The sequence below is a fragment of the Paenarthrobacter sp. 2TAF44 genome, assembly GCF_052114885.1.
Lineage (GTDB): Bacteria > Actinomycetota > Actinomycetes > Actinomycetales > Micrococcaceae > Arthrobacter.
The window spans coordinates 110959-223346 of sequence record NZ_JBFRFP010000003.1; the positions used below are offsets into that span (position 1 = coordinate 110959).

General features: G+C 61.7%; 111 protein-coding genes and 1 pseudogene (2 of these 112 only partly in view). 55 read left to right on the forward strand and 57 right to left on the reverse strand.

Annotated features, from left to right (window positions below; genetic code table 11):
* On the forward strand, window positions 1-2087 hold the 3' portion of the coding sequence (locus AB4Z15_RS04700; protein WP_442016296.1) for a DUF7507 domain-containing protein. Its footprint begins 640 nt before the window's first position; the window shows 2087 of its 2727 coding nt (coding positions 641-2727); its start codon lies beyond the left edge, outside the window; it ends in the stop codon at window positions 2085-2087.
* Here AB4Z15_RS04700 and AB4Z15_RS04705 read toward each other — a convergent pair.
* Window positions 2084-2440, reverse strand: coding sequence for a hypothetical protein (locus AB4Z15_RS04705; RefSeq protein ID WP_442016297.1), 357 nt, complete (start codon window positions 2438-2440; stop codon window positions 2084-2086). The two genes, AB4Z15_RS04700 and AB4Z15_RS04705, sit on opposite strands and share 4 nt — an antisense overlap.
* Before the next feature lie 230 nt (window positions 2441-2670).
* Here AB4Z15_RS04705 and AB4Z15_RS04710 point away from each other — a divergent pair, with 230 nt between their 5' ends.
* Genes AB4Z15_RS04710 through AB4Z15_RS04725 form a run of 4 tightly spaced genes read left to right on the forward strand, consistent with a single transcriptional unit; the run spans window position 2671 to window position 7998 of the window.
* Window positions 2671-4233, forward strand: a complete 1563-nt coding sequence (locus tag AB4Z15_RS04710; protein WP_442016298.1) for a pyridoxal phosphate-dependent decarboxylase family protein — start codon at window positions 2671-2673, stop codon at window positions 4231-4233.
* Window positions 4230-5573, forward strand: a complete 1344-nt coding sequence (locus AB4Z15_RS04715) for a lysine N(6)-hydroxylase/L-ornithine N(5)-oxygenase family protein (RefSeq protein ID WP_442016299.1) — start codon at window positions 4230-4232, stop codon at window positions 5571-5573. The genes AB4Z15_RS04710 and AB4Z15_RS04715 overlap by 4 nt, the downstream gene beginning before the upstream one ends.
* Window positions 5570-6160, forward strand: coding sequence for a GNAT family N-acetyltransferase (locus AB4Z15_RS04720; RefSeq protein WP_442016300.1), 591 nt, complete (start codon window positions 5570-5572; stop codon window positions 6158-6160). The genes AB4Z15_RS04715 and AB4Z15_RS04720 overlap by 4 nt, the downstream gene beginning before the upstream one ends.
* Window positions 6157-7998 carry an IucA/IucC family protein gene (locus tag AB4Z15_RS04725; protein WP_442016301.1) on the forward strand — a complete coding sequence of 614 codons (1842 nt, stop codon included), beginning with the start codon at window positions 6157-6159 and terminating at the stop codon, window positions 7996-7998. Before AB4Z15_RS04720 ends, AB4Z15_RS04725 begins: the two co-directional genes overlap by 4 nt.
* A 183-nt stretch (window positions 7999-8181) precedes the next feature.
* Here AB4Z15_RS04725 and AB4Z15_RS04730 read toward each other — a convergent pair whose 3' ends face one another.
* On the reverse strand, window positions 8182-8934 hold the full coding sequence (locus tag AB4Z15_RS04730) for a hypothetical protein (RefSeq protein WP_442016302.1): 753 nt from the start codon (window positions 8932-8934) through the stop codon (window positions 8182-8184).
* A 252-nt stretch (window positions 8935-9186) separates the two neighbouring features.
* Here AB4Z15_RS04730 and AB4Z15_RS04735 point away from each other — a divergent pair, with 252 nt between their 5' ends.
* The 4 genes from AB4Z15_RS04735 to AB4Z15_RS04750 all read left to right on the forward strand — a co-directional run bounded on the left by AB4Z15_RS04735 (window position 9187) and on the right by AB4Z15_RS04750 (window position 15404).
* Complete coding sequence (locus AB4Z15_RS04735) at window positions 9187-11808, forward strand: DUF7507 domain-containing protein (RefSeq protein WP_442016303.1); 2622 nt, start codon at window positions 9187-9189, stop codon at window positions 11806-11808.
* 113 nt (window positions 11809-11921) lie between these two features.
* On the forward strand, window positions 11922-13403 hold the full coding sequence (locus tag AB4Z15_RS04740; protein WP_442016304.1) for a SpaH/EbpB family LPXTG-anchored major pilin: 1482 nt from the start codon (window positions 11922-11924) through the stop codon (window positions 13401-13403).
* 215 nt (window positions 13404-13618) lie between these two features.
* A complete protein-coding gene (locus AB4Z15_RS04745; protein WP_442016305.1) occupies window positions 13619-14557 on the forward strand; it encodes a class C sortase in 939 nt (312 codons plus the stop codon).
* 67 nt (window positions 14558-14624) lie between these two features.
* Window positions 14625-15404: an SDR family NAD(P)-dependent oxidoreductase gene (locus AB4Z15_RS04750; protein WP_442016306.1), complete on the forward strand. Its 780-nt coding sequence runs from the start codon at window positions 14625-14627 to the stop codon at window positions 15402-15404.
* On the opposite strand, the gene AB4Z15_RS04755 is transcribed toward AB4Z15_RS04750, so the two are convergent.
* A complete protein-coding gene (locus tag AB4Z15_RS04755) occupies window positions 15367-16464 on the reverse strand; it encodes an FUSC family protein (RefSeq protein WP_442016307.1) in 1098 nt (365 codons plus the stop codon). The two genes, AB4Z15_RS04750 and AB4Z15_RS04755, sit on opposite strands and share 38 nt — an antisense overlap.
* Before the next feature lie 191 nt (window positions 16465-16655).
* Here AB4Z15_RS04755 and AB4Z15_RS04760 point away from each other — a divergent pair, with 191 nt between their 5' ends.
* The 3 genes from AB4Z15_RS04760 to AB4Z15_RS04770 are packed head-to-tail and all read left to right on the forward strand — an operon-like array spanning window position 16656 to window position 18668.
* Window positions 16656-17642 carry an aldo/keto reductase gene (locus AB4Z15_RS04760; RefSeq protein ID WP_442016308.1) on the forward strand — a complete coding sequence of 329 codons (987 nt, stop codon included), beginning with the start codon at window positions 16656-16658 and terminating at the stop codon, window positions 17640-17642.
* 46 nt (window positions 17643-17688) lie between these two features.
* Complete coding sequence (locus tag AB4Z15_RS04765) at window positions 17689-18156, forward strand: SRPBCC family protein (RefSeq protein WP_442016309.1); 468 nt, start codon at window positions 17689-17691, stop codon at window positions 18154-18156.
* Entirely contained in the window at window positions 18153-18668 is a 516-nt protein-coding gene (locus tag AB4Z15_RS04770; RefSeq protein WP_442016310.1) for a GNAT family N-acetyltransferase, read from the forward strand. Before AB4Z15_RS04765 ends, AB4Z15_RS04770 begins: the two co-directional genes overlap by 4 nt.
* A gap of 3 nt (window positions 18669-18671) precedes the next feature.
* On the opposite strand, the gene AB4Z15_RS04775 is transcribed toward AB4Z15_RS04770, so the two are convergent.
* Entirely contained in the window at window positions 18672-19073 is a 402-nt protein-coding gene (locus tag AB4Z15_RS04775; RefSeq protein WP_431117549.1) for a VOC family protein, read from the reverse strand.
* A 33-nt stretch (window positions 19074-19106) separates the two neighbouring features.
* Entirely contained in the window at window positions 19107-20039 is a 933-nt protein-coding gene (locus tag AB4Z15_RS04780; RefSeq protein ID WP_442016311.1) for a DMT family transporter, read from the reverse strand.
* Here AB4Z15_RS04780 and AB4Z15_RS04785 point away from each other — a divergent pair.
* Window positions 20038-21453, forward strand: a complete 1416-nt coding sequence (locus AB4Z15_RS04785; protein WP_442016312.1) for an aminotransferase-like domain-containing protein — start codon at window positions 20038-20040, stop codon at window positions 21451-21453. The genes AB4Z15_RS04780 and AB4Z15_RS04785 overlap by 2 nt on opposite strands.
* A 154-nt stretch (window positions 21454-21607) precedes the next feature.
* Here AB4Z15_RS04785 and AB4Z15_RS04790 read toward each other — a convergent pair whose 3' ends face one another.
* Both AB4Z15_RS04790 and AB4Z15_RS04795 read right to left on the reverse strand, forming a co-directional pair.
* The gene (locus tag AB4Z15_RS04790; RefSeq protein WP_442016313.1) at window positions 21608-23233 is read right to left on the reverse strand and encodes an MFS transporter; all 1626 of its coding nucleotides are present in this window, start codon (window positions 23231-23233) and stop codon (window positions 21608-21610) included.
* Between the two features lie 230 nt (window positions 23234-23463).
* Entirely contained in the window at window positions 23464-24315 is an 852-nt protein-coding gene (locus tag AB4Z15_RS04795; RefSeq protein WP_442016314.1) for a putative protein N(5)-glutamine methyltransferase, read from the reverse strand.
* A 257-nt stretch (window positions 24316-24572) separates the two neighbouring features.
* Between AB4Z15_RS04795 and AB4Z15_RS04800 the strand changes: the two genes are divergently transcribed.
* Together AB4Z15_RS04800 and AB4Z15_RS04805 are read left to right on the forward strand one after the other, a co-directional pair.
* Window positions 24573-24800 carry a hypothetical protein gene (locus tag AB4Z15_RS04800; RefSeq protein WP_442016315.1) on the forward strand — a complete coding sequence of 76 codons (228 nt, stop codon included), beginning with the start codon at window positions 24573-24575 and terminating at the stop codon, window positions 24798-24800.
* An 87-nt stretch (window positions 24801-24887) separates the two neighbouring features.
* Window positions 24888-25148, forward strand: a complete 261-nt coding sequence (locus AB4Z15_RS04805; protein WP_442002905.1) for a hypothetical protein — start codon at window positions 24888-24890, stop codon at window positions 25146-25148.
* Between the two features lie 89 nt (window positions 25149-25237).
* Here AB4Z15_RS04805 and AB4Z15_RS04810 read toward each other — a convergent pair whose 3' ends face one another.
* A complete protein-coding gene (locus AB4Z15_RS04810) occupies window positions 25238-27787 on the reverse strand; it encodes an ATP-dependent DNA ligase (protein ID WP_442016316.1) in 2550 nt (849 codons plus the stop codon).
* 38 nt (window positions 27788-27825) lie between these two features.
* Here AB4Z15_RS04810 and ku point away from each other — a divergent pair, with 38 nt between their 5' ends.
* A complete protein-coding gene (gene ku, locus AB4Z15_RS04815) occupies window positions 27826-28692 on the forward strand; it encodes a non-homologous end joining protein Ku (RefSeq protein ID WP_442016317.1) in 867 nt (288 codons plus the stop codon).
* 46 nt (window positions 28693-28738) lie between these two features.
* On the opposite strand, the gene AB4Z15_RS04820 is transcribed toward ku, so the two are convergent.
* The 4 genes from AB4Z15_RS04820 to AB4Z15_RS04835 all read right to left on the reverse strand — a co-directional run bounded on the left by AB4Z15_RS04820 (window position 28739) and on the right by AB4Z15_RS04835 (window position 33068).
* Window positions 28739-29575, reverse strand: coding sequence for a carbohydrate ABC transporter permease (locus AB4Z15_RS04820; RefSeq protein ID WP_442016318.1), 837 nt, complete (start codon window positions 29573-29575; stop codon window positions 28739-28741).
* Entirely contained in the window at window positions 29572-30531 is a 960-nt protein-coding gene (locus AB4Z15_RS04825; RefSeq protein ID WP_442016319.1) for a carbohydrate ABC transporter permease, read from the reverse strand. The genes AB4Z15_RS04820 and AB4Z15_RS04825 overlap by 4 nt, the downstream gene beginning before the upstream one ends.
* A gap of 6 nt (window positions 30532-30537) precedes the next feature.
* Complete coding sequence (locus tag AB4Z15_RS04830; RefSeq protein WP_442016320.1) at window positions 30538-31833, reverse strand: ABC transporter substrate-binding protein; 1296 nt, start codon at window positions 31831-31833, stop codon at window positions 30538-30540.
* Window positions 31834-31913: 80 nt separating this feature from the next.
* On the reverse strand, window positions 31914-33068 hold the full coding sequence (locus AB4Z15_RS04835; protein WP_442016321.1) for an aminotransferase class V-fold PLP-dependent enzyme: 1155 nt from the start codon (window positions 33066-33068) through the stop codon (window positions 31914-31916).
* 308 nt (window positions 33069-33376) lie between these two features.
* On the opposite strand from AB4Z15_RS04835, the gene AB4Z15_RS04840 reads away from it, so the two are divergent.
* On the forward strand, window positions 33377-34069 hold the full coding sequence (locus AB4Z15_RS04840) for a FadR/GntR family transcriptional regulator (RefSeq protein ID WP_442016322.1): 693 nt from the start codon (window positions 33377-33379) through the stop codon (window positions 34067-34069).
* An 11-nt stretch (window positions 34070-34080) separates the two neighbouring features.
* Here AB4Z15_RS04840 and AB4Z15_RS04845 read toward each other — a convergent pair whose 3' ends face one another.
* The 3 genes from AB4Z15_RS04845 to AB4Z15_RS04855 are packed head-to-tail and all read right to left on the reverse strand — an operon-like array spanning window position 34081 to window position 35606.
* A complete protein-coding gene (locus AB4Z15_RS04845; RefSeq protein WP_442016323.1) occupies window positions 34081-34347 on the reverse strand; it encodes a DUF7218 family protein in 267 nt (88 codons plus the stop codon).
* A 24-nt stretch (window positions 34348-34371) separates the two neighbouring features.
* On the reverse strand, window positions 34372-35034 hold the full coding sequence (locus AB4Z15_RS04850; protein ID WP_442016324.1) for a DUF6766 family protein: 663 nt from the start codon (window positions 35032-35034) through the stop codon (window positions 34372-34374).
* A gap of 53 nt (window positions 35035-35087) precedes the next feature.
* On the reverse strand, window positions 35088-35606 hold the full coding sequence (locus AB4Z15_RS04855; RefSeq protein ID WP_442016325.1) for a DUF6328 family protein: 519 nt from the start codon (window positions 35604-35606) through the stop codon (window positions 35088-35090).
* A gap of 114 nt (window positions 35607-35720) precedes the next feature.
* On the opposite strand from AB4Z15_RS04855, the gene AB4Z15_RS04860 reads away from it, so the two are divergent.
* Entirely contained in the window at window positions 35721-35876 is a 156-nt protein-coding gene (locus AB4Z15_RS04860) for a hypothetical protein (protein WP_442016326.1), read from the forward strand.
* Window positions 35877-36163: 287 nt separating this feature from the next.
* Here AB4Z15_RS04860 and AB4Z15_RS04865 read toward each other — a convergent pair whose 3' ends face one another.
* On the reverse strand, window positions 36164-36334 hold the full coding sequence (locus tag AB4Z15_RS04865; protein ID WP_223935420.1) for a hypothetical protein: 171 nt from the start codon (window positions 36332-36334) through the stop codon (window positions 36164-36166).
* Window positions 36335-36646: 312 nt separating this feature from the next.
* Here AB4Z15_RS04865 and AB4Z15_RS04870 point away from each other — a divergent pair, with 312 nt between their 5' ends.
* Together AB4Z15_RS04870 and AB4Z15_RS04875 are read left to right on the forward strand one after the other, a co-directional pair.
* Window positions 36647-37126: a Dps family protein gene (locus AB4Z15_RS04870; RefSeq protein ID WP_442002900.1), complete on the forward strand. Its 480-nt coding sequence runs from the start codon at window positions 36647-36649 to the stop codon at window positions 37124-37126.
* Window positions 37127-37159: 33 nt separating this feature from the next.
* Entirely contained in the window at window positions 37160-38116 is a 957-nt protein-coding gene (locus AB4Z15_RS04875; protein ID WP_442016327.1) for a DNA topoisomerase IB, read from the forward strand.
* Here AB4Z15_RS04875 and AB4Z15_RS04880 read toward each other — a convergent pair.
* Window positions 38113-38883: an FCD domain-containing protein gene (locus AB4Z15_RS04880; protein WP_442016328.1), complete on the reverse strand. Its 771-nt coding sequence runs from the start codon at window positions 38881-38883 to the stop codon at window positions 38113-38115. The two genes, AB4Z15_RS04875 and AB4Z15_RS04880, sit on opposite strands and share 4 nt — an antisense overlap.
* Before the next feature lie 181 nt (window positions 38884-39064).
* On the opposite strand from AB4Z15_RS04880, the gene AB4Z15_RS04885 reads away from it, so the two are divergent.
* The 8 genes from AB4Z15_RS04885 (at window position 39065) to AB4Z15_RS04920 (ending at window position 48390) form a co-directional block, all read left to right on the forward strand.
* Complete coding sequence (locus tag AB4Z15_RS04885; protein ID WP_442016329.1) at window positions 39065-40027, forward strand: polysaccharide deacetylase family protein; 963 nt, start codon at window positions 39065-39067, stop codon at window positions 40025-40027.
* Complete coding sequence (locus tag AB4Z15_RS04890) at window positions 40024-41478, forward strand: aldehyde dehydrogenase family protein (protein ID WP_442016330.1); 1455 nt, start codon at window positions 40024-40026, stop codon at window positions 41476-41478. Before AB4Z15_RS04885 ends, AB4Z15_RS04890 begins: the two co-directional genes overlap by 4 nt.
* A complete protein-coding gene (locus tag AB4Z15_RS04895; protein ID WP_442016331.1) occupies window positions 41478-42902 on the forward strand; it encodes a dihydroorotase in 1425 nt (474 codons plus the stop codon). Before AB4Z15_RS04890 ends, AB4Z15_RS04895 begins: the two co-directional genes overlap by 1 nt.
* Window positions 42899-43984: an NAD/NADP octopine/nopaline dehydrogenase family protein gene (locus AB4Z15_RS04900; protein WP_442016332.1), complete on the forward strand. Its 1086-nt coding sequence runs from the start codon at window positions 42899-42901 to the stop codon at window positions 43982-43984. The genes AB4Z15_RS04895 and AB4Z15_RS04900 overlap by 4 nt, the downstream gene beginning before the upstream one ends.
* Window positions 43981-44721, forward strand: a complete 741-nt coding sequence (locus AB4Z15_RS04905) for an SDR family NAD(P)-dependent oxidoreductase (RefSeq protein WP_442016333.1) — start codon at window positions 43981-43983, stop codon at window positions 44719-44721. The genes AB4Z15_RS04900 and AB4Z15_RS04905 overlap by 4 nt, the downstream gene beginning before the upstream one ends.
* 187 nt (window positions 44722-44908) lie before the next feature.
* Complete coding sequence (locus tag AB4Z15_RS04910) at window positions 44909-46351, forward strand: MFS transporter (protein ID WP_442016334.1); 1443 nt, start codon at window positions 44909-44911, stop codon at window positions 46349-46351.
* Complete coding sequence (locus AB4Z15_RS04915) at window positions 46344-47306, forward strand: ABC transporter substrate-binding protein (RefSeq protein WP_442016335.1); 963 nt, start codon at window positions 46344-46346, stop codon at window positions 47304-47306. Before AB4Z15_RS04910 ends, AB4Z15_RS04915 begins: the two co-directional genes overlap by 8 nt.
* Window positions 47287-48390: a membrane dipeptidase gene (locus tag AB4Z15_RS04920; RefSeq protein ID WP_442016336.1), complete on the forward strand. Its 1104-nt coding sequence runs from the start codon at window positions 47287-47289 to the stop codon at window positions 48388-48390. The genes AB4Z15_RS04915 and AB4Z15_RS04920 overlap by 20 nt, the downstream gene beginning before the upstream one ends.
* 102 nt (window positions 48391-48492) lie before the next feature.
* Here the strand turns inward: AB4Z15_RS04920 and AB4Z15_RS04925 are convergent, their stop codons facing one another.
* The 7 genes from AB4Z15_RS04925 to AB4Z15_RS04955 all read right to left on the reverse strand — a co-directional run bounded on the left by AB4Z15_RS04925 (window position 48493) and on the right by AB4Z15_RS04955 (window position 55484).
* The gene (locus AB4Z15_RS04925) at window positions 48493-48771 is read right to left on the reverse strand and encodes an HPr family phosphocarrier protein (protein ID WP_442016337.1); all 279 of its coding nucleotides are present in this window, start codon (window positions 48769-48771) and stop codon (window positions 48493-48495) included.
* Window positions 48772-48806: 35 nt separating this feature from the next.
* Window positions 48807-50519: a phosphoenolpyruvate--protein phosphotransferase gene (ptsP, locus tag AB4Z15_RS04930; protein WP_442016338.1), complete on the reverse strand. Its 1713-nt coding sequence runs from the start codon at window positions 50517-50519 to the stop codon at window positions 48807-48809.
* A gap of 57 nt (window positions 50520-50576) precedes the next feature.
* Window positions 50577-52616: a PTS fructose transporter subunit IIABC gene (locus tag AB4Z15_RS04935; RefSeq protein WP_442016339.1), complete on the reverse strand. Its 2040-nt coding sequence runs from the start codon at window positions 52614-52616 to the stop codon at window positions 50577-50579.
* A gap of 2 nt (window positions 52617-52618) precedes the next feature.
* The gene (locus AB4Z15_RS04940; protein WP_442016340.1) at window positions 52619-53605 is read right to left on the reverse strand and encodes a 1-phosphofructokinase family hexose kinase; all 987 of its coding nucleotides are present in this window, start codon (window positions 53603-53605) and stop codon (window positions 52619-52621) included.
* A complete protein-coding gene (locus tag AB4Z15_RS04945) occupies window positions 53602-54393 on the reverse strand; it encodes a DeoR/GlpR family DNA-binding transcription regulator (RefSeq protein WP_442016341.1) in 792 nt (263 codons plus the stop codon). The genes AB4Z15_RS04940 and AB4Z15_RS04945 overlap by 4 nt, the downstream gene beginning before the upstream one ends.
* Before the next feature lie 488 nt (window positions 54394-54881).
* Window positions 54882-55082 (reverse strand): hypothetical protein, encoded by a 201-nt coding sequence (locus AB4Z15_RS04950; RefSeq protein ID WP_442016342.1) that lies wholly within the window; start codon window positions 55080-55082, stop codon window positions 54882-54884.
* A gap of 69 nt (window positions 55083-55151) precedes the next feature.
* The gene (locus tag AB4Z15_RS04955; protein ID WP_442016343.1) at window positions 55152-55484 is read right to left on the reverse strand and encodes a hypothetical protein; all 333 of its coding nucleotides are present in this window, start codon (window positions 55482-55484) and stop codon (window positions 55152-55154) included.
* Between the two features lie 270 nt (window positions 55485-55754).
* On the opposite strand from AB4Z15_RS04955, the gene AB4Z15_RS04960 reads away from it, so the two are divergent.
* From AB4Z15_RS04960 to AB4Z15_RS04970, 3 genes are all read left to right on the forward strand, one after another.
* Complete coding sequence (locus tag AB4Z15_RS04960) at window positions 55755-56549, forward strand: GAF and ANTAR domain-containing protein (RefSeq protein WP_442016344.1); 795 nt, start codon at window positions 55755-55757, stop codon at window positions 56547-56549.
* A 281-nt stretch (window positions 56550-56830) separates the two neighbouring features.
* The gene (locus tag AB4Z15_RS04965; protein ID WP_216922500.1) at window positions 56831-57289 is read left to right on the forward strand and encodes a hypothetical protein; all 459 of its coding nucleotides are present in this window, start codon (window positions 56831-56833) and stop codon (window positions 57287-57289) included.
* Window positions 57290-57328: 39 nt separating this feature from the next.
* Window positions 57329-58474, forward strand: coding sequence for a glutamate--cysteine ligase 2 (locus AB4Z15_RS04970; protein ID WP_442016345.1), 1146 nt, complete (start codon window positions 57329-57331; stop codon window positions 58472-58474).
* A 92-nt stretch (window positions 58475-58566) separates the two neighbouring features.
* Here the strand turns inward: AB4Z15_RS04970 and AB4Z15_RS04975 are convergent, their stop codons facing one another.
* Both AB4Z15_RS04975 and AB4Z15_RS04980 read right to left on the reverse strand, forming a co-directional pair.
* Entirely contained in the window at window positions 58567-58968 is a 402-nt protein-coding gene (locus tag AB4Z15_RS04975) for a VOC family protein (protein ID WP_216922497.1), read from the reverse strand.
* A 10-nt stretch (window positions 58969-58978) separates the two neighbouring features.
* A complete protein-coding gene (locus tag AB4Z15_RS04980; RefSeq protein WP_442002890.1) occupies window positions 58979-59428 on the reverse strand; it encodes a helix-turn-helix transcriptional regulator in 450 nt (149 codons plus the stop codon).
* 25 nt (window positions 59429-59453) lie between these two features.
* Here AB4Z15_RS04980 and AB4Z15_RS04985 point away from each other — a divergent pair, with 25 nt between their 5' ends.
* The 4 genes from AB4Z15_RS04985 (at window position 59454) to AB4Z15_RS05000 (ending at window position 64513) form a co-directional block, all read left to right on the forward strand.
* Window positions 59454-60077, forward strand: coding sequence for an alpha/beta hydrolase (locus tag AB4Z15_RS04985; RefSeq protein WP_442016346.1), 624 nt, complete (start codon window positions 59454-59456; stop codon window positions 60075-60077).
* 301 nt (window positions 60078-60378) lie between these two features.
* The gene (locus tag AB4Z15_RS04990; RefSeq protein WP_442016347.1) at window positions 60379-61380 is read left to right on the forward strand and encodes a LacI family DNA-binding transcriptional regulator; all 1002 of its coding nucleotides are present in this window, start codon (window positions 60379-60381) and stop codon (window positions 61378-61380) included.
* Window positions 61381-61388: 8 nt separating this feature from the next.
* The gene (locus AB4Z15_RS04995) at window positions 61389-62120 is read left to right on the forward strand and encodes an HAD family hydrolase (protein WP_442016348.1); all 732 of its coding nucleotides are present in this window, start codon (window positions 61389-61391) and stop codon (window positions 62118-62120) included.
* A gap of 29 nt (window positions 62121-62149) precedes the next feature.
* Window positions 62150-64513, forward strand: a complete 2364-nt coding sequence (locus tag AB4Z15_RS05000) for a glycoside hydrolase family 65 protein (RefSeq protein WP_442016349.1) — start codon at window positions 62150-62152, stop codon at window positions 64511-64513.
* A 92-nt stretch (window positions 64514-64605) separates the two neighbouring features.
* Here AB4Z15_RS05000 and AB4Z15_RS05005 read toward each other — a convergent pair whose 3' ends face one another.
* Complete coding sequence (locus tag AB4Z15_RS05005) at window positions 64606-64806, reverse strand: YegP family protein (RefSeq protein WP_442016350.1); 201 nt, start codon at window positions 64804-64806, stop codon at window positions 64606-64608.
* Window positions 64806-65192, reverse strand: a complete 387-nt coding sequence (locus AB4Z15_RS05010) for a hypothetical protein (RefSeq protein WP_442016351.1) — start codon at window positions 65190-65192, stop codon at window positions 64806-64808. Before AB4Z15_RS05010 ends, AB4Z15_RS05005 begins: the two co-directional genes overlap by 1 nt.
* A 109-nt stretch (window positions 65193-65301) precedes the next feature.
* On the opposite strand from AB4Z15_RS05010, the pseudogene AB4Z15_RS05015 reads away from it, so the two are divergent.
* Both AB4Z15_RS05015 and AB4Z15_RS05020 read left to right on the forward strand, forming a co-directional pair.
* Window positions 65302-66056 (forward strand): annotated as a pseudogene (locus AB4Z15_RS05015) (class I SAM-dependent DNA methyltransferase).
* Window positions 66057-66087: 31 nt separating this feature from the next.
* Window positions 66088-66402 carry a hypothetical protein gene (locus AB4Z15_RS05020; RefSeq protein WP_442016352.1) on the forward strand — a complete coding sequence of 105 codons (315 nt, stop codon included), beginning with the start codon at window positions 66088-66090 and terminating at the stop codon, window positions 66400-66402.
* A 45-nt stretch (window positions 66403-66447) separates the two neighbouring features.
* On the opposite strand, the gene AB4Z15_RS05025 is transcribed toward AB4Z15_RS05020, so the two are convergent.
* Complete coding sequence (locus AB4Z15_RS05025; RefSeq protein ID WP_442016353.1) at window positions 66448-67989, reverse strand: HNH endonuclease; 1542 nt, start codon at window positions 67987-67989, stop codon at window positions 66448-66450.
* A 173-nt stretch (window positions 67990-68162) separates the two neighbouring features.
* On the opposite strand from AB4Z15_RS05025, the gene AB4Z15_RS05030 reads away from it, so the two are divergent.
* Complete coding sequence (locus AB4Z15_RS05030; RefSeq protein WP_442016354.1) at window positions 68163-68699, forward strand: MarR family winged helix-turn-helix transcriptional regulator; 537 nt, start codon at window positions 68163-68165, stop codon at window positions 68697-68699.
* A 70-nt stretch (window positions 68700-68769) separates the two neighbouring features.
* On the opposite strand, the gene idi is transcribed toward AB4Z15_RS05030, so the two are convergent.
* The 3 genes from idi to AB4Z15_RS05045 all read right to left on the reverse strand — a co-directional run bounded on the left by idi (window position 68770) and on the right by AB4Z15_RS05045 (window position 71686).
* On the reverse strand, window positions 68770-69318 hold the full coding sequence (idi, locus tag AB4Z15_RS05035) for an isopentenyl-diphosphate Delta-isomerase (protein WP_442016355.1): 549 nt from the start codon (window positions 69316-69318) through the stop codon (window positions 68770-68772).
* 169 nt (window positions 69319-69487) lie between these two features.
* Window positions 69488-70738 (reverse strand): Nramp family divalent metal transporter, encoded by a 1251-nt coding sequence (locus AB4Z15_RS05040; protein WP_442016356.1) that lies wholly within the window; start codon window positions 70736-70738, stop codon window positions 69488-69490.
* Window positions 70739-70870: 132 nt separating this feature from the next.
* Window positions 70871-71686, reverse strand: a complete 816-nt coding sequence (locus AB4Z15_RS05045) for a CPBP family intramembrane glutamic endopeptidase (RefSeq protein WP_442016357.1) — start codon at window positions 71684-71686, stop codon at window positions 70871-70873.
* Between the two features lie 170 nt (window positions 71687-71856).
* Here AB4Z15_RS05045 and AB4Z15_RS05050 point away from each other — a divergent pair, with 170 nt between their 5' ends.
* The gene (locus tag AB4Z15_RS05050; protein ID WP_442016358.1) at window positions 71857-72963 is read left to right on the forward strand and encodes an EAL domain-containing protein; all 1107 of its coding nucleotides are present in this window, start codon (window positions 71857-71859) and stop codon (window positions 72961-72963) included.
* Here AB4Z15_RS05050 and AB4Z15_RS05055 read toward each other — a convergent pair.
* The 3 genes from AB4Z15_RS05055 to AB4Z15_RS05065 all read right to left on the reverse strand — a co-directional run bounded on the left by AB4Z15_RS05055 (window position 72960) and on the right by AB4Z15_RS05065 (window position 75301).
* A complete protein-coding gene (locus AB4Z15_RS05055) occupies window positions 72960-73853 on the reverse strand; it encodes an SGNH/GDSL hydrolase family protein (protein ID WP_442016359.1) in 894 nt (297 codons plus the stop codon). The genes AB4Z15_RS05050 and AB4Z15_RS05055 overlap by 4 nt on opposite strands.
* 142 nt (window positions 73854-73995) lie before the next feature.
* Window positions 73996-74457, reverse strand: a complete 462-nt coding sequence (locus AB4Z15_RS05060) for a hypothetical protein (RefSeq protein WP_442016360.1) — start codon at window positions 74455-74457, stop codon at window positions 73996-73998.
* A gap of 136 nt (window positions 74458-74593) precedes the next feature.
* Entirely contained in the window at window positions 74594-75301 is a 708-nt protein-coding gene (locus tag AB4Z15_RS05065; protein ID WP_431120094.1) for a FadR/GntR family transcriptional regulator, read from the reverse strand.
* Window positions 75302-75416: 115 nt separating this feature from the next.
* Between AB4Z15_RS05065 and AB4Z15_RS05070 the strand changes: the two genes are divergently transcribed.
* On the forward strand, window positions 75417-76370 hold the full coding sequence (locus AB4Z15_RS05070) for a cation diffusion facilitator family transporter (protein ID WP_442016361.1): 954 nt from the start codon (window positions 75417-75419) through the stop codon (window positions 76368-76370).
* 36 nt (window positions 76371-76406) lie between these two features.
* Here AB4Z15_RS05070 and AB4Z15_RS05075 read toward each other — a convergent pair whose 3' ends face one another.
* From AB4Z15_RS05075 to AB4Z15_RS05090, 4 genes are all read right to left on the reverse strand, one after another.
* A complete protein-coding gene (locus AB4Z15_RS05075) occupies window positions 76407-76523 on the reverse strand; it encodes a hypothetical protein (RefSeq protein ID WP_442016443.1) in 117 nt (38 codons plus the stop codon).
* Between the two features lie 76 nt (window positions 76524-76599).
* Window positions 76600-77214 carry a hypothetical protein gene (locus AB4Z15_RS05080; RefSeq protein WP_442016362.1) on the reverse strand — a complete coding sequence of 205 codons (615 nt, stop codon included), beginning with the start codon at window positions 77212-77214 and terminating at the stop codon, window positions 76600-76602.
* Between the two features lie 209 nt (window positions 77215-77423).
* Entirely contained in the window at window positions 77424-78020 is a 597-nt protein-coding gene (locus AB4Z15_RS05085) for a matrixin family metalloprotease (RefSeq protein ID WP_442016363.1), read from the reverse strand.
* Window positions 78021-78431: 411 nt separating this feature from the next.
* Complete coding sequence (locus AB4Z15_RS05090; RefSeq protein WP_442016364.1) at window positions 78432-79265, reverse strand: helix-turn-helix transcriptional regulator; 834 nt, start codon at window positions 79263-79265, stop codon at window positions 78432-78434.
* Between the two features lie 86 nt (window positions 79266-79351).
* On the opposite strand from AB4Z15_RS05090, the gene ilvD reads away from it, so the two are divergent.
* Window positions 79352-81214, forward strand: coding sequence for a dihydroxy-acid dehydratase (gene ilvD, locus AB4Z15_RS05095; RefSeq protein ID WP_442016365.1), 1863 nt, complete (start codon window positions 79352-79354; stop codon window positions 81212-81214).
* 7 nt (window positions 81215-81221) lie between these two features.
* Here the strand turns inward: ilvD and AB4Z15_RS05100 are convergent, their stop codons facing one another.
* Together AB4Z15_RS05100 and AB4Z15_RS05105 are read right to left on the reverse strand one after the other, a co-directional pair.
* The gene (locus AB4Z15_RS05100; protein WP_442016366.1) at window positions 81222-81458 is read right to left on the reverse strand and encodes a hypothetical protein; all 237 of its coding nucleotides are present in this window, start codon (window positions 81456-81458) and stop codon (window positions 81222-81224) included.
* On the reverse strand, window positions 81455-83254 hold the full coding sequence (locus AB4Z15_RS05105) for a thiamine pyrophosphate-requiring protein (protein ID WP_442016367.1): 1800 nt from the start codon (window positions 83252-83254) through the stop codon (window positions 81455-81457). Before AB4Z15_RS05105 ends, AB4Z15_RS05100 begins: the two co-directional genes overlap by 4 nt.
* A gap of 117 nt (window positions 83255-83371) precedes the next feature.
* Here AB4Z15_RS05105 and AB4Z15_RS05110 point away from each other — a divergent pair, with 117 nt between their 5' ends.
* Window positions 83372-83611: a hypothetical protein gene (locus AB4Z15_RS05110; protein ID WP_442016368.1), complete on the forward strand. Its 240-nt coding sequence runs from the start codon at window positions 83372-83374 to the stop codon at window positions 83609-83611.
* A gap of 3 nt (window positions 83612-83614) precedes the next feature.
* Here AB4Z15_RS05110 and AB4Z15_RS05115 read toward each other — a convergent pair whose 3' ends face one another.
* On the reverse strand, window positions 83615-85771 hold the full coding sequence (locus AB4Z15_RS05115) for an amylo-alpha-1,6-glucosidase (RefSeq protein WP_442016369.1): 2157 nt from the start codon (window positions 85769-85771) through the stop codon (window positions 83615-83617).
* Between the two features lie 165 nt (window positions 85772-85936).
* Complete coding sequence (locus AB4Z15_RS05120; protein ID WP_442016370.1) at window positions 85937-86194, reverse strand: hypothetical protein; 258 nt, start codon at window positions 86192-86194, stop codon at window positions 85937-85939.
* A 165-nt stretch (window positions 86195-86359) separates the two neighbouring features.
* Between AB4Z15_RS05120 and AB4Z15_RS05125 the strand changes: the two genes are divergently transcribed.
* Complete coding sequence (locus tag AB4Z15_RS05125; RefSeq protein WP_442016371.1) at window positions 86360-86716, forward strand: cupin domain-containing protein; 357 nt, start codon at window positions 86360-86362, stop codon at window positions 86714-86716.
* A gap of 76 nt (window positions 86717-86792) precedes the next feature.
* Here AB4Z15_RS05125 and AB4Z15_RS05130 read toward each other — a convergent pair whose 3' ends face one another.
* From AB4Z15_RS05130 to AB4Z15_RS05160, 7 genes are all read right to left on the reverse strand, one after another.
* Window positions 86793-87485 carry a GntR family transcriptional regulator gene (locus tag AB4Z15_RS05130; protein ID WP_442016372.1) on the reverse strand — a complete coding sequence of 231 codons (693 nt, stop codon included), beginning with the start codon at window positions 87483-87485 and terminating at the stop codon, window positions 86793-86795.
* Window positions 87486-87525: 40 nt separating this feature from the next.
* Window positions 87526-88980, reverse strand: a complete 1455-nt coding sequence (locus AB4Z15_RS05135) for an NAD-dependent succinate-semialdehyde dehydrogenase (protein ID WP_442016373.1) — start codon at window positions 88978-88980, stop codon at window positions 87526-87528.
* A 26-nt stretch (window positions 88981-89006) separates the two neighbouring features.
* Window positions 89007-90260, reverse strand: coding sequence for an aspartate aminotransferase family protein (locus AB4Z15_RS05140; protein WP_442016374.1), 1254 nt, complete (start codon window positions 90258-90260; stop codon window positions 89007-89009).
* Window positions 90261-90339: 79 nt separating this feature from the next.
* Complete coding sequence (locus tag AB4Z15_RS05145; protein ID WP_442016375.1) at window positions 90340-91470, reverse strand: FAD-dependent oxidoreductase; 1131 nt, start codon at window positions 91468-91470, stop codon at window positions 90340-90342.
* 3 nt (window positions 91471-91473) lie between these two features.
* Window positions 91474-92241: an amino acid ABC transporter ATP-binding protein gene (locus tag AB4Z15_RS05150; RefSeq protein WP_442002864.1), complete on the reverse strand. Its 768-nt coding sequence runs from the start codon at window positions 92239-92241 to the stop codon at window positions 91474-91476.
* Complete coding sequence (locus AB4Z15_RS05155; RefSeq protein WP_442002863.1) at window positions 92238-93170, reverse strand: amino acid ABC transporter permease; 933 nt, start codon at window positions 93168-93170, stop codon at window positions 92238-92240. The genes AB4Z15_RS05150 and AB4Z15_RS05155 overlap by 4 nt, the downstream gene beginning before the upstream one ends.
* Window positions 93171-93183: 13 nt before the next feature.
* On the reverse strand, window positions 93184-94107 hold the full coding sequence (locus AB4Z15_RS05160; RefSeq protein ID WP_442002862.1) for an ABC transporter substrate-binding protein: 924 nt from the start codon (window positions 94105-94107) through the stop codon (window positions 93184-93186).
* A gap of 258 nt (window positions 94108-94365) precedes the next feature.
* On the opposite strand from AB4Z15_RS05160, the gene AB4Z15_RS05165 reads away from it, so the two are divergent.
* From AB4Z15_RS05165 to AB4Z15_RS05190, 6 genes are read left to right on the forward strand one after another with little or no spacing between them, the layout of a single operon-like run.
* The gene (locus tag AB4Z15_RS05165) at window positions 94366-95040 is read left to right on the forward strand and encodes a haloacid dehalogenase type II (RefSeq protein ID WP_442016376.1); all 675 of its coding nucleotides are present in this window, start codon (window positions 94366-94368) and stop codon (window positions 95038-95040) included.
* Window positions 95041-95067: 27 nt separating this feature from the next.
* Window positions 95068-96345, forward strand: coding sequence for an NAD(P)/FAD-dependent oxidoreductase (locus tag AB4Z15_RS05170; RefSeq protein ID WP_442016377.1), 1278 nt, complete (start codon window positions 95068-95070; stop codon window positions 96343-96345).
* 33 nt (window positions 96346-96378) lie between these two features.
* A complete protein-coding gene (locus AB4Z15_RS05175) occupies window positions 96379-97929 on the forward strand; it encodes an aldehyde dehydrogenase family protein (protein WP_442016378.1) in 1551 nt (516 codons plus the stop codon).
* Window positions 97926-99044, forward strand: coding sequence for a tartrate dehydrogenase (locus AB4Z15_RS05180; protein WP_442016379.1), 1119 nt, complete (start codon window positions 97926-97928; stop codon window positions 99042-99044). The genes AB4Z15_RS05175 and AB4Z15_RS05180 overlap by 4 nt, the downstream gene beginning before the upstream one ends.
* Window positions 99041-100024 carry a D-2-hydroxyacid dehydrogenase gene (locus AB4Z15_RS05185; RefSeq protein ID WP_442016380.1) on the forward strand — a complete coding sequence of 328 codons (984 nt, stop codon included), beginning with the start codon at window positions 99041-99043 and terminating at the stop codon, window positions 100022-100024. Before AB4Z15_RS05180 ends, AB4Z15_RS05185 begins: the two co-directional genes overlap by 4 nt.
* A gap of 39 nt (window positions 100025-100063) precedes the next feature.
* Window positions 100064-101104, forward strand: coding sequence for an NAD(P)-dependent alcohol dehydrogenase (locus tag AB4Z15_RS05190; protein WP_442016381.1), 1041 nt, complete (start codon window positions 100064-100066; stop codon window positions 101102-101104).
* A gap of 9 nt (window positions 101105-101113) precedes the next feature.
* Here AB4Z15_RS05190 and AB4Z15_RS05195 read toward each other — a convergent pair whose 3' ends face one another.
* Window positions 101114-101962 carry a LysR family transcriptional regulator gene (locus AB4Z15_RS05195; protein ID WP_442016382.1) on the reverse strand — a complete coding sequence of 283 codons (849 nt, stop codon included), beginning with the start codon at window positions 101960-101962 and terminating at the stop codon, window positions 101114-101116.
* Between the two features lie 86 nt (window positions 101963-102048).
* On the opposite strand from AB4Z15_RS05195, the gene AB4Z15_RS05200 reads away from it, so the two are divergent.
* Entirely contained in the window at window positions 102049-103020 is a 972-nt protein-coding gene (locus AB4Z15_RS05200; protein WP_442016383.1) for an EamA family transporter, read from the forward strand.
* On the opposite strand, the gene AB4Z15_RS05205 is transcribed toward AB4Z15_RS05200, so the two are convergent.
* Window positions 102935-103966 carry a LacI family DNA-binding transcriptional regulator gene (locus AB4Z15_RS05205; protein WP_442016384.1) on the reverse strand — a complete coding sequence of 344 codons (1032 nt, stop codon included), beginning with the start codon at window positions 103964-103966 and terminating at the stop codon, window positions 102935-102937. The two genes, AB4Z15_RS05200 and AB4Z15_RS05205, sit on opposite strands and share 86 nt — an antisense overlap.
* Before the next feature lie 117 nt (window positions 103967-104083).
* Between AB4Z15_RS05205 and AB4Z15_RS05210 the strand changes: the two genes are divergently transcribed.
* Both AB4Z15_RS05210 and AB4Z15_RS05215 read left to right on the forward strand, forming a co-directional pair.
* Window positions 104084-105304, forward strand: a complete 1221-nt coding sequence (locus AB4Z15_RS05210; protein WP_442016385.1) for a Gfo/Idh/MocA family protein — start codon at window positions 104084-104086, stop codon at window positions 105302-105304.
* Window positions 105304-106302 carry a Gfo/Idh/MocA family protein gene (locus tag AB4Z15_RS05215; protein ID WP_442016386.1) on the forward strand — a complete coding sequence of 333 codons (999 nt, stop codon included), beginning with the start codon at window positions 105304-105306 and terminating at the stop codon, window positions 106300-106302. Before AB4Z15_RS05210 ends, AB4Z15_RS05215 begins: the two co-directional genes overlap by 1 nt.
* Before the next feature lie 57 nt (window positions 106303-106359).
* On the opposite strand, the gene AB4Z15_RS05220 is transcribed toward AB4Z15_RS05215, so the two are convergent.
* The 3 genes from AB4Z15_RS05220 to AB4Z15_RS05230 all read right to left on the reverse strand — a co-directional run bounded on the left by AB4Z15_RS05220 (window position 106360) and on the right by AB4Z15_RS05230 (window position 108626).
* Window positions 106360-107154, reverse strand: coding sequence for a TIM barrel protein (locus AB4Z15_RS05220; protein ID WP_442016387.1), 795 nt, complete (start codon window positions 107152-107154; stop codon window positions 106360-106362).
* Window positions 107151-108308, reverse strand: a complete 1158-nt coding sequence (locus AB4Z15_RS05225) for a Gfo/Idh/MocA family oxidoreductase (protein ID WP_442016388.1) — start codon at window positions 108306-108308, stop codon at window positions 107151-107153. The genes AB4Z15_RS05220 and AB4Z15_RS05225 overlap by 4 nt, the downstream gene beginning before the upstream one ends.
* Before the next feature lie 102 nt (window positions 108309-108410).
* The gene (locus AB4Z15_RS05230) at window positions 108411-108626 is read right to left on the reverse strand and encodes a hypothetical protein (protein ID WP_442016389.1); all 216 of its coding nucleotides are present in this window, start codon (window positions 108624-108626) and stop codon (window positions 108411-108413) included.
* A 329-nt stretch (window positions 108627-108955) separates the two neighbouring features.
* On the opposite strand from AB4Z15_RS05230, the gene AB4Z15_RS05235 reads away from it, so the two are divergent.
* Window positions 108956-109648: a PASTA domain-containing protein gene (locus AB4Z15_RS05235; RefSeq protein WP_442016390.1), complete on the forward strand. Its 693-nt coding sequence runs from the start codon at window positions 108956-108958 to the stop codon at window positions 109646-109648.
* Between the two features lie 128 nt (window positions 109649-109776).
* Window positions 109777-109986 (forward strand): hypothetical protein, encoded by a 210-nt coding sequence (locus tag AB4Z15_RS05240; protein ID WP_442016391.1) that lies wholly within the window; start codon window positions 109777-109779, stop codon window positions 109984-109986.
* A 2-nt stretch (window positions 109987-109988) separates the two neighbouring features.
* On the opposite strand, the gene AB4Z15_RS05245 is transcribed toward AB4Z15_RS05240, so the two are convergent.
* Both AB4Z15_RS05245 and AB4Z15_RS05250 read right to left on the reverse strand, forming a co-directional pair.
* Complete coding sequence (locus tag AB4Z15_RS05245) at window positions 109989-110768, reverse strand: ABC transporter permease (protein WP_442016392.1); 780 nt, start codon at window positions 110766-110768, stop codon at window positions 109989-109991.
* Window positions 110761-111552, reverse strand: coding sequence for an ABC transporter ATP-binding protein (locus AB4Z15_RS05250; protein WP_442016393.1), 792 nt, complete (start codon window positions 111550-111552; stop codon window positions 110761-110763). Before AB4Z15_RS05250 ends, AB4Z15_RS05245 begins: the two co-directional genes overlap by 8 nt.
* A gap of 696 nt (window positions 111553-112248) precedes the next feature.
* On the opposite strand from AB4Z15_RS05250, the gene AB4Z15_RS05255 reads away from it, so the two are divergent.
* Window positions 112249-112388: the 5' end (the start) of a LacI family DNA-binding transcriptional regulator gene (locus tag AB4Z15_RS05255; RefSeq protein ID WP_442016394.1), read on the forward strand. Its footprint extends 847 nt past the window's final position; 140 of the gene's 987 nt are visible here — the first part of the coding sequence; it begins with the start codon at window positions 112249-112251; the stop codon falls past the right edge of the window.

Sequence of the window (112388 nt, forward strand, 5' to 3'; positions counted from 1 at the left end):
TGAATACGGCGTACATGAATTGCGGCCTGGCTGCGGGCGATCCGTCCTATCAATTCGCCACGGTTGATAGTGCTGGGGCGGTCACAGCCATCGGGAATCCACTTAACGGGTGCCAAACCTCGGACGATCCCAACGTGGAGTCCTTCCAGCAACAAGTGACCAGCGACGTCGGCGGAACTCCAGGAACCGTCACCAGGACCGTCAACATCAACTCGATGACGTCGAACACGGCGATCCAAGCCACCGGAAAGTCCCTGTCGCTTGAAATGTGGAACAACAATGGCACCACCAACGGGAACGATGGCGCCTTTGACGATGTGCGCCTGATGGACGTGACTCCGCAATTGAAGCAATCCTTCACGCCCGCGGTGGTGGGCCCCGGCGGGATTTCCACCCTGACCCTCACCGTCACCAATACCAGCGAGCTCAACGCGAAGCATGACTGGTCCATCAACCAGGTGCTCCCTTCCGGACTGACGATCGCCGGGCGCCCAAACATCGGGGGAACGTGCGTTCAGGTTCCCGGAACCGATCCATTCCTTCGTTTGGCAGATGCCGGCAGGGGAAGTCTCTCGATCTCCGGCGGCGATCTCCGTCGGGGTCAGGCCTCGTGCACCGTTGAGGTGGATGTGACAGTTGCGGCCGAGGGCACATATTCCAGCGCATCCACGGACATTGCAACAAACTTGAACGCACCCGCTCAGGCGTCCCTCGTGGTCCGGGCTCCCCGGATCACGCTGGGCAAAGCGCTGACCACCGCCCGCGCTGCCGTCTCGGACCAATTCACCATGGAGATCCGTGCGGGGTCTCCTACCGGTCCCGTGGTAAATGCCATCAATCACTCCACTACCTCAGGGTCTTTGGCAGACATCGCCGCTGGTAGTGGTGTCACAGGTCAGACTACGGCCAATGCAGGCACTACCTACTACCTCACGGAAGCGGGCGGCATCCCGTCCAATTACCTCCGGAGCATCACCTGTACGGACGCGGCTGGCCTGCAACCGAATTTGCCTGCGGGAGCAGCGGTTGACCGGCCGTTTGCACTTACACCCGTCGCTGGCGCAGACATCAACTGCATTCTGGCTGGCACCTCTGCGTCACTTCCAGGCCTCGGGTTTACTCACGGCGCTGATGCCTCCGCTATCCACTCGCCGGCGCAGGCGGGGGATGTGATTCGCTACAGCTTTGGGGCAACGAACAGTGGGAACGTGCCATTGAGGGATGTGGTCATCAACAACACCCTTGCCGGACTTCCGGAATTGGCATACTCGTGGCCCGGAATCCCAGGCCAGTTGCTACCGGGGCAAACACTGACCGCTGTTGCTGCCTACAGGATCACCCAAACAGACCTCGACGCCGGTAGGGTCGCCAACTCGGCTACGCTCGCCGGCGTTCCAGGCGCCGGCGGCCTCACGGCCTCGTTGCCGGTGGCCACGGATACGCTGTTGTCGCCGGATGCACGCCTTGAATTCTCCACTACTGCAGATGCCTCTGCGGTGGGAGATCCAGCTCAGGTGGGCCAGGTCATCACATATAACTTCACTGCGAAGAACGCCGGAAACGCCGCCCTCAAGGCCGTCTCCATTGAGGATCAGGTGCCTGGACGCGGGCAACTGGCCTACGCGTGGCCCGGAGCCGCCGGTGAACTGCTGCCTGGTGAAACTGTGACTGCTTCGGCAAGCTACAAACTCACGTGGTGGGACGTCAAAGCGGGCAACATCACTAACGCGGCAACAGCTACGGGGAAGGCCTCGGCAGGTGGGTGGGTAACCACGCATCCTGCCACAACGGCAATAGCATTCCCGCGGACAGGGCAGAAGGAGACTGCGGAGGCTTTCCAACGGCTGGCAGTTCAATCAGAACGAGAGGCCGCATCGCGCGCCGTTCCGAATGGGTCAGTCTCGAAACAGCCCGAGGAGCAGGGTCAGCCCGGCGAGTCCGTGACCGCTACCAATTCATCGGCCGGAGCATTGGCCTCCACGGGAGTCACTCTTACCTTGCTGCCGGTTGCTGTCCTCATCCTTTCCGGTCTGGTCCTGTTCGTAATGGGACGCCGCAAAGCTGTCCGGAGTCAGGAGCAGGTCTAGGTACTGGAGCGTTTCTTCTGCCACTGCCAGGCGTGCCAGAACAGGAGGGCGGCCGTGACCAGGATGGTCCCTGGAATCACGTAGGGCACGGACTGGAGGACCATAAAGTTTACCTGGGCTGAAGGACTTGGCGCCGTCGGACCGGTCATTGCCGCGACGGCGTCGAAAGCCCAGAAGCAAAACCACACCAACCCAGCGTCCAGCACCCAAAGGGCCACGACGAAGGGGTTCACGAGTACCCGCCTCCGCCCCCGTTCAGGGGCTTCCGGGTCGTGTGGACTCACTGCCCGCACCGCATTCCCGTGTTCATCGATCTCGCGGAATCCGATCCGCTCGTGTACGTCGTCAGCCACTGGTCCCCCAACCGTCGAGTTTCTGTGCCGTTGACTCTACAGCTCTTGGCTATAAGCCGGGGTATTTTCCACGGGGCCAGCTTCCAACAAAAGTCAACGACGCGTCCTCGTCCCCACATTCGGCGAAAATACTGGCATCAGGCGAAATAGATCACAAAAGTTTGACGAAAAGGTAAGCCTAAGTAAGGCTTACCTTGCTAACAAGCGCCCAATGATGGAAGGAAGCTGACGTGACGTCACCAAGTGTCGAAGAGCGGATCGCTCAGGAGCAGGACTTTGGCTCCAAGGTGGAACTGGCCCTCGCTGCCACAAACCAGCTGTTCAACGCACGAAATTCGCCCAGCTATGTGGCGCAGGTTCTTCAGGGAGTCAACGCTGTCTCCACAAAAGTCCAGCGCACAGCCCGGCCCTTCACCGGCGTCGCGCATGCAGAACTGAAGGCCCGCGTTGTTGCCGTCGATCTTGAACGTCCGCTGCCGGATATGGCTGCTGCCCTGGAGGAGCTTGACGACCTCTACCTCAAGGACGCGATCTACTTCCACGATGCCCGTTACGCGGCGCACCTGAACTGCCCGGTGGTCATTCCCGCGTTGGTTGGTGAAGCCGTACTTTCGGCCATGAATTCCTCCATGGACACGTGGGACCAGAGTGCCGGCGCCACCATGATCGAGCGGCGACTCATCGATTGGACTGCCGAGCGTATTGGATTTGACGCCGCCGCCGATGGCGTCTTTACCTCGGGCGGGACCCAGTCCAATTTCCAGGCGCTGCTGATCGCCCGCAACCACGCCGTGGCGAAGCTCCGTGCCACGAATGGCGACGCGCGCCTGCCGCACCTTCTGGACCGACTCCGGATTTTCACGTCTGCAGACAGCCACTTCAGCATCCAGAAGTCCGCTTCCATGCTCGGGCTCGGCTTCGATGCAGTGATCTCCGTGCCCACCTCCGACGATCACCGCATGGATCCCACCGCACTTGCGGCTGCTTTGGCGGAAGCGCACGACGCCGGGCTGGTGCCTATGGCGGTCGTGGCCACTGCCGGGACCACCGACTTCGGCTCGGTTGATCCTCTCTCCGAACTGGCGGCCTTGGTGCGGGCCTATGATTCCTGGCTGCACGTCGACGCAGCCTACGGCGGCGGCCTTATCGTCTCTGGCCGTTACCGCCACCTCCTGAACGGGATCCACCTGGCCGATTCCGTCACTATTGACTTCCATAAGACCTTCTTCCAGCCCGTTAGCTCCAGCGCAGTCCTGGTCCGCGCAGGCTCCATGCTGCGCCACGTCACCTACTACGCGGACTACCTGAACCCGGAGAGCGCCGCGAAGGCTGAAATTCCCAACCAGGTGGACAAGAGCATCCAAACTACCCGCCGCTTTGATGCCCTGAAGCTGTGGCTCACCTTACGCATCATGGGCGCCGATGCCATTGGTGCGCTGTTCGACGAAGCAATCGACCTCGCCCGCCGTGTGGGAACCCTGTTAGTGGATGATTCAGAGTTCGAACTCGCCGCCGCAGCGCAGTTGAGCACTTTGGTATTCCGCTACCGTCCGGCCGTTGACGGCGTGATCTTGGACGAGGATGCCTCAGACGTCATCAACCCTGCAATCCGGGCAGCAATCTTCGCTTCGGGCGAAGCCGTGGTTGCCGGCACCAAGGTGGCTGGCCGCCACTACCTCAAATTCACCCTCCTCAACGCCGAGGCCTCCCTGAGGGACATCCAGGAAATCATCGAACTTATCCGCCGGACGGGCGCCAGCCTGCTCGCGACCACCACGGAGGCTGCAGCGTGAGCACCCCGGACAACAGCAGGATTTACGACGTCGCTGGCATCGGCGTCGGGCCTTTCAATCTGGGCTTGGCCGCGCTGGCCGAGCCCGTGGAAAACCTCGACTGTGTCTTCCTGGACCGTCGCGAAACCTTCGACTGGCACCCGGGCATGATGCTGGAGCCCGCGCACCTGCAGGTCCCGTTCATGGCTGACCTTGTCACCCTGGCCGATCCGACGTCGCCGTACTCGTTTTTAAACTTCCTCAAGCAGACCGGGCGGTTGTACCGCTTCTACATCCGGGAAAACTTCTACCCGCTGCGCGCGGAATACAACCAGTACTGCCAGTGGGTGGCCGGCCAGCTTGAGTCGGTTCGTTTTAGCACAGATGTGCTGGATGTGGCGTACGACGACGGCGTGTACCGCCTTTCGGTGCAGGGTCCGGATGGCGCTGAGGTGCTTCGCGCCCGCCGGTTGGTCCTGGGAACCGGTACCTCGCCGTATGTCCCGGACTCCTGTGCAGGGATTATGGACGGCGGCGGAGTTGTCCTCCACAACGCCGAGTACCTGTCGAGGAAGAGTGAGCTGCAGTCCAAGCGCAGCATCACCATCGTCGGCAGCGGCCAGAGTGCCGCGGAGCTTTACTACGAACTCCTTCAGGAAATCGACGTGTACGGCTACCAGCTCAACTGGGTGACCCGCTCCGGCCGCTTCTTCCCATTGGAGTACACCAAGCTGACGCTGGAGATGACCTCGCCCGAGTACGTGGACTACTTCCACTCGCTGCCGGGGGAGCAGCGCGATTCCCTGATCAAGAGCCAGAAGAACCTGTACAAGGGCATCAACTCGGACCTGATCGACGATATCTACGATCTCCTGTACACCAAGAGCCTCTCCGGCATGGTGGACACTCAGCTGCACACCCACTCGTCGCTAACAGCCGCTGAATGGAACGCCACCACCCGCACTCACAATCTGCAGTTGCACCATGAGGAACACGGCCGCGATTACAGCCTGGAGTCCGAAGCCGTGGTTCTCGCCACCGGCTACACGTACAAGGAACCCGCCTTCCTGGCCGGCATCCAGGACCGGATCCGCCGCGACGCCAAGGGCCGCTTCGACGTCGAGCGCAACTATGGAACCGGCGTCGAACCTGGGGAAATCTTCGTCCAGAACGCTGAGCTTCACACCCACGGTTTCGTCACGCCGGACCTTGGCATGGCCGCTTACCGCAACTCCTGCATCCTGCGGGAAATTACCGGCCGCGAGGTCTATCCGATCGAGCGGAGCATCGCGTTCCAGCAGTTCGGTGCGCCAGCCTCCCTTATCGCGGCGACTAAGGACACCCTGGGGGCCGCTGTATGAGCTTCACATTCCGCCCAGTCGACCCCGTAGGGGATGCGCCGGTCCTCCACAGCTGGGTGAGTCAGGAATATGCCCGTTTCTGGGGCATGGTCTCGGCCACCGAGCAGGACGTTGTGGAGGAGTACTCGCGGATCGCCGAATCGGGTCACCATCAGGCGTTCCTGGGGCTCGACGACGGCGTGCCCGCTTTCCTCATGGAGCGGTACCGTCCCGAGTCATCGCCGTTGGCAGACGTTTACGAGGTCCAGGGCGGCGACGTGGGAATGCACCTCCTGGTGTCTCCGCCCAGTGGCGACCCGCAGCCCGGCTACACCACAGCCGTCATGCAGTCGGTGATGACGGAACTATTCGCTGATCCCGCAGCCCAGCGCGTCGTCGTCGAGCCCGACGCCCGTAACCACAAGATCCATGTGCTGAACCAGAAGGTGGGCTTCCGGCCGCACGGCGTGGTGACCCTTCCCGCCGTCGATCCTGCCGAAGACCACAAGCAGGGGCTCCTGAGCTTCTGCACGCGCGAGGATTTCCTCGCAACCCTGACCCCGATTCTGGCCGCGATTGCCGCGGCGACCAGAGGAGATTTCCTGTGACCACCACTGCTGAAACTTCCCTCCACGAGGCAGCCGAACCTGTATCCCACCTGACCCCGGAGCGCTGGGCCGTGGCCAACAGGCACTTGATCCGAAAAGCCATTGCCGAGTTCTCTCACGAACGCATCCTGGTTCCGGAGCTGATCCGTGAGGAGGGCGCCGGCGTCGGGCTGTACAGGATTGTCAGCGACAACGCCAGCGTTGAGTACCGCTTCCGTGGGCGGCTCTTGGCGCTTGAACACTGGTCCGTCTTCCCGGAATCCATTGCCCGAATCCGCGATGGTGCGGAGCTGCCGCTGGACGCGCTGGACTTCATCACGGAGTTCCACGAGGCACTGTACATTCGGCAAGAGATGCTGCCCATGTACCTCGAGGAAATCAGCAGCACGCTGGCCAGCCACGCCTACAAGCAGGGCAAGCCCTTTAGCTCTGCCGAGCTGGCGGCGGGCATCACCCGCGGCATGGACCGGGCGGCCGATTTCCAAGCGATCGAGCACAGCATGACCGAGGGGCATCCGTGCTTCGTTGCCAACAACGGCCGGTTGGGTTTCGGCATCTCCGATTACCATGCGTTCGCGCCCGAAACCGGTGCTGTGGTGAAGCTTCAGTGGATCGCGGTCCATCGCAGCAAAGCCGTTTTTACGTCGAGCGCAGGGTTGGATTACCGGGCCCACTTCGAGGCTGAGCTCGGACCCGCAACTCTGGCATGGTTCAACGCGGAACTTGCCGCTTCAGGCCTTGATCCTGAGGACTACCTGCTCATGCCGGTGCACCCCTGGCAATGGGACAACAAGCTCACTGTGACGTTCGCGGCAGAAATCGCCCAGCGCCACATCGTAAACCTGGGCAGCGGCGAGGACTCCTATCAGGCACAACAGTCCATCCGTACGTTCTTCAACACCACGTCACCGGAGAAGGCGTACGTCAAAACGGCCATGTCCGTGCTGAACATGGGCTTCATGCGTGGTCTTTCCCCGCAGTACATGAAGGCAACACCGGCCATCAACGATTGGCTGCAGGAACTGATCGGCAATGACCAGGAGCTCCAGAACCGGGGCTTGGCCATGATCCGTGAAACGGCGGCCATCGGGTACCACAACCACTATTACGAGGCTGGATCGGCTAAGGGCTCGCCATACCGGAAGATGCTCTCGGCTCTGTGGAGGGAAAGTCCCCTTCCGATGCTCAAGGACGGCCAGCAGTTGGCCACCATGGCGTCCTTGTTGCATGTGGATTCCTCCGGCGCATCAGTGGTCTCAAGCCTGATTCAGCGCTCCGGGTTGGCTCCAACAGATTGGCTGGGCCGCTACTTCGAGGCCTACCTCGTTCCGTTGATCCACTGCCTCTACGAGTATGAGCTCGCGTTCATGCCTCACGGCGAGAATGTCATTCTGATCCTCGAGGACGGGGTGCCGGTACGGGCGATCATGAAGGACATTGCCGAGGAAATCGTGGTCATGGGGGACCGGCTGGACTTGCCGGAGGAAGTCTCCCGCATCAAGGCTGAGATCCCTGCCGAGGAAATGGTCCTCGCGATCTTCACTGACGTGTTCGACTGCATCTTCCGTTTCCTCGGGGCCATCCTTGTGGAGGACGGGACGCTGCGCGAAGACGAGTTCTGGGAGACGGCAGCTGCCGTGGTTCGCGAATATCAGGAACGGCATCCGGAACTAGCGGACCAATTCGCCATGCATGATCTGTTCGCTGCGGACTTCGAGTTGTCCTGCCTTAACCGGCTGCAGTTGCGGAACAACCAGCAGATGCTCGATATCTCGGATCCGTCCGTTGGATTGCAGATGGCCGGCCGACTGGCCAACCCCTTGGCAAAGTTCGCTTAAGCGGAAAATTGGCGGAGGCGCCGCCGGGAAAAATTGCTTCATCCGGTGGCGCCTCCTCATGACTGGCTGCCTGATCCGACCCCAGGCAGCTGCCACGCCTATGTAGTGCTGGTTGCCGTTAAATCGTGTTGCGAAAAAGGGCACGGCTTGGCGGCATTTTCCTATTCCGTGGCGTTTCTTTTATCAGGCTGACCGCCTGTAGCGGAGGCCAGCGATTGCCCGGTCGCACTCCGCTCGCGACGTGGGGAAATCCAGGAATTCCACGAGCGTTCGCCGCCCAACGCCCATGTGTAGCCCGTCGATGAGCTGCAGACAGCGGAACAATGCCTCGTAGCTCTCCCGCTTGCGGGTCATCATGGTGTGAATACTTCCGCGATGATAGGCCGCAGTGGCTTCCACTGCCGTAAGTTCCCTTCGGCATATCTGTCCCATTTCGGCCAACATTTCCCAGCTCAGCAGCTTGCCGCCTTCAGACCATCCCAGATGAAGGGTCGCTATCGTGTGTCTTTTCCGCCGGGCGCTTGGGCGGAGAGACATTTCATGGATCAGCCGTTCAAAGTGCGCCATGGTTGCAAGCCCCGTATAGACGTCCGTGCAGGAGAAGGGCTCGAGGCGTTCATTTTCCGTTGCCCATCCCTCGACGAGATCCCGCATGGAACCGTCATCGGCAGGCACGCCTGCCGCTTCAAAAAAGGCACTGAAATCCTGCATGGTTTCGCGGACTCCAACGCCGTGATAGGCGCGGGACGCTCCGAGGTTCTTGGCAGACATGTGCAGCTCACCACCCTCCGCTTGGGCCTTCAGCATGTCCTCGACTTCAGGAACCAGCCAGTCACCCGGGAATAGCCATCCGGCCTGCTCACTACGTTGTCGCCAGCGCCCACGGAGCTGTAAGGACCTGCTTTCGATTTTTAGATGAGCGCGTTGATCTTTCATGTCCAATGAGTGCCTTTGATCGCTAAGTCATGACGCAATTTCGTCCAAATACTGGACATCGCTCTCGCTTGGCATGGTTCCATCCGCAGGTCAGAAAAAGTTTTCGCTTTTTGCGGCATGAACTTTTCCTAGACCGCACTCATTGACTGGAGACCAACCCTGCCGGACGCAAATGGATGGTCTCTCTTGATGTAACTGTCTTGCTCGTCGGTTGAGGGGTCGACCGGGTCACTGTTCTTTGGAAGGAACCCCTTGAAGTATCCGGTTGGGAAGATTACGGCGTTCGTTGCCGCGTTGATGATGGTCCTGGGAGGGCTTTCATTCGGGACGCTGGGCTTCGGGACACCGGCTCAGGCTTACGAGATCGCAACCGCCCCGGCGAACCTCAATGGCCCCGGTACCATCGCCACACTTTCGATGCCTGGATCTAATCTGACCACCACCTATGGCATGTCGGGAAATACCTGGATGGTGGGCCGGTCAACGATGGGCAGCCGTGGATATGTGCCATCTGATTTCTCACAGAACATCGTAACCGGGGCCTCTGCCGTCGAATTTGCCACTCACGCAGTCAACAATTGCGCAGCAACCGGCACTTGCAGCGGTTTGGGGACTGTCACCATCGCTTTCAACCAACCGGTGAGGAATCCCGTACTTAACATCGCTGGCCTCGGCGGAGAGGTTCACTTGGATGAGACTGACAACGGGAGTGTTGACCGACAATCCCAGTTGAGCGCCGTCCTAAACCTCACAACCCCTGGCCTGACGATGACCAAGCTGTCGGGTGGCAACCTTTCGGTGGTAAACAACGCCATCACAACTAGCAACAACAATGCCGGAACGGCGTGTAATACGAGTGTGCAGACCGGCACACCCGACCCTGTCGACGCACAGGCTACGGCAGGATGTGGATCGGTCCGCATCAACGGCATCGTGAACACGTTGACTTTCAACATCAGCAGCGTCTTCGTTCCAGTCAACAGCGCGATGCCTGGTTACACCGACAACGACATCACACACATCGGAGACCACAACCAGGACAACTTCGTCATTGCGATGAGCGCTCTGCAGGATTTCGGTGATGCTCCGGCCAGTTATGACCAAGGCAGTGCTGCCCGGGCTGTTCTGTCGGACGTGACGCTTGGGCCGAATGTCACTGAGGACAACGCGACGGTTGCCAACGGCACTGCCTCGCCGAATGCGGGTCCGACGGCGGCCCAGGACCTGATGGACGACGGCGTGGTGCTGGCTCCGATGGTGCAGGGTGCTACCAGCTACTCGACAACGGTGGCGATCAGTGGGGCCAGTAAAGCAGGCATGACCTGTGGGTGGATTGATTTCAACAAGGACGGGATTTTCAATAACACTGCCGAGCGGGCCTGCGCTTCCTTCTTGGCAGGCGCCACGACCGCCACACTGACCTGGGCGTCGATCACTTCCGTGACTGCGGGGACGACGTATGCGCGCTTCCGGATCGGCTACACCACCGCCCAGGTCCAGCTCCCGATCGGACCCTCCGATGCCGGCGAAGTGGAGGACTACATCTTCACGATCGCTCCTGCCGCTGCTCCGGCGATCACGCTGGTGAAGACCGTGAACAAGACCACCCTGGTGGCCGGTGAAACCGCCACGTACACGTTCGTGGCGAAAAACACGGGCAACGTGATACTTACCGGAGTCGTGATCACCGAGACCCAGTTCTCCGGAACGGGCACGATCTCACCCTTGTCCTATGCCTGGCCGGGCCTTCCGGGCATCCTGTTGCCCGGGCAGTCCGTGACGGCGACCGCAACGTATGTGGTCACGGCGCCCGATGTCACCACGGGGTTGCTGACCAACACGGCGAAAGTCACCGGAAACCCGCCCCTGGGGTTGCCCGTCACGGCAATCGATGACGCGCAGGTCACCGCACCGGCGGCGTGGAAGATCAAAAAGACGGCGACGGTCAACGGGGGAGTTCCCGCGAACGGGTCCGTCAACCCGGGCCAGACCATCGTGTACACGGTCACGGCCACCAGTATCAGCGGCACCATCACCGGGGTCGTGCTGAAGGACAACCTGGGGGAGGTCCTGGATGATGCGACGTTCGTGTCAGGGTCCGCGTCCCTGGTAATCGGCACCGGAACACCGGTGGCGGTGGCCAACCCGGTGCCGCCCTCCACCCTGCTGGCTACCGCGGCGTTCACACTGCCGGCCGGGCAGACAGCCACCTTGAAGTACAGCGTCCTGGTCAAGACAGGGGCGTGGAACAAGGAGCTTGTCAACATGGTGACGGGCACGGCGGCCACCACCGCACCGCAGACCTGCGCACCCGGCTCCAGCGCCCCGGGTCCTGACTGCACCACCACCCACCGAACCCCGGGCAAGGTGTTGATCGAGAAGATCGGCGAGTCCTCCGGCGGTACCTGGGTGCCGATGGCCGGGTCCACCTGGGCGGTGCACGTGGATAACAACGGAACCCCCGGTACCGTGCTGGGAAGCCCGGCCGTGACTGCCGTGGCCGGGCAAACGGGCCGGTTCCAACTCGAAGGGATCCAGCCCGGAACGTACTGGCTTGCAGAAACCAAGGCCCCGGCCGGGTTCAGCCTCCTGGCCGAACCGGTGAAATTCACCATCGCCGCCACCGGTGCCGTGACCCTGGGCCAGGGTTCCCAAGGTCAGGGGTCCGGTGGTGGCGTAGTGACCAGCACCGACGCTGACGGTGACGGAATTTTCCTGCTCACGGTCCGGGACGTGCCTGCCTTGGAGTTGCCCGAGTCCGGCGGCATCGGCTGGTGGCCCTTCACCACCACCGGATCAGCCCTGCTGATCGGCGCCCTCGCCCTGACCCTTGCCGCCAACCGCCGCCGCCGGCAAGAGCCGGTCAGTACCTAGAAGAAGAGTTCCCCAGGCCCCGTGTGTGTTGCGGGGCGGGGCAGCAAAGTGTTCATTTCCGAGCATCAGCACCACCAGCATGAAAAACCATCACGATGAAAGAGGAATACACAGTGAGTAATCACCACACCGGGCGGGTTTGGAAGACCGCCGCCGCTACGATCGCCGGGGCGGTGTTGGCGATGTCCTTCTCCGTGGCCCCGGCGTCGGCTGCGCCCCTGGTTGACGGGAACAAGACCGGTTCCATCACGGTCCACAAGTTCGAACGTCCCTCCACTCCGACGGGCCTGCCGAACAACGGCACGTCCGTGGATACCACCGGCCTGACACCGTTGGCCGGTATCGAGTTCACGATCCAGCAGGTCAACACCATCGACCTGTCCACCAACGCCGGCTGGGACGCCGCGCACAACCTCTCCGGCGTCTTCGCCCCGGCCAACCCGGCGGGCTCGATCACCGGCGCCGGGTACACCCTGGGCGCTGCCCAGGCGAAGACCACCGACGCTGCCGGCACCGCCGGTTTCACCGCGTTGCCGGTGGGCCTGTACCTGGTGACCGAAACGAACTACCCGGCCGGTGTGACGCCGTCGGCTCCGTTCCTGGTGTCCGTGCCGTTGACGGACCCGGATAACAAGGACAACTGGATCTACGACGTCCACGTCTACCCGAAGAACTCCGTTGCCGGGGCCGAGAAGACCGTCACGGATGCCCCTGACGTCAAACTCGGGGACCAGATCGACTTCACGATCACCGGTGACATCCCGAACGAAGCCGTCATCGATGGCTACAAGATCGTGGACGTCCTGGACCCGAAGCTGACCTACGTCGGCGCGTCCGCGACCCTCGTTGACGGCACGCCCATCACGGCCGGCACGGACTACACCGTGAACTTCGACGCCGCGACCAACACCGTCTCGGTCATCTTCACCCCCGCAGGCCGCGTCAAACTCGCTGCACACACCGATACCCGTGTTCAGGTCATGGTCAACACCAAGGTCAACACCATCGGTGAGATCGAAAACGAAGCTGTCGTGTACCCGAACGCTGCCAGCTTCACCACCACCCCGGGCCAGCCCGGCGGCCCGATCGTCACGCCCCCGGTCGTGACCAAGTGGGGCGAAATGACGCTGCAGAAGGTCAACGAGAACGGTGCAGCCCTTGCCGGCGCCGCGTTCTCCGTCTACACCAACGAAGCCGACGCCAAAGCCGGGACCAACCCGGTGGACCTCAACGGCCAGACGGTCTTCACCGTCGCCGCTGACGGCACCCTGACGATCTCGGGCCTGCGGTACTCGGACTGGGCCAACGGCGCAGCCGTGGCACCCGGAACCCCGGACTACCGCACGTACTACCTGGTAGAGACCACCGCCCCGACAGGCTATGAACTGCTCGCCGAGCCGGTCTCCTTCCTGATCAACGCCGCCAGCACCACGGTCGGTATCGACCTGAGCGTGAAGAACATCCCCTCCAACAGCGGCTTCCAGCTGCCGCTGACCGGTGGCGTGGGAACCGGCATTCTCTACGCAGCCGGTGCCCTCCTCGTCGTCGGCGCGGCCCTGATGTTCGTCCGCAACCGCCGCACCAGCAACAACTAACACCAACACCAGCAACAGCACCACCGCTGGTAAACAACACAACGGGGGCCGCTACCCGCGGCCCCCGCAGTGACCCCAAGTGGGGAAGAACGCCAACCACGCGCTCTTCCCCACTTGCATTCCCGTTTGCACTTCATAACTGCTGCAGTCTTCATAACTGCTGCACGCTTCACAACTGCCCTCTTCCAACCGACTCACCCAGCTACAGGATTTTGATGACACAGGCACCAACCCGCACCCGTCGTGGACTCCGGCATCTGACCGGACCGTGGAGCCGCCAACGGCTCCTGATCGTGCTGGTGGCGGTCATCGGCGTCGGAATCCTGCTTTATCCCACGGCCGCAGCCTGGTTCTCGGACCGGATCCATGCCACCGAGATCAGCGGCTACGTGGATTCTGTCCAGACGATGAACCCCTCCGCAAAGAAGTCGCTCCTGGACCAGGCCCGGGAGTTCAATGACGAACTGCCCTCAGGACCTCTCCGGGACCCCTACTCCTTGAATGAAGCAGGCGAGCAAACCACCATCGGCGCCGGCTCCGAGGCGTATAAGGAGATGCTGGCGGTCGGGCCTGGAGGCATGATGGGCCGCATCAGCATTCCCTCTATCCACGCCGATTTACCCATCTTCCATGGCACTGACGAGGACACCCTCTCCAAAGGAGCGGGTCACCTTTTCGGGTCTGCGCTGCCCGTGGGCGGCAAAGGCACCCACAGTGTGTTGAGCGCTCATTCAGGATTCGTCAACGCCACCCTCTTCGATGACCTGGACAAAGTCCATGAAGGCGACGTCTTCAGCATCAACGTCCTCGATGAAACTCTCTATTACAAGGTGGACCAAATCCTCACGGTCCTGCCCGACCAAACGGAGGCTTTGCGCAAAGTCGAGGGCAAGGATTACCTGACGCTCATTACCTGCACACCCAAAGGCATCAACAGCCACCGACTCCTGGTTCGCGGCGAACGAACCACCGCCCCCACCAGCGCTGACGGACCCCGCACTCTGCCGTCCACCACAACAGACCCCGGATTCCCTTGGTGGATCCTGGGCATCACCGGCTCGATAGCGCTGGCAATCATTGCGACCAAGCCACGCAGGCGATCCTCTGACGAAGAGCAGGCGATACCCTCTGACGAAGAGCATTTGATCTTCTGACGAAGAGCACTCGACCCTCTGACGAAAAGACAGGGCGCCGGGAGCGTTCAGCGCATAGTCTAGGCGCATGACGACTCGAGCCAATGAACTCACCGCCCTGGTCACCGGCGCGACGGCTGGGCTCGGTGCGGAATTCGCGCGCCAGCTCGCCGAAGCGGGACACCACCTAGTCCTGGTAGCCCGCGATGAAGAACGCCTCAAGGAAAAGGCCGAGGAGTTCGAACGCGACTTCAGTATCTCGGCCGAGGTTCTGCCCGCAGACCTGACTACCGACGTCGGGGTTTCCTTGGTGGCCAACCGCTTACGGGACGCTGCGCGACCTGTGGACGTCCTGGTCAACAACGCCGGAATCGGACTGCTGAAGTCGTTCGAGCAGAACGAGTTGGAGGAAGAACGGCGACATCTCCGCCTCCACGTGCAGACACCCCTGGAGCTGTGCCACGCGGCCCTTGAAGTCATGCTGGCTCGCGGAAAAGGCCGGATCATCAACGTTGCCAGCGTCGCAGCCTTCGCCAACAGGGGCACTTACTCGGCGGCCAAAGCCTGGCAGGTGACATTCAGCCGTTGGGCGAACATTGCGTATGGGAAGTCGGGCGTGCAGGTCACAGCCGTATGCCCTGGCTTCACGCACACAGAATTCCACGACCGCATGGGCATGGATAAGTCCGTGGCGCCGCGATTCCTGTGGCTCACTGCCGAGCGCGTGGTGCGGGAAGGGCTGGAGGACAACGCCAAGGGCAAGGCTGTTTCCATCCCGACGCGTCGATACAAAATGGTGAGCTTCTTTGCGCGTATCTTGCCGGCGAAGCTTACTTCCGGCCCGCCGCGTCGGCCCCTGCAGCCTTAAGAACCGGAACGACTGGTGCCCTCACGAGCACCGCCACCGCGATTCCAATCACCGCTCCAACGAACGTCTCAACGGCCCGCTCCATCACCAGTACGCCCGGATCCATTGGGGACGCGAGTTGGGCGATCAGCAGGACCACGGGCGTGAAGAACACCATGGCCCAGCCGTAGTGCCGCGCCATGAACAGCTCAGTGGGAAACTGGCACAGGACCACCACAATGGCCAGGACTATGGCCGTTTGGCCCGGGAAATACTGCAGCGGTGACAACGGAGTTGGGAAAAGTACGACGGCGACAACCGCCAACCCCAGGAACGTCCCCACGATGCGGTGGATGCCTCGGTGGACGCGGCTCGGGAGGTCCGCGCCTGCCAACGGCACGGCGGCTGCGGCCATGGCCCAATGCGGATGGCCGCTCCCACTCAGAACTCCGCATACGCCGGCAGCACCGACAGCGAGAGTGTAGCGGGCCGCATGAACAAGGGCAGATTGCCGTAAGGGTCCGCGGAGGACAGGTACATTGCGGGCAGCGCCCGGCTCCCACCTTCGATGCCGAAGCCAACCAGCGAACCCGACCAGAATCGAAAACGCCGCGGAAGCAGTACCGATCAGCACCGCCGTCAGGAACGGGATGCTGGTGGGGACCGATGCGCAGGCACCCAGGGCGAGGATGCCGAAGAAAGGCCCAATCGGTTTAAGGCGCACGGAGTCGGCATATAAGGAACCAGCACCGGCAAACAGCGTTGCCACCAACACCAGCCACCAGGAGTGGATGTGGTTAACGGAAAGAAACGTGCCAATGGTGAGTCCGCCAACCAGAACCAGCGCGGCCTGGGCTTGGTGTTTGAGCCGCAGTTGGTGGGTTTCATTGCGTCCGTACATTCCAGTGAGCGCGCCGAACACCGCATACATCATGAGGTCCGGACGGCCAATCAGAATCAGGACCAGCCCCGGAACTGCGACACTGAGGGCTACCCGAACCGCCGAGAGGCGGTCGTTGTTCGCCGGCCCAAGTTTGTGGAGCTCGCGGGCGTGCGCCATGAATGCGGGCAGGGGAAACACCACCAATCATTCAGGGCTTGTGGGCGAGCTATCTGTATCGAAAATTATCAGGAGTGGCGGGTGGGTCGCCATTAGCCCAGTCACAACCCGTAGTAAGGCATTGGCAGTACCCCTTACGTCAGTACCTCCCATATGAGTCGAGAACGTTGTTGACTGAATCAAACGAGTTACTTAAAGCAAAGGAAGGCATCATGCACACGCGGACACTTGGGCAAGGTTTGAAGGTATCGGCCATCGGTCTTGGCTGCATGGGTATGTCCCAAAGCTACGGCCCCAACCCGGGGGACCGGACGGCGATGATCAAGGTACTTCGTGAAGCGGTGGACATTGGTATCAACTTCTTTGACACGGCCGAGGTTTACGGGCCGTTTGTCAACGAGGAACTCGTCGGCGAGGCGCTTGCTCCTATCAAGGACCAGGTAGTCATTGCCACGAAATTCGGCTGGCGCATCGAAGACGGCAAGTCCGTTGGCCTGGACAGTTCTCCTGAACGGATCAAACGGGTGGCGGACGAGTCGCTCCGCAGGCTTGGGGTGGAGACCCTGGACCTTTTTTATCAGCACCGCGTTGATCCAAAGGTGCCCATTGAGGATGTCGCGGGAGCTGTGGGTGAGCTGGTCAAAGAGGGCAAAGTACGCCACTTCGGCCTTTCCGAGGCCTCCGCCGCCACAATTCGTGCAGCCCACGCAGTCTTTCCCGTGACCGCTGTGCAGAGTGAATATTCGTTGTGGACACGGGATCCGGAACCGGAGGTCCTGCCAACCCTCGCGGAACTCGGCATTGGCTTTGTCCCGTTCAGCCCACTCGGCAAGGGATTCCTTACGGGCACTGTTGATCCGTCCACCCAGTTTTCGCCGGGTGACGTCCGCGGCACTATCCCTCGATTCACCACAGAAAACCGCGCGGCCAACCAGGCCTTGGTGGATCACGTGGCCGAACTTGCCGCCTCGAAAGGTGCATCGCCTGGTCAGATCGCGCTGGCCTGGCTTCTCGCCCAGCAGCCATGGATTGTCCCGATCCCGGGCACACGACGTCGGGAACGACTCGAAGAGAATGCTGCCGCGACCAACGTGGCGCTCTCCGCCGACGAAGTTGCCGATCTGGATGCGGTGGCCAGCAGGATCGGAGTGCAGGGCAACCGTTACAACGATCAACACATGGGTCTCGTGGGAAGGTAGCAGGAGCACTGGAGCGTTGTCCGGCAGAGTCTGCGAAGATCAAGGTATGCCCGTTGCCTTCGTCTGCCGAACCCGCTCCGCCATGTCACCGCAGGAGCTGTTCGACCTGTCCCGAAACATCGACGCCCACGTTGGCTCGATGACCAAAAGCCGGGAAAAAGCCATAGCCGGCGTCACCACGGGTCTGATTTCGGAAGGCGAGCAGGTCACGTGGCAGGCGTGGCACCTTGGAGTCCGGTTCCGCATGACCAGCCGCATCACACGTATGGAGGCACCGGCGTCGTTCACTGACGAGCAGGTGCGCGGCCCTTTCAAGTACCTCCGTCACACGCACGAGTTCCGGCAGGACGGCAGCGGGACGCTGATGGTGGACACCGTGGAGTTTGCTGCCCCCTTCGGGCCGCTGGGCCGCCTGCTGGAGAAGCTGGTCCTGGCCAGATACTTGCAGGATTTGATCGAAACCCGCAACGGGTTCCTCGTGGGTCGGGCGCCTCCCGCACTGGATAAGCGGTGATCCGGCTAGCTCGACCTGACGATCTGCCGCGTTTGCAGGACATCGAACGGGCGGCGGGGGAAGCCTTCCGGGCCCTGGGCATGGATCAGATCGCGGACGACGAGCCCTTCTCCCTGGACGAGATGAACGTCTACGTGGCTGTCGGCCGTGCCTGGGTGTGGGTCGATGGGCTGGACTACCCCTTGGCGTACTTGTTGACGGACATTGTTGATGGCAACGCGCACGTGGAGCAAGTAAGCGTGCACCCAGATCAGGCGCACCAAGGACTCGGCCGCGAGCTGCTGCATGCTGCACGGGTGTGGGCAAGGGGGCATGGCATGCAGCGCCAGACGCTGAGCACGTTCCGCGACGTGCCGTGGAACGCGCCGTACTACCGGCGTCTGGGGTTCCAAACGCTCGACGCCGGAAGTTGGGGCCCGGAGCTGGCCAAGCTCATGGAGCACGAAGCTGAGTTGGGGCTGACGCGTTGGCCTCGGGTCGCCATGTGGCGTCCGGTGGTTCCGCCGACGTAGCTACTACTCAGCCACCAACTCAACTTCGTAGCTGTCAGTGTTGATCAAATACGCGGCGTAGTGATCCGGCCCGCCGGCGTGCGGGTACTTCGACTCGAACATCTCGTACCAGCCGGCGTCGGCACCGAGCGCGCGAATCCGGTCCACGTTCTCCCGGGTACCAGCATGGAAGGCCACGTGATTGAGCCCGGGATCCGTGCGCCGGTGGGCCGTTCCGGTGATGGCATCGGTGCCTTCCACCACCACGTACGTGCCATTGAGCTTCCAACTGCACCCCGTGGGCCAGTCTTGGAAGGGCTTGTAACCAAGCTCGCCCAAGAGCCAGCCCCACTCCTCCCGGGCTCGTTCAAGGTGCGGCACCCAGATCTCAAGGTGATGGATGGAACCCACAGTTGTGTCAGGCATGCGCCGAGTCTACGAGATCAGGGCGTGGCCGCGTCAGGGATTCGACGGCGGTTTGAGTCTTACGCGGACAGCGGCACCTGCGCAGAGGATCACGGCGAGCCCGCCAAACGCCGTGGTCCACGTCATCGATTCTCCCAAGAGGAGGCTTGCCCACGCGATGGTCATGACCGGTTGGACCAGTTGGATCTGGCTGACTTGCGCCATGGGGCCGATCGCCAAGCCGTGGTACCAGGCGAAGAATCCGAGGAACATGCTCACAATGCCCAGGTAAGCGAAGGACAACCACTGAACCGGTGTAGCCGAGGGCGCACCCGAACCCAGTGAAAGCAATGTCAGCAGCAGCATCGCGGGGGAGGCAACCACCAGCGCCCACGAGACTGTCTGCCAGGGGCCGAGTTCCCGCGCCAGCAGGCCTCCTTCCGCATAGCCTATGGCTGCCGCAATCACGGCGCCGAGGAGCAGAAGGTCAGCCCAATGCAGCTGACCGAAACCGCCGGACTGAACCAATGCGAAAACCAGCGCGGCAATAACGCCAACCGCAGTCAGGACCCAGAACAGGAGCCGCGGACGTTCACGGCCCCGGATCACCGCTACCGTTGCCGTGGCCGCAGGCAGTAGCGCGATGACGATGGCTCCATGGCTGGCAGTGGTGGACGTCAGCGCGAACGTTGTCAGCAAGGGGAAGCCGGCAACGATGCCACCGGCCACCACAGTCAGTCGAAGCCATTGGACGCCCTTCGGGAAACGTTGCCGGGTAAGGCCCAAGGCCAGTGCTGCAAGAATGGCCGCAACAACGGCCCTGCCTGCCCCAATGAACAGGGGAGATAAGCCTTCAACGGCCACGCGGGTGAAGGGAACCGTGAACGAAAATGCGACAACGCCAAGAAGGCCCCACCAGACGCCTGTCGGCGTCCGCCTGGATATCACTGGCTGCGAAAGGATAGTAGCGCTACTATTGAGACTCATGGATAACGATAGCAGTTCCCGGATAGTCTCGCGACTAAAAGAATGGATCGCTGGGGCCGCACCGGGAGCCAAACTGCCATCCACGCGTCAACTTGTGGCCGAGTACCAGGCAAGCCCCGTCACGGTGCAGAAGGCCTTGCGAACCCTCACTGCCCAGGGCCTGATAGAAAGCCGCCCCGGCGTTGGCACCTTCATTCGCGCTTACCGCACTGCCAGACCATCCGACTACGGCTGGCAGACAGCGGCCCTCCGAGCCGCCCAAACGCCGCGCCTCTTGAACTCTGGCGCCATGCGCAGCGCTCCGAACGATGTCATCGCCTTCCACTCCGGCTATCCGGATCGGGAACTCCTCCCGGAGCGGCTGGTCCGGGCCGCACTTACCAGGGCTGCCCGAGGCGACGCTGCGCTGGCGCGGCCACCTGCCCAGGGCCTTCCCGAACTGCAATCCTGGTTCGCCCACGAGCTCAGCACCTCGACGCCGGTTGGCGTCACGCCGCCCCAGCCGAGCGACGCCGTCGTACTTCCCGGGAGCCAGAGCGGACTAAGCTCGATCTTTCGCGGCCTGGTGGGGCATGGGCGGCCACTGCTGGTGGAGTCGCCCAGCTACTGGGGAGCGCTGCTGGCCGCTGGCCAGGCCGGTGTTCGCGTCATTCCGGTGCCGTCCGGCCCTGAGGGACCGGATCCTGACGAGCTGGCGAGGGCTTTTGAGGAATCCGGGGCCCGGATGTTCTACGCGCAGCCCAACTTTGCCAACCCCACGGGTGCCCAATGGTCTCCCGAACGGGGCGAGGAGATCCTTCGGATTGTCCGTCAGCACGGAGCGTTCCTTGTGGAGGACGACTGGGCCCACGATTTCGGTATCACCGCGCAGTCCGTCCCGCTCGCCGCCAAGGACGATTCCGGCCACGTGGTCTACATCCGCTCGCTGACCAAGAGCGTCTCGCCGTCCATCCGCGTGGCAGCGATTATCGCCCGCGGTCCCGCACGGGAACGGATCATGGGGGCGCAGGCTGCGGAGTCGATGTACGTGAGCGGCCTGCTTCAGGCTGCAGCCCTCGACGTCGTCACTCAACCTGGCTGGCAAACACACCTTCGCGGACTGGGCCATCAGCTGCAATCGCGCCGCGACCTGTTGGTCACCAGCCTGCGTGAACACGTTTCGCAGGCCCACCTCAGCCACCTGCCCAAAGGCGGCCTCAACCTGTGGCTGCGGTTGCCGGACGGGTTCGACGTCGATCAGCTCACCAAGGATTGCGAAGCGGCCGGGGTTCTCATTGCGGCCGGAACGGAGTGGTTTCCAGCGGAACCTGAAGGCCCCTACATCAGGCTCAACTACGCCGGCCCCAATCCGGGCGGATTTCCCGAGGGTGCGCGGATTATTGGCGAGGCGGTCAAGGGTTTGCTGCCGGTTTAGGGGAGTGACGTCGCTCGGGTGGGTGCCGCCGTCGAGCCTTAACAGCCGTAGCCACCAATCCCAAGGAGAGCGCCTTGGGATTGGTGGCTACGGTGGGCGGCGGGTTGCCGCGAACTATCTGAGTCGCTGTGCAGAAGTTGCAGGCACGTGATCCCTAGGCCGGGGTCAGGTCCAGGTCCTTGTCACGCCGGCCGAACACTTCATCATCAATGGGCTGGCCGTCGAACGGCATTTCGTCCAGGTTGATGAGCGGGTTGGTGTCCTGGGTGGCAACGAGTTCGCGGGCCTCTGCGGCGGTGTCCACGCTGGGCATGGAGCCGGGAAGGGGACGCTGGGCGGATTCACGCAGGAAGTAGATGGCAATGGCACCCACGATGGACGTTCCCATCAGGTAGTAGGCCGGCATCATGTCATCGCCGGTGCCTTCAATGAGGCCCTGCACGATGAACGGAGTGGTTCCTCCGAAGATAGCCACCGAGAAGTTGTAGGCGATACCCATTCCGCCGTAGCGGCTGGACGTCGGGAACAGTGCCGGGAGGGCCGAGGCCAGGTTGGCAATGTAGAACGTCACCGGGAAGGCGATGAGGGCAAGGCCAGCCAGCGTGGACCAGATATCGCCGATCCCGATCAGCATGAAGGCAGGAACGGAGAACACGATGGTGCTGCCAGCGCCGATCCACAGCACGGGACGACGGCCGATACGGTCGGACAACTTACCTGTGAGCGGAATGCACAGGGCCATGATCACCAGGACCGGGATGGTCAGCAGGGTTCCATGGACGGGGTCGTAACCCTTGGAATCCGTGAGGTACGTGGGCATGTAGGAGGTCAACGCGTAGCCCACAGTGTTGGCTGCGGCGGCGAGAATCATGGCCAGCACGATCTGGCGCCAATAGGCCTTGATGATGCCAACCGGGCCCTTGGCGACGTTGGCATCCTGTGCCGCAGCGTCCTTGGCGATAGCTTCCTGGGCGTCCAGGGTGGCCTGGAACTGCGGGGATTCCTCGATCTTGCTCCGGAAGTATACAGCGATGATGCCCAGCGGACCGGCGATCAGGAACGGAAGCCTCCAGCCCCACTCCTCCATGGCTGCCTGTCCGAGCGTGAGCTGCAGGACTGAAACCAGCGCGGCGCCGAGGGCGAAGCCGATGTAGCTGCCCATGTCCAGGAAGCTCGCGAAGAAGCCGCGGCGCTTGTCCGGGGCATATTCGCTCACGAAGGTTGTAGCACCGGCATATTCACCACCGGTGGAGAAGCCCTGGACGAGCTTGAGGATGACGAGTAGCGCGGCGGCCCAGATGCCGATCTGCGCGTAGCCAGGCAAGAGTCCGACGGCGAACGTGCTTGCCGCCATCAGCATCAGTGTTGCTGCGAGCACCTTCTGGCGGCCCACCTTGTCGCCGAGCCAACCGAAGACGACGCCGCCAAGCGGGCGGGCGATAAAGGTTGCGGCGAAGGTGCCGAGAAGGAAGAGTGTCTGGACGGACTTGTCGGCTTCCGGGAGGAAGACGGGGCCCATGGTGGTGATGAGGTAGCCGAACACGCCGACGTCGTACCATTCCATGGTGTTGCCGACGATCGTGCCTCCGAGTGCTTTCTTCAGCATCGGCTGGTCCACAACATTGACGTCGGATTCTTTCAACCGGCGCTTGGTGCGGAGCTTCGTTTTCTTGGGGTTCTTTACAGTGTTGGCAGGGGCCGTTGTAGCGGCCGAAACCAGGTTTCCATTGGCGTTCCTTGCGCCTGGGGGAGAGACGGTGTTGCTTTGGTCTATGGGCATTTGGGCTTCTCCTAGGGAGGTCATTTGCTTGCGACTTCTGGCTGCCCCGCTCCGGGCAGGTGTTCAATTTTACGCGGTTTGCCCCTCAAACCCCAGTTGAGATCCGATTTATGGGGCGTATTAGGGCGCAATTTGCCTAGTCGTCTTACATCTTTTTCCCCGGCCTTGCCCTGCAATGGCGCGGAATCGGCACGGTTTTTGCCCTGCCGAGCACATTGTTACCAAATTGTTTAGCTGAGCCCATGAAACGGGGCGTTTTTGGGGTTAAAAACTGACTGATCCCGTGCCTTCTCTTGCCGTCCTGTCCGGGCGATACCCAGCACGATGGTTGCGTCCAGATTGTCGTCTGTCACCACCCGTGCACGCAGGTCCGACTGTTCCATGATCCTGGCGGTTTCGGGCGCTTGGTCTTCCGAGGTTTCAATCAGGAGGCAACCGCCCGGCGACAACCACTCAGCCGCGTGCCGCGCAACCCGGCGCTGGACATCCAAACCGTCAGTACCGCCGTCGAGCGCCACCATCGGTTCGTGCAAGCGCGCCTCAGGCGGCATCATGCCGATGGAACCCGTAGGTACATACGGAGCATTGGCGAGCACCACGTCCACGAGTCCCCGAAGTTCAAGGGGGAGGGCATCGTAGAGATCGCCTTCGAAAACGCGCCCGCCGCGGGGCTCCACGTTTTTGCGCGCGCAACTCACCGCGGCTGGGTCAATGTCAGCGGCGTACAGTTCGCAGCTTCCCATAAGATCGCTGAGAGCCGCACCGATCGCCCCAGAACCACAGCAGAGATCGACGACGATGCCACCCGGCGGTGCGATTTTCGCCGCCTGGCGCACCAGGAACTCCGTGCGACGCCGTGGAACGAAGACGCCGGGTTCAACAACCATGCGGCTCCCGCAGAAGTGCACCCACCCGAGGATGTGTTCCAAGGGCATTCCCTTGACGCGCTGGTCCACCATGTAGTCCAAATGGTCTGGACTCGTGGCGGCATCAATGAGGAGTTGCGCTTCGTCCTCCGCGAAAACGCAGCCGGCATCGCGGAGGGTGATGGCGACGGACATTCTCCTGGTCACGGGTGTCATGCTAGCCGAGGGGTTCACAAAAGCGGCGATTCTTGGTTAGGGTATGACGCATGGGAACACTGATTTTTGAGTAGACCGGCCTATGCCTTAGCGGCCCTCCGCACTTAATGGCACAGCCGAGTTTCACCTGACAAAAATCCATGCCTGTTGAGGCCCTGCCTCCATGCCGTTCCCGTTGTCGACGCTATTTTTCTCGAACCGCAACGCCATGGTTTTGGTGCTTCTTCAGGACTCACACCACTGAGGAGTCCACTTTTATGACTGCCAATCCTTCCGAAAACAACACCCCGGAGCCCGCTGCGTCGGGTACTCCAAAGCCTGCCACCGGCGGCATCAAGTCCAAACTGACCGATGCCCAGAAAGCGATGCTCGCCAGCAAGTCCGGCGGTGGCGCTCCCGCTGGCTGGCAAAGCACGGGCAAGGGGCACAAACCTACATCCGCCAGCGGCAAGCAAGCCAAGACGGAGAAGAAGGTCCGTTGGTGATTCCTGGACGCAGGTAAGTCCTGCAGACAACCATCTTCGGCGCGCCTAGTATTGAAATTCCTTCGTTCCATAGGGAAAGGAAGAACCATGACTGCAAAGAATCAAGCCGAAAATATCGATCCCGAGGTCGCCAGCCACTTGGTGGAGGCCATGGACATGGCTCCCATGCCTGAACCGGCAACCATTGACGTGTCCCTGGGTTTGGACCAGGAACAGCACTGGCCCGACGGTAGCGGCAAACGCCGGCACCCGAAGGACCAGGACCAAGCCCGCGGACGTATGGGGCAAGGCGCAGCAGTGACGGCAATCCACCGGACCAGCCGCCCGCAGATGCCGCACTCCTCCTAACCGCTGGCACCCGAGCCGACCCACATAGGCAGCCCAACTGACTAGCACTTGTGGTTGTTATGAGCGCTGAGAACAACCACTAATGCCAGTCAGTTGGGCTGGGTTACGTCTTTCGGTGACTTGTCCGGACGCCACCCACGCCACACCGGATGCCGTAGCCTGCCTGGGCCCGTCCATTCTCCGAACGTCACTTCTGCTACCAGTTCAGGCTTGACCCACTGGGCACCTGCTGCGTCCTCGCGGGGGATATCGGCGAACGGGGAATCAGCCACGAGCCGGGGCTCCAGTTTCTCCATGACATCCCTCAGCTGCCACTCCTTGAACCCGGTGCCCACCCGGCCCACGTAGTGCAGCTTCTCGCCTTGGGGAATGCCCAACACTAACGAGCCGAAGCTCCCACTCCGGGCACCAGCGCCAGGACGCCAGCCGCCCACGACCACTTCCTGACTCTGCTCCAGCTTGAGTTTGATCCACGAGCGGCTCCGCCGGCCGATCACGTAACGGCTATCTGCTTTCTTCGCCATCACTCCTTCCAAGCCGAGCTCACCCGCGCTTGTCATGAGGTCGTCGACGTCGTGGTCTAAGACAGCTGAAAGGTGAAGCGGGCAGCCAGCGCGCAAGGGCCCGGCAAACGCCTCAAGCCTCTCGTGGCGCTCACGGAAAGGCAGCCCGCTCAGGTCCGTGCCGCCGTCGTACAGAAGATCGAACAGCATCAGCTGCACCGGGACGGAAGCCCGTGCCCGCTGGATGTCTGCGGACTTCACTAGGTTCATCCGTAGCTGCAGCCGGCCGAAGTCCGGCCGTGAGCCCTTGCCAAGCGCCACGATTTCACCGTCAGCCACGAAATCGCCGTCGGGCCAGCACGAGCGGTCTGTCAGTTCGGGGTAGGTGGCGGTGAGATCGTTGCCGTTGCGGCTCATCAGACGAATTCTGCCATCAGTGCCGGTTCCAGTACCGGTGATGATCGCCCGGATTCCGTCCCACTTCAGTTCGTACAGCCAGTCGTCGCCACGAAGGTCGTCCACGGTGCCGGACGTGGCAAGCATGGGAGTGTAGTTCGGCATTGGCTGGGGAGCAGGAGTTTGAACGGGTGCCGGCTTAGATGCCCCGGCCCTGGCAGGCCGCCTGCCACCTGGCTGCTCCTTCATCAAGTGGATCAGCCAACGGTCACCGGTATTGATCAGTGCTAAACGCTTGGTCCCGTGCAGTCCACCTCCTGGCTGGCCCGTCAGCGTTGCGATCACTTCCTTGCCGTCCCGCCATTTCTCGCACGTGTACTCGCCACGGTCCCAAATGGTCATGGTCCCAGCGCCGTACTCACCTTTGGGAATGACGCCGGCGAAGTCCGCATATTCCATCGGATGGTCTTCCGTATGCACGGCAAGGTTGTTCCGGTCGGGTGTTTCCGGGACACCACGCGGCAAAGCCCAGGACGCAAGGACGCCGTTATGTTCCAGACGCAGATCCAGATGATAGCGCCGGGCATGGTGTTCCTGGATGACGAAGATGCCGCCGGGCGGGGCAGGGTCGCCCGGCTTGGGCTGGTCGGATGAGGAGCCTCCGGGCGCCGCCGAGGCAACAGCAGCCGACGACGCCGGGAACGGCTCAGGGGTTTTGCCCGGATCGCGCATCCCAACATATTTCGCGAGACGGTTCTCTACAGTCACCACGCGCTCGCGGGAACCTGAACCGCTGCCGGTTCCGGCGCCGTCGTCGTCATCCGAATACTCTCCATGCGGCGGAAGGTGCCGTGAGGAGATGGGCGCGAAGTGGTCCTTGCCGGTCTTGACCCGCTTCATCACGGCTGTGTAATCAAGATGGTCCAGGGTGCTGGAGGAGAGCTCCCGCCACGTGCGCGGCGCCGCCACGGTAGGGTGGGCTTTTCCCCGGAGCGAGTAGGGCACGATCGTGGTCTTGTTGCCGCTGTTCTGGCTCCAGTCCACCAACACTTTGCCGTGGCGGAGGGACTTCTTCATGTCGCTGACCACCAGTTCGGGGTGGTCGGACTCAAGGGCACGCGCCAGCTCATGGGCGAAGGCCGATACCTGCTCGGACTTCAGCGTTCCCTCCAACCCGGTGTAGAGGTGGATTCCTTTGCTGCCGCTGGTCACCGGCACGGGTTCCATGCCCATGTCCTGCAAGATGGAGCGGGCAAGTTTGGCCACCTCAACGCACTCAGGCAGGCCTGCGCCGGGACCAGGGTCGAGGTCCAGGACGAAGCGGTCAGGCCGGAGCGGATTCCCTTCAGCGTCCACCTGCCATTGGGGTACGTGAATCTCAAGAGACGCGATCTGTGCCATCCACGTGAGTGTGGCGAGGTTGTTGACCATGGGGTAGACGTTGGTGTGGTCCGAGTGCTGGATGGCGGTGCGGGGGATCCACTTGGGTGCGGAGTCTTCAAGGTTCTTTTGGAAGAACACCTGTCCCGGGTTCTCGGCGGTGCCCACACCGTTGACCCAGCGCTTGCGGGTGACGGGCCTGTTGGCGGCGGCAGGAATGAGGAAAGGCGCGACGGCGGCGTAGTACTCCAGGACCTCGGCTTTGGTGGTTCCGGTCTCGGGGTAGATGATCTTGCCCAGGTTGGTGAGGGTCAGTTCGTGGCCTTCCACGTTCACCCGCTCCTGTTGCTTGCCTGCCACCTCTTCTCCTCTGCTGTCTTGTGCTGTTGACTGGGTGCATGAGGGCCATATGGAAGGGATCTATCGCGTTCGGTCTGGTCAACGTACCAGTGAAGCTTTACAGCGCCACGGAGGACCACGATATTGGCCTTCACCAAGTCCACAATAAGGACGGCGGACGCATCCGGTACCAGCGGAAATGTGAAATTTGCGGCGAAGTTGTTGCTTACGAAGATATCGACAAGGCCTACGAAGAGGAAGGCCGCACAGTGGTTCTCACGGCGGCTGAATTGAAGTCCTTGCCGGAAGAGAACAGCCGCGAAATTGAGGTAGTGGAATTCATCCCTGCCGAGCAGCTGGACCCGATCATGTACGAGCGCAGCTATTTCCTGGAGCCGGATTCCAAATCCCCCAAGGCCTATATGTTGCTGCGGCAGACACTTGAGGACACGGACAGGATTGCAATTGTCCAGTACGCGCTGCGGCAGAAGACGCGGCTCGGGGCCCTGCGCGTACGCGGGGACGTACTCCTTCTGCAGGCCCTTCTCTGGGGCGACGAAGTCCGCGAGGCAAAATTCCCCTCGCTTGAGACGGACATCAAGATCTCCGACAAAGAACTTGAAATGTCATCGGCCTTGGTAGATTCCATGGCCCACGATTTCGACCCCGACGAATACACCGACGACTATCAGGTGCAGCTCCGTACGTTGATCGAGGCCAAGCTGGAAAAGGGCGAGGCGCTGGATACGGAAGCCACGTTCGGTGTCACGGAAGGCGAAGGGGAGGGCGGCGACGTCATCGACCTCATGGAGGCGTTGAAGCGAAGCCTTGACAAGAAGCGCGGCAAGGAAAAAGCGGCCGACGACGACGCTGCCGCCAGCAAAGCTACCAGCAAGCCAAAGGCGCGGGCCAAGAAAAAGGCGTGACCCGGCGTCGGGCGCCCTGATGGGCGCCCGACTGCACTTGCACGAGCTAGCCCTTGACTGACCCGGCCGTTAGTCCTTGGACAATGAACTTGCTTGCAAAGGCAAAGATTGCCAGCGTTGGAACGACCGTCAGGACCGCTGCGGCGGACATCGATCCCCAGTCAATGTTGAAGCTCGAGATGAACCCGGCCAACGCCGTCGGGATGGTCTTGTTGCTGTCGCTGTTCATCAAGGTCACTGACAAGAAGAGTTCATTCCAGCAGTTAACGAAGTTGAACACGAAGCTCGCCGCGACGCCGGGCAGCATGACGGGAACCAGGACTCTGAACAAGGCTCCCAACCGCGAACAACCGTCGATCATCGCAGCTTCTTCCAAGGCGTCAGGAACGTTCTCGAAGAAACCGCGGAGCATGATGGTGCAAAACGGAATGCAGATCGCAATGTAAATGAGGATCAGCCCGGTCTTGGAATCCACAAGCCCCAGATTGGTCATCATCAGATACAGCGGCCCCAAGGCAATGAAGCCTGGAATCATCTGCGTGATCAGGAAGGCCCCCAGCACCGCGCCGCGACCTGAGAACTGGAATCGGGCCAGGACATACGCCGAGAGCAAGGAGATCAGCGTTGCCACCGTGGAAGCTACCAGTGCCACAACCAAGCTGTTGAGCATGTATTGGCCAAAATCCGACTTGGTGAAAAGCCCGACGTAGTTTTCGAAGGACAGTTGCCGGGGCCAATAGTCCAACGGCAGCGAGTAAATGGCGCCCGGTTCCTTCAACGACGTCAGGATGATCCAGTACAGCGGGAAAACCGTGGCGACGAGGCATGCTCCAAGGAAAACGAACTTTCCCACGCGCCCTATGAAGCTCTGCTGATTGATCATCGTGCTTCCTTTCGAGGACGGACCGCCATGAGGTAGAAGGCTGCGAAGAGGGCAAGCGTGAGGACGACAATCAGCCCCAGGGCCGAAGCCTTGCCGTAGTCACCCTCCTGGGTAATTTTGATCATGTAGGTAGTGATGATGTGCGTCTGGTCAGCCGGGCCGCCGCCTGTCATGGCGAAGATAATGTCCGGGAAATTGAAGATCCAGATCACCCTCAGCAGGATGGTCAACGCCAACGTTGTGGCGATGCTTGGCAACGTGATGTTGAAGAACGTGCGTACCTTCCCGGCTCCGTCCAGCGCAGCGGCCTCGTACATTTCGTCGGAGACGGACTGCAGTGCGGCGAGGATCATGATGGCGAAGAACGTGACGCCGTACCAGATGTTGGCAATGATGATGGCGGTCATCGCGAATCCGGGATCCGAGAGCCACGGGATGGGCGAGCTGATGATCCCGGCTTTCATCAGCAAGTCATTGACGACGCCAAACTCCGCGTTGAACATCCACCGGAAGAGCATGCCGATCAGGAATCCGGAGACTGCCCACGGAAAGAAGATCATGGCCTGGTAAGCCCCGCGCATCCTGAACTTTCGTTTCAGGAACAGCGCCACTGCAAAGCCTATGATCACCTGAGGCACCAAGGACCCAACCACCCACACCACCGTGTTCCGGACAATGCCCCAGAATTCCGGCGTTTCGAGCAGGCTTAGGAAGTTGCCGAACCCCACCCACGAGGTGTCGGAGAGATCATTCAGATTCCAGTTGCGGAACGCCATCTGGCTGCCGGCGATCATCGGGTAGTAGATGAAGATTCCGACGAATACCGCCGCCGGGGCCAGGAAGATCAGCAGCGTGAAGGCTGTCCTGGGATTGAAGCGCTTCTTGGACCGATTGCCGGTGCCGGCCACGGACCCGGCGTTGGCCTGCTTCGAGGGGAGTTTGGTGTCGAGGCTCACCGGAACCTAGCCTGCCCACTTTTGAGACCAGTAAGTGTCCCAGCTGGACAACAACTCACTGGTGGACATCTTCCCCGTCAGAACGCGCTGGAGTTCGCCGTCGGACTTCTTGATCCACTCGCTCCACCACGAGACACTGCGCGGCTGGACAGCGGAAACGTAGGTCCCGGGATTTTCCGTCATCTTGACGTAGGCGGCCCAAGGACCGGTGCTGTAGAAACTGTCCTTGGCTGCGGACTTCAAGGTTGGCACCAGGCTGTTGTCCTTGCTGAAGGTGGTGGCAGCGTCGCCTTGGGCGAGGTATTTAATGAGCTTCACGGCCTCGGGCTTGGCTGTGGATGAGGCGGCAATTCCCCAGCCGGCAGATGCCACTGGTTGAATCGCTTTCCCGCTCGGTCCTACCAAAAGCGGCGCCACGTTCCACTGGTCCTCCTTGATGGACTTGGACTCCCGCACTGTGGCGATGACCTCCGGGTCCTGAAGCAGGAACGAGGTGGAGCCGTTGCTGAAGCCCTGGACCATTTCCGGGTAACCCCAAGCCACTGAGGACGGGGGCGAACCCTTCTTGAAGAGATCAATGTAGAGATCCTTTGCCTCCTGCGCTTTGGGCGAGGAGAAAATCGTCTTGCCGCTGGTCAGCTTGAAGGCGTTTTCCTTGTCGATCTCGTCAGCGACGTAGGCCTCGATGATGGCGACGGCGTTGGAGTTGGCGTTGGTGCCCCCGCGGAACGCGTAGCCGAACTTGTTCTCTGCCGGCTTGTTGATGGCCGACGCCTGCTCCAGCATCTCGGACCAGCTGGCAGGTGGACCGGAGAATCCTGCCTCCTTGACGACGTCGGAGCGGTAGAACAGCGAAAGACCGTAGAAGCCGTATGGAATGTAGTATGTCTTGCCGTTCTGCTTCGAGTACGTGACGGCGTTGTCCGTTAGGTTGTCCCAGCCCTCCCATCCTTTGAGGTCGGCCGACATGTCATACAGCCACGCGTTGGCACCGAAAGATCCCACGGTGATGTCACGAGCCTCGACGACGTCGATTCCCTTGCCGGACTGAAGCATCTGCTGGATTTTCTGGTCCGCCTGATCAGTTGGCGGAGAGATGAGGTCAACCTTGATGTTCGGGTTCGCTTGCTCGAAACCGGATATGAGCTTCTTCAAAGTGTCCGTACGTGTCGGATTGGTGAGGCTCTCCACCATCTTCAGCGTGACTTTGCCGTCTTTGGCGGGCTCGGCGCCGCCACATCCGGCAAGTGCAAGGACGGCCGCGAGACCGGCTGCGGCAGACATGATGAATCTGGATTTCATGTGGATCCTCCAATGACTTGGTGAGCGTGGGTAATCGCCGCCCCGGCGGGGTGGCATTGTCGGTGGTGGCTAAATTGGCGCTATCGGGAGCCAGCGAGCCGGACGAGCTCCGGAACCGCTCTTTCCGCAAAGGTTTCGTAGTCCTTCGGCGAGTTGTACAGGTGTGCCGAGAGCCGCAGGAAGCCCGCGCCGTTGAAGGTGGTGATGGCCGTTTCGATATCCAGCCGATCCGATATGTGGGCACGGACGGCGTGCGAATCCTCGTGCGTGGTTGCGAGTCCCTTTGGCAGCCGGACCAGACGCAGTGGGCCCACTGGCATACCGACCTTGATCGCTGGATCCTCGCCTGTGGCGTCGGCAAAGGCGTCAGCGATCAGGCTCTGGCCGTAATCGCACAGCTCAGCGGCGTAGCTGCGAAACGTTGCCCAACCGTAGCGTTCCTCGATGGTGTCGAATGCGGTGCGGGCTGCCATCCACGCGGTCACGTCCTGTGTTCCGACGTGGTCGAAATTCTCCGGAAAGCCGTAGGGGAAGCCCCACGAATCGATCAGTGGTTCCAGCGTGGCCGCGCGTGGTCCGCGTGCCACCAGCGCCGCTGTTCCCCGCGGCGCGCAAGCGAACTTGTGGAGATTTCCTACCCAGAACCCCTCGAAGTCCGGCACGGGAAATTCCAGGACACCCGGGGCGTGTGCTGCGTCCACCAGAACCGGCACCCCCAGCCGGGAGGCTGCCTGGGCGATCGCCTCGACCGGGAAAGCCCGGGCCGTGGCAGACGTTATCTGGTCCACCACAATGAGTGCTGTCTTGCTGGTGACTTCGCCCATGACAAGGGCGCAGGCGGTCTCGGCATCCGCATCGAGGGGGATATCGGCGATCCTCACGAGGCCACCGTTCCTGCGGGCAACGCGCTCTGCGCCCTGCAACACCGCCCCATATGCATGGTTGGTCGTCACGATTTCGGCGCCGGGCTCGAAGCTCAGCGAGTTGTATACGGTGCTGATGCCCGCGCTGGCATTGTGCACGAGGGCGGTGTCCTGAGCCTTGACGTTGAGGAACTCTGCGATCTCTGTCCTCGCCGTGGCCACCAGTTCGAACTGAGTCATAAACCACGGGCACGGATTCTGCTCCATGTGTCCCTTGAGGCTGAGCTGTTTGGCTTGGGCTGCACGGGGGACGGAGCCGTAGGACCCGTGATTGAGGTGGACTTTGGACGGCGTGAGGCTCCAGTCGGCCATTGAGGGTTCGCCCTCGGGGGTCAACATGGGATGCGGGGCCGTGAGCGGCACTGGGAGCACGATGTCCTTCGTGGTTGGAGAGGAGTAAACGCTCTGTAAGTTACATCACAGACACGATCCAGACAACGGACAATCCAAAATAGTCATAAGATGACTTTGAGGATTGCAGCGGGATAAGCGCCGATTTTCCGGGATTCTCAGTGTATAGGTACGATGTCTTGTGCTTTGAGGTATGACAATGAGACTTATAGAGCCCCGCGCCGCGAGCGTGGGGTAGCGTGTTACGAGTATCGGAAGGAGGCGACGTATTGGGTGCTGTCGAAACGGCCATGCAGGGCCTAAGAAACAAGATTGCCTCTGGCGAACTCGCGGCTGGGCAGAAATGCCCGCCAGAAGCCGAGTTGGCCGCCCAGCTTGGTGTATCGCGGAGCTCCCTTCGGGAGGCTGTGCGGGCGATGTCTGCCCTGGGCGTGATGGAGTCACGGCATGGCTCGGGAACTTATGTGTCTTCCTTGGAGCCGACGGTTATCCTCCAGAATTTTGCCCTTCTGGTGGACCTGCTTCCGCTGGACGGCCTGTTAGAACTCTTCGAGATCCGAAGGCTGATGGAATCACACGCTGCAGCAACTGCCGCGGCGAATGTCACGCCAGAGGTCCTGGCCAAGCTAACGGCGCTCGTTGAAACTATGGAGGCCACGGATAGCCCTGCCGAATATTCCGAACTTGATTCACGCTTTCATGAAGAAATCTGCCGCGCGAGCGGCAATTCGACTCTCGCGGCACTTGTCAGCCTGTTCCGCTCTCGCGGTGGACACTTCCATATCTTCGACGGCAAGGTGGGGGCCCAAGTCCGAGAAGGCAGCACTGCGGGGCACAGCGCAATCGTGGACGCAATAGCCCGTAGGGACCCTACGTTGGCCGCCACCGCGACGGCCGCGCATATTGCCCAGACTGAGTCTTGGCTGAAGAAGTTGCGGCCTGCCCCGAGGCTGCAGGATTAGACTCGCGTGCCTTAGTGGTTCCGCAGCAGTGAAATGATCTCGGACTTCTTCTTGCCGGAGTAGCCCTTGATTCCGAGTTCCTTGGCGCGGGATTTCAGTTTGTCCACCGTCCAATCGTCGTAGTCGCCGGACTCGCCTCCCTTGCGGCCTACTTCCTTGCGCCCCTGTTTGGCGGCGGCATTTGAAATGCGGGCTGCCTTTTCTTTGGAGGCGCCATCGTCGCGGAGTTCTTCATATAGCTTCGGGTCCTTCAGACTCGAGTTCTTCTTTCCAGGCATGGTGCGCTTCCTTTCGGGTATTGATTATGCGCCTGTCTCATAATGTGGCTCGGCCACGGGTTTGGACTCCGGCGAGCCACGTTCGCGGAGATATACGGATGCGCCTACCAGCACTGCCACGGCGAGGAATTCGCTCTGCCAGTTCTGGAAGGATTCGAACCAGAACTGGCTGGATCCGAGGTACTCCCACGTGGATACCTCGGGCGAGCCGTGACTGAGTTGTTCTTCGTTATAGGCTGCCGTTCCGCCGATCGCGTGCAAAGTGAACGAGGCCAGGAACAGCAGGCCCAATAGACCCGAAAGTGAGTGCTCGTAGACTTTCAGCACCCAGCCCCCGCGCCGCACAGGCCACGGTGTCTTAGCGGACTTCCTGGCTTCCCGCGGGTCTTCGTCCTGCGGGGCAGGCTTCCCAACAGGCTTGGATTCGGAGGAGCCCTTTTGGAACAGGAACACCGTCAGCACCACATACATGGCCATTTGAAGGAATTCCGACTCCCAGTTTTCAAAGACGGCTTCCACGAAGTGTCCGGTACCCAGATATTCGAGGATGCCAACTGCTGGCTCACCGTGCGTCTGTTGTTCCTCGCTGTAGCTCGATGCTCCGGAAACTACCATTCCGCCCAGGAACGCAACGAACAAGCCGACGTTCGCGAGCAGCAAGCCGTGGTCCTTGATCCATTGACGCACTGGTTGCCCCTTCCTGGAGATTTCCTGATGCTTTGTTGGTCTCAGCATTTTGCTCATGGTGCATTCCCGTTGTTGCCGCCGCCGTTTTGCAGGGCCCGCCGGTGCAGCCAGAGGGGCATCCCCACAACGAGTACCAGCAGGACCAGGATGATGAAGCTACCGGCAATCATTGCTGCGGTTCGGCCGGCTGTGACATCGAAGACCAAGGTGGCTGAACCCACGATCAGGATGGCTACGCCGGCCAATGCCCATTTGGTGATGGCGTCGGCGCTGGAGACGAGAGTGGCTTTGAGTCCCCGGCGGAAAAGGCGGCGATGCACGCTGACCGGAAGCAGGATCAAGGCAGTTGTGAGGGCCGCTGCCATGACATTGAAGAGGTAGAGGCCGCGTTGCCAGTCGTCCAGGTGCTCAAAGCGCGATTGGAAAGGCAAGGTCAGCAGGAAGCCGCCCAGGATCTGGACTCCAGTCTGGAGCACCCGCAGTTCCTGGATCAGCTCCATCCAGTTGCGGTCCATCCGTTCTTCAACGGATTCGTTCCTGCCGGTCCTGGGAACCTGATCCGGCTCTACCATTCGTACACCTCCAGATAGCTATTGGTGGACGCTGACACTACACCGGACTACGGTCGAACTGTCAGCATTCCTCGAACAATTTCGGCGCCTCAAAGGATTTCCAAGGAGGAAGAAATGAGTCAGGACGAACACCGCGTTGATCCGGAAGACGCTGCCGGCGGCTATGGCACGCCAACCCCTGAGCAGGAACTGCCAGGACAGGGATCGGAGCGTGAAACACCGGAACGCCCATCGCCAGGAACGCCTCCCGGACCGGGGGGAACCACCTGAGGGCAGCCCCACCCCGGAAGACCCGGATACCTCTCCTGTTCCGGAGTCCCCGGACGAATTCCCCACTCCGCGGGATCCCGACGCGGCGCCCCCTCCCACTGCGGGCGACTAAAGCACGGCGGCTAAAGCGCCTGTTCGGTAGATGTATCCGGGTGCCGGATGCGCCGGAGGACTGCCCCCTGCCTGCAGGTTCAACTGCAGTGGGACAGCCCTCACATTCCGCGGATATTCATCGGCAGTCCGACCATCGTGCTCGGCCGGTTCGGGTCATTGTCGCGGTGCGCGCTCTATACCGTGTGTCCCCTGCGGCCCGACATGAAGCTGAGCAGCCAGCCGATAGCTGCGATGACGAGGAGGACGACGCCTACCCACAGCAGCCAGTTCAGGGCCGACGAGAAGCCGCCCACCAAGAGAAGGACAATCGCAACTACACCAGCAATGATCAGAAGCGTGTTCATGGTCAGCACATTCCTTTCTGGGGGAATCCGCAAAGAATCTTTTGGATTCCTGACTATGCATTCCTCTTTACTTCGATTTACTTCTACCGGTACTTGGAAGCGTTCCACCGCCTCCAAGGCCTTTTATCGCTATCACTTCCGGCCTTCGCCGAGGGGCGAAGTTCGCCAGATGTGAACGGCGACACTCTTCATTGTACTACTAAGCATCCTTATGAAAGAGTTATTGATGTCGCCACTTGATGATTGACCTACGTTGAAGGAATTCGACACAAGGGTTTTTCGCTTGCACCGACCGTCCAAGGAGAGGAACACATGAAAGCGTCACAGCAGCTTGCAGACAACCTTCAAATCGTCCTGACAGACCTGATCGAGCTACAGCTCCAGGGCAAGCAGGCGCACTGGAACATCGTTGGTCCGAACTTCCGCGACCTCCACCTCCAGCTGGACGAACTCGTCGCCGCCACCCGGAAATTCGCGGATGACACCGCCGAGCGGATGCGGGCCCTTCACGCCCTGCCGGACGGCCGGAGCGGGACCATCTCGGCCGGAACTCGCCTTGAAGAATTCCCCGGCGGGCTGGTCAACACCAAGAACGCCGTCAAGCTGGTGACCGAGCGCGTGGAACGTACCGTCCAGACCATGCGTGACGTCCATGACGAGGTGGATGAAGAAGACCCCACTACCGCGGACCTCCTGCACGAATTCATCGCCCGCCTGGAGCAGCTCGTGTGGATGATCAACGCCGAAATCATGAGCGCGGGAGCCGCTGTCACGGATCCCGACGAAGCCTAACCGGCGACAGAAGACGCGATCCTCGGACTGAAAATGCCAAGGCTTCGGCGAAGCGACCTTTCCAAGCCCGGTATTGAACGCCGCAGGGCAGGTAAAGGGTTCAGTTACAGGTATCCCGACGGGAGTCTGGTAAGCCAAGAGGATCGCCAGCGCATTAATGCGCTGGCGATCCCGCCTGCTTGGACCGAAGTGTGGATCTGTCCTGATAGCAATGGGCACATCCAGGCCACGGGAGTCGACGCCGCGGGTCGAAGCCAGTACATCTACCACCCCCGATGGCGCGAACGTAAAGACACCGAGAAGTTCCAGCGCGCCGCGGAATTGGGCTCCGTGCTCCCTGCCGTGCGAAGAACTGTCACGCTGCACTTGAAAGACGCGTCGTCTCCCAGGCAACAGACCCTGGCGGCGGCAGTGCGCCTCATGGACCTCGGCGCTCTCCGCGTGGGCTCTGAAAGCTACATGCGTCAGAACGGCTCCTATGGACTCACCACGCTCAGGTGCAGGCACGCCCGAATCAAAGACAATGCCGTCGGCCTGAAGTTTCCCGGCAAGAGCGGACAGTGGTGGGACACTTCCATCCAGGATCCCGCGCTGGCAGCTTTCCTTGAGCCACTGGCGCGGCGGCCCGGCAAGGAACGCCTGCTGGCCTACCAATCCGACGGTCCATGGGTTTCCGTTGATGCTTCGATGATCAACGAGTACCTGCGCGGCATTGCTGGAGCAGCCTACACCTCCAAGGATTTCCGTACTTGGAAGGGGACCGCGGCGGCAGCCCTATCCCTGGTGAAGTCCGAAGGCACCATGACGCGACCCCAGGCTTTGGTGAAGGCCATGAAGGACGCTGCCCAACTGCTCGGCAACACCCCCACCGTGGCGCGTACATCCTACGTGGACCCCAGGATCGTGGAGGCCTATCTGTCCGGAGAATTGCAGGACGTGAATCCGACCGAGGCCTCGATTGCCGCTTTCCTCGTTGGGAAGCAGGGCTAGCTGGGCCGCGTGCCCCGGCCGGTTTGTTTAGCACTATGTTCGAGGTAGACCCTTACGGCATCGATCAAGTGGCCGACGTGTTGGTGCATCAGTCGCCCCGCAGCCTCCGCATCCCGCCGGGACAAAGCTGCGGCCAGCTCCGCGTGGTCATGGGCTTGTTCGGAGACAACCTGGGAGTTTAGGGACACTTCTTCCAGAACGGTGGTCAGATTCGGATTGGCCGGTTCGATAAGGAGATGTGCCATGGACTCGAGGATTCTGTTGTGCGTTGCGGCGGCAACTGTGCGGTGAAACAGAGTGGAGGAATCCCTATTGGGGGTTGCCCCGGCCGCTACCGCGTCGCCATGGCTGGTGGCCTGGCGGGAGATCTCGTCGAGCTCCTCATCTGAGGCGCTTTCCGCGGCCAGTCGCGCGCCTTCGGATTCGACTGCGCGGCGGACCACCAGAATGTCCAAGAGTTCATTTAGATCCGTAGTGCTGGCGGCCCGGACCAGATTTGCTCCGTTTTCCTGGACGCGCAGGGCTGCCCTCAGTTCTTCAAGTCGTTGCTGGCCTAGTTCCGTAACCACCCGCCCCTGCTTCGGGCGTGGGATGAGGGTGAGGCCCTGTTGATCAAGTGAGCGCAGGAAACGGCCGGCCGTTGCCTCCGCCACATGGATGCCGGACTCATTGAAAGCCTCTGCCAAACGAGACGAGCCTACGGGTCGTTCTGACTCCCGGATCAGCGTGAGTGCCAGGATTTCCATCTCAAGGTTCGGTGAGGTCACTAGAGGCCTCCTTTCCCGTGGCGAGGGGTTCGCGCGTCTGCATGGAAGCCATCTTCCCACAGCTCCCGAAGCAGGCACTGCTCAGGAAGCAGCTGTTGACTGCTGTGCATTAGTACTTCATCATTGGTGATGAAGTACTAATGCTGTCGAGGAACATCGGTTCGAAGTGTGGGTGGATTCAATGAAAAGTTCTCAGAGTGATCTGGGGCCCGTGCGGGACTTCATCGGCTATGGCAGACATAAGCCCCAGGTATCTTGGCCGCAAAACGCAGCCGCCGTGGTGAACTTCTGCATCGCCTACGAGGAAGGCGCTGAGCGGAGCGTCCTCGATGGGGATGCCCGGGGCGAGAGCCTCGGGCCGGGGCGTGAAGCCGGGCCCGGACACAGGGACCTCGCCGTCGAGTCTATATACGAATATGGCAGTCGGGCCGGGATCTGGCGGATTGCCGATCTGCTTGATGAGTACAGTCTTCCGGCTACGCTCTTCGCCCCAGCCGTTGCTTTGGAAAAGAACCCGGAGGTCTGCCAATGGGTGGCCGAACGGGGACACGACATCTGTGCACATGGCTGGCGCTGGACCGACCCCGCGGAATTGACGCAGGACCAAGAGCGTGAGCGGATCAAGCTGGCGGTTGAATCAATAGAGCAGACCTGCGGACGCCGGCCGGTTGGTTGGCGTTCGCGGACGGGGCCAAGCCTGCACACCCGTCGTCTGCTTGTCGAAGAAGGTGGGTTCATCTATGACTCGGATGCCTATAACGATGACCTTCCGTATTTTACAGAGGTCGGAGCCCGCGAGCACTTGGTGGTCCCGTACACCTTGACCTATACGGAAGGCCGGCTGGTCCAGCCCATGGGGTTCACTAGTCCATTCGATTTCTGGGAAACATGCCGCCGCGGCCTGGACGAGCTTAGGCGCGAAGGACACCGGGGTTTCCCAAAGATGATGTCGATCGGCATCCACCCCCGCCACACCGGACAGGCCGGCCGCATGGCGGGAATGCGCGACTTTGTCGAATATGCGCTGGGCACCGGGGATGTGCTGTTCAGCACCCGTGAGGCGATCGCCAGGCATTGGATCCGGGAACGGCCGGCAGCGGGGGAACGACTTCAAGCATCAGCAAACGCAGGAGGAGAACAATGACGCATCAGATACTCGGAACTCAGCGCCGTACTGCGCACATCAATGGAAAACCTGTTGACGCCAAGGATTCCTTCGCTGTTCTGGATCCGGCGACAGGTCTGGAGCTGGCCAACGTGGCGGCCTGTGGCCCCGATGAAGTGGACCAGGCGGTAAGCGCAGCACGCAGGGCTTTCGACGGCGGGTGGAAGCGGACAACGGCGGCTGAACGCGCCCGGATCCTGCGCAGTATTTCGTCGGCCATCGTGGCGAATGGGGACGAACTGGCCCGAATAGAGAGCGAGGATACGGGCAAACCCTTGCGGCAGGCCGTGGTGGACGTCAACTTTGCCGCGCGCTTCTTCGAGTACTACTCCAATATGGTGGAGGCTGTCTTCGGCAGCATCATTCCCGCCGCGACGGACCGCATGACCTTCTCGGTCCGGGAACCTTACGGTGTCACCGGGCACATCACTCCCTGGAACTACCCATTGGGCTTGGCAACCCGAACGCTTGCGCCTTCCCTGGCGGCGGGAAACTGCTGCGTGCTTAAACCGGCAGAGGAAGCGCCGCTGTCCACGCTGCGCCTAGCCGAAATCATGTCTCAGGCTGGCCTGCCGGACGGCGTCCTCAATGTTGTCCCCGGTATCGGGGCAGAAGCGGGAGCCGCGTTGGCAGCGCACCCCGGCTTGGGCAAGCTCTCCTTTACCGGCTCCGTGCCGGTGGGCGTGAAGATCGGGCAGGCCACAGCAGCCAACCTCGTCCCGGCAGACCTGGAGCTGGGCGGAAAATCGCCCAACATCGTCTTCGCGGACGCAGACATGGACGCTGCTGCTTCGACCGTGGCCGCTTCAATCCTGCAGAACGCCGGCCAGACCTGCTCGGCCGGTTCCCGCCTCCTGGTCCATGACAGCGTCCATGATGAATTCGTCGACCGGCTCGTGCGTATCTTCCAGAGAACCACCCTCGGCCCGGGACTGGCGAATCCCGGCTTAGGCCCGGTGATTTCGCGCAAACAGCAAGCGAGGGTACTCGATTACATTGCCTTGGGCCGAGGAGAAGGCGAACTCCTGGTCGGCGGCGGCGTGCCGGATGATGAGGCCTTGGCCGGAGGGAACTTCATCCTTCCCACAATCTTTGACGGCGTGAGCCCGACCGCCTCGATTGCCCAACAGGAAATCTTCGGACCGGTACTTACGGTGACCAGCTTCGACAGCACTGACGAAGCAGTGGAACTTGCCAATGGAACCGACTATGGACTGGTGGCAGGTGTATGGACCGCTGACGTTGGCCGCGCCCACAGGATGATCCGGGACCTGCATTGCGGCCAAGTGATGGTCAACACCTTCTCCAACGGGGTGGAACTGCCGTTCAGTGGGCGGAAACACTCCGGATACGGGACGTCGAAGAGCTACGAGGCCCTACTTGGCTACACACAGTCCAAGGGTGCCGTGATCATGATGGCCGAACACTAATGGGCGCGTCACGAAACGGGCTGGTCGTTGCTGGTGGGCGGGTGGTCCTTCCTGAGCGAATTATCGACGCCGACCTTCTGGTTCGGGACGGAAAGATCGTGGCCCTCCGTGAACGATTGGGCCGCGACACGGCCGCCGAAGCTGCGGCCGAACTCTCCGGAGCTGAGACTGTGGACGCGAGCGGCCTGATGGTCATGGCTGGGATGATTGATACTCATGTCCACCTCCGGGACCCAGGTCACCCCCACCGCGAAACATTCAGCACCGGGACAGCAGCCGCCGCTGTGGGTGGGGTTACCACCGTGCTTGAGATGCCATCGGGGATTCCTGCGGTTGCGGATGCTGCGAGCTGGCACTACAAGAACGACGTCGTTGCGCCCAAGGCCATCGTCGATTATGGACTATATGGTGGCGCCGGTTACAGCAACACCGGGCGGATCGTGGAACAGGCCGCGGCCGGCGCGGTGGCATTCAAGTCGTTCATGAACGCTCCGGCGCCGGGAGCGGATCCCGGGTTCGATTCGCGGGCACTTCCGGACGACGCATCGTTTCTTGCCGCCATGAAAGCCATCGCGTCAACAGGGCGTGTCGCCGTCGTTCACGCTGAAAGCGACTCCATCTGCGGATGCCTTGCGGCGCAAATGAAAACAAGCGGACGCAAAGACCTGCGCGCACATGCAGAGTCAAGGCCGCCCCTGGCCGAGGAGGAAGCAGTGGCCCGGGCCATCCTGTTAGCGGGCGCCGCCGGCGCCCGGCTTTCAATTGCCCACATCAGCACCGGAGCCGCAGTGGAGCGCGTCCGTCGGGCAAAGGCCAAAGGGCAGATGGTAACGGCCGAGGCGTGCCCCCATCACCTGTTCCACACATTGACTGCCAGCGAACATCTGGGCCCCTATGCCAAGATCAATCCGCCCCTACGTGAGGAGGCTGATGTTGTGGCGTTGTGGGCAGGCATCGCCGACGGCACGATCGACTACATCGGTACGGACCATGCCCCTTACACCACCGTGGACAAGGACAAAGGCTGGGATGACATCTGGAGCGCACCATCCGGAGTCCATGGGCTGGAGTCCGTCGTGCCCGCACTGTTGACCGCGGTCAACCAAGGGAAACTGACGTTGCCCCAGCTCACGCGGGCAATCTCCCTGCGCGCATCGCAGGTCTTCGGTCTCGTGTCCAAAGGCGAAGTACGTGAGGGCGCTGATGCGGACTTCATTCTGGTGGACATGGACCGAAGCGGCGTGATCGACCCGGGCAGACAGCACTCAGTGAGTCGTGAAGCGGCGAAACTGTGGGCGGGACGCCTGATGCGCGGAGCTGTGGTTGCCACGTATGTCCGCGGACGGATCGTCGCCAAGGACGGCAAGGTGCTCGGCCAGCCCGGGTTCGGTCAGCTGGTCCGACCCGGCGGCGGCCGCCCATGACACCGGTAGGGATCATCGGCTGTGGAAGCACGGGGCTTGCCCTTGCCGCGCACGTGACGCAGCAGGGCGGGGCGGTACGGAATATGGTCGACCAGAATCATCATTTGTTGGACAGGCTTCGCCGCTCAGGAACGCTCACGATGAGCGGTCATCTGGGAGACGCCGTATTTGCTCTCCCAGAGTTGTCTGACGGCTACGACAGCCTAGAAGAGTGCGGCCTGATCTTCATTGCGACCACCGCGGACCGACATCTGGCTGTGGCTCAAAGTCTTGCCAGCGTCCTGCACGAAGGCCAACTTTGTGTGCTCGCCACGGGTTACGCCAACGGGGCATCCGCATTTGCGGGGGCGCTCACCGCAGCCGGGTTCACAGGTGGCGAGGACTGCGTCGTTGCGATGAACACCACGCCCCACCTGTCGTACGCCCCTGGTGACGGTTCGGTACATATTTCCGCAGTGAAGAGCTGGTTAGAAGTGTCTGCGGCGAGTGAGCTTGCCGCCACCAAAGGCATGTCCTTGCTGACGCCATGGCTTCCTGCCGCAACACTGGCCCGGCACCAGGTGGCCTCGTCCCTGAACAACCCGAACCCCGTCGCCCATGTACCGGCAACAGTGCTGAATGCGGTCATAGCCTCTCAAGAGGCGCATGGTTTGATCCCACACCAGGGGGCGTTCCACTTGGGCGACTTCGGTGCACCGGCGCTGGAAGCACTGCGTAACGTGCTCGACGCCGAACGACTCGCTGTCATGAGAGCCCTAGGCATGGGCCGGCATGGCGTAAGCAGGAACGACTTCTCGTCGCGGGCCTATGGACCAAGCTCGCGGGAAATGCTGCCGCCCCGGGTTGGTCCAACCTTCCAACGGCGCTTCGTCACGGAGGACGTACCGTGCGGCCTCGTTCCCTTGGAAGTACTCGGCCAACGGGCAGGTACTCCCACGCCAGCGATGACTGCCGTGATCTCCTTGATCTCCATGCTGGAAGGTCAGGACTTCAGGGAACACCCCGCTGTGCCGGGTCGAGTGGCTGGTCTGGGACCAAACGGCATAGCAGGACTACGGCAACGGGTAGGAGCCCAGAAATGACCGGAGAATGGCCGCACACCGGCAAGCGGATTGCGGTTACGGGAGCAGCCCGGGGGATCGGCCGCGGTATTGCCGAGCGCTTCGCGGGCGCAGGCGCCCATGTCACCCTGCTCGACAAGGACGGACCGGAAGCTGAGCGGACGGCAATGGGCATTCCGAATGCAACGGCCATTGAACTCGACGTGACCGATACCAGGGCTACGGAGGGCTTCTTTGCTGACGCAGAGCACGCGTTCGATGTTGTTATAGCCAACGCCGGCGTGTCTCTGCCAAAGCAGTCCGCCCTGGAGACCTCAGACAAAACCTGGGACTGGCTGATGGACAACAACCTCAAAGGCGCCTTCAATACGATGCGTTGCGGGGCGGCCCGCATGCTCAGGGATGGGGTTCCTGGAAGAGTCATTGCCACATCCTCAGTGGCAGGCCTGACGGCTGAGCCCGGCTATGCCGTCTATGCAGCCGCCAAGTGGGGGCTTATGGGACTGGTGAAGTCAATGGCCATGGAGCTCGCACCCTCGGGGATCCTCGTCAACGGTGTGTGCCCGGGCGATGTCCAGACTAGGTTCCTCACCGAGACAGCCGACTCCGGCGTCTACAGCGGAGCGCTGGGGCGACCTGCGCGCATAGAAGAAATAACTGGCGTCTACCTTTGGCTTGCCGGCCCCGAAGCCAGCTATGCCGTGGGGGAGATGGTCGTCCTGGACGGCGGTTTGTCCCTTTCCGCGATGTCCCGGTAGCCGTCCGGGAGCCGTAGGCCAAAAGGAAAAAGTTATTGCATCATCATTGATGATGAAGTAGATTTGGTGGTACGGATCACACTGAAGCCCGGAGGGCTCAGGCTCCGGCTTCACAAAAAACAAAGTGGCAGGCAATGGTGCAGCCGCTGTTTCCGGAAGCACTCAGCCCATTCTCAGGAGGCAAAAAATGAGTTCACTAGACATTAAGGGCGGCAGCCCCAGACTTAATTCCATGCTGTTGAAGCTCTCCGAATCGGTCGACAAGATTCCGCTGACACGGACCCACTGGACAACAATCCTGCTGGTTGTCGCCGGTATGTTCTTCGACATCCTCGAGTCCAACTCCCTTGGCTTGGCTGGCCCGCAGATTATTGCGACCTTCGGCATCTCCAAAGCCGAATTTGCCTTGATCAGCTCCATGACCTTCATCGGACTTACGATCGGGGCGTACCTGGGCGGGATGCTCTCGGATATCAAGGGCCGGAAGTTCGCCCTCGTAGCGAATCTCGTCGTTTACTCAGTGGGCGGCGTACTCTGCGCGCTGGCCCCAAACTACGAAGTTCTCATGGGGTCGCGATTGATAGTGGGTATCGGCCTTGGGGGCGAGCTGGCAGTGGGAATTGCTCTGATCTGCGAAATCATGCCCACCAAATACCGCGCCCAAGCGGTAGCCGCCCTCAATGTTGGTTCCGGTGGACTTGGCAACGTCGTCGCCCCCGCTTACGCCGCCCTTGTCCTTGTAGCCTTGGGAAACTTCTTTGGTGGACCGCAGGTTGCATGGCGTTGGCTGTTCGGCCTTCTGATCCTGCCGGTCCTTCTTGTTTTGGTGATTCGGCGCAACATGCCGGAATCACCGCGCTTTCTCCTCACGCGCGGCGACATTGCCGGCGCAAATCGAAGCCTGACCGCGTTGGCAGCGGGCAAGGTCCCTGACGATGAAATCCATATCCGTGAAGAAGACCTCCAAGCCACAGACGGTAACCGCATTGTCCGCCCCGAGAAGATTCGTTTGGGCGAGATCTTCACCAGCGGCCTGCGCCGCCGGACTGCAACGGCCAGTGGCGCGTACTTCATGGTTGTGGCCGCCCAGATGTCACTTCTGACCCTGATGCCAACCTTCCTTGTCGCCCGCGGTTCAACTCTTGGCCAAAGCCTGCTGTACACGCTGATCATGCAAATTGGCAGCCTCCTCGGTGCCTTATGTGCGGCAACCATCACATATCGGTTCAAGCGACGCACGGTAATGGTCACTGGTGCCGTGCTTGGCTGCCTGGTCGGCCTGGGATTCGGTCTGCTGGCGAACACGGACCCGCTGATTCTGGTGTTCGGCTCCCTGTTCCAGTTCTTCACACTCCTGCTAACCACGACGTTGTGGTCCTGGGCCCCGGAACTGTTCCCCACCAGGGTGCGCGGGTTCGGAGTCTCCTTCGTCAAGGGCACCGGTGGCCTGGGCATCATCGTCATGCCGCCGTTGATTGCTCTGATCTTCGATAACGCCGGCCTTCCCGGGATTTTCACCACCATGGCAATCATGTTCGCCATAACGGCAGTCCTGGCATGGGCTGGTGTTGAAACCAAGGACCAGACGCTCGAAGAGGCAAACGAGGCGAGGCCCGTCTTCCATGGCTGAAACGCTGACGCCCGTTCCGGGCGGCACCATACGCATCGTTGCGGCCCGGAACCTTGCCTACCTACCCCATTACGTGGGAATCTCCCGCGGCTACTTTGCCGGCCAGGGGATCAACGTTGAGGTGATCGAGAAGCAGCCCGGACATGGAACTATCACCGATTCAGTGGTCCGCGGCGAAGCCGAGCTTGTCCTGGGAAGCGTCGTTTTTGCAGACCGGCTCAACAGGACGACACCCAGCGTCATTGCTGCAGTGAGCAACACCCAGACCCGGCATTTCCTCTTTCAACGGGCCGCTGACGCTGTGATTGGTGGAAGCCCGGATTCCTTCGACTGGCAGGAACTGCGTGGCAGGGTTGTGCTCGTGGCCCCAAGCTTTGTCCCTACATCATGGGTCGCCTTCCTGGAGATCCTGCACCAGCGCGGCATCCCCTTGGGGGATGTCAGGCTCCTGGTTGGCTACCAGCCTGAAGCTGTGGTGGAGGAGTTCCTTAGCGGATCGGGAGATTTTTTCCTGGCCGGCGGGCAGGAAGCCCAGGACCCCCGATTACGTGAAGCGGTCCCCCTGGCCAATGGGCTAGGTCCCGTCCCTTGGTCTGTCTACTGCTGCACCCGGGTGTGGGCACAGGATCACGGCGCTGAACTCGATGCCTTCCGCGCCGCTTTGGAGAAAGCCCAAGCATGGCTGGCAGTGCAAAGCTCAGCCGATGTGGCTGCAGCAGCACGCGAATGGTTTTCTGCCATCCCGCTCGGGGAGCTGAAGGGCACGGTTGAACAGTTCCAGCGCATCGGTTTTTGGGCAAAGAAGCCACAAGCAGTTCCGGGGGAGTTCAGGGCTTGGCGGGCCGCGCTCGTGCGGGCTGGGCTGCTCGCAAGCGACACGGAACTCCTGGAAATGATCGAAGAACCCTCCGGCACAGAATTCCAAGGAGACGAGAATGACACAGACGCAGCTTGATCACCCTTACCTCTCCCGGGAGGTGAGCAGGGACGAAGATCAGCACGCCCTGGAACTCCACTCCCAGGCAACGGTGGTGGATACCTGCGGCGCGATTCCTCCGGGTGGAGATGGATCCTTGGATGATTCCATCGCCCTCCTGCGCCGTGGGGGGGTGGACTGCGTTGGCATGACCCTCTCAGCGGAGGAACACGATCAGCGGGCGGCCATGGACCAGATCACTTTCTGGAACCGCAATATCCGTAAGCACTCGAGGGACCTCGTGAAGGTCAGGTGCGCCGACGACATCCGGCAAGCCAAGGAGGATGGCCGAATCGGCGTTTACTACCTTTTCCAGAACGCCAAGCCATTTGGGGATGATCCCGGCAATGTAGAACTCTTCAAAGACATGGGGGTAGTCTCATCGGCGATCACATACAACAAGCGCAACTTCCTGGGCGACGGCTGCGCTGAGCCGGAAAACTCCGGGATCAGCAGCATCGGTCGCGACATGATTTCTGAGATGAACCGGGTGGGCATGTTGGTCGATCTCTCCCACGGCGGAAAGCGGACCCAACTGACTGCTGCACAGGCTTCAATCGCACCGCCATACTTCTCCCACAACAACTGCCATTCCGTGTTCGGAAACCGCAGAAATGCCACGGACGACACTATGCAAGTGGTTGCCAGCAAGGGCGGCATGATGAGCACGATGCCCCTGGAAATCAACGATGAATACCAGCCCACGGTGGCCAACATGGTTGACCATCTCATGCATACTCTGGAAATCTTCGGCGCTGGAGGCGTAGGCGTCTGCACGGACTTTCCCAAGGGCAGACGGAGTGTCTATGACTCCGCATACATCGATGAACACGGATATCTCAATATCCAGTACGACGGCACGCTATACGTAAAGCGGATGAAATGGGAAGGCCCGGGCTGTCTGCACAGACCGCCGTGGTACCCCTACGCCGAGGGCATCAAAACTTACGAGGGCCTTCCCAATGTCACCCGGGAGCTGGTCATCCGCGGGCTAGATGATGGCACAGTCCTGGCCGCGCTCGGGGGCAACTTCATTGACCTGATGAGCCGGGTCGTCGGCTAGAACGCAAGACGGGATTCCTGCTCAAGACAGAGAAAAGGCCTGATGCCACCCAAATCCGGGTGACGTCAGGCCTTTTCCGTGTCGCTGAGCGGTTTCGCGGTCTTACTCGGCGTCGTGGTCCGTTTCGAGGATCTTCACCAGGGTGTCCAGGGCTGCTTCTGCGCCTTCGCCTTCGGCGCGCAGCACTACGACGTCGCCGTGGGAGGCGCCCAGGCTCATGAGGGACAGGATGCTTGCTGCGTCCATGGCGTCATCGGCCGGCTCGCCTTCACGGGCGATCGTGACCTCGAGGTCAAGGTCGCCTGCGGCTTCAGCGAAGATGGCTGCCGGGCGGGCGTGGAGGCCGACGCGGCTTGCGATGGTGGCGGTACGTTCAGGCATTGGTGCTCCTTTGTTGTGGGTGGTTTGTGGGAAGTCTAGAGGCCGAGCTCGTTCAGGATGGGAAGCTGGGCCCGGACCGCGCTGCGTGCCGCGGCTGCATTGGGCGCCGCCAGAGCGGTTGCTGCGAGCTGTTGCGCCTGGGCAACGGTCACGGTGGCAAGCACGGCTGCGACGCCGGCAAGCGCCCGGGCGCTCATCGACAGTGTCGCGACGCCGAGTCCAACCAGTACGACGGCGAGGGCCGGGTCCGCTGCTGCCTCACCGCACACGCCAACAGGCTTTGCCGTGCCGCTTTCGCCGCTGACCTGCGCGGCGCCGTCGGCCGTTAGCTTGACCAGCTGCAGTACTGCAGGCTGCCAAGGATCGTTCAGGGTGGCGAGCGGCCCGAGCTGACGGTCCGCTGCCATGGCGTACTGGGTGAGGTCATTGGTGCCCAGCGAGGCGAAACTGACTTCGCGCAAGACTGTGGCGGCGGTCAGTGCTGCCGACGGGACTTCGACCATGACACCCGGGGTCTTGAGCCCGGCGGCGGCGCAAAGGGTGGCGAACCGCGCGGCCTCGTCCGCCGTCGAGATCATGGGTGCCATGACCCAGACCTCGGCGTTGTTGGCTGCTTCGGCGGCGGCGATGGCCTCGAGTTGCCGTTCGAGGACGCCGGGGGACGTGAGGTCCGTGCGGTATCCGCGGACACCGAGCGCAGGGTTCGGTTCGTCGGCATTGGTGAGGAACGGCAGCGGCTTGTCCGCGCCGGCGTCCAGGGTCCGGACCACAACTTTCTTACCCGGGAAGGCTGCGAAAACATCTCCGTAGGCGGCGACCTGTTCCTCCACAGTGGGTTCGTCGTCGCGGTCCAGGAAGCAGAATTCGGTGCGCAGAAGTCCAACGCCTTCGGCTCCGGCGTCGGCCGCTTTGACAGCGTCCGCACCCGTGCCGACGTTTGCCAACAACGGCACCCGGAAACCGTCCGCCATGGTGTTGTTGCCGCTGAAGGCGGCAAGTGTGGAAGCCTGGGTGGCCCACGCCTTGGCAGCCAACCGCAGGTCTTCCCCAGGCTCAGCGGTGATGGTCCCCGCGGCGCCGTCAACGTAAACCTCGGTGCCGTCCGCGATCTCGTCCACGCCGAGGGCGGCGACGACGGCGGGCAAGCCGAGCGCACGGGCAAGGATGGCTGTGTGCGACTGCGGTCCGCCGCTGGAAGTAATCAGCGCGACTACCTTGGATGGGTCCAGCGTGGCGGTGTCAGCAGGCGCCAGGTCCTCGGCCGCAAGGATGAAGGGGACATCGGAGGCGGGGATTCCCGGTGCCGGCAAGCCCCGAAGCTCCGACACGATGCGTGCCCGGACGTCGAGGACGTCCGCCACGCGCTCAGCCATGTACCCGCCCAGGCCCTTGAGGGTCTCAGCCACCGTTCCGCCAGCCTCCCAGATTGCACGTTCAGCAGTCCGTGCACCACCTGGAGCCTCGGGAGACAACAGCTTGATGGCCGATTTCACCAGCATGGGGTCGGCGGCCATCAAAGCCGTTGCTTCCAGGACTTCCTTGCCTTCTCCGCTGGCCGTAGCCGCGCGGGCCCTCAGTTCCGCCTGAACCGCCTTGGCAGCGTCCTTGATGCGCTGCCCCTGCGATTCAACCGTGACGTCGGCAGGAATGTTGACGTTCGCGTGCGGTTCCTGGACCGGTTTCGGCATTTGCTTTACCGGTGCCAGGACGCGCCCGGGAGCTACGCCTACGCCTGAGAAGGTCTGCATGTATCTGGTCCTCTGATTGCTTGGGTGCTGTTGGGCTGACGGGGTATCGGGCGGCGCTTACACGCCTGCCGGGACGGGAACTGCCTCGGCCTCAACCGGCTTGCGGACAGCCCAGCGCTTGAGGGCAATCACCAGGAGGGCGGTGATGACCACACCGACAGCGATCGACAGGAAGAACAACAGGAAGTTGTCGATTGCGAAGAACACGAAGATGCCACCATGCGGAGCCTTGGACGTGACCGCAAATGCCATGGACAATGCACCGGTTACGGCACCGCCCACCATGCTGGCAGGGATGACGCGGAGCGGGTCAGCAGCTGCGAACGGGATGGCGCCCTCGGAGATGAACGATGCACCCAGAAGCCAGGCGGCCTTTCCGTTTTCACGTTCAGCCAAGGAGAACAGCTTCTTGTCCAGCACAGTAGCCAGGGCCATGGCGAGCGGCGGAACCATGCCCGCTGCCATCACTGCGGCCATGATCTGCCACGGTGCCTGGTTTGCGACCGTTGCCGTGCCGAGGCCTGCAACAGCGAACGAGTAAGCAACCTTGTTGACAGGACCGCCGAGGTCGAAGCACATCATGAGGCCCAGGATGATGCCGAGGACGATTGCGCCGGCGCCGGTGAGGCCCGAGAGGCCGGTGTTAAGTGCCTTGGTCAGTGCCACGATCGGAGCACCAAGGATCAGGAACATGAGGCCGGAAGCAACCAGGGAGGCCAGCAACGGAATAATGACCACCGGCATCAGGCCACGCAGCCAGCGGGGAACATCGAGCTTGCCGATCTGGAAGGCGATGTAGCCAGCCAGCAAACCGCCAACAATGGCGCCCAGGAAGCCTGCGCCCATGAATCCTGAAACAGCACCGGCAACAAAACCGGGGGCAATGCCGGGCCGGTCAGCGATGGCATAAGCGATGTAGCCGGCCAGCGCAGGAACCAGGAATCCGAGGGACAATGCGCCGATCTTGAAGAGCACAGCACCGATGTAGGCGCCCAGCGGACCCCAGGCGTTGTTCGGGAACTCGGTGGGCAGGTTGAAAATGCTGTTCTGCACCAGCATCTTGTCAGCGAAGCCGGTGATGTCGTAGCCGCCAAGCAGGAAGCCGATGGCAATCAGCAAGCCGCCACCCGCTACGAACGGGATCATGTACGAAACACCCGTGAGGAGTGCGCGCTTCAGCTTCTGGCCGATGTGCTCGCCCTTTTCCTCAGCAGCACGCTCTGCCTGCTCTTCGGCACCGAAGTGCGGGACGCGGCGGGCGTGCGGGTCGTCCGCAGCAGCCAACGCTTCCTGGACCATCTTGGTGGGTTCGTCAATGCCGCGCTTGACCGGAGCGTTGATGACCGGCTTTCCGGCGAAGCGCTCCTTGCCACGGACGTCCACGTCGACAGCGAAAATCACTGCGTCAGCAGCGGCAATGATGGCCGGATCCAGCGGCTTGGCGCCGGAGGAACCCTGCGTCTCAACCTGGAGGTCCACGCCCATTTCCTGGGCCGCGGCAACCAGCGAGTCAGCCGCCATGTACGTGTGGGCGATGCCGGTTGGGCAGGCGGTCACGGCGACGATGCGCTTGGGTGCGGCAGCCGCCGTCGTGGTTGATGCGGCAGTGGCCCCAGCGGGAGCCGCGGCGTGGGCTGCAGCCGGCTTGTCCGCCAAGGCCCCATCCACGAGGTCCACGATGTCCTGCTCAGTGGCTGCGGCACGCAGCGCTGCCGTGAAGTCCTTCTTGATGAGGGAGCGGGCCAGCTTGGAGAGCAGCTTCAGGTGCTCCTGGTCAGCACCGTCCGGCGCGGCAATGAAGAAGATGAGGTCCGCCGGGCCGTCCTTGGCGCCGAAGTCCACCTTGTGGGACAGGCGGGCCATGGCCAGGGCGGGCTCGGTGACTGCGGCTGAGCGGCAGTGCGGAATCGCTATGCCGCCGGGGACGCCGGTAGCGGTCTTCTGCTCGCGGGCGAAGGCATCCGTGAAGAGCCCTTCAACCTCGGAAGCACGGCCAGCGGCGGCGACTTTGCCGGCCAGGACGCGGATGACGTCGGCAGGGGAGTCGCCCAGGTTCTGGTCGAGGATGACCAATTGGGGTGTGATCAGCTGGGTCACTGTTAGTCCTTCTGGAGGGCCGTGATGGTTACGGCGTTGGGGGTTGTCTGGTGGACTGCAGGGACAGTGGAGCCCGGCAGCGAAGCAGCAGCGGCACCATGTGCCACGGCCTGACGAAGGCAGTCCTGGGCGGAACCGCCTTGGGTAGCAGCCAGCAAGTAGCCGGCCAGTGCAGAATCCCCGGCGCCCACCGTGCTGACGGCTTGGATGGGGGGATGGGTGGCAAGCCACGCCCCATCAGCCGTCACCAGGATTGCGCCCTTGGATCCGAGTGTTGCCAGAACGGCGCCCACACCGCTTTCGACGACGGCGGCAGCAGCTTGGGCGGCTTTTGCCGGGTCTGCTTCCAGTTCGTCAGCGGTTGAGACGATGGTGAAACCGGCAGCGGCAGCGAGCTCTGCGAGCTCTTCCGCGTTGGGCTTGAGGAGATCGGGTTTTCCTGCGGCATCGCCTTTCAAAGCTGCCGCAAGCGGAGCCCCGGAAGAGTCGATGGCGATGCCGGGGATTGCAGTTCCATCAGTGTTCGACCGGAGCCGACGAGCGATTGTGGCGTAGAAATCCGCGGGCACTCCTGGTGGGAGCGAGCCTGCGAGAACCACCCAGCTGGCGCCACGGGAGCGCTCCAGCAGCAGCCCGATCAGGGCTTCCTGCTGTTCGTCGCTCAGCTCCGGGCCGGGTTCGTTGATCTTGGTGGTGACGCCATCCGGTTCGGTGAGGGTGACGTTGCTGCGTAGGGCCTGACCGATAGGTAGGGCAGCGAAGGGCACGCCGGCGTCGTGCAGTCCGGAAAGTACCGGATCCGAGTCAGCGCCCGGAAGCACGGCGAGTGTTTCGAGGCCGGAAGCCACCAGGGCACGGGAAACGTTGACGCCCTTTCCGCCCGACTCCTGGTGGACGGCGACAGCACGCTGTACCTCGCCGCGGGCCAGCGGTGCCGGAAGTTCGACCGTGCGGTCCAGGCTTGGATTGGCGGTCAGTGTGACGATCATGCGATCACCACGTCGACGCCGGCTTCGGCCAGCGCTGCGCTGAGTTCAGCGGAGGGTTCACTGTCTGTAATCAAAGTGTCAACATCCTTCAGGGTGGCGAACTGGACCAATGTCTCGGCGTCCAGCTTGGAAGAATCGGCCAATGCCACAACGCGGCGGGCTGACTTGACGAAGGCGGCTTTTACCGCGGCTTCTTCAGGATCGGGCGTGCTCAGCCCGAAGACGGAGTGGATGCCGTTTGCGCCGACGAAGGCGATGTCCGGACGAAGCTTGTAGGCGGCCTCCACCGTGGACTGTCCGACGGCGGCTTGGGTCAGCCCGCGGACGCGGCCACCCAGGATTTGGAGGGCAATGCCGGCTGTGGAGGAGAGCTTGCCCGCGATGGGAATGGCGTGGGTGATGACCACGAGCTCTTCGTTGCCGTTGCCTGCGGGTGTCCGCTGGGCGAGCAGGTCTGCGAGGGTCTCGGTTGTGGAGCCGGCGTCCAGCAGGATGCTGCCGGTGGTGAGTTCCGGAATCAGGGCGAGTGCGGCAGCTGCGATGCGGTGTTTCTCGGACTGGCGCTGGATGGCACGCTCCAGGATGCTTTCCTCGCGGGTGCTCAAGCGGTCCGAAGGAACGGCCCCACCATGAACGCGGCGCAGGCTCCCCGAAACTTCGAGAGCTGCGAGATCACGGCGGATGGTCTCAGTGGTGATGCTGAAACGGTCGGCGAGGTCAGTGACGCTCACCCGTCCGCGCTCGGCGACGAGTGCGGAGATCAGTTGTTGGCGCTCTTCAGCGAACACTTACCCTCCATTGCGGTAAAACCATTTATCAGTGCAGCCGCATCAGGTGACTGCTGTCACAACGATGTGGAATTGCTTGACTCTATCTTTGTTTGTGTTGGTAAGTCAATAGAAACCAACATAAACAAAGATCGCATTTGGTGGGCTGTTCGGCTGGGCTGCTCGGCGGGTACGTGGCTTTCAGGGCACGCCAAAGGGCATGCCACACTCCCTGTAGTGCGACATGCCCTTCCTTCGGATCCTGACTGGGGGATTTGCCGGGATCCGGTCTATGGGGTTGGAAACCTTCTAAAGAGGCGGTTGTCCAGATGGCTGTCCGGGCGGTTGTCCAGTATCTGGCCGCGCCGGTGGAGACGGCACTGTTGGCCCCGGCGTCGGGTCCGGTACCGGGGGAGGCCCTGGCTCCGGCAGGGGAACCGGTTCGGGTGTGGGCCCCGGCTCCCTGGTGGGATCGGGATGCGAACGGTCCGGCGGGAAGTCACTCAAGGTCAAGCGCCCCGTAGGTGGGTGGCGCGCCGATGAAGTTCGCGCCTGACGCTTGGGGAGTACCTGCTGGTGTCCCACCCGGAGGCCGTGTAGTCGATCGGAAGATTGTCCGGGTCCGGTGGATCCGGAATCTTGTGCTTTCCAACCGGCCTGCGATCAGTCCCGGTAACTGGAGACTCGTCCTTCTTTGAATCGGTCTGCATGTTTTCCCTTCCTGTTCCTCTACCTCTGGCAAAACTGGTTTCGTTGCTCATGGCGCGTGATCACTTGATCTAGTCCGGGATTTCCATGCGGAAGCCACAGGGGCAGCCGAGGATGCGGGTATTGATGATGACCTCGTACATGCGTAGTTGGCCCCCAGGTTTCAGGACAAGCGGGGCCTGGATCCGCCGCAGCTCGCAACTACTGGTCCTCATGGGTTCCCCACAATGCAAGTACTGGCCCCCGAACTGCAGTATTCCCTGGGAAACCCCGGGGCGGTTCAGGACGACGGCCACCCTTTGTACCGTGGCGGTCTGGTCGTAGGAGTAATTGCAGGCGTGGCATTCGTAGGCCACATCTACCGTGTTGGGGGAGGGAGGATAGTGCGATTGGATCGAATCCACCACCAAATGTTGGTCAGTATTGCAGCGTGTACACCACAGGGGTTCGTCTGGTTGGTGGGCTTCGTCGGGAACTCTGGACTCGGGCTGGGCCGACATGGGATTTACCTCTGCATTGTTAATGCGGGGTGCCCGTCTGCATGAGCTGTAAAGCCTGTCCGGCAAAGCGGACTCTAGCTAGATTGTGCACATAGGTGCACGGCAGATGCAAGGATTCTGGAGCTTGTTCTTCCGGGAGTGACGAGTTGGCTCCGGACGATCGTAAACTGAATCATGGACGAAATGCACGTTGATTTTGCGGTGCCGGACGATGTCCCAGCGCCGCCGGATACTGTCCCATCGCTTGACGATGTTTCGGTGCCTGAACAACTCCAGGACTTGGTGATAGACAGCGATGATGTAGCGGGATTCCTGCATGATCTTGCCGTCTTCTCCGCGGCCTCCGTTTCCGAAGCCGTAGGCCTGGACGTCCTGTGCGGCATCACTTTGAGCAGGCGACGCCGCACTGCAACCGTGGCCGGAAGTACCCATGAAGCGAGGCTGATCGATGAAGTTCAGCAAGCTTACGGTGACGGCCCGTGCCTGGAGGCCATGCGTAGCCACACCACAGTGCATGTGCCCGACACTTCCACCGAGGAAAGGTGGTCCGAGTACTGCACTGTTATCGCCGAGCGTGGGCACCTTTCGGCCCTCTGTGTCCCGTTGGAGTTGGATGAGGGGGCAACGGCAGCCCTGAACTTCTTTGCCCCGAATGCCAATGTCTACGACGACGAGACAATCCGGAATTGTGAGTTGTACGCCAGCCAGGCCGAGCGTTCCCTGAGGTTGGCCGTGAGGATTGGCATCAAGCAGCAGCATGCTGATGACCTTCAGGCAGCAATGCAGTCCAGGACAGTGATTGACTTGGCCTGCGGCATCATCATGGGCCAAAACCGCTGTAGCCAGGATGAGGCGTTCAGGATCCTCACCAAGGCTTCCAACGGTCGCAACCAAAAACTCAGGGACGTGGCTGAACAGCTCATCAAGGCTGTGGCGGACGAAGCTCCCGTGGCCCACTTTGAGCCCTAGGAGGAGTGGGTCCGGACCCACACCGGACCTTGCACACTTGTGACGCCCGCCACTAATGAACTACATTCATAGGTGGGTTAAGCAGATAGCCCTTGGAGCCTCATGACCTGAAGCCATCCAAGATGGTACAAGAACTGCACCTTAAGCTGTGGCCACAATCGGCCGGCTCGCCGCGTGCATCCATGCAGGCCTCCTCGAGGAGCAATCAGCTTCTCCCGACGCGATTCAATATGTTGTCGGAACCCACCTCGCGGTGGATACGTGCATAAAGGAGAATGGCAATGACGCTTGGATCCCCAATTCCCGCCCCTAAACCCATGGTTGGGGCGAAACCCGCAACTTTTGACACCGCCACACGGCCTTGGTGCACAGTTTGCGATACTGATTCGTACATTTTTGTTGAGACCGTTGTAGAAGCAGAACCGAACCAGTCCGAAATCGTTGAAGTCAGCTACACCTGCAGTGAGTGCGATACGTTTTACGCCCACCCCGTGCCCCTGGCCGAACTAGTACCGGAGATCCAAACCGAATTCCTGTCTACGTCCGCAGCCGGCCTATGGTTCAGCTGCACGCATTGCGGCGAGCCCATGACGTTGGGACGCCCCTCCGAGAGCATCATCGAGCCACCCAGGAGCACTGACGACCTGGGCGGCCCGAGCCTGTTCGAGGTCTACCTGCAAACGCAGGTGCTCCATTGCCGCTGCGGTTTCCAGATGGAGGTTCCGCGCCACGTCGGCTAACCGCAGCCTCTAATTTCATTACTGCGGGGAGGGGTGGCTATGCGCACGTTTGGCGTCGAGGAAGAGTTGCTGATCGCAGATCCCGTTGACGGGATGCCGCTTCCGTTTGCCGCGGGCATTCTTGACATAGCTGCCCAACCCCACATGAACACGGCAAGCTATCCGGACGCCGGTGAATCCCTCAAATCCGAGTTCAAACAGGAACAGATTGAGGTCAATTCCCGGCCGTGCCGGACGGCGGGGGAGCTTCGCGACGAGATCCGCCTTGGGCGGGCGTTGGCCGACTCGGCTGCACGGACCTTGGGGGCCCGGGTGGCCGCTTTGGCTACGCCCCCCGAGTTCCACGCGACCCCCACCTTGGGCAACCAGCGCTACGCAACCATGGGAACCGAGTTCGGCCTCATTTCGCGCGAGCAGCTCACGTGCGGATTCCATGTCCACGTGGCGATCGAATCGCCGGATGAAGGTGCGGGCGTCCTGGACAGGATGCGCCAGTGGCTGCCGGTTCTCCTTGCATTGAGCGCGAATTCCCCGTTTTGGATGGGCTCCGATACAGGCTTCGCCAGTTACCGGACCCAGATTTGGAACAGATGGCCCACGGCCGGGCCCATGGATGTCTTCGGTTCGGCAGAAGGGTACCGTGAAGTGCTCGCGAACCTCCTGGGCACGGGCGTCCCCTTGGATGAGGGCATGATCTACTTCGATGCCCGTCTTTCCAGAGGACATCCCACGGTTGAGCTCCGCATCGCGGACGTCTGCCTGTACGCCGAAGACGCCCTCACCATCGCGGTGATTGCCCGGGCTTTGGTGGAGACTGCGGCGACACAATGGCGGAAGGGGGAGCCGCCGTCGGACGCTTTGACCAGCCTGTTGCGCATGGCCAACTGGCGGTCCAGCCGCTTTGGCATCAACGATCAACTGATTCACCCGTTGGACCACCGGCCCTATCCTGCCGCCGATGTGGCGGGGGCATTGTTGCGGCACGTGCGCGGGGCGTTGACTAAATCCGGGGACCTGGCACTCGCACGATCCGGTGTGGCGAAGATCCTGCGTCGCGGCACGGGTGAACGTCTTCAACGTCAGGCTTACAACCGGCGGCTTAGGCTCTCCGATGTAGTTTCTGCTGCCATCGCATCGACGCATGAGTACGGTGAACGCTCAAGCGCTGGGCTGTTGAGCCACTAACTCTGGACTGCGTATTGCGGAAAGCACGACGGCGGCAGGCGCCCCTTGTAAGTGCGCGGGTGACCTGCCGTCGTCGTACTGATGCTTGGGCGTTAGCCCTGGTTGATGCGGATCATGTTCCCGGACGGATCGCGGAAGGCGCAGTCGCGCGGACCCCACGGCTGAACAATCGGCTCCTGGAGGACTTCGGCGCCCGAGGCCCGCAGCTTTTCAAACGTGGCGTCGAGATCGTCCGTGTTGAAGACGAGCATGGGCATGACGCCCTTGGTGAGCAGCTCCTGGATAGCGTCGCCATCAGCCTGCGAGCGGCCGGCGTGCGGAGGGGACAGAACGAGCTCCAGGTCCGGCTGGGCATCGCTGCCGAGGGTAACCCAGCGCTGGCCGTCCGAGCCGACGTCGTTCCGGACTTCCAGGCCGAGGGCGTCGCGGTAGAAGGCGAGCGACTCATCGACATCGTTGACGGTGACGTGTGCGTACTTCAATGAAATGTTCATGTCTCACACGCTATTGCAGCTGTGAGGCGGGCGCTTCTTCAATCCTGCTCAGGTTCTTATTGCCGTTCCTTTCAGGGCGCGTTTGCTGCTTCGCGATGCAGGTGGGCATCGCCTTTACGGCATGGTGCTCGCGTGAGCGGTATTCGCTGGGCGTCACGCCGACGATCTCCGTGAAGCGGGAACTGAAGGAACCCAGGGATGTACAGCCCACCTCCATGCAAGCATCAGTAACGCTGGTTCCCGCCCGCAGCAGGGCCATGGCCCGTTCGATACGCCGGGTCATGAGGTAGTTGTAGGGCGATTCACCGTACGCGGCCTTGAACTGGCGGGAGAAATGCGCGGGGGACATGAGGGCGCCGGCTGCCATGGTGGGCACATCCAAAGGCCGCGCGTACTCACGATCGATGAAATCGCGGGCGCGCCGCAGATGGGCCAGGTTGGCCAGTTCCTGCGGTGTCATGGGGCCAGTCTACTAGGCTCGTCCCATGGATTCAGTGGTCTGGTCGAAGCCCGAAAACCAGCGCGGGGGCACCCCGTTGTTGGTGATGATGCATGGCTACGGCACCAGCGAGCAGCGTATGGTGGACCTGTTTCCGTCTCTTCCCGCGGAATTCACCTGTGCGGCCCTTCGCGGCCCGAAGGAAATCGGCGACCACTACGGTTGGTTCCTCCTGGACTACTTCCTGACGAACGACTTCGCCGATGTCATCACTTCCACCAACTCCGTTTTCAACTGGATCAACACCGTGAAGGAGAACCACAGCAGCGTCAGCCTGCTCGGCTACTCGCAGGGAATGGCCATGGCCAGCACGCTCCTGCGGCTGCGGCCCCACGCTTTCAAGGCAACTGTTGGGTTGTCCGGCTTTGTCCTGGACAACGACCTCCTGGCGCTCAGCGAATCCTTTGATTCACCTCCGCCCTTCTTTTGGGGCCGGGACAAGGCAGACCCGGTGATCAATGAAGACGCGATCGCCCACACCGAAGAGTGGCTGGAAGCGAACGTAGCCCTGACGGCGCGCACCTATCCGGGAATGGGGCACAGGATCGAGCCTCCGGAGCTTGTGGATGTCAGCGCGTTCCTCCGGTACTACGTCTTGAACGGGAACTGACGGTCTTGAACGGGCGCTGACGGTGTTGAACGGGCGCTGAAGGTGTTGCACGGGCACTGACGCGCTGGAGCAGGCTCCGGATTAGACGGCATCAGCCCCTGAGAATCAACCTTTGCGTGAGATTCGCGTCACAAATTCGCATTCGGCCACACACTATTGAATGACAAAATTGTAAGCGCTTACACTTTTGGCTTGCGGCCGCCCCAATGTGGGAGTTCCCCCGGGGCGCAGTGCCGTTCTCCCAACGTGTCATCGAGTATGGAAAGGGTTGAGGCCGTGTTGCATGGTTAGGACTCACAGGGTGACAATCCAGGACGTTGCAGTCCTCTCCGGATTGTCCATTTGTACGGTGTCCAGGGCTCTGAGGAATCTCCCCAACGTTTCCGAAAAGGCCCAACGGCAAGTGGCGGAAGCCGCAAACAAGCTGGGCTACAAGGCCTCGGCAGCAGCATCAAGACTGGCCGGTGGCAGCACGGGTTCCGTGGCCATCATCGCCCCCACCGCAACAGCCTGGTTCTTCGCGCAGGCCGTGGAAGCGGCAGAAGAGGTCTTCGGCGACAGCGGCTATGACACCGTCCTGATCAGCCTTCGCAACAAGACCAGCGTCCGGAAGCAAGTATTCGGCGATCTTGAACGGTTGGCGCAAAGGGTGGACGGGCTGCTGCTGCTCAATGTTGACCTCGACCCGGAGGAAGTGGAAGCCTTGGAAGCTTCCGGGCTGCCAGTCGCCAGCGTGGGCATGCGGAATGTTCCGTGGGACAATGTTGGTATCGATGACGAGCACGCAGCTTGGCAGGCCACCCAACACCTGCTGGGGCTGGGCCATTGGGACTTGGCCGTTCTCTCGAGCAATGAACACTCCGTTGCGACTGAGACCCCGCGGTTCCACGGCTTCAGGCGTGCACTGGATGAACACCACCTCACCGTCCACCCGGACCTTGTGGTGGCTGCTGGGCCAAGCATCGACGACGGCCGCCGGGCAATGACCGAACTCATCACCCGCGGCGCACGGCCCACTGCAGTGTTCGCCCATTGTGATGAAGCAGCGTTCGGCGCGCTGATGGCCTTGCGGGAGCATGGCCTGTCCGTGCCCAAAAACGTTTCCGTGATCGGAATCGATGACCACCCCATGAGCTGGTTCCTTGGACTGAGCACTGTGGCGCAACCCGTTGCCGACCAAGGTGCCTTCGCGGCGAACCTGCTGTGCGAACGACTTTTGAATACAGAACCCCCCAACCCACCCTCCAATCACCTGCTCGATACCAAGCTCATCGAACGCAAAACCACGCGCCACAAGCGCTGAACGGAACTATGCACATGACTGATCTTCGTAATGCCTGGACTGGCGCTTCGGCGCTCTTGTTCGACCTCGACGGCGTGCTGACGCCCACTGCCGTGGTGCACGAGCAGGCCTGGCAGGAGCTGTTCGACTCCTACCTCGCCGATGCCGGGCACCCGCAGGGATACCAGGAAAGCGACTACTTCGATCACATCGATGGCAAGCCACGCTTCGACGGCGTCCGGGACTTCCTGACCTCGCGGGGCATCACGCTGCCGGAAGGCCCCCTGGATGACGCCCCCACGAACGAAACCGTGCAGGGCCTGGGAAACCGCAAGAACGCAATCTTCAACGAGATCGTGGACACCCGCGGTGTCGATCCCTTCCCCGGCTCGGTCAAGTTCATCAACGCCGCGCTCGAGCTGGGACTCAAGGTCGCCGTCGTGTCCTCCTCACGGAACGCACCCGCCGTACTGAAGGCAGCCGGACTCGATCACCACTTCACGGTGGTCGTCGATGGCCAGGTAGCCGCCGCCGTCGGACTTCCCGGCAAGCCGGATCCGGCCACGTTCACTTACGCGGCGTCCCTGCTGGACGTCCCCACCCAGGAATGCATCGTGGTGGAAGACGCCGTTTCCGGCGTGCAGGCCGGCAGTGCCGGCAACTTCCAGGCCGTCATCGGCGTGGACCGCGGCGCTGGCCGCCAAACACTGCTCGACGCCGGCGCCACGCTGGTGGTCGACGACCTCAACGATCTTCTCTGACCCTACTTTTCGAAGGACCTCTTTAGCCCATGGCACCCATCAGCTCTGATCGGCTGCGCTTTCCCTGCGAGCCTTGGAAGCTCGTGGAAAGTATCCACGTCCCCGGTGACGAGGGAACCCTGGAAACGCTGTTCGCCCTTGGCAACGGCCACCTTGGCGTCCGTGGCGCCCATTCCACGCGTGGCGACGGCGAACTTCCCGGCACGTTCATCAACGGCTTCCACGAGATCTGGGACATCAAGCACGCCGAGAATGCCTACGGCTTTGCGCGTACCGGCCAGCGGATTGTGTACGTCCCGGACGCCAATAACTTCACGGTATCAATCGATGGCGAGGCTCTGAGCCTGGCCGAATCCACGGTGCTGGACTACCACCGGAGTGTGGACTTCTCCACAGGCGTCTATGAGGAAACCACCACGTGGGCTTGCCGCTCGGGCGCTACGGTCACCACGGTGGAGCGCCGCGCTGTCGGGTTCGATTCGCGCGGATGTCTTGGCCTGGAACTGTCTGTGAGCGCTGACCGCGACGTGTCCGCGGACATCGTTTCCGGCGTCGTAAACCGCCAGGACCAGCCTGTGGAGGACCACTCCGTCCACGATCCCCGTCGATCCGGTCGTCACGCCGGCCGTGTCCTGCTGCCGCTGCACCTCCAGGGCGCAGATGGCTCCTTGCGCCTGGCATGGGAGACCTCCGAATCCCGCCAGCGCATCGCCATGGCCGTGGATCACTGGATCTCCGCCGAAGGCCAGCCCTTCGAGACTGTCGTGGCAGAGGACGAATCATCCGTCCGCTATGTCCTGGCCATCAACAGCGGCGAAGCGTTCCGTCTGGAGAAAACGGTCAGCTACGTCGTGGCCGGGCGCACCCTGACGGACGATGACGACGGCGGCGAGAGCCTGGCGGCGGACGCCGAGGCAAACCTGGTACCGTTCTCCGAAATCCTCGCGCAGAGCCAGGCCCACTACAGCCAGTACTGGACCACCGCTGATGTGGCCATCGGCGGGCAGCCCGAACTCCAGCAAGCCGTGCGGTGGGCCCTCTTCCAGCTCGCACAGGCAACAGCCCGCGCCGGTGTCGCCGGCATTCCGGCTAAGGGCGTCAGCGGTTCCGGGTATGAGGGCCACTACTTCTGGGACCAAGAGGTCTACCTCCTCCCATATCTGACGTACACCAACCCCGACGGTGCCCGGAAAGTGCTCGAATCACGGCACGCCATGCTTCCGGACGCGCGTGTACGCGCCAAGGAGCTCAGCGTGGACGGAGCCCTGTTCCCATGGCGCACCATCAATGGGTTGGAAGCCAGTGCCTACTACGCGGCCGGAACAGCCCAGTTCCACATCGCAGCGGCCATCGCGTTTGCGGCCAACCGCTACGAGTGGGCCAGCGGCGACGCCAGCTTCCGTTCCCACATTGGTGCCGACCTGCTGATTGAGACGGCACGCATGTGGGTCTCCCTGGGCTTCTTCGGCAAGGATGGCCTCTTCCACATTCACGGCGTCACCGGGCCGGATGAATACACGGCCGTGGTCAACGACAACCTCTACACCAACGTCATGGCCCGGTTTAACCTCCGTGCCGCGGCTGCCTTGGAACACGAAGGCATCGCTGACACGGAACGTTTGGTGTGGCGCCAAGCTGCTGAGCGCATGTCCCTGCCCTACGATCCCCACCTGGAGGTCTTTAGCCAGGACAACGACTTCATGACCTTGGAGCCGTGGGATTGGAATACGCCCAAGTCCAAGTACCCTCTCCTGCTGAACTTCCACCCTTTGGTGATCTACCGGCACCAGGTCCTTAAGCAGGCCGATACCGTGCTGGCTATGTTCCTCCAGTGGCAGGACTTCTCAGCCGAGGAAAAGCAGCGTGCCTTCGACTTCTACGATCCCATCACCACCGGCGACTCCACCCTGTCCGCCTGCGTGCAGGGCATCATGGCTGCCGAAGTTGGGTATGGCGACGTTGCGCTGAAGCACTTCACCGAAGCGTTGTTCATTGATTTGGACAACTCACACGGCAATACGATCGATGGCGTCCACATCGCCTCCACCGGCGGAATTTGGAGCTCGTTGGTCTGCGGTTTCGCCGGAATGCGTGATCAGGGCGAGGTACTGCGCTTCGATCCGCGGCTGCCCGTGGAGTGGGAAGGCCTCTACTTCCGGCTCAAGGTCCGTGGTCGTTTGCTGTCTGTGGAACTCGTTCAGGGATCCATCGCGCTGGCGCTCGTTACAGGTTCGGGTTACAGCGATGAACCACTGCTGGTTCGGGTTCGGGATCACGACGTCACCGTCACCGCGGAGACCATCACGGTGCCGCTGGATACGGTACCCGTCCCGCCGCCGTCGATCTTTCCCAGCGTCTTCCCGACGGCAGGATTGCCGATCGTTCGGGCATAGACCGATAGTTCGGGCGTAGACCGGCACGGCTCTTTGGACTGGTTGCAGCATTAGCGGTTGTTCCCCGCCGTGGGAACAACCGCTAATGCGTCTCAGTGTGGCGAGGGAAACGTAGACGTGTGGTCCTCAATGAGGCCACTCGCTGCGATCTCCCTCAGCGTGTAAATGGCCTTGGCTGCTGCGCCTTTGTCCCTATAGGTGACGGTGAGCGCGAGTTCGATCCCGTCATCATCGACGAGGCGGACCCTGCAGTCGCCGCCAGTGGCGTCAACGACTTCGAAATGCCCCGCCACTAAGCGGCGCCCCGCTGCATTGCCTCTGCCGGATCTGTATCGGCCGCCTGTGTGTCGGTCGCATGCTGATCACTAAGTGAACGACGCCGATCCAACTCGTTGTTGATGAGCTCCAGGAGCGCTTGTGCCGGCTGGGACAAGTGATGGGTATCAGCAGAGCCCAGCTGATCGCAATGGATGAGGACGTGGCGGATGCGCTCAAGCTCGCGGGATGGAACCAAAGGCCACCGATGAAACAGCTGCCGTACGGCTATCGCCCCGAGGAGGGCGTCGGGTTTGTTGGTCGCGACATGGTGTCCTGCTGCTCTTCTTCGAGCGACAGCAGCCGCGGAAGATACGCCTCCATGTGCGAGGAGGATCTCGGATTTGAGGGAGTTGGGGGCCATGCGGACCTCCCGAATAGATCGAGGGAAGCCGGCTGCGTGACTTTCAATCAAGCTTACAGAATGTGAGTTATGTCATGTCAATGATTACGTGATCTGCAATAGTGGCAGGATGATCAACCAGCAACGGCTCTGGGACGAGGAAGCCGCCACCCAGTACGACACCCCAGGGAAGGAATGTTCTCCCCTGAGGTGCTTGGCCCCACGGTGGAGGTCCTCTCGGAACTAGCAGGAGACGGTCCCGCGGTCGAGTTCGCCATTGGTACGGGCAGGGTGGCCATCCCCCTCTCGGAGGCGGGCGTCCGGGTCAGCGGCATCGAACTGTCCCACGCGATGATCGCCCGATTACGGGAGAAAGTGGGCGAGGACCGGATTCCAGTGGTTCAGGGCGATATGACCCTGGCACGGGTGGGCACCAACTTCTCGCTTGCCTACCTGGTGTTCAACACCATTGCCAATCTGCTGACCCAGGACGAGCAGATCCGCTGCTTCCAGAATGCGGCCAGCCATCTTGCGCCTGGCGGAAGGTTCGTCATTGAGCTCTGGGTGCCGCAGCTTCGCTCGCTCCCACCAGGACACGGGGGAACAGTGGAAGTAAGCGAGCCCGGGTACATCCTGGTGGACAGTTATGACGTGCTCCAGCAGCATGTCATTTCGCACCATGTGCGATTCGGTCCGGAACTGTCCGACGGACGGGCCGCACGCATCGACCGGACACCACACCGATACATATGGCCGAGCGAGCTGGACCTCATGGCGCGGATAGCCGGGTTTGAGCTTGAGTCCCGATGGGCGGATTGGGACCGCAGCGAATTCACCGCCGATTCACACAGCCACGTATCTGTGTACCGGCTGACGGAACTCTAAGCCTCCGGTTGGGGTTGTTAGGCTGGAACGCATGAATCGCCGCCTTGCAACATTGTCCGCCGTCCCCCTGTTTCTCCTCCTCGCCGGCTGCGGCTCCGTGGAGGAAGCCGCCGGGAATGCGGCCAGCGAAGCAGCCTCAAAGGTGGCCACTGCTGCTGCCGAGGAAGTCAACAAACAAATTTGTGCTGTGGTCCAGGACGGATTGGTGAGTGTTGAGGACAAGCAGGTACTCGGTGGGCTGGTCACTGCTGCCCGCACGGCCGGTGTTCCCGCCGAAATCACGACCCCGCTGAACCAGATTGCTGAGGCTGGCGACGACGTCCCGGCTGAGTCGGTCCAGGCATAAATGAAGCTTGTTCGGCGTAGCCCTCGTGCCGCATCCGCCCTGATATCAGTTCGAACTGGTGCGGTGCAGCAAGACGTTCTCCAGCAGCATCCCAGCCATGGAAAAGTGGGTAGCAGGCGAAGTTGGTGACCATGACGCTGTTGCCGGCGCCTCTGCCTGCAACGGTGAAGACGGTGCCGGTGAAGACGGCGACGGTGAAGTTGCTGGAGAGCGAGTGTGGCCGGGCAGGGGTGGGGCTTTGGATTGGTAGGCGTGTCCGGTGGGTGTGTTGATTTCCAGTTGGTGACGCCCGCCGGGGATTGTTTTTGTGTTCCAGCCGGGGTTTTCTTTGGTGTGGTTGCAGGCTTCGCAGAGCCCGGCGCCGTTGGCAAGGCTGGTGGTGCCGCCGTTGTGCCAGGGAATGACGTGGTCGGTGTGGCGGATGGGCGCATCGCAGTAGGGGGTGCGGCAGGTGTCGTCCCGGGTTTCGATGAAGCGTCTCATCCCGGGTGGGAAGAGCCGCGCTCTGGAGTCCATGGCCAGCAGTTCACCACTGGCGGGTGCGGTGTAGAGCCGGCGGAGCAAGACGTTGAAGTCCGGGCTCACGTCAGCTTGCCCGTCGACGCCCGCTTTCGCTTCTTGCCCAGCTTGTCCTCCGGTGATGAGGGTTCTGGCCCACCCGGCGGGGACTATTCCGTAGCCTTGGAGGCGTGCTGGTTCGCTGTTGCCTTGGAAGAGGGTCCGGTCGGTCATCACGAGGTTGAGGTTGACGCCCGTGATCCCGCCGGGTGTGCCGGTGAGGCGTTCGACGAGGGTGTCGGCCATGACCTGTCCGCGGTTCCGGGTGTCCCCGCCGGAGCGGGCCGAGCCGGCGGGGCGGGTGAGCGCTGCGTAAGCGGCGACGCCCTGGGCAACGGGGAGCAGTGCGGTGAGGATGGTCATGGTGTCCGGGGCCGGGCGGAGGCTGACGTGCCGTTCGGACGCGGCATGGGCTGCGCGCTGGGTGACGGAGCGGGGATCGCGCCGGTAGGCTGCGGATCGTGCGGCGGCGATGATGGTTTTGTCTCCGGCGCCGTCGAAGGTTCCGGTGTCGGGGGCGAGTTCCTCATCAACCGCGGCCCGGTCTTCGACGGAGAGGCAGGCTGTTTCCTTCACGAGCAGGGTGGCACGCCATTCGTTCAGTTGCCCGGTTTCCAGGGCCGCCATGGTCCGGGGCATTTCCGAGACCAGGGCCTTGGCCAGACCGAGGAGCCGGGACCCCCTGTTGGGTGACTCACGCCGGGCCAACGCGATCTGCGCCCCAACACCCTGGCCCTGCTCCGAGGCTGGCACACCGGCGGTGGCTTGTTCACGGCGCTGCCCAAGATCAAACGCCACAGCGATCTTGGCCTGCAGGGCCGTGATCGCTGACTTCACGTCCTCCAGCCCGCGAATCTGATCGATCAACTCGCTGCTGCCTGCGCCAACCCGGAAAGAGCCGACTCCGGCAAGCAACGCCCCAACATCGAACCCACGGGAGCCCGAGCCCTTAGAGCCAGCGGTCAAAGGATCAGAAACGGGCACAGCGGAAACCGACATAGCTGCTTGGCTCTCTCGGTTCCGCTCCATACCCCTACTCTTCCAGCCGGCAGAAGCGTTAGGACGGGCCAACCTGCCTATGTGGAAAACCTCGGATGGCTCGTGTGCGGCGTGCAACCCATGCCTCCCTGTGGTCACCCAGCACCGTGAATTAGGATCAGATACTAGGGAAACAAGCTTCACGCTTACCGAAGGATCATGGGATGGACGCAAACGGCCACGCTAAGGGCTATTGGTACGGCAAGGACCCTGGACAGAAAGCCCATGCCGTTGACGTCCTCAATGCCCTCCGGGATTATCGTGTCTCGGAACAGGCCATGCGTCGAAGGACCCGCTCGGCCATGGGTATGGGTGAAAAGGACCTCTTGGCCTTGCGGTACCTTTTCGAAGCGGAAGCCGCGGGCAAGGTGATGAAGCCCAAGGACCTGGGCGATCGCTTGGGCATAACGTCGGCGTCAATGACTACGCTGATCGATCGTTTAGTGGATTCCGGCCACATTCGGCGGGAACCGCATCCCACGGATCGTCGGGCCTTGATTCTGCGGCCTACTGCCGGTTCGGATCAGGAAGTCCGGCACACGCTGGGCGGAATGCATCGCCGGATTTTGGACGTTGCCAGCGCCCTGGGCCCAGAAGAAGCGCGGGTGGTGATGAACTTCCTGCAAAACATGCGCGAGGCTTTGGACACGATCGACGAAGACCCAGTTGACGAAAAGGACGCGGGACTTAGCCCCTCATGACCTCAGGCTGCCGCGAGGAGATCATTCCGGCGCGTTTGGCACTGGACGTGCCTGGCGCAGGATGTGACAGTCAAGCTTGTGCTCCGAGCCCCAGGGCTTGAACCTCGGTGAGCTGTGGAAATTGCAGTGCCAGCCATGGGCTGAAGACAGCAGGAGTCCTCTCCAGGGCTTCTGCAACGAGTCCCGGCATCATCCATGCGTAGTCGGCGACTTCGAATGGATTTGGCCTGAGCGGTCCAAGGATCCGGGCCACATAGACCGGACAAATCTCATTCTCGACGATGCCTGAAGAGTCCACAGCGCGGTAACGGAAGCCGGGGAGGACTAGTTCGATCCGCCCGACGTCCGCTCCCAATTCGAAGCGGGCGCGCCGGAGAACCGCATCCTCAGGGTCCTCGCCGGGAGCTGGATGCCCGCAAAAGCTGTTGGTCCAGACACCTGGCCATGTCTTCTTCTCGGGGGAGCGACGTGTTAGGAGGAGCTCCCCGAGGCCGTTGAGTATGTAGCAGGAAAATGCCAGATGCAGCGGGGTGTCCTGGGTGTGAACCCCCGCCTTGGGGGCTTCGCCGATGGGCCTGCCGGCGTCGTCGAGAAGGACGACCATTTCTGTCGCGTTCACTACACGCCTTCCCTTGGCGCCTTAACTTCAACATTGCTAGATAAGCTAGCTAGAAGCTTAGCATGTGAAGTTAGGCTATCCCAGGCTTATATCCACCAGGTCAGAGAGTTGCTGGTCGCCCTGTAAGCGCGGCAGCGCGGCAGCGCGGCACATGGGTCTGGGCAGCGCCTCAGGACTGCCCGCTGATCGTCAGCGTAATGAGCACTATGTTCAGGCCCACGATCAAGGTGGCACTCGTCCAGCCTGCTATCTTCAATGGCTTGGAGTCCACATGGATACCCATGACCTCGCGCTTGCCCGTGAGTCTGATGAGTGGGATCAGCGCGAACGGAATTCCGAAGCTGAGCAGCACTTGGCTCAACACCAGTGCCAGCGTGGGCTCAACACCTGCTCCCAGGATGATCAATGCTGGAATCAGGGTGATTACACGACGGGTCAGCAAGGGGATGCGTACCTTGAGAAGGCCGCCCATGATGGTCGCACCCGCATAGCAGCCCACCGACGTCGACGCTAGGCCGGAGGCCAGCAGGCCAATCGCGAAGATGACGCCGATAGCCGGACCAAGTGCCGACGTAACGGCCGCGTGGGCACCGGCAATCGTATCCGTTCCCTCAATGCCCCTCAGGCTGGATGCAGCCAGCAAGAGCATCGAAATGTTCACCACGCCAGCAAGCAAAAGGGCGCCCGCAACGTCAAAGCGGGTAGCGCGGATCAGCCGTGTCCGCACAGCCGGGTTCTCGGAGAAGCCGTGCCGGTCCCTCGCCAAGGCCGAGTGTAGATAGATCGCGTGTGGCATCACGGTGGCGCCGAGCATACTTGCTGCCAACAGAACCGTATCCGTGCCCTCAAAGCGGGGCAGCAAACCGCCCAGTGCGCTTCCGGCGTCCGGTGGGTTGACGAACAAGCCGGACACAAAACCTACTGCGATGATTCCCAGTAATACCAGGATCGCGTACTCAAAGGAGCGCTGTCCGCGGCGGGATTGCAGCGCCAACAGCATCATTGAAGCGAGGCCGACGATGAGGCCGCCAGCCAGTAGTGGAAGCCCGAACAAGAGATTGAGGGCAACCGCACCGCCAATCACCTCTGCCATGTCCGTGGCGCCGGCAACGATCTCGGCCTGCGCCCAGTAGAGGCGCCGGCGCTTGGTTCCAAGCCGCTTGCCGAGAATCTCCGGAAGGCTCAGGCCGGTTGCCAGGCCGAGTTTCGCTGATTGGTACTGCACAAGGACTGCCATGGCGTTGGCTGCAACCAGCACCCACACCAGCAAGTATCCGTAGTTTGCTCCGGCTGTCAGATTTGCGGCCACATTGCCGGGGTCGACATAGGCGATCGCCGCCACGAATGCAGGGCCGAGCAGGAGCAGGCGCGACCATACCTTTGCTGGTGCTGGTCGTCTTTGCAGGGTGGGGGCGGCCATTGTTGTATCCTCGTCATCGCGGAAGTCTGTTTCGAGGATAACCGAAAGTTAGGCATACCGAAAAGTAGTTCTTAGGCATTCCTTTTCGGAGCTGCTCCAGTCATGGTTCAACGAGCGCCTCCAGCGCGTCATTCAGTACAGGAAGATGGGCAACCAGTCACGGTTGTGCGCATGGACTAAGGCCAGGAACAGGACGAAATCGAAGAGCAGATGAACTGACACAACGTATGTGAAGGACTTCGTCAGCTTGAACGTATAGCCCTGCAGCAGCGCGAACGGGAAGGTGAGCAGGGGACCCCAGGCCTGGTAGCCGATCTCCCACAGGAAGGACGAGAAGACCACGGCTTGCAGGAGGTTGGCCAGCCAGTCGGGGAAGTGTTGCCGCAAAAGCGTGAACGTGGTGCAGATGAAGAACAGCTCGTCCCAAATACCCACTGAGTTCACTCCGAGGAAGAGACGCCAGAAGATGCTCGGATCGGAGGCGTCCGGCCAATTGTGGTAGACGCCGGTCCGGATCAGGTAGGCCGGCAGGATGAAGTACCCAAGCGCTACAACGCCCACCAGGTATAGTTTCGCGGCGAGCGGCCATGGTCGGCCCGTGTTGACCGGAAATTTGATGATCTTTTCGTCGTACAGGTAGCGGGATACAAGCCACGGAACCAGCACGGCCAAAGCCAAGGCGCCACCCATGAGTGCCATGTGTTCGATGCTGAGATCCGCGTTCAGGGGTACCAGGCTGATGGTGACCATTCCGGCAGCTACCAACGCGAGGTGCCGCATCAAGCCGTGGTCGATAAACGCAGCGGTGACAATGCTGGCCGCGAGGAATGCGTAACCGAGAAAATCATTGCCCAGGGCGAAAATCGGCACCCCGGACAGGGAGAGCAGCCCCGCTGGCAAAAGCTTCCAGGTGAGCGCGGTCCGGGATTCCGTGGAAATCGACATCACACCTCTAGCATCCCAGTGCTGGCTGCCACACGACACGGTTTTCCTATACTGCCTCAGGCCCCTAACTGGAACGGGGAAATTCTCTGTAAGATTCGTGGCAGGGCCCATGCTTTTCCGGGTCAGGTCATGTCTGGCTTAGCCAGCGGGGGATACTCATAAAGGAATATTCAATGGCTCAAGAAGCGGGCTCTTTTCCACCGGGCGGCGGTGCTGACCACCCATCAGCGGAGGGCGTCGAGGCGTCCACCTTTGCCCAGGACATGACCATGCGCGAACAGGTGATGGACATCATCGATGCCATCCTCGCTGATTCTGATCCCAAGAGTGAAGGGGCCAGGAACAAACTTCGCCAGCTCATCGAGGCTCGTCCGGATGATCCCGAGGGCGCTTTGCTGGAGCATCTGCTGGAAACGCGGAAGGCCTCGGCCGCAGAGCCGGCGGTTCCGGTTCGGCAGGAGGATTCCAGTGTCCACCTTGAGTCCTCCGATGCAGCGCGCACGGTGACAGTTCCCGTCAGCCGGGAGGTTCGGGAAGACATCCAGGCAATACTCGCGGACAAGCTTTTGTTGACGGCCTTCCAGCCGGTCCACGCGCTGCCTGACGGCAACGTTGTGGGCGTCGAAGCGTTGACCCGGTTTGTCGGTGAGGACGGCGCGGGCGCGGATGTGTGGTTCCGCGAGGCCGCGGAAGCAGGCCTGGGCACTGAATTGGAGATCGCAGCCCTCCACTGCGCGCTGACTGCGGCCAAAGACGTCCCCCACGACATGTATGTTGCCTTGAACCTCACTCCGGCGACGTCCCGTGACCCGAGGGTGCGGAACCTGCTTGCTGCTGCATCGCTGGCCCCGGACCGGATCATCGTTGAACTAACCGGCAGCCTGGAAGCCTTGGAAGGCCAAACGCGCGACGACGGACTCGGCCAGCTGCGCTCGCTCGGCTTGCGTGTTGCTGTCAGCGCTTCCGGGGCAGGTTTCGTTTCCATGGACCTTTTGAGCGAGCTGAGCCCGGACATCATCAAACTTGATCGCCATCTCATTGAAGGCATCGAAGGCAGCGAGGGACAACGGATCCGGGCCAAGGCCGTGGTCGAGCTCGCCCGGGAAGTTGGAGCTGCGGTGGTTGCGGAGGGCATCGAAACTCCCGCGGAACTCAAGGAAGTCACGGCGTTAAAAGTGACTGCCGCCCAGGGATATTTGCTCGGACGCCCCTCGGTTCACCCCTTGGACTGGTCCGCCTGGAGCATTCGCGCGCAAGCCGAGGCCCAGCCGACGGGCTAGTTTCCCAGGGGTTCTGTTTCACTGTGCGGAACCGTTCCCACGTACGTGCCCGGCGGCATTTCGGCGCCAAAAACAGGCCCGGGATCCGGCCGCTTGGGGTGCCGGTTGTCATCGGCCAGCCTTTGCGTGAGACGTTGAAGAACCCAGGGAACCAGGTGTTCCCGTGCCCAGACGATGTCGTCCGCCCTCGCCTCCCGCCAGCTGCGTGGAGGCAGGGCCTTGGGGATCATCGGCTCCAAGGTATGCGGGACATTGAGGGTATCCAGCACCATCATGGCGATGGTGTGCTGGCCTAGTGGGGAGAAATGCAACCGGTCCCGATCCCACATCTGAGGGTTGGTGAGCTGGCGCAGCGACCAGAGGTCTGCGATCACGGCGTCATGGCGGGCAGCGATGATGCGCATGTTTTCGTTGAAGATGGCTACCTTGCCACGGGTATGTCCGAGCACCGGCGTCGCACCCCAGTCCGGGCCCGCGAACAGCAGGATTGTTGCGCCGGTGGCGGCCAGAACCTTCACGCCGGCATCGAGTTCCAGTGCGAGTTTGTCGGGATCGCTCCTGTGGAACAGCAGGTCATTTCCCCCGGCATTGAGCGTGATGAGATCCGGCCGCAGGTCAAGGGCCGGGCCTACTTGCTCCGTCAGGATCTGGTGGAGCAACAGTCCTCGCACTGCCAGGTTGGCATAGGCGAAGTCCTCGTGGCCGGCGCTCAGTTCTTCCGCAACCCTGTCAGCCCAGCCCCGCAGTCCGCCGGGGCTGCCCGGCTCCGGATCGCCTACCCCTTCGGTGAAAGAATCGCCCATCGCCACGTAGCGGCTCCACGGGTGCAGGCTGGTCCCGAATGCGGCGGGACCACCCTGCGCCGGGCCATCGGCGCTGGAGGCGTTCATTCCCCCATATTGCGCTCTCCCACGGCGCAATGCCATGGCTTTGATGTGTCAACTGGGGCGGAACGGCGCCGGAGATGATGCACGACGGCGGTACGCACCCATGACACGTACCTCGCGGAAGGCGCGTACCGCCGTCGTTGTTTCAGAAGCGGATGTGGACTGCGAAGCTGTCCTCAGGGTGGCCGGTGTAACGTGACGCGGCGTTGCGGGCAGCGGCCGGTATATCGATGAAGCTCCGGGCTGTAGCGGTGAGCCCCGGGTAGTCGTCGAATGCCAGCGTCAACCGGCCGTCAGCAGCGTGTTTGATGTGCACCGTGATGACTGTTTTTGGCGTCTCCGGCGGAAGGCCGGCTGTGGTGAGCGAGTAGTAGGGCGTGGTTCTTCCGCGGATATCGGCAGGAACGTTGGCCCGGATGGATCCTTCTTCCTCCAGTTCGGAGAGGCGGGCCTTGACGGTATCTTTGCAGGCTGTGACGCCGTGGGTGATGTCTGATACTTTGCTTGCGCCATTGCGAGCAAGGTAGTTGAGGATTTGGCTTCTGGTGAGTTGGGTTCGGGTCTTGCTGGTGGTTCGGGTTGGGGCTTTGATGGAAGTCGTTGTCATGGCCGTGTCCAAGCGGTCGACTTTTTTGTCATCATTTCCTATGGTTGGGCACCCAGTGGGGCGCAATGAGACGGGGCGGATTCGTCGTTGAATCCATCCGAATGGTGTGGTGGGCTGTGTTGTCCGATCGCGGGCTTTAGGGCGCCGAAACCGGTAGGACAGCCCCAAGCGATCCTTCTACGCCATGAAGGTGCCGCATCATGGCGATCCCGGCATCCTCAGCCGAGCCGTTTTCGATGGCTTCGAAAATGGCCGCGTGCTCAAGTCCGGATTCCTTCCTCCGGTCCACTACCTGGTTCAAGGTGCTGGACTGATTGGCCATGGCCTCATCGATATCGGAAAGCATCGATGCGAAGACGCCATTGCCACTGCTGCGGGCGATGATCGCGTGGAACTCGGAATTGAGGATGACCCACTGTTCCAGATCGTCTTCTTTATCCATGGCCAGCAGGATTTCCCGCAGTGATTCGACATCCTGCTGGCTGCGGTGTTCCGCGGCCAAGCTGGCGGCCGGCACTTCAATGTGAGGCCGTGCCTGCAGGAGTTCGCGTGCCGAGTACTTGCCCAGTTTCAGGTCCTGGCCAACTTTGTCGGCGATGACGAAAGTGCCCTTGCCCGTCCGGGTTACGGTCAGGCCCAAGGCATTTGAAGACTTCAGGGCCTCGCGCACCATGGTCCTGCTGACGCCGAACTGCTGCGCCAACGTGGCTTCCGAATCCAGGCGCGAACCTACTGGAAGACTGCCGTCTTCAATGGCAGCCCTCAGGGTGGCAAGCACTGCCTCGGCGGCACCGACCCTTACGACTTTGGTTTGTCCAGCAGTCCAGCTGTCCAACAGGCTGATCATGGAATGAATATGGCATGGCTCACAGAGTGGGGCAACTTGTTACGCGGGAGTTGCGCCGCTTGACGGGTCTGAAGTGCTGCTTGACGGGGCTCCATTTGGGTACGGTATCTCCATGGCGGCATCCGAGAAGCGCGATAAGCCCGGCTCCACACTGCTGACCGTTGCCATTGCGTTTGCGGCGAACGCCCTCGTTGCGGCGGCCAAATCGCTGGCTGCCATCATCACCGGATCTGCTTCCATGACCGCCGAAGCCGCGCATTCCTGGGCGGACACCGGCAACCAGGTATTCCTCTTCGTAGCGGAACGGCGCTCCCGGCGCCCTAGGGACTACAGCCATCCGATGGGTTATGGCCGGGAAGCGTATGTCTGGTCCATGTTTGCCGCTTTCGGACTCTTCACCGCTGGCGCAGTGGTGTCCATAATGCATGGCATCCAGCAGATCATCACGCCAGAGCCGGCTTCGGACTTCCTGGTGGCATACGTGGTGCTGGCCGTGGCCTTTGTCCTGGAAGGAGTCTCCTTTGTCCAGGCCTTCCGCCAGACCAGGAAGATGGCCCAACAGCTGGAACGGAACACCCTGAAGCAGGTCCTGATCAGCTCTGATCCCACCTTGCGCGCCGTGTTCGCAGAGGATGCTGCTGCACTGATCGGCTTGGTGGTTGCATTTGCCGGCGTGTTCCTGCACCAGATCACGGGTTCGGCTGTGCCGGACGCCGTGGGCTCGATCGTCGTCGGTGTTCTGCTGGCGGTTGTTGCCGTTGTGCTGATCGACCGCAACCGGCGCTTCCTGGTGGGCCAAGGTGTAACGCCGGACATTGAACGTTCCATTGCCCGGCGTGTGCTCGAACACAGGGACATTGCCCGGCTCACCTACCTCCACGTGGAGTTTGTCGGCCCGCGCAAGCTTTACGTCGTGGCCGCCGTCGACCTGCAGGGTGACCACCCGGAACACCAAGTAGCAGTTGCCTTGCGCCGGATCGAGCGTGAGCTGGAGGACCATGAAACCGTGGAGGAGGCCGTGCTGACGCTGGCTACTCCGGATGAAACAGCCTGGTCTGGGGCGTAGCTTCTGGCCAGTGCCTTTGCTACTGGCCACTGCCCATCAGCCGCTGCATCTGCTCGCCTGTTTGCTCCCAAGCGCCGGTGTGTAGACCACGATGTGGAGATCGGGCCTATCTGACGGCGAGACCTGGTGGTGCTCCAGTTGCAGCACGCCCACTGCCGGGTGATGGAAAAGCTGCCAGTGGAGTCTTCCAGACGCGGGCGTTGCGGCCCGCGTCTGATTCAACTGAAAGCTAGGGCAACTTTACGAAGCTGCCGAGACTCTCCCACGTATGCATCTCGTTGTTGAGGACCGTTGTAGCGTTACCGGAACCTTTAGCTTCTCTGAGACCGTACTGGTATCCGGTTATGAAATATTCGTGCAGTTTTCCATCACTGGAAGACTGCGGTAGGAGGAGCGCAATGTATTCTTTGCCCACCTCAACATCGATGTCGTCCGTGATCTTTGCTTGAACATACTTCGTGTCGCTTGGCTTCTCGCCGTGATTCAAGCCGAGTATCTTGTCCTTTTGCGCCTGATTGAGGCTGCTCCAGTAATCATCGTAGGTTACGGTTCCGCCGACTCGGGAATATGTTACCTGAGCACCTGGCTTGAGGTCACCTCTATAAACTTCGCGAATCGTCATCTTGCCAACAGTCTGCGGGAAGACGCTTTGGTTTGAGACAGGACTGAATGTGCGCCCGCCATCGATGGATTCGATATAAACTCGCGCTACGATCGGATATTTATTATATCCGTAAAATGGATCCCGTGGATCCCAGAGGAAATCAATGTCCGACCCCGCCTCCTGAATTTGGTCAAGCGGGATATTGGCATATGCATCATTCGGTTTTATCGATGCAGTCACTCCAGACTGCTGATTTAGTTCTTGCTCGCGCTTCGGTACTTCGGATGCGCAAGACGTGAGGCCGATCATTAACGCTAGCCCAGCAGACGCCAACGATAGTCTTAACTTGTTCATTAGGTAGTTCTTCCCCTTTGACTGTGGATGACAACTAGCAGAATCCGAAGCATCAGTTATTGCCGAACCTGCCATTGCGGAGGATCCTGGCTTTCCTAGTACAGGCTGTTGACAGCGTCGTTATCAATAGCTGCAACTCTTTGTACAGTTCTTCCATACGCCGTCTGGCACATAATGCTGAAAGGGTTGCCGTTGTAATGGGCAAGCCCGAAGGCGTGGCCTATCTCATGAACGGTTGTCCCAATGGCTGCCTCATTCGACGTACTCGATGAAGCGTAGACATTGTTGTTTATGTGCACTTCTGCATACGTCCAGTTCGATGAAGAAGGGTTGACGGTTCCTCCGGTGCTGGAGAAGAAGCTTGTCCGTGCCAACGTGATCATTCCGCCGCCGAAGTACGCGTCGTTATTTTGGTGGAAATCGAGGGTGGAACCAAGGTTGCTGGTGACGAAGTGGATGTAGACCGGATTATTCCATCCTGGATACATCCAATTATTCGTCGCACTTGAAATAGCCCATTCCCAGTTGCCAACGCCCGATCCGTAGTTTAACCATGCGCCGATACTTCCAACACCGTTTTGGTATCGATGCCCGAAGATTGGTGTCGCCGCATGGGCGCTGGTCGCCGGCGCGATGGCCAAGAGTGCCGTGATAACAACTGCTATAAAGGACCTTTTCAGTGGTGTAGTCATAATTGCCTCTCATGGGTTATCCATGCGGGATGTGTTCTATGGAGTGCCGGATTGATCAATGACCTGTTAGCGCATCACATTTCCGCACACGTCTTCCAGAGAAAGATCGCCATGAGTTATTACTGATGAGGATGTGGAGCTTGGATTGAGGCAAGCGTCCCCTCGCTGTCCTCGAGCCGGAGATGCCGGTCGTGGGATTAGTCTCAAGGGTTTGTGTGATTATTGTCAATACCTAGATGAGTTTATTAATTAACAGCTTCTGTGACGCGGTATGCCGATTAGTGAGATGCTCATAAAGCGGCAAATATTTAGTGGATTCTGCGTCACGTTCTGATTATTAGACACACTTAATAGGTAGCAACGCGTGTTGCAACATCGACGAAGCGCCAGTGTTGCCAAGCAACATAGTCGCTAGTTTCCCTTCCCCATCAGCCGCTGCATCTGCTCGCCTGCGTTGCTCCCAAGCGCCGGTGTGTAGACCACGATATGGAGATCAGGCCTATCCGACGGCGAGACCTGGTGGTGCTCCATCTGCAGCACACCCACCGCCGGATGATGGAAGAGACGTTCACGGGACTCGAAGCCCAGGATGTCGTAGCGGTCCCAGCTTTCCTGGAACTCCGGGCTGGCTTGCTTGAGCCGTTCAACTTGGAACTCAACATCAGGATCGCCAAGGCGCTGACCCGTTTCGGCCCTGAACTCGGCAAGGAACCGCTTGCTGGTCACGTCCCAATCCGGGAGCAGATCGCGGACGTAGGGATCCGTGAAGACGAGCCACAACAGGTTCCTGTCCGAGGCGTCGAACGTCCCTATGTTCGGGTACAGGGCCTCGTAGGCCTTGTTCCAGCCAGCAACTCCCCAGTCCGGCGAAAGTGCATAGGCAGGGTTGGGATCCAAGGCCTCCAGTAGCCGTTGTACGTGCGGGGGAGCATCAGCTGCAACGGGCCCCTTTGGCATGGCGGACGAATAGCCGCCTAACGACAGAACGTAGCTGAGCCCGGTGTCGGATAGATGCAGCGTGCGGGCTACGGCCTCGAGCACCTGCCGGGAAGGGCTGATATCCCGGCCTTGCTCAAGCCAGGTGTACCAAGTGACGCTGACTCCGGACAGGAACGCGATCTCTTCCCGGCGGAGGCCCCGCTCCCGGCTCCGCCCCACTGGAGGAAGTCCATAGTCAGAACGCAGGGCTTGGTTTCGGCGGGTCCTGAGGAAGAGTCCCAGTTCCTTGCGTCTCTCATCTTTCACGGACCCAACACTATTACTCTGGTACTTTCACTACTAGTAGCAGCACCGTCTTCCACCCGCCGTAGAACAACAGCAGGATGGTACACATGCCTGCACTTCGCTCCAGAACAGTCACTCACGGCCGCAACATGGCCGGCGCCCGCGCACTGCTGCGCGCTTCCGGCGTCGCCAACGCGGACATCGGTAAGCCGATCATCGCCGTCGCCAACAGTTTCACCGAGTTCGTTCCCGGCCACACCCACCTTGCTCCTGTGGGCCGGATCGTCTCTGACGCGATCCTCGCCGCCGGCGCAGTGCCGCGCGAATTCAACACCATCGCCGTGGATGACGGCATCGCCATGGGTCACTCCGGCATGCTCTACTCCCTGCCGTCCCGCGACCTGATCGCGGACTCCGTTGAGTACATGGTCAACGCCCACTGCGCCGACGCACTGGTCTGCATCTCCAACTGCGACAAGATCACCCCGGGCATGCTCATGGCGGCCCTGCGCCTGAACATCCCCGTGGTGTTCGTTTCCGGCGGTCCCATGGAGGCCGGCCGCGTGACGCTGACAGACGGGTCCGTGCGCTCCCTGGACCTGGTGAACGCGATTGCCGACGCCGTGGACGAATCCATCTCCGATGAAGACATCAACCTCATCGAAGAGAACGCCTGCCCCACCTGCGGTTCCTGCTCGGGCATGTTTACCGCCAACTCCATGAACTGCCTCGCCGAGGCCATCGGCCTGGCCCTGCCCGGCAACGGCTCCGTCCTTGCAACCCACACCGCCCGCAAGGCGCTGTACGAGAAGGCCGGCACCACAATCGTCGAACTCGTGAAGCGCTATTACGACGGCGACGACCACTCCGTACTGCCGCGCTCCATCGCCACCGCCGAGGCCTTTGACAACGCCATGGCCCTGGACATCTCCATGGGCGGCTCCACCAACACGATCCTGCACCTGCTGGCCGCGGCCCAGGAGGCGGGGGTGGACTATGGCTTGGAAGAGATGGACGCCAAGTCCCGCCAAGTGCCCTGCCTGGCCAAGGTGGCCCCGAACGTCGCCGGAGACAAGACCTATTACATGGAGGACGTACACCGCGCCGGTGGCATCCCCGCACTCCTGGGTGAGCTGAACCGCGGCGGCCTCCTGCACAAGGACGTCCACTCCGTGCACTCTGATGACCTGGACGGCTGGCTGGACGACTGGGACATCCGCGGCGGCAAGGCCACCGAGGAGGCGCAGGCACTATGGCACGCCGCTCCCGGTGGTGTCCGCTCCTCCACAGCTTTCTCGCAGTCAAACAAGTGGACCTCACTGGACACCGATGCGGAGGGCGGCTGCATCCGTTCGGTGGAGCACGCCTACTCCAAGGACGGCGGCCTGGCTGTGCTGCGCGGCAACGTAGCAGTGGACGGTGCCGTGGTGAAGACCGCAGGCGTGGACGAGTCCATCTGGACCTTCGAAGGCCCGGCAGTTGTGTGCGAGTCACAGGACGAAGCCGTGGAAATGATCCTGAACAAGACCATCAAGGAAGGCGACGTGGTGGTCATCCGCTACGAAGGTCCCAGGGGCGGCCCGGGCATGCAGGAAATGCTCTACCCGACGTCGTTCCTCAAGGGTCGTGGCCTGGGCAAGAAATGCGCCCTCATCACGGACGGCCGCTTCTCCGGCGGCACCTCCGGCCTGTCGATCGGGCACATCTCGCCGGAGGCTGCCTCCGGCGGCGCCATCGCTTTGGTGGAGAATGGCGACATCATCAGCATCGACATCACGCAGCGCTCCCTCCAGTTGCAGGTCTCGGACGAGATCCTTGCCGAACGCCGTGAAAAACTCGAAGTCAACGGCGGTTACAAGCCGAAGAACCGCGACCGCCAGGTGTCTCCCGCGCTGCGTGCCTACGCCGCCATGGCACTGTCGGCGGACAAGGGCGCCGTCCGCGACGTCTCTTTGGTGGAGAACCTCTAAGCACAGGTCAGGACTGTTCGGGCGTTTCTCCGTTGGCGATGGCCTCGATCCAATCGATGGCTTCGTCCGGCATCTGCAGTCCCGGACCGTCCTCCTCGGCGACCCACCATGAATCAGCCGGTTGTGGTCCGCCGGCCCCCGCGATCTCGGCAACGATTTCCGGGGGCACGGCGGCGCCGTTGTTATTTATCAACCATTCACGGGTCATGGGACTCAACTGCGTCCACCACTGCTGGATGTTCATTTGACCTCCGCCTCCGCATAGCTGTCCAGTAGCTTCCGAGCCCGCTCGCCGTCGGCGCCTTCTTCTGCCAACGCGGACCGCATGTCTTCGAGCTTCTTTTCCCCGGCAGGGAAGGGCGGAAGCAGCGGGATGTCCGGGTCTGTCAGGACCTCCAGGACTGCAGGGCGGTCCAGCGAGAACGCGTAATCCCACGCGTCGCCGAGCTTGGCCGGGTCCTCCACGCGTATTCCTGCCAGGCCCAGCAGCTCCGCATAGGCGGCGTAAGGAAAGTCCGGGATCTCCTGGCTGGCATTGAACCGCGGTTCAGCCTCATTTTCGCGCTGCTCCCAGGAGACCTCAGCAAGGTCGCGGTTGTTGAAAACGCACACCACGAACCGGGGATCGGCCCAGTTGCGCCACCGATGCGCCACGGTGATCAGCTCCGCGATGCCCAGCATCTGCATCCCTCCATCCCCGGCGAGTGCCACAAGAGGCCGGTCCGGGTAGGCAAGCTTGGCAGCCAGACCGTAGGGAATCGCACAGCCCATGCTGGCGAGCGTGCCGCTCAGATGGGCCGGGACTCCCGGCGGGAGGATCAGCTGGCGGGCGTACCAGTAAACGCAACTGCCGACGTCGATACTCAACTGTGCGTTGTCCGGAAGCCTGCCGTTGAGTTCGCGGACCACGAGTTCCGGGTCCACGGGATCTGCCGGTATGTTGGCGCGTTCCTCCGAGAGATGACGCCAGGCGCGGACCTGGGTTTCGACGTCGGAACGCCGCTGGGTACGCGCACTTTCCGGCTGGTTGGGCTGCTGATCGAGCCGCTGGGTGAGTTCCGCCAGGCACGCGGCCGCATCGCCCACAACCCCAACCTCCACGGGGTAACGGTTGGCAACCTTCCGGCCATCAATGTCGATCTGGACAGCTTTGGCAGTTCCAGGTTCGGGGTAGAACTCCGTCCAGGGATCGTTGGAGCCGATGATCAGCAGTGTGTCGCAGTTGTTCAGGACGTAGGCACTGGCAGGGGTGCCGAGGTGACCCATGGTGCCGGCAGCGAAGGGCAGCGTCTCGTCGACGTGCGGCTTTCCCAGCAGGCTGGTGGTGATGCCGGCCTGCAGCTTTTCGGCCAGCGCCTGGACCTCGGTCCGGGCACCGCGGGCTCCCTGGCCCACCAGGAACGCTACCCGCTCACCCTTGGAAAGGATCTCGACGGCGGCATCCAGGTCTTCCTCCCGCGGCATCACCCGTGCGGGGTGCCATACAGGGGCGGTGACAACGATTCCGTGCTCATGTTCGAGTTCGGGTGCCTCTGCGGACTGGATGTCGTGGGGGATGATCACGACGCACGGGGACTTCGTCTCCAGCGCTGTTCGGAACGCGCGATCCAAGAGCATGGGAACCTGTTCCGGGGAGCTGGCGAGCTGTGCAAATTGTGCCGCAACGTCCTTAAACACTGTCAGCAGGTCAATTTCCTGCATGTAGGCCGAGCCCAGGACGGTGGTACTTTGCTGGCCGATGATCGCCACCACTGGAACGCCGTCCATTTTGGCGTCGTACAGTCCGTTGAGCAGGTGGATAGCGCCAGGACCTTGCGTCGAAGTCACCACCCCGACGCCGCCGGTGTATTTTCCGTGCCCCACGGCCATGAAGGCGGCTGCTTCTTCGTGCCTTGCCTGCACGAATTCCACCGCATCCTGTGCTCTGCGGAGCGCGCCCATGAAACCGTTGATGCCGTCGCCGCTGTATCCGAAGACCCTGTCCACGCCCCACGCTTGAAGGCGTTCCACGATGAGGTCCGAAACTGTTCGTTCGGCCATGCCTGAAATTCCTCTCGCTAGGTACTATCGTCAATTGTTGACAATTGCTACGCTTGGTTCATCACCTGAAACCCGGGCCAAGCATCCGCCGAAGCCCCCTTGCGTGAAGGACCTCCCATGAAGAAGCGACGCCCCGCTACCCTGGCTCCAGAGCTCTTTGAAACATCGCGCACCGGGCACCACTGCCCAAACACCGGATGGTGGTCAGTTGCGGGAGATCCGAGGGCCACGCGTCTCATTACCAAGGGCGAGGTGATGCCTGCCCTGCACGGGACTCCAGCTCTCTGGATCATGCGCGAAACAGCCGCTGGGACCCAAGCCGCCCGACCTGCGGCCAATTTGATGACAACGTCATAGCAGTCAGCCCTCCTTCCGGAGGCCGGCCTGCTGCACGAGTTCGGTCAACCAGGGCCGGTGTCCTCTGTGGAAGACCATCCCGTCCGGAAGCCCCTGCACGGTGGGAACGGAATCGGCGATATCGATGGTTACCCGGCCGCCACCCATGGGCGCGTTGGTGATATGCAGGTCGCCGTAGGACGCCGGCAGTTGGGGATCCATCCAGAACCCGCCACGCGACACATGGGCGTCGTACCTCATCAGGCTGGTGACCAGTTGGATGGGGGAGGTGGCTGCCCACGCTTGCGGCGAGCACGCCGTGGGGTACGGAACGGGCTCGCTGTATTGCTCCCTGCTGAAGCCACAGAACAGCTCCGGGAGCCGCCCTTCGGAGTAGTCGGCCGCTTCGAGCAAGGCCGTCGAAATTCGTTGGGCCTCCTCCACGAATCCGTAGCGCATCAGGCCGGCGGCAATAACGGCATTATCGTGCGGCCACACGGAACCGTTGTGGTAGCTGGCCGGATTGTAGGCGCCCATGTCGGTTCCGAGGGTGCGCACACCCCACCCACTGAACATCTCCGGAGACATCAGCCGTTCGGCCACGAGTGGCGCCTTGTCCTCGTCCACCAACCCCACCCACAGGCAATGCCCCATGTTCGAGGCGCACGCGTCAACCTGCCGTTTCTTGCCGTCCAAAGCGATCGCGTAATAGCCGCGGTCCGGCATCCAGAACTGCTCGTTGAACCGGACCTTTAACTCCGCCGCGCGGTCGACGAGTTCCCGCGCCAAAGGTGCGTCACCGGCGTCGTACGCTATCCACGCGCGTGCCATGTACGCGTCATAGACGTACGCCTGAACCTCGCAGAGGGCGATAGGCGGCTCAGCCACGCGCCCGTCCGCAAAATTGATGCCGTCCCACGAGTCCTTCCAGCCCTGGTTGATCAGCCCGCGATCATTGAGCCGCTGATATTCGACGAATCCATCACCGTCCCTGTCGCCATAGTCCCGGATCCAGTCCAGGGCCCTGTCCGCGTTGGGCAGCAAGGCCGCGATAGTCTCCTGGGCGAACCCCCACCGGCTGACCGACCCCAGCAAAACCACGAACAGCGGGGTGGCATCGATGCTGCCGTAGTAAACGGATTTGCCGCCGAGCGACAGTCCGCTGGAGACGTCCAGCCTGACTTCGTGCAGGATCTTCCCGGGCTCTTCCTCGCTGATGGGATCCACCACCTTGCCTTGCCGGTCAGCGAGAGTTTGCAGCGTGCCCAGGGCGAGTGACGGATCAACGGGCATGGCCATCTCCGAGGCCCACAGGGAGTCACGGCCAAACAGCGTCATGAACCACGGCGCTCCTGCTGCCACAACCACCCTGTCCGGGTGAGTGGGGTCTTCAATGCGGAGGGCGCCGAGATCGTCATAGCTGCGCCGCAGTGTCCTCTCGATGGAGTGGTTACCCATGTGCAGCACGGGAATTTTGGCCACCCATTCCTGGCGGCGCTGATCGCTGCGGGACAGCTCGCCGACGGCGGGACGCACCACAGGCGCTGCAGGCGCCCCTCCCTCAGTTCCGGGAGCAATGGTGACCACGGTGCTCCAGTGCCCGCGTGGAGGGATAGTGGTCTGATATCTGAGGCCCTCGCGGGTCGCCTCGGCAACATCGGAACTTACGACGACGGACTTCCGGACATCCTGCCACCTGGAGCGGATGGTCAGTGTGTTGTGGTGGTACTCGCGGGACTCCTCCCACTGCCTCTGGACCCGCGCTTCCTTGACTTCGAAAACGTCCGCGAAGTCCGAGCCCACTGCGAATTCGACCAAACATTCCACGGGTTCCATCGAATGGTTGCGGATAGTGACGTGCTCGACCATTCCCACGCCTACTTCCCGTAAGCGCTCCACGATCAGCGGTGTATCCGCATACCCGTCGGATCGTGTGACGCGGCCGGCGAAGGCTGCCCTGTAGGGCTCTTTTGTCTGGGCGGTCAGAGGCTCCAGCGACTGGCCGTTGATGGTGAGGACCCAATCGGACAGGACCCGGGTGTCCTGGAAAAACATGCCGTGGGGATGGTCCGGGTGAATATCGCCATTAGGCAGGGAGATGCAGAAGGACGTGCCTTCCACCAAAGTGACAGTCCCGGCGCCGAGGGGTCCGGCTGCTGTATCTGCATTCCATCCAGCCACTGTATGGCTCCTCTAAGAACCAAGGACGGCCAGTCCCTGTTCCAGGCTCCCGGCTGTCCTGCTACATCGTCACCTCGACGGTACTCTTGCTGGCCTGCCGGGGCTAGAGCGTTGGTAGCTGTTGCTTTGCGCTGTCAGCCGGGGGCGCTGTCAGTCACGGGGCTGTCAGCCTTGGGAGGCGACCAGCAGATCGTAGTCATCATCGATGTGGAAAAGCCGCCGTTCGCCGATGCGGTCTATTACCCAGATCGTTTGTCCGTCCGCAGTCCGATCTTCCACAGTGCCTCTGTGGTACTCGTAGCCGCGGAGGCTGAGGGAAACTACATCTCCAGCTTCCAGGGAGTTCCAGAGCGATACCCTTCGGCTTTGCGCGCTGCATGCGGCAGGAGTACTTTCCAGGCTGTTTTTCCAGATGAGTTTCATGGGGAAGTTCTCCTTGGTGACGGGGCTGGCATCGGTGGCAGGGCGTCCGCTGAATATTTTCTCCTTCAAGCCTATCGTCGATTGTTGACAATTGCTAGGATGGAAACTGTGCTTTCCAAAGACGGCAGGCACGTTCAAAAGGGCGCAGCCCCAGAAGGAGAATCCATGATCAAGGCCACTGTCATGAGCGACGCAACAACGCAGGACCCGGGGGAGCACATCCCCAAAGCAACCACCAGCACACCGGGCCAGACTGAGGTCTCGTTCCGTTTGTGGGCCCGCGATAACCACAAGACGGGCATCTGGGAGGTCACGCCGGGCGTGTTCAAGAGCACCCGACCGGGTTATGACGAGATCTGCCAGATCCTTAGTGGCAAGGCGACCATCACGGAAGAAGACGGAACCAGCTTCGACATCGGTCCCGGAACGTTGTTCGTTACTCCGGCAGGATGGACGGGCACCTGGACCATCCACGAGACGCTGCGGAAGATGTGGGTTGTCACGGACGTTCCCACAAACTAACTGCATGCAGGAAGGGCCCGGTTCACGTGAACCGGGCCCTTCCTGTATGGGGACTTTCCTAGGCAGTAATTCCCGCCTAAGCAGTAATTCCCGTTACTTCCGGGCTGGAAGTGAGGTCCTGCACGGCCTTCTGCATGTGGCGTTTGATGGCCTGCTGAAGTCCGCTACGGTCCCGGGCCTCAAGGAGGTCAAGGAGCTGCTGGTGCTCCTGCACAAGTGCATCAATGCGGGGATATGCCACCTCCAGGCTCAAAATACACATCCTGGATTCGGCAGCAAGAGTCTCATAAATACGTATGAGCCGCGTGTTTCCAGTGCCTGAAACAAAGGCCGTGTGGAATTGCATGTCGAGGCGGGCAATGGCCTGCCAGTCCGAGGCCGCAACCTGCTTGGCCATGTTCCGGATGATGCCCTTGAGCTCTCGGCAGGTATCCGCCACCTGCTCTGCGTCCGAGTCCAAAAGCGTGTTTGCCGCGGCCAACTCCACTGCTTCACGGACAGCGTAGATCTCTTTGACATCCTGCGTGGAAAGCTCCAGCACGAAGACACCGCGGTTGCGCTTGCTCACCAGGATGCCTTCCTGGCAAAGCCGTTGGAGAGCCTCGCGGAGCGGACCCCGCGAAGTGCTCAGCTGGCTGGCCAAGGCAGATTCATTGACCTGCTGGCCAGGTCTGAAGGCCCCTTGGACAATGAGCTCACGTAATTGGTCAGCGATCAGCTGGGCCGTGGGCCGGCCTTCCAATACGAACATTCCCTCCGGTGCCGCCATTGACATCCCCTCATTTCATGCTTCGGCAATTTTGAAACTATTAGACCGCTATTGCGGTGTACTTGTACTCCAGGAATTCTTCGATTCCAATTTTTCCGCCCTCGCGTCCGAGTCCGGATTGCTTGACGCCGCCGAACGGTGCCGCGGGGTTGGAAACCAGGCCGGTGTTCAGGCCGACCATTCCGACTTCCAGTTCCGCGGAGAACCGCAGTGCCTTGTCCATGCTCTCTGTGAACACGTACCCCACCAGGCCCCACTCAGTGTCGTTTGCCAGGCGGAGAACTTCGTCCTCACTGTCGAACGCGGTGATTGCTGCGACCGGGCCGAAGATTTCCGTGCTCATCAGCGCGGCGTCTGTGGGCACATCTACCAGGACAGTGGGGGTGTAGAAATAGCCGGGGCCATCCGGACGGCTTCCGCCGGTCAGTACGCGTGCTCCCTTGGATACTGCATCTGCAACGAGGCTTTCGACCTTTTCCAGGCCCTTCTGTTCGATGAGGGGCCCGACGTCGGTACCAGCCTTGGCGCCGTTGCCTACCTGCAATTCTGACATCTTCTTGGAGAACTTCTCGCCAAATTCCTCTACGACGGAGCGGTGGACGAAGAAGCGGTTTGCTGCTGTGCAGGCCTCGCCCATGTTTCGCATCTTGGCCTTCATGGCGCCGTCCACGGCCTTTTCGATGTCTGCATCGGCCAGCACGATGAACGGGGCGTTGCCGCCGAGCTCCATGGAGGAGCGCATCACGTTGTCCGCCGCCTGCTTCAGCAGAACCTTGCCCACTTCCGTGGAACCAGTGAAGCTGATCTTTCGGGCGATGCCACTGTCAGTCCAGGTCCGGACCACCGTGGAGGCGGTGGACGTTGTCACAACATTCAGCACGCCGTCGGGAAGGCCGGCCTCCTTGAACAGGGCGACCAAGGCCAGCGACGTCAACGGTGTCAGCTCAGCAGGCTTGAAGACCATGGTGCAGCCGGCAGCAACGGCCGGGGCGATCTTGCGGGCACCCATGGCAAGCGGAAAGTTCCACGGAGTCACCAGGACTGAGGGGCCCACTGGTTCCTTAGTGATGAGGATACGGGTGTTTCCATCCACGGAGCTGGCGCTGTCACCGCCAATGCGGACTGCTTCTTCCGAGAACCAGCGGAGCATTTCGGCGCCATAGGCTACCTCGCCCCTAGCTTCTGCGAGTGGCTTGCCCATCTCCGCCGTCATGATCGCGGCGAGCCGGTCCGTGTTGGCGATCACCAATTCAAAAGCGCGTCGAAGGATATCGGCACGCTGACGAGGTGTGGACTTGCTCCACTCCGCCTGTGCGCGACCCGCTGCCTGAATAGCCGCGGCAGCGTCTTCAGGGCCGCCGTCGGCAACGTGGGCAATCACTTCGTTCGTGGCAGGGTTCTCAACGGCGAAGGTGGCACCACTGGCTGCTTTCTGCCACGTTCCGTCAATGAACAGGTCCGTTGGGATGGTGGAGGGATCAAAGGAGGTAGTCATGGTCGCTCTTTCAGTGATCAGGGGGACTAGGAGGTGGCCGTCTTGAGCGCCTGGGTGAACTTGGACAGGCCTTGCTGAATTTCATCGCTGCTGACGTTCAGGGCCGGGATCAGGCGAATGACGTTGCCATGCGGACCGCAGGTGAGGAGCAGGAGTTCTTCCTTGATGGCGGCCTGTTGGACGGCGAGGGCAGTTGCTGCGTCCGGGGTGTTGTCGGCGGCGGTGAACTCAACGCCCTGCATCAGGCCGCGGCCACGCACGTTGCCGATTCCCGAGAATTCCGTTTGCAGATTGTCCAGTCCTGCGCGCAGTTCGTCACCGCGCAGCAAGGCGTTCTCCACGAGGTTCTCCCGCTGGATCACACCCAAGGTTGCGACGCCGGCTGCTGCGGCGACTGCGTTGCCGCCATAGGTTCCGCCCTGGGAACCTGGCCAAGCCTTGCCCATCAAGTCGGCGGAGGCGGCGATTGCGGAGATGGGGAAGCCGCTGGCAAGTCCCTTGGCGGTGATCACGACGTCTGGGGTGATTCCGGCCCAGTCGTGTCCCCAGAACTTGCCCGTGCGTCCGACTCCCGCCTGGACCTCGTCCAGGATGAGCACGATGCCGTGCTTGTCGGCGCGCTCACGCAGGCCTTGGAGGAATGCGACAGGGGTGGGGATGTACCCGCCGTCGCCCAGAACGGGTTCGATGATGAACCCGGCAGTATCGCTGGGGGCGCTGATTGTCATCAGAAGGTGGTCGAGTTCCTTCAGGGCAAATTCGACGGCGGTGGCTTCGTCCCAGCCGTACCGGTACCAGTGCGGGAACGGGGCAACGTGAACGCCGCCCATGATGGGGGAGAAGCCTGAGCGGAACTTGGTTCCCGCAGTAGTCAAGGAGGCGGCCGCTACTGTGCGGCCGTGGAACCCACCCTGGAAGGAGATGATGTTGGGCCGTCCGGTGGCCATGCGGGCCAAACGGATGGAGGCCTCTACTGCTTCAGAGCCGGAGGTTGCGTAGAAGACGCTGTCCAAGCCCTGTGGCAGGACGCCACCCAGCAGTTCCGTGAGTTCCAGGAGGGGCTTGTGCATCACGGTGGTGTACTGGGCATGGACAATCTTGCCCACCTGTTCGCGGGCTGCGGCCACCACGTCGGGGTGGCAGTGTCCGGTGCTGGTGACGCCGATTCCGGTGGTGAAATCCAGGTACTTCTTGCCATCTGTGGCGTGGATCCAACTACCGGACGCGTAGTCCACGACCACTGGAGTGGCCTGCTTCAGGATGGGGCTAAGTGTTGCCATGGCTTCATACTTTCTTAGTAACTGTAGATTGTCAACAATACGCGATTCGCGGGCGGTTAGCCCGCGAATCGTGTGATGCCTAGTTCTTGAACCTCTGTGGACGGACGAAGTCCAGGCCGTCAAAGCCGCCCTTGCCAAGTGCCTCGCTGGCAGCGATCTGGCCGTAGCCGGAAGCCATCTTGAAGCCGGCCCCGGAGAACCCGGTGGCGGAGTAGATCCGGCCTGACTCAGTGAAGAAGCCCAGGAGGGGCTGCGAATCCGAGGTGAAGAGGTCCGGGAAGGCATCCGAGCGGACGATGCTGGGAACCAAGCCCGGGAAGAATTCGGTAACCGTCTCAGTGGTTTCTGCAATCTCCGCTTGGGTTAGGTCCCTGGGCACTGAGTCTGCGGCCGGCGTCGGTGCTCCGCGGCCGTCGAGGGTGGCTTTCACAGTGACGCCATCCACCGCGGGCGCTCCATACATGGAGCGATCGCCGGAAATCCTGATGAAGATGGGGAACTTCTCCGGCGTGAACTGGGTTGCGTCGCGGGCGACGAACCAGCTCAGGAAAATCCTGCGGGTTTCCGTGTGTGCCTTCAGGTACTCGGGCATGAGCTGCTGGGACCACCCACCGGAGGCGATGATCACCCGTTCGAAGGTCCAGGACTGTTCGCCGGAGGTGACGACAACGCCGTCGTTGGTTTCGGTGATGCTGCTGACAGGAGTATTGCTGAGGACGGTTGCCCCGTTTGCCTGTGCCGCTGCAACCGCCGCGGTAACTGCCCGATCCGTGCGAAGTGCGCCGCCGAAGGGATCGTAAACGGCGACGTCATCAGCCCGGAGGTTGTGCTGCGGGTAGCGTTCCGCCATTTCCTCACGAGTGAGGATTTGGTGCCTCGCTCCGTTGATCCGGGTAGTTTCCAGCAGCTTGGGAATGTAGGGTCCATCAACTGTGCCGATGGAGAGTCCGCCACACCGGGTGAGGATATCCTGTCCCGTTTCTGCTTCGAGCTCGGCCCAGAGATCCCGTGAGCGCTCCAGGATGGGGTAGTAGTCCGGCCTTCCCCTGTAAAGCATCCGGAACAGGCGGGTGTCGCCACCTACCGCACTTCGGCCATGCCCGGGGGCGTGTGCTTCGAAGCCGACCACGGAATCGGACAACCGTGAGGCCTGCCAGAGTGCCATGCTTCCGATGCTGCCCAGGCCGATGACGGCGAGTTTTCCATCCATCGCTTAGAGCACCTGCTTCAGGAAGGCCTGGGTGCGTGCTTCTTTGGGGTTCTTCAGGATTTCCCGGGCGTCGCCGCGTTCCACCACGTAGCCCTCGTCCATGAAGATCAGGGAATCGGCCACTTCGCGGGCGAAGCCCATCTCGTGGGTGACGACCACCATGGTCATGCCCCTTTTGGCGAGGTCCTGCATGACAGCCAGGACTTCCCCTACCTTTTCGGGGTCAAGGGCACTGGTGGGTTCGTCGAACAGGATGATTTCCGGATCCATGGCCAAAGACCGGGCGATGGCCACGCGTTGCTGCTGCCCGCCGGAAAGTTCGGCCGGGTAGCGGTCGCCGAAAGCGCCGAGGCCCACGCTCGTCAGCAGTTCCTGGGCGCGCTTGGAGGATTCCTTCTTGTCGGCACCTTTGACGAGCACGGGGCCTGACATGACGTTCTCGCGGGCGGTCATGTTCGGGAACAGGTTGAACTGCTGGAAGACCATGCCTACCCGTGTACGTTGCTGGGCAAGCTTCTTGGGGGGCAGCGCGTGGTAAGCGTTGTCGGTCTCGTAGTAGCCGAAATCATCGCCGTTGACTTTCAGGATTCCGGAGTCCACGGTCTCCAGGCCGTTGATGCAGCGCAACAGGGTGGACTTGCCGGAACCGCTGGGTCCGATAATGCAGCAGATTTCACCGCTGGCAATATCGAGGTCGATATCGTGGAGAACGGTCTTGTGCCCAAAGGACTTACGAATTCGGCGGGCTTGGATCGTGCCGTCGTTGCTCATCGTGCGATTCCTTCCGGCGCTGTCAGTTGGACTTTCCTGGCCTTGCGGGGAACCCGGGCGGAGGTATGGGAGTATTTCTGTTCGAGCTTGGACTGCGGGTAGCTCAGCACCAACGTCATCACGAGATACCAGAGGCTCGCCACGATCAGCAGCGGGATGGTCTCGTAGGTGCGTGCGTAGATGAGCTGGGCGCTCTGGAGAAGTTCCGCAACACCCAGGACGCTGACCAAGGATGTTTCCTTGAACATTCCGATGACCTGGTTGCCGGTAGCCGGAATGATCGAGGGCATGGCCTGGGGAATGATGATCTTGCGCATCTTCGTAGCGGCGCTCATTCCCAGGGAGTCCGCGGCTTCGATTTGGCCCTTGCCCACCGAGGAGAACCCGCCGCGGATGATTTCTGCCATGTATGCGGCTTCGTTCAACGTCAGGCCGACCAAGGCTGCGGTGATCGGGCCCATGAGTGCATTCGTGTCGATCGCGGTGCCGATGTCGGTAAACGGGATCCCGATGGTCAGGTTCGGGTACAAGGCCGAAATGTTGAACCAGAAGATCAGCTGGACCAGCACCGGGGTACCGCGGAACAGGGTGATGAAAACGCCCGCTGTGGCCGCGATCGGTTTGACTTTCGAGGACCTCATGATGGCAATGACCAGGCCGAGGAGGGTGCCCAAGGCCATGCTGGCGACCGTAAGGAAGATGGTGAGCATCAGCCCGCGGAGGATCGATTCGTGGGTGAAGTACTTGGCCACGACGTCCCACTTGAAATTGGGGTTGGTGGAGACCGAGAAGAGGATGCCCGCGCCAAGCAGGATGGAAACCACCCAAGCGACGTATTCAAAAGTACTTCTGCGACGAAGACGGGGCTTGAGTGCCGGATCGATTCCGTTCATTGTCGGTTTGCTTCCGTTACTGATGGTTTGCACCATGGGAGCACCTCTCCTAGTTGAGTTTTGCGTCCGTGATGGCACCGGACTCGAGGCCCCAGTTGGCGAGGGACTTCTTGTATTCCGGGCTGTTCAGGACCGACTGGATGGCGGCCTGGAGGGCGGGAGTCAGGGCAGATCCCTTTTTGACGCCGATAGCGGTGAGGTCGCTGGAGCCAACGTTAACCTGCGGTGTCAGGATGGTGAAGGCTTTCGGCTGCTGCTTCTCGGCCCAGGCGAGGGAGGTTGTGTCGTAGAAGATGCCGTCGATGCGCTTGGACGCCAGCTGGGTCAGGGCTTCCTGGACGTTGGGCAGCGTCACGGCGTTGATCGCTGGCTGTCCCTTGGAGGTGCAGGTCTGCTCGTTAAGGGCCGGGAGCCGCTTGAGCTGGCCGGTGGAGCCCTGGGTGACGGCGATGTTCTTACCGCACAGCGTCTCGTTGGTGAGTTTCAGCGGGTTACCCGCGGCCACGGCCACCGAGTTGCCGGCCTTGAAGTAGTCGATCATGTCCAGGACCTTCAGCCGCTCATCGGTCTTTGACATGGTCGTGGCGGTGAAGTCGTAGCGGCCACCGTCAAGACCAGGGACGATCGTGTCGAACTTCGTGTCCTGGAACTTCAGCTTCAGGCCGAGCTTCTTGGCCACCAGGCGGGCGATGTCCGGGTTCAGGCCGATCGCCGTCGAGTTGTCCTCGGCAAGGAACGTCGTCGGCGGGTAGTGCAGGTCCATTGCGACCGTCAGCTCGCCCTTGTCCTTATAAGATGCCGGCAGGAGGCTCACGGCCTTTTCGTCGGGCTGGACGCCCTCGGAGATGTCAGTGGTGTTTGAAGTCTTGCTGTCTGGCGTATCGCTGCTGTTAGCTGTTCCGCCGCAGGCGCTCAGTGCGAGTAGTACGGCAAGTCCTGCGGCTGCAGTCTGGGCCTTGGTTCGAATCTTCATGGTGCTTCCCTTCGAGGGAGTCGGTCACTGGGGAGGGAGAAGTTCTAGGTTGTAATGTGATCCGGATCTCTCCGTCATCTAATGCAATGCAACCCCCTCAACAGTAGATTGTCAACAATTGACAGAAACTTTTTTCAGGTAAGTCCTTGGTTGAGAACCGTTCTAAATACCGCCTAGAAACTGTTGACAATTTACAATTTGGCCCCCTAGAGTCGAATCACAAGCCCCCTTCCATCTCCCTAAAAGAACGGAAACCCCATGGCAGAGACCAACTTCCGGCCGAAGTACATCTCCTTCGATGTCTACGGCACGCTGATCAACTTCGACATCGATCCCACAACCCGGCGGCTGCTTGATGGACGTATCTCCGAAGAGCAGTGGCCTACGTTCAAGAAGCAGTTCCGTGGCTACCGCTTCGACGAGGTCCTTGGCGACTACAAGCCGTATGAGGCGATCCTTCAGGATTCCTTTGACCGCGTGTGCAAGCGCTGGGGCATTGGGCCCACCGAAGGTGCCGGCGCAGCGTTCGCTGAGGCTGTCCGCGTCTGGGTTGCCCACGAGGACGTGCCGGCCCCGCTGAAGCTCATGGGCGATAACTACCAGCTTGTGGCTCTGTCCAACGCCGACACCAGCTTCCTGGACATCAGTATTCCCAAGCTCGGTGCAGAGTGGCACGCCGTGTTCACGGCTGAGCAGGCCCAGGCCTACAAGCCGCGCTATCAGGCCTTTGAGTACATGCTCGATACCCTGAACGCCAAGCCGGAGGACTTCCTGCACGTCTCCTCGCACACCAGGTACGACATGCACCCGATGCACGACATGGGCTTCCGTAACCTCTGGATGCTGGACCGCGGCTATGACCCCATTGGCCAGGGCTACGACCTCAACACTGTTACGTCCTTGGACGAGCTCAACAAGCACCTCGGTCTCTAAACAGACTTCCAGGCGAAAGGTCATACCGTGAAACTTGTTCCCTACTGGCTCGATACTACAGAGCCTTCCGGCGATTACCGTCGCACTCCGGTCCCGGAAAACGTTGATGTTGCGATTATCGGTGCCGGTTTTACAGGGCTGTCAGCAGCCCTTGAATTCGCCAAGCAGGGCGCCAGCGTGGCCGTTTTCGAACGCCACACCGTTGGCTGGGGTGCTTCGGGCCGTAACGGGGGAATGGCTACGACCGGTTTGGCCATTGGCTTCAGCACGGCAGTCAAGCGCTACGGGGCTCCGCGGGCAGTTGAGATGTTCCGCGAATACAACGACGCCATCGAAACCATCGAGAAGCTGGTTCACGACAACGGCATCGATTGCGACTTCAAGCGCTTCGGCAAGCTCTCCCTCGCGTTCCACAAATCCCACTACGACGGCTTCCTGAAGTCCCAGGAGCTGCTCGCGAACCTGGTTGATCACCACGTGAAGGTCATCCCCAAGTCCGAGATCCACAGCGAAATCGGAACGGACTTCTACCAGGGTGCCATGATGGATCCGCTGGGTGCGGGGCTCCACGTAGGGAAGTTCGTGCACGGTCTGGCCAAGGTGGCAGCTGACAACGGCGCAGCCATCTGCGAGAACGCATCGGTCACTGAGCTGAACAAGGTCTCGGGGACAGTGCACGATGTGCACACCACCCGTGGAATTACCCGGGCCAAGCAGGTCCTGGTCGCCACCAGCGGCTACACCGGCAACGTCACCCCGTGGCTGCAGCGTCGCGTGATCCCGGTGGGCAGCTTCATCATCTGCACGGAGCCTCTGTCCGAAGAGGTAGTGAACCGTATCCTGCCCAACAGGCGCCAGGCCTCTGACAGCAAGATGCTGACCTACTACTTCAGGATCACGCCGGACAACAGGCTGCTGTTTGGTGGCCGGGCCCGATTCGCTTTGTCCAGCCCGGACTCGGACGTCAAGAGCGCCGAAATCCTGCACAAGGCCATGACTGAGCTCTTCCCGTACCTCTCCAAGGCCAAGGTGGACTACATCTGGGGCGGCCTGGTGGATCTCTCCATGGACCAGATGGTCCATGCCGGCCAGCATGACGGCCTCTTCTACTCCCTTTGCTACAGCGGCCATGGTGTTCAGATGGCGGCCCACATGGGTAAGCGGATGGCCCACTACATGGCTGGCGACAAGTCGGCAAATGTGTGGGAAGACCTGAAGAACCCGCCGGTGCCCGGCCACTTCGGCCCGCCATGGTTCCTGCCCTTCATTGGTGGAGCCGCGAAGATCATCGACCGTATCAAGTAGACATCCCGCTAGCCAGGCAAGGTAAAGGTTCCCATGAGTTCATCAACAACCGTCGCTGGAGCGCGCCCAAAAACAGCTGAGGAAACGGCCTACAGGCGGGCAAACGTTGCGGCCCTTCCCGGTGGTGCGTTCCTCGAAGGCCTGTGGGAGACCGCTGACAGGATCCTGGAAGTCCGGGACCCTGAAGACGGCCTGCTGCTGGGCACTGTGTGTTCTTCAACCCTGCAGGATGTCCGTCGGGCGGTTGCCCATATTCACCGCCACCTCCTGGATGATGAATGGCCTCTGCGGGAACGCCGCGAGGCCTTGGAAAGGGCCGCGGTGCTCCTGGCTGAGCAGTCGGTCCGCTTCTCGGAGATTATTGCCGCGGAGAGCAGCAAGACCATCAACGAGGCCGAGCGTGAAGTGCGCCGGTGCATCGAGACGTTGCGGCTTTCGGCGGCAGCGTCGAGCGAACTCGTCGGGGAGACTCTCGGCTTTGAGGACAGCATGGCCGGAGGCAACAAGATCGGCTGGTACAGCCGGAAACCTGTTGGCATCATCGCCGCCATCACGCCCTTCAACGATCCGCTGAACCTCGTGGCACACAAGCTGGGCCCGGCGCTGATCGGAGGCAACGGCGTCGTACTTAAACCCTCGGGCCGCACACCGCTGACCGGGCTGGCTTTCGTTCAGCTGTTGCTTGAGGCCGGCGTTCCGACAGGTCGCATTGCCGCGATCGTGTCCGGACCCGGGGTGTCCGAAGCGATCGTGACCGACCCCCAGGTGGACCTCATCTCCTTCACCGGCGGGCCGGCGACGGCGGACCGGATTGCTGCCGCTGCAGGCGCCAAGAAGATCCTTTCGGAGCTGGGCGGCAACAACGCTACGATCATCTGCGCCGACGCCGAACCGGCAACCGCTGCTGAGGCGATCGTCGCCGGGGCGTTCGGTGTGGCTGGCCAGAATTGCCTGTCCGTCCAGCGCGTTTACGTCCACATTTCGCTGTTCGACGAAGTCGTTGAAAAGGTACTCACGGGGACCCGCGCGCTCCGCGTCGGAGAGAAGATGGACCGCAACACCGACATCGGTCCCCTCATCACAGAAGCCGAGGCCCGCCGGGTGGAGGCGTGGGTGGAGGAAGCCAAAGCGGCGGGCGCCACCGTTCGTGTGGGCGGTCAGCGCCACGGCGCCTTCTACCAGCCAACCGTGCTGACAGATGTTCCGGCAGACGCCCGCGTCATCGTTGAAGAGGTGTTTGGCCCCGTGGTCAGCATCATGCCCTTCATCCAGATCTCTGACGCCATCCACGCGGCCAATGCCTCCGAATACGGGCTCCAGGCCGGTGTCTTCACCGAATCCATTGACCTGGCCCTGGCAATTGCCGACAAGCTGCACGTCGGGGCGGTGGTCATCAACGAGACCAGCGACGTCCGGATCGACTCGATGCCTTTTGGCGGGTTCAAGAAGTCCGGCGTGGGCCGTGAAGGGGTCAAGCACGCAGTCCGGGAAATGACCGAGCCCAAGAGCACCATTATCAAACTGGCGGAGGCCGCCACCCGCTGGCAGCAGCTGACGGGCACCTCAGAACGGAATGCATCATGACTACCCACAAAATCGCGGTCATCGCCGGCGACGGTATCGGCAAGGAAGTGGTCCCCGCGGCCATCGAAACCCTGGAACGAATCGCTGAAATCCACTCCATCAACCTGAAGTTCACGCACTTCGACTGGGGATCTGACTACTACGCCCAGCACGGACGCATGATGCCGGTGGACGGCCTGGAGCAGCTGGCGCAGCATGACGCCATTTTCCTGGGTGCCGTGGGCTCCCCGGAGGTGTCCGACGCTGAATCGCTGTGGGGGTTGTTGATTCCCATCCGCCGCGAATTCCAGCAGTACATCAACCTGCGTCCGGTAAAAACGCTCGACGGCGTGAAGTCGCCCCTGGCGAACAAGGAACCGATCGATATCCTCATCGTGCGTGAAAACAACGAAGGGGAATACTCGGAGGTCGGCGGACGCATGTACCGCGGCCTGCCCCACGAAACCGCAGTCCAGGAAACCATCTTCACCCGCCTGGGAGTATCACGGGCCGCGCACTACGCCGCCTCGCTCGCGTCCTCCCGCAGGGGCCACCTCACCTCGGCCACCAAGAGCAACGGCATTATCCACACCATGCCCTTCTGGGACGAGGTAGTGGAAGAAACCACCCGCCTCTACCCTGACGTGACGCTCACCAGCGAACTGGTGGACGCCTTGGCTGCGCACCTGGTCCTCAAACCCTGGACCCTGGACGTCATTGTTGCCTCGAACCTGCTGGGCGACATCCTCTCGGACCTGGGCAGCTCCGTCACCGGCTCCATCGGTGTGGCGCCCAGCGCGAACCTGAACCCCGAAGGTGATTTCCCATCCCTCTTTGAACCGGTGCACGGATCTGCGCCGGACATCGCGGGCAAGGGACTGGCAAACCCTGTGGGCCAGATGTGGTCCGGCGCAATGATGCTCCAGCACCTGGGCCACCCGGAGGCTGCTGAACACCTGCAGCTGGCCTTCGAGTCCGCACTGCGGGAAGGGCTCGGGACCCGCGACGTAGGAGGCCCTTCGTCGACGTCGGAGTTCACTGCCGCTGTTATGGCCGCGATCGATGTCATTGATGTGCTTGGCTCGATCGAGGCCGGCACGGCAACCAAGTCTGCGGGAGCACCGGCGTCGTCATGACGGTTACCCCTGGACGCAAGAGGCCTGTTGTCGCGGCACTGTACCGGGAGGCTTTACCGCCCCGGTTGGAGGAGATCGAAGCCCTGGCCGAGGTCCGACTGACCAAGGCCGAGGGACTGGCTGAAGCGATGGACGGTGCCGATGTCCTGTACCAGTGGCATTCGTTTTCCCTTGCCTTGCGGGAGAACTGGGACGCGGCGTCGTCGCTGAAATGGGTCCACGTAACAGCAGCGGGCGTCAGCCAACTCCTGTTCGACCAGCTCATCCAGAGCGATGTGGTCTACACGAACTCCCGCGGAGTGCTGAGCCGTGCAATTGCCGAATTCGCGCTGGGCTTCGTCCTGGATATTGCGAAAGACTCGCAGGGCTCGTTCAAGCTTCAACAGCAGCAGCGCTGGCAGCACAGGGTCACCCGTAAGATCCAGGGCCAACGCGCTTTGGTGGTGGGCACTGGTTCCATCGGGCGGGAAATCGCGTCGCTGTTCCGTGCCGTGGGTCTGCAGGTCAGCGGTGCCGGACGAAGCAGCCGTCCAGGGGATGAATTGTTCGACGAAATTCATTCTTCCCGGGACCTGGCCGGGATCTCCGGGGACTTCGACTACCTGGTCCTGGCGGCGCCACTGACTGAACAGACCAAGGGACTTGTGGACGCTGACGTCCTTTCCGCCATGAAATCCACCGCACACCTGATCAATGTGGGCCGTGGGGAGCTGGTACGGACGGACGCGCTGATGGATGCGCTGACCTCCGGATCCATTGCAGGGGCAGCACTGGACGTAGTCCATCCCGAGCCGCTTCCCGCGGGGCATCCTTTGTGGAGCATGGACAACGTCATCATCACACCCCACATGAGCGGCGACACCGAGGACTACCTCGACGATCTGGGGCAATTGTTCGTGGACAACCTGCGACGGTTCAGCCAGGGCGAACCCCTGCAGAACATCGTGGACAAAACCCTTGGGTTCGTCCCGGCCTCCTGATCCTGTTTCCCGTTTTCCGTTTCCCGAAAGAAGGATCACATGCCTACTACCGTGAAGGCCTATGTCGCCTCTTCTCCCACCGCGGACCTCACCCCGGGCACTGTGGAACGGCGCGATCCCGGTGACTTCGATGTGCAGATTTCCATCAGGTACACCGGAATCTGCCACTCGGACATCCATGCTGCACGCGGAGACTGGGCCAGTAACTACCCCCTGGTGGTTGGCCACGAGATCGTCGGAGTGGTGGAAGCCATCGGTCCAAGAGTCACCCGTCATTCGGTGGGGGACCGCGTGGGAGTGGGCTGTTTCGTTGATTCCTGCAGGGAATGCGTCAATTGCCGTGCAGGCGAGGAGCAGTATTGCCTGCAAGGTGCCACGAGCACGTACAACTCCTTCGGCCGTGACGGCCTGCCCACCGCCGGCGGTTACAGCACAAGCATCGTGGTGGATGAGAACTACGTCCTCAGAATCCCCGACGGCATAGACCTCCAGGAGGCGGCCCCACTGCTGTGCGCGGGAATCACCATGTACGCGCCGCTGCGTAACTGGAAGGCCGGGCCAGGCAAGCGCGTGGCCATCATAGGTATGGGCGGACTGGGCCATATGGGCGTGAAGATCGCTGCGGCTTTGGGAGCTGAAGTCACGGTGCTCAGCCAATCGCTCAAAAAGCAGGAGGACGCCGTCCGGCTCGGCGCCAACAGTTACTACGCAACATCCGAACCCGCAACCTTCGAATATTTGAAGGGCCAGCTGGATCTGATCATCAACACCGTCTCTGCGGACATCGATGTGGATGCGTATCTGTCCTTGCTTGCCTTGGACGGCACCATGGTCCTCGTGGGACTGCCCTCCAAACCGCTGAGCCAGCGCGCGTGGTCGCTGGTGGAATTCCGACGCAACCTCAGTGGATCCAGGATGGGCGGAATCCGGCAAACCCAGGAAATGCTGGACTTCTGTGCTGCCCACAGCCTGGGGGCAGACGTGGAAGTCATTCACGCAAGCCAGATCAACGAAGCATTCGAACGGGTACTCGCCAGCGATGTCCGCTACCGCTTCGTCATCGACGCAAGCACTTTCTGATTGCAGTCATCATGCGTACAACCGCGTCAGCAACGCCACAATCCGCTCGCGCTCCTGCTGCGGATCCTTCGTGGACCACGCGAGGTACACGGACACCGGCGAGGCGTCGCGCACCGGACGATAGATGATGCCCCGACGCCGATACTGGTGAGCCGTCGACTCGGCAGTCATGCCTCGCGCCGCCCCGCTGCCGATCGTCGTCAACCAATCATCCACATCGTTAATGGGCACGATATCCGGCCGCCCCTCCTCCGCCCACAGCTCAAGAGTTGTGCTGCCCGTCCGCAAGTCCATGGCCACCGGTCGCTGAGCCACCTGCGCCATGGTTACGGAACGTCGCGATGCCAGGGGATCGTCCGAGGACATGGCACAGTACCGCTTCTCCTCGCCAATCCGGACATGCTCGACGCCGGGCGCATCCGGAAGGCGTCGAAGGATGGCCAAGTCGGTGGTTCCGTCGGCAAGGCCACCGGTAGGGGAGTTGGAGTGCACGAGTTGCAGCTCCACGCCCGGTATTGCGACCGCCCATCGGCGTTGGAACTCCATGGTGTGCTCGCCTAGGGCGGACCACGCGTAGCCGATCCGGATCTTTCCGGTACCGGACCGGGCCTCCCTCTCGAGGTCGCCCAGAAGTGAGAGGACGCGACGTGCCTTGGCGACGACGCGCTCGCCGGAGGGAGTCAGGCCAACGCTGCGGGTGGTCCGTTCCAGGAGCCGTACCCCGAGAACCTGTTCGAGCCCGGAGATGTTGCGTGAAACAGCCGCTTGGGACATACCCAGGTCAATAGCGGCATCCGTAAATGTGCCTTCCTCGACTACAGCCAGGAGGCACCGTAATTGCCTCACCTCGACATCCATGCCATCTATCCTATTCATGCATCCACCGCATAAATAGGCTCGTCCAAGCATTTAGTGGATGCGAAGGCCAAGCGCAGAATTTCCCCATGATCGACACCAGCGAAGTTGGAGTAAAGCCATCCCGGAAGGCCGGGGGCGCGGCGACCCTCCTGGCCAGCGCACTTTCGAACCAACTTGGCGCCGCCACGGCATCATTCGCCTTTCCGGTCATGGGGCCAGTAGGTGTTGTGGCGGTGCGCCAGCTCGTGGCGGCGGCTGTTCTCTTGCCGATCGTCCGGCCCCGGCTGAGGGAATTGAGCTGGCGGCAATGGTGGCCTGTCCTTCTCCTCGCCGTTTCGTTCGGCACCATGAATCTCGGCCTGTATGCGTCCATCCAACGGATCGGCCTTGGACTTGCCGTCACCCTTGAATTCCTTGGGCCCTTGGCTGTGGCTTTGATCAGCTCGCGACGAAAGAGCAGTGCGGTCTGCGCTGTGGTTGCTGCATTCGGCGTCCTGGCCATCACCCGGCCGGAGGCATCCATGGACGTCGTAGGGATCGGCTTGGGGCTGATCGCCGCTTGCAGTTGGGCCGCCTACATCCTCCTGAACCGGACCGTGGGCCAAAGAGTGCAGGGTATCCAGGGCACAGCAGCCGCAACAGGAGTGTCGGCGACGCTGTTCCTGCCTGTCGCCGTCGTGGTTTTCATCAGCCAGCCGATCAACGGCTTGGCGGTTCTGTGTGCTGTGGCGGCCGGAATCTTCGCCTCCGTGCTGCCTTACGTGGCCGATCTCATCGCGCTGCGACGGGTCCCCGCGAACATGTTCGGCGTGCTCATGAGCATCAACCCTGTGTTTGCTGCCGTCATCGGTGCCGTGATCCTGCATCAGGACCTGGCCGCGGGGCAGTGGGTGGGGATCGGGCTGATCGTCGCGGCCAATGCCGGGGTGTTGCTGCTGCGGGAGCGCGGGCGCGGCGCGAACGGCGTTGGCCCTAAGCCGGAGCCTGCCCGCTCGACCCCCGGACCTGGAGTTGGGACGGCACCAAGTGCAGCCGCGCAGGGAGATCGGGAGTTGTGAGCCGCTCCAGGATGAACTTGCCGGCCTCGACGCCCACGGCGAGGTTGCCGTTGTCCACGGACGTCAGCGACAGGTGCCGGATTTTGGCCAGGTAAGTGTTGTCGTAACCCACCAGTGAGAGGTCGTCGGGCACGGAAAGTCCGAGGTCGTCTGCAGCCGAAAGAGCGCCGATGCACGCGACGTCGTTGTACGCGAAAATCGCAGTGGGCCTCTCGGGGCCAGCCAGCAACCTGCTCGCTGTGCTGTAGGCGCTCTCTTCGCTCATTCCGCCGCCCGGTACCGCAAGAGGTTCCAGCCCGGCGTCGTGCATGCTGCGTTCGAACGAGGCCCGCCGCAGCTTCCCCACTTCACCTGGCCCCTGAAGGTGCGCAATGCGCTGGTGACCCAGCGCGATGAGATGCTCGGTCGCCTGACGCGCACCGGCGTCGTCATCATTGACCACGATGTCGACGCCGGCAAGTACCGGTTCGCGGGTCCCGGCGAGGACCACGGGGAAGCTTTGGGCAGCCTTCTCGATCGCGGCAGATTCGTTGGTGGTTCCCACTACCACCAGGCCATCCACTCGTTGCTCCAGGAGCGTCTCCACCGAACTCCGGCCCACCCGCTGGTCAGTGTATGAATCGGCGAGAACCGGTGAAACGCCCGCCGAATGCAGCGCCGCCGTGAGTCCCTCAAGAAGTTCCACGAACCACGGATTCCGGATGTCGTTGAGCATGACGCCGATGGTTCCGCTGCGCGGCCCGGAGAGTCGCTGGGCCAGTCGGTTGGGCCTGTAACCCAGGTTTTCCATGGCTTCCATGACGGCACGACGGCGGCTCTCACTGACGTTGGCAGAGCCCTGCAGGACGAGGGAAACCAAGGACTTGGAAACACCCGCTGCGCTTGCGACATCGCGGATGGTTGGCTTGGTTCCCGGCGCGCCGGCGGGGGATGGTGCATCAGGCATGGGGGTCTCGTTCCGGTCTGTCGGTTCGTTCCTAGCTTAGAGGGCTTGACGCCGCGCCTTCTCAGACTCCATTATGGACCGGTCCAAGTAAATTCCAAAACATCAAAGAGGATCTCCATGAGTGCACCCAATACACGCCGTCTGATCGCCGGCATGGTCGGAGGAGGCGTTGGCGCGGACATCGGCAAGACGCACCGCTACGCCATGCGCTTGGATGACCATTTCGAGCTGCAGGCAGGAGTCTTTGGGCGGGATGCCAGCGCTTCGCGGGCGACCGCCGTCGAGCTCGGGGTGCCTGAGGACCGAAACTATGCGGACTACCGTGAAATGGCCGCGGTAGAGTCGGCGCGCGAAGACGGCGTGGACGTGGTTGTGGTGGCGACGCCCAACGACAGCCATTTCGAGATCGCCAGCGCGTTCCTCGAAGCGGGCATCTCGGTGGTGTGCGAGAAGCCGCTGACCAGGGATTCAGCCACAGCAGCCGCACTGGTCCGGATCGCTGCGGAAAACGACGCCATTCTCGCTGTTCCGCACTGCTATTCGGCCTACGCCATGGTCCGCCAAGCTGCCCGCATGGTCCGCAATGGTGAACTGGGCACCATCCGGTTTGCCGACGTCGAGCATGCCTCCGGCTGGGCGGCCACGCCCTTGGAGGAGTCTGGCCACAAGCAGGCCCTTTGGCGTACCAATCCTGACATCGCGGGGTTCCCGAGCGTCGTCGGAGACCTCGGCACGCATGCCTTCCACCTGCTCCGCTACATCACCGGGCTGGAAGCAGGGCGCCTCTCCGGCCGCCTGAAAACGCTGGTTCCAGGACGTCGGGTATTCGACCACGCAACGGTGGAGTTGGAGATGTCCGGGGGTGTCCCCGCACGCGTTTGGGCCAGCATGGCTGCCACCGGCCACAATCACGGGCTACGCATCCGTGTTTACGGCGATAAAGGCAGCCTTGAGTGGCAGCACGAGGACCCGCACCATCTCAAAGTCCAGGACCTGGCCGGGGCCACAACCCTCCTCACTCACGGCCTAAGCAGCTTGCACGACGACGCGTCCCGGCTTACCAGGGTCGGTCTCGGCCACCCGGAGGGCTTCCTTGAGGCCTTCGCCAACTTCTATTCGGACCTCGCCGAGGTCCTGCGCGCCCGTCGCGACGGCTTGGCCCTTCCCGACCGTGAGTTGTCCTTCCCCACCGGCATCGATGGGCTGATCGGCGTCCAATTTGTCGAGGCCGTGGCCGCATCGCATCACGAGGACTCGGCTTGGAAAGTGCCGGCCTTCGCAGGGACGGCCGCCACTCTCACGGAGAAACCCGCCCTCACAGAGAAAGCAGCAGTGTGATGAAGCTCCGTTTCGCGCTCATCGGGGCCGGCTTCATCGGTTCCGTCCACGCCACCAACCTCGCCGCCCATCCCGGCATCGATTTTCGCCTCGTCTACGACGTCGACCAGCAACGTGCGCAGTCCCTGGCCGGCATGCACGGGGTTGCTGTAGCCGCGGCCCTGGATGACGTCTTCGATGCTTCGGCGATTGACGCAGTGTTCATCGCCTCCTCCACCGATACCCACGCCGGGCACCTCCGCCGCGCTGCCGCGGCTGGGATCGCAGTGCTCTGCGAGAAGCCGATCGACTTGGACCTTGACCACGCCCGCGATGTCGCTTCGTTTGCGCAGGAGACTGGCGTACCCGTGATGGTCGATTTCAATCGTCGGTTCGATCGCGATTATGCCGAGCTTAAACGCGTGGTGGATTCAGGCCAGATCGGCAATGTGGAGCTGATCCAGCTGACATCGCGCGGCCCGTCCATGCCTCCGATGTCCTACATCGCCACCTCAGGCGGCCAGATGCGCGACCAGACCGTGCATTTCTTCGATCTCGCGCGCTGGCTCAGCGGCCTGGACCCGGTAGAGGTTTTCGCGACAGGTTCGGCCTTGGCGGAGCCGGGCATCGTAAAGTACGACGACGTCGACACGTCCGCGGTCACGTTGCGGCTGCCCGGAGGTGCTTTGGTGCAGATCGATTCTGTGCGCCGGACTGGATATGGATACGACGAACGCATCGAAATCATGGGCTCAACCGGGATGGTGGAGGCCCGCCGCCACAGGAACGGAGCAGTTTCCCGCTACAGCGGTGGCTCCGTGGTAGACGATGGGCTGCATCCCGGGTGGTTCGAACGCGTGCAACCGACGTATGCCGCGGCGCTCGCTGCCTTCGTCTCGTCCTTGCAGGGAGGATCGGATTCCATGCCGTCGCTCGAAGACGGACTCAAGGCTCAGGCCATAGCCGAAGCTGCGGTTATATCCCTTCGCAGCGGCCGCATGGAACCGATCAAGTACTGACCCAAGTAGGGGACAGCACATGTCGCTATGGGCAGCCGTAGCGACGTGTGCTGTCCCTCAGTTGGGTGAGAACGCAGCGCGGAAGGCTGCCAACGCTGCGTCGCCCGCCTGGATGCCCTGACCACCGATTGCACTGGCCTCCATGCCAATCACTCCCGTGTACCCGGCGTCGCGGAGCGCTTGGGCGATGGCCGGGTAGTTGATCTCGCCTGTCCCTGGTTCGAAGCGGCCCGGCACGTCGGCAACCTGGATCTCGCCCGTATAAGGCTGGGCTGAGCGCACGAGCTCAATAAGGTTCCCCTCGCCGATCTGTGCGTGGTAGAGATCCAGCATCATCTTCACGTTGGGGTGGTTCACAGCTGTGACCAGCGCCAGTGTGTCCTTTGCGCGCGCCAAGGGAATGCCGGGGTGGTCCAGGATTGTGTTCAGATTTTCCAGCGCAAACACGATGCCGTGCTTTTGGCCCAGTTCAGCCAGCTGTTCCAAGGTTCGAAGGCCCGTCAACCACATCTCGCCGGTGGACCGGTGGAGCGGACGAACAGCCCGCCCGCCTTCACCGAGTTCGCCAGGATGAACCACCATGCGTTCGACGCCGAGCTCCAGTGCAGTGGGGATCAGCTTCTCGGCTGAGGCCAGAACTTCATGCGCAGTGCTGGGATCAATGACGCTGCCGCCGAAGTAGCCACTCATGGAGGAGAACTTGGCGCCGGTTGCTGCGAGGGCTGCGATGTCCCGGCCGCGGGTGTCCCAGAGCTCCACTTCGAAACCTTGATCGTGAATGCGGCGCACACGATCGATCAAAGGCAAATCGCCGTAAACCATCTCCGCGCAGACGGCCAAACGGAAGCTCATGCTCCCTGCCCTGCGGCCTGAAGCTGTGCTGTTGAATGCGTTTCGGCTGGACGAAGGTCCGCGATCGAGGACACCTCGACGGGAAGCCCCGTCTGGGCTGACTTGAAAGCGGCCAAGGCAACCGCCAGGGCGTTGCGGGCGTCCACGCCACCGGGAGCAGCGACAACGGCGGCAGGGGTTCCCGCCGTCGTGCGTTGATTGACCTTGCCGCGGCGTGCGGCGACGTCGTCCGCGAAGTGGGCCAGCTCTGCCGTGTAGGCGTCATGGAAGAGGTCGATGTTCAGGCGGGCGGTGTCTGACGCGATGCCGGCGGCTGTGTAGCTCGTGGCGTTGGTGGCCTGTGGGCTACCGGCCGTGACCATGCCGGCAGAGCCGAACACTTCGCCGCGGACGTCGTAACCGTAGAGCGCGTTGAAGTTGGCTTCCGCTACAGCAATGGCGCCGTTGCTGTACGTGACGGTGACGACCGCAGTGTCCAGGAGTCCGCCGGCCTTCGCCTCGGGCGCAACCAAAGCGTCTGCCACTGCATGGACTTTCACGGGAACCGCGCCGGGATTCAGCCAGTTCAGGGTGTCGAAATCGTGGATGAGGGTTTCCAGGAAGATGGTGCCGGGGGCGATCCTCTCCGGGTTGCTGATTCCGGCTTCGGTGCCGGGGTCCCGGGTGAGGGAGCGGAGCAGCTGCGGGACTCCTACTACGCCGTCGTCGATCAGCTTCCGGGCGGCGGCGAAGTCCGTGGAGTAGCGGCGATTGAAACCGAAACGGAGCACGACGCCGGCACTCGCCGCCGCTTCGATGGCGGAGTCGAGTTCGGCGATGGTCCGCCCGCCGGGCTTCTCGCAGAACACGTCCTTACCGGCTTTGGCAGCAGCGGTTATCAGCTCGGAATGGAAGCGCAGGGGAGTCGCGATAAGCACCGCGTCCACGTCCGGATCGGCAAGGACGTCGGCAACATCGGTGCTGATTTTGGTGACGCCGAGGCGGCTCGCGAGGGCTTCCACGGCAGGCTGGACTGGATCAGCGATGGCTTCCAACCGTGCGTTCGGGATCCTCAGGGCGATGGATTCGGCGTGGAATGCGCCGATCCATCCGGCGCCGATCACGGCTATGCGGACAGGCCGGTCCTCGATGACCGGGTGCTGAAGGTACGTCATTGTTGTTCCTCGATTCAGGCATCTAGAACGTTCTAGTCCGACCATGCTCGCATGCTTGGACGGGTGGTGTCTAGATCGTTCTAGCTGCCTCTTGCTCTGCGGTTATGTGGCGTCGTCCCGCCGCGCACGTCCCTGAGGAAGATGACGCCCGAACGCCAGCCTGATGAGCGGAGTCAGCAGGAGCAGCAGCAGGACGCTGCCAACGCCAACAATGGCCGTAAGGAAAATCAGACCAGCCATGAACAGGAGGTGGATGTCAGGCGCATCGGCAAGCGGTAGGGCGGCCGATATTGCCGATACCTGGTTGAAGGTGTTCATATGTGGCTCCTGCCGCGCGCATCAGTTGCTCGTTCCAACACCTGTTAAGTGCGCTGCGGAGGAGAAAAATGTCGCCGTTGCGGCAACACTTTCCGGGGCGCAGGATCACGATGCGCGCAGGGGCATATCCTGGGCCGGTTTCACCACAATCTTCTTGTCGTTGCCAGGGTCCAACGGGTCGTACCAGAGCCTAGTCCCCTGATCATCAACCACCGGCTCGGTGGCGTTGATCAAGAGGGATTCAGTGCAGGTCGCCGGGACGCCAGGTCCGAGTCGTGCTCGCCGCCTGACCCATCGACGAGACTGCCTCGTCAGGATATCCTGACAATATGGGTGCGCAGCGGGATCCGTGGAGTGAAGGCCTGACAATGTGGGAGCGCCTGCGCTCATGGTTCGGAGATGCCCGCGATGCTCCGCCGGGCAACCCAGAAGCCTTGGGTGCGCTCAGTGATGTCCGGCAGTTGCGGTATCTGCTGGATCAAGCGGAGCTCGCGGCTGTTCATGCGGCACGTGGCCGCGGCTCGTCGTGGGCGGAAATCGCCGCCCGATTGGGGATCGCCCGGCAATCGGCGTGGGAACGCTGGCGAGATTTTGACGAGGTCGTTCCAACCGGAGCCGTCCTGCCTGCCTCTGCCGCGCCGGCGTCTCGCGCGGTGGAGGCCGCTGCGGCCGCCGGGTTGGTCGGCGAGGCAGCCGGACGAGGGGGAAGGCAGTCAAACGTCACGGTACCGAATGTCGTCGGTTTGTCCCTCGAATCAGCAAGGGCCATCCTGGTGGACAGTAAACTCGTTGCGGTCGGCCCCGATCCAGACGGCCTGCCTCTGGAGGGGTTCGGTTGGCCTAGCGGCGTCGTCACCGGCCAGAGTCCGGAATCGGGGGCGAAGGTGCCCATAGGATCGCGGGTGATCCTGTGGTTGGGCAGAGGCGGCTCGGCGGGTGACCGCGAGCCGCGGCGACCGTCTCCAGGGCCCCGGAGCCTGCGGGCAATGCGGGAAGAACCGGCCGACGACGCGACAAGCTGACCATAAACAGTGCACTACGAGCAGCAGTTGGAAGGACTTTCTACCCTTTGTCGTCTCCATCCAAAGGATATAGAAGTCGGCTGGTGTTTGGTGCTGTGTATTGCAACGGATGTGCGGACTGAACCGGTATGAGAAACGTCCAGTTTGTGATCGACACCCCTGACGGGGAAGTGATCTTCCTGGCAGCTGGACACGCTGCCGAGTACTTGCTTAGCCGCGGATTCTCCAATGCAGATCGCGAGCCGCACTGGCACATGCGGTGGTGTCTTGAGCGGATGACTCCCGGCGAATCGATGGATGTTGGCGTGGCTCGGGTTTTTTGTGAGGCGCAGAGCTGAAGTCAGATGAACCGAGAGTTCCAGCGGAACCAGCGGACGCCTATCGTGGCGCATACGGCGACATAACCGATGCATGCCAGGAGGGAGTTGGTGTCTTGGCCGCTCCATGAGGAAGCGTTCAATGTATCGGCGAAGAGTGTCATGAGTGCGCCGACGGGTGACCAGGCTGCGATCGATTTCATCGTGTCGCCGAGGATACCGGTTCCGCCCAGGAGGCCGAGGAGGAGCAGGAGGATCATGAGTACGCGCGTGATCGCGTTGATGGCGCTGGTGGATTGGACCAATCCGACGACGGCTTGCCCGATGGAGAGGAACACTGCGGCGCCGAGGATGGCGACCGCAATGACCAGAAGGTACTGCCCCGGGTTGAGTGTCAGCGCGTAGGCGATCACACCGACGATGACGACGATGACGGAGGCGAGGAGGTTGATGGCCACTTGGACGAGGACGCGGCTGGTCATGATCATCCAGGTTGGCGCAGGCGTGACCCGCAGCCGTTGGAGCACCCCGACATCGCGGTCATGGGCCAGCGCGAGCGTGTATCCGAACAGGCCTGAGGTGAGCAGGCCCAACGTCAGGGCCAGGCCGATGACCAGGCTGGATCCGCCGAGTCGGCTTTGGCCCTTGCCAACTGTGTTGGCAACCAGGACCACTATGGGCAGGAGGATGCTCAGGAAGAGCGATGTCTTACCGTTGAGCAGCACCAGGAAATCGGCGCGAAGCAGCGACCGGAAGGCCAGGCCAAGCGGCGGGCGCGCGGTGTTGACACCGATGTTAGTCACGGATCTCACTTCCTGTCAGTCCGATGAAGACGTCTTCCAGTGTCGGCGCTCCATGCGCGACCGAAAGCACCCTGGGGTCGTCCTTATGCTTGTTGATCAGCTCCGACGGTCTTCCCTCGGTGAGCAGTTTTCCGTGGTCGATGATCGCCACCCGGTCACAGACTGCCTGGGCCTCCTCCATCGAGTGGGTAGTGAGCAGGATGCTGTTGCCTTCCGCGCGGAGCTCCTCGATGCGTCGCCATAGTCCGCGGCGTGATTGGGGGTCCAACCCGGCGGTCGGTTCGTCGAGTAAGAGCAGGAGGGGGTTATGGACGGTGGCGATAAACAGTGCGAGGCGTTGCTGTTGCCCGCCCGATAACTGTTTGAATTTTTTGCCTAGTCCGTCGGCGAGACCGACAGTGCGCAGGCTCTCGCGGACCTGCTCAGGGGAGAATTTCACATCATAGAGTCCGGCATAGAGTTTTGTAATCTCTTGAATGTTCAGTTCGGCTTGGAAACTGGATGATTGCAGTTGCACTCCAAGGAGTGCTTTGACCGCCAGGGGCTGCTGTTGGACATCGATACCGTCTACCAGCAGGGTGCCTGACGTTGGCGTAACCAGCCCCTCGATGGCGCTGAGGGTACTGGTTTTCCCTGCACCGTTCGGGCCCAGCAGGCCGAAGATCTCGCCGCGCTGAATCCGGAAGCTGACCTCGTCGACCACTGTCCGGCCACCGTAGGCGACTCTCAGTTGGTGGATATCCAGGACCGGTGCTGATCCCGGCTTGTTGGCTTCACTTGGCACGTTCCGTCCCCTCAAAACCGGAGCAACCCGGACCGTGGGCAGTTCCTCGTGTGAGTCTAGTTCGATAAGACCGGGAAAATGACTACGTTCCGCGGCCTCCTGCCTGTGAGTAACCCATGAATTTAATCGGTAACAGAACACGGTGCCGCCCGTTTGATGGTGGGAACGGACGATCCTGGCGGACCAGACAGTCTTTCGCTCTGGACAGCCACAGGGGAACTGCCAAGAATAAGCGAGCAGGTGTCATTGGCGCCTCCGCCGGGTCTCCTTTAGCCCGACTGAGCTAGCCATTCGAGGCACAGCGGCTCCGCGCCCCGATGGGTACATGAAGGATTTCTTTGGTTCGCCGGAATACAGCGAGGGAATGTTGCCCAGAGAACGCTGATCGGGGAATGCTGAAGATTATTCCAAAAGCCCGCGTCACGTTTCCCCAGGTCAACGCACATATCCAGTGCCCAAGTCGTTGTACCGCGTAGTGTGCCGTTGCCCTTTTCGGCGCATGTCCGCGGACAACGCTGAGTTGGCAGTGATGGATGTGGTGGGTTCTGGGGCCCACCCGGGGCGCCGTCACTGCGATACCGGGCTAGTGCGGTCGGTCGTCTGAGTCGCGGCCGGCCGCACGTCTGGCGTCAGACCCAGCGCCCGCCGTTTGCGTCTTAGATCGTTCTATAGACTGGCTGCGGGCAGAGGAGGGCAATGATGGGAAAACGTCCCACCCTGATGGATGTGGCTGAAGCGGCCGGGGTTTCCCGTGCTCTCGTGTCCATCGTGATGCGGGACGCCCCTGGAGCCTCTGAAGCCACGCGGCTCAAAGTCCAGCAAGCGGCCAAGGAACT

Bases quoted from the DNA above. Each gene is read 5' to 3' on its own strand.
- AB4Z15_RS04720 (WP_442016300.1), top strand. From the start codon at position 5,570: ATGAGCTTCACATTCCGCCCAGTCGACCCCGTAGGGGATGCGCCGGTC.
- AB4Z15_RS04730 (WP_442016302.1), bottom strand. From the start codon at position 8,934: ATGAAAGATCAACGCGCTCATCTAAAAATCGAAAGCAGGTCCTTACAG.
- AB4Z15_RS04745 (WP_442016305.1), top strand. From the start codon at position 13,619: ATGACACAGGCACCAACCCGCACCCGTCGTGGACTCCGGCATCTGACC.
- AB4Z15_RS04750 (WP_442016306.1), top strand. From the start codon at position 14,625: ATGACGACTCGAGCCAATGAACTCACCGCCCTGGTCACCGGCGCGACG.
- AB4Z15_RS04760 (WP_442016308.1), top strand. From the start codon at position 16,656: ATGCACACGCGGACACTTGGGCAAGGTTTGAAGGTATCGGCCATCGGT.
- AB4Z15_RS04765 (WP_442016309.1), top strand. From the start codon at position 17,689: ATGCCCGTTGCCTTCGTCTGCCGAACCCGCTCCGCCATGTCACCGCAG.
- AB4Z15_RS04775 (WP_431117549.1), bottom strand. From the start codon at position 19,073: ATGCCTGACACAACTGTGGGTTCCATCCATCACCTTGAGATCTGGGTG.
- AB4Z15_RS04785 (WP_442016312.1), top strand. From the start codon at position 20,038: ATGGATAACGATAGCAGTTCCCGGATAGTCTCGCGACTAAAAGAATGG.
- AB4Z15_RS04780 (WP_442016311.1), bottom strand. From the start codon at position 20,039: ATGAGTCTCAATAGTAGCGCTACTATCCTTTCGCAGCCAGTGATATCC.
- AB4Z15_RS04790 (WP_442016313.1), bottom strand. From the start codon at position 23,233: ATGCCCATAGACCAAAGCAACACCGTCTCTCCCCCAGGCGCAAGGAAC.
- AB4Z15_RS04795 (WP_442016314.1), bottom strand. From the start codon at position 24,315: ATGACACCCGTGACCAGGAGAATGTCCGTCGCCATCACCCTCCGCGAT.
- AB4Z15_RS04800 (WP_442016315.1), top strand. From the start codon at position 24,573: ATGACTGCCAATCCTTCCGAAAACAACACCCCGGAGCCCGCTGCGTCG.
- AB4Z15_RS04805 (WP_442002905.1), top strand. From the start codon at position 24,888: ATGACTGCAAAGAATCAAGCCGAAAATATCGATCCCGAGGTCGCCAGC.
- ku (WP_442016317.1), top strand. From the start codon at position 27,826: ATGAGGGCCATATGGAAGGGATCTATCGCGTTCGGTCTGGTCAACGTA.
- AB4Z15_RS04820 (WP_442016318.1), bottom strand. From the start codon at position 29,575: ATGATCAATCAGCAGAGCTTCATAGGGCGCGTGGGAAAGTTCGTTTTC.
- AB4Z15_RS04830 (WP_442016320.1), bottom strand. From the start codon at position 31,833: ATGAAATCCAGATTCATCATGTCTGCCGCAGCCGGTCTCGCGGCCGTC.
- AB4Z15_RS04835 (WP_442016321.1), bottom strand. From the start codon at position 33,068: ATGGCCGACTGGAGCCTCACGCCGTCCAAAGTCCACCTCAATCACGGG.
- AB4Z15_RS04845 (WP_442016323.1), bottom strand. From the start codon at position 34,347: ATGCCTGGAAAGAAGAACTCGAGTCTGAAGGACCCGAAGCTATATGAA.
- AB4Z15_RS04855 (WP_442016325.1), bottom strand. From the start codon at position 35,606: ATGGTAGAGCCGGATCAGGTTCCCAGGACCGGCAGGAACGAATCCGTT.
- AB4Z15_RS04860 (WP_442016326.1), top strand. From the start codon at position 35,721: ATGAGTCAGGACGAACACCGCGTTGATCCGGAAGACGCTGCCGGCGGC.
- AB4Z15_RS04865 (WP_223935420.1), bottom strand. From the start codon at position 36,334: ATGAACACGCTTCTGATCATTGCTGGTGTAGTTGCGATTGTCCTTCTC.
- AB4Z15_RS04870 (WP_442002900.1), top strand. From the start codon at position 36,647: ATGAAAGCGTCACAGCAGCTTGCAGACAACCTTCAAATCGTCCTGACA.
- AB4Z15_RS04875 (WP_442016327.1), top strand. From the start codon at position 37,160: ATGCCAAGGCTTCGGCGAAGCGACCTTTCCAAGCCCGGTATTGAACGC.
- AB4Z15_RS04885 (WP_442016329.1), top strand. From the start codon at position 39,065: ATGAAAAGTTCTCAGAGTGATCTGGGGCCCGTGCGGGACTTCATCGGC.
- AB4Z15_RS04890 (WP_442016330.1), top strand. From the start codon at position 40,024: ATGACGCATCAGATACTCGGAACTCAGCGCCGTACTGCGCACATCAAT.
- AB4Z15_RS04895 (WP_442016331.1), top strand. From the start codon at position 41,478: ATGGGCGCGTCACGAAACGGGCTGGTCGTTGCTGGTGGGCGGGTGGTC.
- AB4Z15_RS04900 (WP_442016332.1), top strand. From the start codon at position 42,899: ATGACACCGGTAGGGATCATCGGCTGTGGAAGCACGGGGCTTGCCCTT.
- AB4Z15_RS04905 (WP_442016333.1), top strand. From the start codon at position 43,981: ATGACCGGAGAATGGCCGCACACCGGCAAGCGGATTGCGGTTACGGGA.
- AB4Z15_RS04910 (WP_442016334.1), top strand. From the start codon at position 44,909: ATGAGTTCACTAGACATTAAGGGCGGCAGCCCCAGACTTAATTCCATG.
- AB4Z15_RS04915 (WP_442016335.1), top strand. From the start codon at position 46,344: ATGGCTGAAACGCTGACGCCCGTTCCGGGCGGCACCATACGCATCGTT.
- AB4Z15_RS04920 (WP_442016336.1), top strand. From the start codon at position 47,287: ATGACACAGACGCAGCTTGATCACCCTTACCTCTCCCGGGAGGTGAGC.
- AB4Z15_RS04925 (WP_442016337.1), bottom strand. From the start codon at position 48,771: ATGCCTGAACGTACCGCCACCATCGCAAGCCGCGTCGGCCTCCACGCC.
- ptsP (WP_442016338.1), bottom strand. From the start codon at position 50,519: ATGCAGACCTTCTCAGGCGTAGGCGTAGCTCCCGGGCGCGTCCTGGCA.
- AB4Z15_RS04940 (WP_442016340.1), bottom strand. From the start codon at position 53,605: ATGATCGTCACACTGACCGCCAATCCAAGCCTGGACCGCACGGTCGAA.
- AB4Z15_RS04950 (WP_442016342.1), bottom strand. From the start codon at position 55,082: ATGCAGACCGATTCAAAGAAGGACGAGTCTCCAGTTACCGGGACTGAT.
- AB4Z15_RS04960 (WP_442016344.1), top strand. From the start codon at position 55,755: ATGGACGAAATGCACGTTGATTTTGCGGTGCCGGACGATGTCCCAGCG.
- AB4Z15_RS04965 (WP_216922500.1), top strand. From the start codon at position 56,831: ATGACGCTTGGATCCCCAATTCCCGCCCCTAAACCCATGGTTGGGGCG.
- AB4Z15_RS04970 (WP_442016345.1), top strand. From the start codon at position 57,329: ATGCGCACGTTTGGCGTCGAGGAAGAGTTGCTGATCGCAGATCCCGTT.
- AB4Z15_RS04975 (WP_216922497.1), bottom strand. From the start codon at position 58,968: ATGAACATTTCATTGAAGTACGCACACGTCACCGTCAACGATGTCGAT.
- AB4Z15_RS04980 (WP_442002890.1), bottom strand. From the start codon at position 59,428: ATGACACCGCAGGAACTGGCCAACCTGGCCCATCTGCGGCGCGCCCGC.
- AB4Z15_RS04985 (WP_442016346.1), top strand. From the start codon at position 59,454: ATGGATTCAGTGGTCTGGTCGAAGCCCGAAAACCAGCGCGGGGGCACC.
- AB4Z15_RS04995 (WP_442016348.1), top strand. From the start codon at position 61,389: ATGCACATGACTGATCTTCGTAATGCCTGGACTGGCGCTTCGGCGCTC.
- AB4Z15_RS05000 (WP_442016349.1), top strand. From the start codon at position 62,150: ATGGCACCCATCAGCTCTGATCGGCTGCGCTTTCCCTGCGAGCCTTGG.
- AB4Z15_RS05010 (WP_442016351.1), bottom strand. From the start codon at position 65,192: ATGGCCCCCAACTCCCTCAAATCCGAGATCCTCCTCGCACATGGAGGC.
- AB4Z15_RS05020 (WP_442016352.1), top strand. From the start codon at position 66,088: ATGAATCGCCGCCTTGCAACATTGTCCGCCGTCCCCCTGTTTCTCCTC.
- AB4Z15_RS05025 (WP_442016353.1), bottom strand. From the start codon at position 67,989: ATGGAGCGGAACCGAGAGAGCCAAGCAGCTATGTCGGTTTCCGCTGTG.
- AB4Z15_RS05030 (WP_442016354.1), top strand. From the start codon at position 68,163: ATGGACGCAAACGGCCACGCTAAGGGCTATTGGTACGGCAAGGACCCT.
- AB4Z15_RS05040 (WP_442016356.1), bottom strand. From the start codon at position 70,738: ATGGCCGCCCCCACCCTGCAAAGACGACCAGCACCAGCAAAGGTATGG.
- AB4Z15_RS05050 (WP_442016358.1), top strand. From the start codon at position 71,857: ATGGCTCAAGAAGCGGGCTCTTTTCCACCGGGCGGCGGTGCTGACCAC.
- AB4Z15_RS05055 (WP_442016359.1), bottom strand. From the start codon at position 73,853: ATGAACGCCTCCAGCGCCGATGGCCCGGCGCAGGGTGGTCCCGCCGCA.
- AB4Z15_RS05060 (WP_442016360.1), bottom strand. From the start codon at position 74,457: ATGACAACGACTTCCATCAAAGCCCCAACCCGAACCACCAGCAAGACC.
- AB4Z15_RS05070 (WP_442016361.1), top strand. From the start codon at position 75,417: ATGGCGGCATCCGAGAAGCGCGATAAGCCCGGCTCCACACTGCTGACC.
- AB4Z15_RS05085 (WP_442016363.1), bottom strand. From the start codon at position 78,020: ATGACTACACCACTGAAAAGGTCCTTTATAGCAGTTGTTATCACGGCA.
- ilvD (WP_442016365.1), top strand. From the start codon at position 79,352: ATGCCTGCACTTCGCTCCAGAACAGTCACTCACGGCCGCAACATGGCC.
- AB4Z15_RS05100 (WP_442016366.1), bottom strand. From the start codon at position 81,458: ATGAACATCCAGCAGTGGTGGACGCAGTTGAGTCCCATGACCCGTGAA.
- AB4Z15_RS05105 (WP_442016367.1), bottom strand. From the start codon at position 83,254: ATGGCCGAACGAACAGTTTCGGACCTCATCGTGGAACGCCTTCAAGCG.
- AB4Z15_RS05110 (WP_442016368.1), top strand. From the start codon at position 83,372: ATGAAGAAGCGACGCCCCGCTACCCTGGCTCCAGAGCTCTTTGAAACA.
- AB4Z15_RS05120 (WP_442016370.1), bottom strand. From the start codon at position 86,194: ATGAAACTCATCTGGAAAAACAGCCTGGAAAGTACTCCTGCCGCATGC.
- AB4Z15_RS05125 (WP_442016371.1), top strand. From the start codon at position 86,360: ATGATCAAGGCCACTGTCATGAGCGACGCAACAACGCAGGACCCGGGG.
- AB4Z15_RS05130 (WP_442016372.1), bottom strand. From the start codon at position 87,485: ATGGCGGCACCGGAGGGAATGTTCGTATTGGAAGGCCGGCCCACGGCC.
- AB4Z15_RS05135 (WP_442016373.1), bottom strand. From the start codon at position 88,980: ATGACTACCTCCTTTGATCCCTCCACCATCCCAACGGACCTGTTCATT.
- AB4Z15_RS05140 (WP_442016374.1), bottom strand. From the start codon at position 90,260: ATGGCAACACTTAGCCCCATCCTGAAGCAGGCCACTCCAGTGGTCGTG.
- AB4Z15_RS05145 (WP_442016375.1), bottom strand. From the start codon at position 91,470: ATGGATGGAAAACTCGCCGTCATCGGCCTGGGCAGCATCGGAAGCATG.
- AB4Z15_RS05150 (WP_442002864.1), bottom strand. From the start codon at position 92,241: ATGAGCAACGACGGCACGATCCAAGCCCGCCGAATTCGTAAGTCCTTT.
- AB4Z15_RS05155 (WP_442002863.1), bottom strand. From the start codon at position 93,170: ATGGTGCAAACCATCAGTAACGGAAGCAAACCGACAATGAACGGAATC.
- AB4Z15_RS05160 (WP_442002862.1), bottom strand. From the start codon at position 94,107: ATGAAGATTCGAACCAAGGCCCAGACTGCAGCCGCAGGACTTGCCGTA.
- AB4Z15_RS05165 (WP_442016376.1), top strand. From the start codon at position 94,366: ATGGCAGAGACCAACTTCCGGCCGAAGTACATCTCCTTCGATGTCTAC.
- AB4Z15_RS05175 (WP_442016378.1), top strand. From the start codon at position 96,379: ATGAGTTCATCAACAACCGTCGCTGGAGCGCGCCCAAAAACAGCTGAG.
- AB4Z15_RS05180 (WP_442016379.1), top strand. From the start codon at position 97,926: ATGACTACCCACAAAATCGCGGTCATCGCCGGCGACGGTATCGGCAAG.
- AB4Z15_RS05185 (WP_442016380.1), top strand. From the start codon at position 99,041: ATGACGGTTACCCCTGGACGCAAGAGGCCTGTTGTCGCGGCACTGTAC.
- AB4Z15_RS05190 (WP_442016381.1), top strand. From the start codon at position 100,064: ATGCCTACTACCGTGAAGGCCTATGTCGCCTCTTCTCCCACCGCGGAC.
- AB4Z15_RS05195 (WP_442016382.1), bottom strand. From the start codon at position 101,962: ATGGATGTCGAGGTGAGGCAATTACGGTGCCTCCTGGCTGTAGTCGAG.
- AB4Z15_RS05200 (WP_442016383.1), top strand. From the start codon at position 102,049: ATGATCGACACCAGCGAAGTTGGAGTAAAGCCATCCCGGAAGGCCGGG.
- AB4Z15_RS05205 (WP_442016384.1), bottom strand. From the start codon at position 103,966: ATGCCTGATGCACCATCCCCCGCCGGCGCGCCGGGAACCAAGCCAACC.
- AB4Z15_RS05210 (WP_442016385.1), top strand. From the start codon at position 104,084: ATGAGTGCACCCAATACACGCCGTCTGATCGCCGGCATGGTCGGAGGA.
- AB4Z15_RS05215 (WP_442016386.1), top strand. From the start codon at position 105,304: ATGAAGCTCCGTTTCGCGCTCATCGGGGCCGGCTTCATCGGTTCCGTC.
- AB4Z15_RS05220 (WP_442016387.1), bottom strand. From the start codon at position 107,154: ATGAGCTTCCGTTTGGCCGTCTGCGCGGAGATGGTTTACGGCGATTTG.
- AB4Z15_RS05225 (WP_442016388.1), bottom strand. From the start codon at position 108,308: ATGACGTACCTTCAGCACCCGGTCATCGAGGACCGGCCTGTCCGCATA.
- AB4Z15_RS05230 (WP_442016389.1), bottom strand. From the start codon at position 108,626: ATGAACACCTTCAACCAGGTATCGGCAATATCGGCCGCCCTACCGCTT.
- AB4Z15_RS05235 (WP_442016390.1), top strand. From the start codon at position 108,956: ATGGGTGCGCAGCGGGATCCGTGGAGTGAAGGCCTGACAATGTGGGAG.
- AB4Z15_RS05240 (WP_442016391.1), top strand. From the start codon at position 109,777: ATGAGAAACGTCCAGTTTGTGATCGACACCCCTGACGGGGAAGTGATC.